General features: G+C 61.3%; 108 protein-coding genes, 1 tRNA gene and 4 pseudogenes (2 of these 113 cut by a window edge). 83 read left to right on the top strand and 30 right to left on the bottom strand.

The window, feature by feature from the left end; translation table 11 throughout:
• The 13 genes from ASD03_RS04015 to ASD03_RS03955 all read left to right on the top strand — a co-directional run.
• Positions 1 to 996 carry the 3' portion of a globin-coupled sensor protein gene (locus ASD03_RS04015; RefSeq protein WP_025425895.1) on the top strand. It extends 627 nt beyond the left edge of the window, so only the last 996 of its 1623 coding nucleotides appear in the window; its start codon lies off the left edge, out of view; the stop codon is at positions 994 to 996.
• A gap of 41 nt (positions 997 to 1037) precedes the next feature.
• The gene (locus ASD03_RS04010) at positions 1038 to 1331 is read left to right on the top strand and encodes an STAS domain-containing protein (protein WP_025425896.1); all 294 of its coding nucleotides are present in this window, start codon (positions 1038 to 1040) and stop codon (positions 1329 to 1331) included.
• A 3-nt stretch (positions 1332 to 1334) separates the two neighbouring features.
• The gene (locus tag ASD03_RS04005; RefSeq protein ID WP_025425897.1) at positions 1335 to 1700 is read left to right on the top strand and encodes a response regulator; all 366 of its coding nucleotides are present in this window, start codon (positions 1335 to 1337) and stop codon (positions 1698 to 1700) included.
• Positions 1701 to 1719: 19 nt separating this feature from the next.
• Positions 1720 to 4008: a chemotaxis protein CheA gene (locus ASD03_RS04000; protein WP_025425898.1), complete on the top strand. Its 2289-nt coding sequence runs from the start codon at positions 1720 to 1722 to the stop codon at positions 4006 to 4008.
• Between the two features lie 5 nt (positions 4009 to 4013).
• Entirely contained in the window at positions 4014 to 4484 is a 471-nt protein-coding gene (locus ASD03_RS03995; protein ID WP_025425899.1) for a chemotaxis protein CheW, read from the top strand.
• A complete protein-coding gene (gene cheR / locus ASD03_RS03990; RefSeq protein WP_025425900.1) occupies positions 4481 to 5389 on the top strand; it encodes a protein-glutamate O-methyltransferase CheR in 909 nt (302 codons plus the stop codon). Before ASD03_RS03995 ends, cheR begins: the two co-directional genes overlap by 4 nt.
• Positions 5386 to 6444 carry a chemotaxis response regulator protein-glutamate methylesterase gene (locus tag ASD03_RS03985; protein ID WP_025425901.1) on the top strand — a complete coding sequence of 353 codons (1059 nt, stop codon included), beginning with the start codon at positions 5386 to 5388 and terminating at the stop codon, positions 6442 to 6444. Before cheR ends, ASD03_RS03985 begins: the two co-directional genes overlap by 4 nt.
• Positions 6444 to 6833: a response regulator gene (locus ASD03_RS03980; protein WP_025425902.1), complete on the top strand. Its 390-nt coding sequence runs from the start codon at positions 6444 to 6446 to the stop codon at positions 6831 to 6833. Before ASD03_RS03985 ends, ASD03_RS03980 begins: the two co-directional genes overlap by 1 nt.
• On the top strand, positions 6830 to 7384 hold the full coding sequence (cheD, locus tag ASD03_RS03975) for a chemoreceptor glutamine deamidase CheD (RefSeq protein WP_025425903.1): 555 nt from the start codon (positions 6830 to 6832) through the stop codon (positions 7382 to 7384). Before ASD03_RS03980 ends, cheD begins: the two co-directional genes overlap by 4 nt.
• Before the next feature lie 72 nt (positions 7385 to 7456).
• Positions 7457 to 7849, top strand: a complete 393-nt coding sequence (locus ASD03_RS03970) for a hypothetical protein (RefSeq protein WP_025425904.1) — start codon at positions 7457 to 7459, stop codon at positions 7847 to 7849.
• A 372-nt stretch (positions 7850 to 8221) separates the two neighbouring features.
• On the top strand, positions 8222 to 9898 hold the full coding sequence (gene fliF, locus ASD03_RS03965; RefSeq protein WP_025425905.1) for a flagellar basal-body MS-ring/collar protein FliF: 1677 nt from the start codon (positions 8222 to 8224) through the stop codon (positions 9896 to 9898).
• A gap of 839 nt (positions 9899 to 10737) precedes the next feature.
• Positions 10738 to 11478, top strand: a complete 741-nt coding sequence (locus ASD03_RS03960; RefSeq protein ID WP_025425906.1) for a helix-turn-helix transcriptional regulator — start codon at positions 10738 to 10740, stop codon at positions 11476 to 11478.
• A gap of 12 nt (positions 11479 to 11490) precedes the next feature.
• Entirely contained in the window at positions 11491 to 12234 is a 744-nt protein-coding gene (locus ASD03_RS03955) for a helix-turn-helix transcriptional regulator (protein WP_025425907.1), read from the top strand.
• Between the two features lie 114 nt (positions 12235 to 12348).
• On the opposite strand, the gene ASD03_RS03950 is transcribed toward ASD03_RS03955, so the two are convergent.
• From ASD03_RS03950 to motA, 6 genes are all read right to left on the bottom strand, one after another.
• Complete coding sequence (locus ASD03_RS03950) at positions 12349 to 12789, bottom strand: hypothetical protein (RefSeq protein ID WP_025425908.1); 441 nt, start codon at positions 12787 to 12789, stop codon at positions 12349 to 12351.
• Between the two features lie 5 nt (positions 12790 to 12794).
• Entirely contained in the window at positions 12795 to 13874 is a 1080-nt protein-coding gene (flhB, locus tag ASD03_RS03945; RefSeq protein ID WP_025425909.1) for a flagellar biosynthesis protein FlhB, read from the bottom strand.
• 235 nt (positions 13875 to 14109) lie between these two features.
• Entirely contained in the window at positions 14110 to 15141 is a 1032-nt protein-coding gene (fliG, locus tag ASD03_RS03940) for a flagellar motor switch protein FliG (RefSeq protein WP_025425910.1), read from the bottom strand.
• A gap of 29 nt (positions 15142 to 15170) precedes the next feature.
• Positions 15171 to 15797, bottom strand: coding sequence for a flagellar motor switch protein FliN (gene fliN / locus ASD03_RS03935; RefSeq protein WP_025425911.1), 627 nt, complete (start codon positions 15795 to 15797; stop codon positions 15171 to 15173).
• Between the two features lie 60 nt (positions 15798 to 15857).
• Entirely contained in the window at positions 15858 to 16805 is a 948-nt protein-coding gene (locus tag ASD03_RS03930; protein WP_025425912.1) for a FliM/FliN family flagellar motor switch protein, read from the bottom strand.
• Between the two features lie 4 nt (positions 16806 to 16809).
• Positions 16810 to 17688, bottom strand: coding sequence for a flagellar motor stator protein MotA (motA, locus tag ASD03_RS03925; RefSeq protein WP_025425913.1), 879 nt, complete (start codon positions 17686 to 17688; stop codon positions 16810 to 16812).
• A gap of 184 nt (positions 17689 to 17872) precedes the next feature.
• Here motA and ASD03_RS03920 point away from each other — a divergent pair, with 184 nt between their 5' ends.
• The 14 genes from ASD03_RS03920 (at position 17873) to fliP (ending at position 27620) form a co-directional block, all read left to right on the top strand.
• Positions 17873 to 18652: a DUF1217 domain-containing protein gene (locus ASD03_RS03920; RefSeq protein ID WP_025425914.1), complete on the top strand. Its 780-nt coding sequence runs from the start codon at positions 17873 to 17875 to the stop codon at positions 18650 to 18652.
• Positions 18653 to 18654: 2 nt separating this feature from the next.
• A complete protein-coding gene (gene flgF / locus ASD03_RS03915; RefSeq protein WP_025425915.1) occupies positions 18655 to 19380 on the top strand; it encodes a flagellar basal-body rod protein FlgF in 726 nt (241 codons plus the stop codon).
• An 18-nt stretch (positions 19381 to 19398) separates the two neighbouring features.
• Entirely contained in the window at positions 19399 to 20799 is a 1401-nt protein-coding gene (fliI, locus tag ASD03_RS03910) for a flagellar protein export ATPase FliI (protein WP_025425916.1), read from the top strand.
• A complete protein-coding gene (locus ASD03_RS03905; protein ID WP_025425917.1) occupies positions 20799 to 21356 on the top strand; it encodes a hypothetical protein in 558 nt (185 codons plus the stop codon). The genes fliI and ASD03_RS03905 overlap by 1 nt, the downstream gene beginning before the upstream one ends.
• Before the next feature lie 173 nt (positions 21357 to 21529).
• Complete coding sequence (flgB, locus tag ASD03_RS03900) at positions 21530 to 21910, top strand: flagellar basal body rod protein FlgB (protein ID WP_025425918.1); 381 nt, start codon at positions 21530 to 21532, stop codon at positions 21908 to 21910.
• 5 nt (positions 21911 to 21915) lie between these two features.
• On the top strand, positions 21916 to 22335 hold the full coding sequence (gene flgC, locus ASD03_RS03895; RefSeq protein ID WP_025425919.1) for a flagellar basal body rod protein FlgC: 420 nt from the start codon (positions 21916 to 21918) through the stop codon (positions 22333 to 22335).
• Entirely contained in the window at positions 22335 to 22676 is a 342-nt protein-coding gene (locus ASD03_RS03890; protein WP_025425920.1) for a flagellar hook-basal body complex protein FliE, read from the top strand. The genes flgC and ASD03_RS03890 overlap by 1 nt, the downstream gene beginning before the upstream one ends.
• A gap of 11 nt (positions 22677 to 22687) precedes the next feature.
• Positions 22688 to 23476: a flagellar basal-body rod protein FlgG gene (flgG, locus tag ASD03_RS03885; protein ID WP_025425921.1), complete on the top strand. Its 789-nt coding sequence runs from the start codon at positions 22688 to 22690 to the stop codon at positions 23474 to 23476.
• 17 nt (positions 23477 to 23493) lie between these two features.
• Positions 23494 to 24006 (top strand): flagellar basal body P-ring formation chaperone FlgA, encoded by a 513-nt coding sequence (flgA, locus tag ASD03_RS03880; protein ID WP_025425922.1) that lies wholly within the window; start codon positions 23494 to 23496, stop codon positions 24004 to 24006.
• A complete protein-coding gene (locus ASD03_RS03875) occupies positions 24003 to 25118 on the top strand; it encodes a flagellar basal body P-ring protein FlgI (RefSeq protein WP_025425923.1) in 1116 nt (371 codons plus the stop codon). Before flgA ends, ASD03_RS03875 begins: the two co-directional genes overlap by 4 nt.
• Entirely contained in the window at positions 25115 to 25651 is a 537-nt protein-coding gene (locus ASD03_RS03870) for a MotE family protein (RefSeq protein ID WP_025425924.1), read from the top strand. The genes ASD03_RS03875 and ASD03_RS03870 overlap by 4 nt, the downstream gene beginning before the upstream one ends.
• On the top strand, positions 25648 to 26358 hold the full coding sequence (flgH, locus tag ASD03_RS03865; protein WP_025425925.1) for a flagellar basal body L-ring protein FlgH: 711 nt from the start codon (positions 25648 to 25650) through the stop codon (positions 26356 to 26358). Before ASD03_RS03870 ends, flgH begins: the two co-directional genes overlap by 4 nt.
• An 18-nt stretch (positions 26359 to 26376) precedes the next feature.
• The gene (locus tag ASD03_RS03860; RefSeq protein ID WP_025425926.1) at positions 26377 to 26874 is read left to right on the top strand and encodes a flagellar basal body-associated FliL family protein; all 498 of its coding nucleotides are present in this window, start codon (positions 26377 to 26379) and stop codon (positions 26872 to 26874) included.
• An 8-nt stretch (positions 26875 to 26882) separates the two neighbouring features.
• The gene (gene fliP, locus ASD03_RS03855; RefSeq protein WP_025425927.1) at positions 26883 to 27620 is read left to right on the top strand and encodes a flagellar type III secretion system pore protein FliP; all 738 of its coding nucleotides are present in this window, start codon (positions 26883 to 26885) and stop codon (positions 27618 to 27620) included.
• Between the two features lie 285 nt (positions 27621 to 27905).
• On the opposite strand, the gene ASD03_RS03850 is transcribed toward fliP, so the two are convergent.
• Complete coding sequence (locus tag ASD03_RS03850; RefSeq protein ID WP_025425928.1) at positions 27906 to 29819, bottom strand: glycosyl transferase; 1914 nt, start codon at positions 29817 to 29819, stop codon at positions 27906 to 27908.
• A 54-nt stretch (positions 29820 to 29873) separates the two neighbouring features.
• Complete coding sequence (locus ASD03_RS03845) at positions 29874 to 30140, bottom strand: hypothetical protein (protein WP_128090457.1); 267 nt, start codon at positions 30138 to 30140, stop codon at positions 29874 to 29876.
• Positions 30141 to 30224: 84 nt separating this feature from the next.
• Here ASD03_RS03845 and ASD03_RS40290 point away from each other — a divergent pair.
• From ASD03_RS40290 to ASD03_RS03735, 25 genes and pseudogenes are all read left to right on the top strand, one after another.
• A pseudogene (locus tag ASD03_RS40290) lies at positions 30225 to 30410 on the top strand (flagellin); the annotation flags it as partial.
• Position 30411: 1 nt separating this feature from the next.
• Positions 30412 to 30912: pseudogene (locus ASD03_RS40285) on the top strand (flagellin); the annotation flags it as partial.
• Between the two features lies 1 nt (position 30913).
• Positions 30914 to 31408, top strand: a pseudogene (locus tag ASD03_RS40280) (flagellin); the annotation flags it as partial.
• Positions 31409 to 31670: 262 nt separating this feature from the next.
• Positions 31671 to 32503 (top strand): annotated as a pseudogene (locus ASD03_RS03835) (flagellin); the annotation flags it as partial.
• A 1-nt stretch (position 32504) separates the two neighbouring features.
• Positions 32505 to 32691: flagellin (locus tag ASD03_RS40120; protein ID WP_280137608.1), on the top strand; the 187-nt coding region annotated here is incomplete at its 5' end.
• A gap of 332 nt (positions 32692 to 33023) precedes the next feature.
• Entirely contained in the window at positions 33024 to 33992 is a 969-nt protein-coding gene (locus tag ASD03_RS03830; protein ID WP_025425932.1) for a flagellin, read from the top strand.
• A gap of 454 nt (positions 33993 to 34446) precedes the next feature.
• Positions 34447 to 35100, top strand: coding sequence for a hypothetical protein (locus ASD03_RS03825; protein ID WP_025425933.1), 654 nt, complete (start codon positions 34447 to 34449; stop codon positions 35098 to 35100).
• The gene (locus ASD03_RS03820) at positions 35097 to 36305 is read left to right on the top strand and encodes a MotB family protein (protein WP_025425934.1); all 1209 of its coding nucleotides are present in this window, start codon (positions 35097 to 35099) and stop codon (positions 36303 to 36305) included. Before ASD03_RS03825 ends, ASD03_RS03820 begins: the two co-directional genes overlap by 4 nt.
• Positions 36306 to 36310: 5 nt before the next feature.
• The gene (motC, locus tag ASD03_RS03815; RefSeq protein WP_025425935.1) at positions 36311 to 37621 is read left to right on the top strand and encodes a chemotaxis protein MotC; all 1311 of its coding nucleotides are present in this window, start codon (positions 36311 to 36313) and stop codon (positions 37619 to 37621) included.
• Entirely contained in the window at positions 37618 to 39075 is a 1458-nt protein-coding gene (locus ASD03_RS03810) for a flagellar hook-length control protein FliK (RefSeq protein ID WP_057212494.1), read from the top strand. Before motC ends, ASD03_RS03810 begins: the two co-directional genes overlap by 4 nt.
• Positions 39026 to 39583 carry a transglycosylase SLT domain-containing protein gene (locus ASD03_RS03805; protein WP_025425937.1) on the top strand — a complete coding sequence of 186 codons (558 nt, stop codon included), beginning with the start codon at positions 39026 to 39028 and terminating at the stop codon, positions 39581 to 39583. Before ASD03_RS03810 ends, ASD03_RS03805 begins: the two co-directional genes overlap by 50 nt.
• A gap of 270 nt (positions 39584 to 39853) precedes the next feature.
• Positions 39854 to 40525, top strand: coding sequence for a response regulator transcription factor (locus ASD03_RS03800; protein WP_025425938.1), 672 nt, complete (start codon positions 39854 to 39856; stop codon positions 40523 to 40525).
• A gap of 91 nt (positions 40526 to 40616) precedes the next feature.
• Positions 40617 to 41849 carry a flagellar hook protein FlgE gene (locus ASD03_RS03795; protein ID WP_025425939.1) on the top strand — a complete coding sequence of 411 codons (1233 nt, stop codon included), beginning with the start codon at positions 40617 to 40619 and terminating at the stop codon, positions 41847 to 41849.
• A gap of 23 nt (positions 41850 to 41872) precedes the next feature.
• Positions 41873 to 43288 carry a flagellar hook-associated protein FlgK gene (flgK, locus tag ASD03_RS03790; protein WP_057212492.1) on the top strand — a complete coding sequence of 472 codons (1416 nt, stop codon included), beginning with the start codon at positions 41873 to 41875 and terminating at the stop codon, positions 43286 to 43288.
• A gap of 2 nt (positions 43289 to 43290) precedes the next feature.
• Positions 43291 to 44343, top strand: a complete 1053-nt coding sequence (locus tag ASD03_RS03785; RefSeq protein WP_025425941.1) for a flagellar hook-associated family protein — start codon at positions 43291 to 43293, stop codon at positions 44341 to 44343.
• 35 nt (positions 44344 to 44378) lie between these two features.
• Entirely contained in the window at positions 44379 to 44726 is a 348-nt protein-coding gene (gene flaF, locus ASD03_RS03780; RefSeq protein WP_025425942.1) for a flagellar biosynthesis regulator FlaF, read from the top strand.
• On the top strand, positions 44723 to 45172 hold the full coding sequence (gene flbT, locus ASD03_RS03775) for a flagellar biosynthesis repressor FlbT (RefSeq protein ID WP_025425943.1): 450 nt from the start codon (positions 44723 to 44725) through the stop codon (positions 45170 to 45172). The genes flaF and flbT overlap by 4 nt, the downstream gene beginning before the upstream one ends.
• Positions 45163 to 45573 carry a flagellar hook assembly protein FlgD gene (flgD, locus tag ASD03_RS03770; RefSeq protein ID WP_025425944.1) on the top strand — a complete coding sequence of 137 codons (411 nt, stop codon included), beginning with the start codon at positions 45163 to 45165 and terminating at the stop codon, positions 45571 to 45573. Before flbT ends, flgD begins: the two co-directional genes overlap by 10 nt.
• A gap of 7 nt (positions 45574 to 45580) precedes the next feature.
• On the top strand, positions 45581 to 45847 hold the full coding sequence (gene fliQ / locus ASD03_RS03765) for a flagellar biosynthesis protein FliQ (protein WP_025425945.1): 267 nt from the start codon (positions 45581 to 45583) through the stop codon (positions 45845 to 45847).
• A gap of 220 nt (positions 45848 to 46067) precedes the next feature.
• Entirely contained in the window at positions 46068 to 48155 is a 2088-nt protein-coding gene (gene flhA / locus ASD03_RS03760) for a flagellar biosynthesis protein FlhA (protein ID WP_025425946.1), read from the top strand.
• The gene (fliR, locus tag ASD03_RS03755) at positions 48152 to 48904 is read left to right on the top strand and encodes a flagellar biosynthetic protein FliR (RefSeq protein WP_025425947.1); all 753 of its coding nucleotides are present in this window, start codon (positions 48152 to 48154) and stop codon (positions 48902 to 48904) included. The genes flhA and fliR overlap by 4 nt, the downstream gene beginning before the upstream one ends.
• 4 nt (positions 48905 to 48908) lie before the next feature.
• Positions 48909 to 49322 carry a hypothetical protein gene (locus ASD03_RS03750; RefSeq protein WP_025425948.1) on the top strand — a complete coding sequence of 138 codons (414 nt, stop codon included), beginning with the start codon at positions 48909 to 48911 and terminating at the stop codon, positions 49320 to 49322.
• 116 nt (positions 49323 to 49438) lie between these two features.
• On the top strand, positions 49439 to 49990 hold the full coding sequence (locus ASD03_RS03745; protein WP_025425949.1) for a rod-binding protein: 552 nt from the start codon (positions 49439 to 49441) through the stop codon (positions 49988 to 49990).
• 14 nt (positions 49991 to 50004) lie between these two features.
• On the top strand, positions 50005 to 50373 hold the full coding sequence (locus ASD03_RS03740; RefSeq protein ID WP_025425950.1) for a hypothetical protein: 369 nt from the start codon (positions 50005 to 50007) through the stop codon (positions 50371 to 50373).
• Positions 50374 to 50937, top strand: coding sequence for a hypothetical protein (locus ASD03_RS03735; protein ID WP_025425951.1), 564 nt, complete (start codon positions 50374 to 50376; stop codon positions 50935 to 50937).
• A gap of 17 nt (positions 50938 to 50954) precedes the next feature.
• Here the strand turns inward: ASD03_RS03735 and ASD03_RS03730 are convergent, their stop codons facing one another.
• The gene (locus ASD03_RS03730) at positions 50955 to 51944 is read right to left on the bottom strand and encodes a glycosyltransferase (RefSeq protein WP_025425952.1); all 990 of its coding nucleotides are present in this window, start codon (positions 51942 to 51944) and stop codon (positions 50955 to 50957) included.
• A gap of 159 nt (positions 51945 to 52103) precedes the next feature.
• Between ASD03_RS03730 and ASD03_RS03725 the strand changes: the two genes are divergently transcribed.
• From ASD03_RS03725 to ASD03_RS03715, 3 genes are read left to right on the top strand one after another with little or no spacing between them, the layout of a single operon-like run.
• The gene (locus tag ASD03_RS03725; protein ID WP_025425953.1) at positions 52104 to 53324 is read left to right on the top strand and encodes a glycosyltransferase family 4 protein; all 1221 of its coding nucleotides are present in this window, start codon (positions 52104 to 52106) and stop codon (positions 53322 to 53324) included.
• Positions 53321 to 54136, top strand: coding sequence for a WecB/TagA/CpsF family glycosyltransferase (locus ASD03_RS03720; RefSeq protein WP_239637564.1), 816 nt, complete (start codon positions 53321 to 53323; stop codon positions 54134 to 54136). The genes ASD03_RS03725 and ASD03_RS03720 overlap by 4 nt, the downstream gene beginning before the upstream one ends.
• The gene (locus ASD03_RS03715) at positions 54130 to 55077 is read left to right on the top strand and encodes a DUF6492 family protein (RefSeq protein ID WP_025425955.1); all 948 of its coding nucleotides are present in this window, start codon (positions 54130 to 54132) and stop codon (positions 55075 to 55077) included. The genes ASD03_RS03720 and ASD03_RS03715 overlap by 7 nt, the downstream gene beginning before the upstream one ends.
• Here ASD03_RS03715 and ASD03_RS03710 read toward each other — a convergent pair.
• Positions 55021 to 56286 carry a transporter gene (locus ASD03_RS03710; protein ID WP_038575893.1) on the bottom strand — a complete coding sequence of 422 codons (1266 nt, stop codon included), beginning with the start codon at positions 56284 to 56286 and terminating at the stop codon, positions 55021 to 55023. The two genes, ASD03_RS03715 and ASD03_RS03710, sit on opposite strands and share 57 nt — an antisense overlap.
• A gap of 171 nt (positions 56287 to 56457) precedes the next feature.
• Here ASD03_RS03710 and ASD03_RS03705 point away from each other — a divergent pair, with 171 nt between their 5' ends.
• Both ASD03_RS03705 and folD read left to right on the top strand, forming a co-directional pair.
• A complete protein-coding gene (locus tag ASD03_RS03705) occupies positions 56458 to 58479 on the top strand; it encodes a GumC family protein (protein WP_025425957.1) in 2022 nt (673 codons plus the stop codon).
• Positions 58480 to 58676: 197 nt separating this feature from the next.
• Positions 58677 to 59576, top strand: coding sequence for a bifunctional methylenetetrahydrofolate dehydrogenase/methenyltetrahydrofolate cyclohydrolase FolD (folD, locus tag ASD03_RS03700; RefSeq protein ID WP_025425958.1), 900 nt, complete (start codon positions 58677 to 58679; stop codon positions 59574 to 59576).
• 54 nt (positions 59577 to 59630) lie between these two features.
• On the opposite strand, the gene ASD03_RS03695 is transcribed toward folD, so the two are convergent.
• Positions 59631 to 60662, bottom strand: coding sequence for a substrate-binding domain-containing protein (locus ASD03_RS03695; protein WP_025425959.1), 1032 nt, complete (start codon positions 60660 to 60662; stop codon positions 59631 to 59633).
• Between the two features lie 290 nt (positions 60663 to 60952).
• Between ASD03_RS03695 and ASD03_RS03690 the strand changes: the two genes are divergently transcribed.
• The 7 genes from ASD03_RS03690 to ASD03_RS03660 all read left to right on the top strand — a co-directional run bounded on the left by ASD03_RS03690 (position 60953) and on the right by ASD03_RS03660 (position 68495).
• Complete coding sequence (locus tag ASD03_RS03690) at positions 60953 to 62311, top strand: ABC transporter substrate-binding protein (protein ID WP_025425960.1); 1359 nt, start codon at positions 60953 to 60955, stop codon at positions 62309 to 62311.
• A 139-nt stretch (positions 62312 to 62450) separates the two neighbouring features.
• The gene (locus ASD03_RS03685; RefSeq protein WP_025425961.1) at positions 62451 to 63461 is read left to right on the top strand and encodes a sugar ABC transporter permease; all 1011 of its coding nucleotides are present in this window, start codon (positions 62451 to 62453) and stop codon (positions 63459 to 63461) included.
• A 1-nt stretch (position 63462) separates the two neighbouring features.
• Positions 63463 to 64611, top strand: a complete 1149-nt coding sequence (locus tag ASD03_RS03680; RefSeq protein WP_025425962.1) for a carbohydrate ABC transporter permease — start codon at positions 63463 to 63465, stop codon at positions 64609 to 64611.
• 23 nt (positions 64612 to 64634) lie between these two features.
• Positions 64635 to 66293 carry an alpha-glucosidase family protein gene (locus tag ASD03_RS03675; protein ID WP_107026830.1) on the top strand — a complete coding sequence of 553 codons (1659 nt, stop codon included), beginning with the start codon at positions 64635 to 64637 and terminating at the stop codon, positions 66291 to 66293.
• Positions 66294 to 66330: 37 nt separating this feature from the next.
• Positions 66331 to 67419 carry a sn-glycerol-3-phosphate ABC transporter ATP-binding protein UgpC gene (gene ugpC, locus ASD03_RS03670; protein WP_025425964.1) on the top strand — a complete coding sequence of 363 codons (1089 nt, stop codon included), beginning with the start codon at positions 66331 to 66333 and terminating at the stop codon, positions 67417 to 67419.
• Between the two features lie 133 nt (positions 67420 to 67552).
• A complete protein-coding gene (locus ASD03_RS03665) occupies positions 67553 to 67963 on the top strand; it encodes a hypothetical protein (protein WP_057212490.1) in 411 nt (136 codons plus the stop codon).
• Positions 67964 to 68129: 166 nt separating this feature from the next.
• Positions 68130 to 68495 carry a GFA family protein gene (locus ASD03_RS03660; RefSeq protein ID WP_025425966.1) on the top strand — a complete coding sequence of 122 codons (366 nt, stop codon included), beginning with the start codon at positions 68130 to 68132 and terminating at the stop codon, positions 68493 to 68495.
• Between the two features lie 97 nt (positions 68496 to 68592).
• On the opposite strand, the gene edd is transcribed toward ASD03_RS03660, so the two are convergent.
• The 5 genes from edd to ASD03_RS03635 form a co-directional block, all read right to left on the bottom strand.
• Positions 68593 to 70413: a phosphogluconate dehydratase gene (gene edd, locus ASD03_RS03655; RefSeq protein WP_025425967.1), complete on the bottom strand. Its 1821-nt coding sequence runs from the start codon at positions 70411 to 70413 to the stop codon at positions 68593 to 68595.
• A 177-nt stretch (positions 70414 to 70590) separates the two neighbouring features.
• Complete coding sequence (gene pgl, locus ASD03_RS03650; protein ID WP_025425968.1) at positions 70591 to 71289, bottom strand: 6-phosphogluconolactonase; 699 nt, start codon at positions 71287 to 71289, stop codon at positions 70591 to 70593.
• 8 nt (positions 71290 to 71297) lie between these two features.
• On the bottom strand, positions 71298 to 72773 hold the full coding sequence (gene zwf / locus ASD03_RS03645) for a glucose-6-phosphate dehydrogenase (RefSeq protein ID WP_025425969.1): 1476 nt from the start codon (positions 72771 to 72773) through the stop codon (positions 71298 to 71300).
• A gap of 202 nt (positions 72774 to 72975) precedes the next feature.
• Positions 72976 to 74262: an FAD-binding oxidoreductase gene (locus tag ASD03_RS03640; protein ID WP_025425970.1), complete on the bottom strand. Its 1287-nt coding sequence runs from the start codon at positions 74260 to 74262 to the stop codon at positions 72976 to 72978.
• Positions 74263 to 74278: 16 nt separating this feature from the next.
• Positions 74279 to 75715: a glutamine synthetase family protein gene (locus ASD03_RS03635; RefSeq protein ID WP_025425971.1), complete on the bottom strand. Its 1437-nt coding sequence runs from the start codon at positions 75713 to 75715 to the stop codon at positions 74279 to 74281.
• Positions 75716 to 75838: 123 nt separating this feature from the next.
• Between ASD03_RS03635 and ASD03_RS03630 the strand changes: the two genes are divergently transcribed.
• Together ASD03_RS03630 and ASD03_RS39880 are read left to right on the top strand one after the other, a co-directional pair.
• Positions 75839 to 77023, top strand: coding sequence for an NAD(P)/FAD-dependent oxidoreductase (locus ASD03_RS03630; protein WP_025425972.1), 1185 nt, complete (start codon positions 75839 to 75841; stop codon positions 77021 to 77023).
• Between the two features lie 230 nt (positions 77024 to 77253).
• The gene (locus ASD03_RS39880; RefSeq protein WP_164474899.1) at positions 77254 to 77400 is read left to right on the top strand and encodes a hypothetical protein; all 147 of its coding nucleotides are present in this window, start codon (positions 77254 to 77256) and stop codon (positions 77398 to 77400) included.
• Positions 77401 to 77504: 104 nt separating this feature from the next.
• On the opposite strand, the gene ASD03_RS40115 is transcribed toward ASD03_RS39880, so the two are convergent.
• Positions 77505 to 77756: a hypothetical protein gene (locus ASD03_RS40115; protein WP_146160867.1), complete on the bottom strand. Its 252-nt coding sequence runs from the start codon at positions 77754 to 77756 to the stop codon at positions 77505 to 77507.
• Here ASD03_RS40115 and ASD03_RS03625 point away from each other — a divergent pair.
• Positions 77749 to 80274: a methyl-accepting chemotaxis protein gene (locus ASD03_RS03625; RefSeq protein ID WP_025425973.1), complete on the top strand. Its 2526-nt coding sequence runs from the start codon at positions 77749 to 77751 to the stop codon at positions 80272 to 80274. The two genes, ASD03_RS40115 and ASD03_RS03625, sit on opposite strands and share 8 nt — an antisense overlap.
• Positions 80275 to 80301: 27 nt before the next feature.
• Here ASD03_RS03625 and ASD03_RS03620 read toward each other — a convergent pair whose 3' ends face one another.
• A complete protein-coding gene (locus tag ASD03_RS03620; protein ID WP_057212488.1) occupies positions 80302 to 80514 on the bottom strand; it encodes a hypothetical protein in 213 nt (70 codons plus the stop codon).
• Between the two features lie 88 nt (positions 80515 to 80602).
• Here ASD03_RS03620 and ASD03_RS03615 point away from each other — a divergent pair, with 88 nt between their 5' ends.
• On the top strand, positions 80603 to 81472 hold the full coding sequence (locus ASD03_RS03615) for a LysR family transcriptional regulator (RefSeq protein ID WP_025425975.1): 870 nt from the start codon (positions 80603 to 80605) through the stop codon (positions 81470 to 81472).
• Between the two features lie 5 nt (positions 81473 to 81477).
• Here the strand turns inward: ASD03_RS03615 and ASD03_RS03610 are convergent, their stop codons facing one another.
• From ASD03_RS03610 to aceA, 3 genes are all read right to left on the bottom strand, one after another.
• Positions 81478 to 82584 (bottom strand): helix-turn-helix transcriptional regulator, encoded by a 1107-nt coding sequence (locus tag ASD03_RS03610; protein ID WP_025425976.1) that lies wholly within the window; start codon positions 82582 to 82584, stop codon positions 81478 to 81480.
• Between the two features lie 255 nt (positions 82585 to 82839).
• Positions 82840 to 83079, bottom strand: a complete 240-nt coding sequence (locus ASD03_RS03605; RefSeq protein WP_025425977.1) for a hypothetical protein — start codon at positions 83077 to 83079, stop codon at positions 82840 to 82842.
• 82 nt (positions 83080 to 83161) lie between these two features.
• Positions 83162 to 84451: an isocitrate lyase gene (aceA, locus tag ASD03_RS03600; RefSeq protein WP_025425978.1), complete on the bottom strand. Its 1290-nt coding sequence runs from the start codon at positions 84449 to 84451 to the stop codon at positions 83162 to 83164.
• A gap of 228 nt (positions 84452 to 84679) precedes the next feature.
• Here aceA and ASD03_RS03595 point away from each other — a divergent pair, with 228 nt between their 5' ends.
• The gene (locus tag ASD03_RS03595) at positions 84680 to 86089 is read left to right on the top strand and encodes an XRE family transcriptional regulator (protein WP_025425979.1); all 1410 of its coding nucleotides are present in this window, start codon (positions 84680 to 84682) and stop codon (positions 86087 to 86089) included.
• A gap of 12 nt (positions 86090 to 86101) precedes the next feature.
• On the opposite strand, the gene ASD03_RS03590 is transcribed toward ASD03_RS03595, so the two are convergent.
• Together ASD03_RS03590 and ASD03_RS38670 are read right to left on the bottom strand one after the other, a co-directional pair.
• A complete protein-coding gene (locus tag ASD03_RS03590) occupies positions 86102 to 87055 on the bottom strand; it encodes a fatty acid desaturase family protein (protein WP_162250494.1) in 954 nt (317 codons plus the stop codon).
• Between the two features lie 60 nt (positions 87056 to 87115).
• On the bottom strand, positions 87116 to 87304 hold the full coding sequence (locus ASD03_RS38670; RefSeq protein WP_128090405.1) for a hypothetical protein: 189 nt from the start codon (positions 87302 to 87304) through the stop codon (positions 87116 to 87118).
• Positions 87305 to 87393: 89 nt separating this feature from the next.
• Here ASD03_RS38670 and ASD03_RS03585 point away from each other — a divergent pair, with 89 nt between their 5' ends.
• The 4 genes from ASD03_RS03585 to ASD03_RS03570 all read left to right on the top strand — a co-directional run bounded on the left by ASD03_RS03585 (position 87394) and on the right by ASD03_RS03570 (position 91469).
• A complete protein-coding gene (locus tag ASD03_RS03585) occupies positions 87394 to 88488 on the top strand; it encodes a polyamine ABC transporter substrate-binding protein (protein WP_025425981.1) in 1095 nt (364 codons plus the stop codon).
• 103 nt (positions 88489 to 88591) lie between these two features.
• Positions 88592 to 89734 carry an ABC transporter ATP-binding protein gene (locus ASD03_RS03580; RefSeq protein WP_025425982.1) on the top strand — a complete coding sequence of 381 codons (1143 nt, stop codon included), beginning with the start codon at positions 88592 to 88594 and terminating at the stop codon, positions 89732 to 89734.
• Positions 89735 to 89738: 4 nt separating this feature from the next.
• Positions 89739 to 90650 (top strand): ABC transporter permease subunit, encoded by a 912-nt coding sequence (locus tag ASD03_RS03575; RefSeq protein WP_025425983.1) that lies wholly within the window; start codon positions 89739 to 89741, stop codon positions 90648 to 90650.
• A gap of 3 nt (positions 90651 to 90653) precedes the next feature.
• On the top strand, positions 90654 to 91469 hold the full coding sequence (locus tag ASD03_RS03570; protein ID WP_025425984.1) for an ABC transporter permease subunit: 816 nt from the start codon (positions 90654 to 90656) through the stop codon (positions 91467 to 91469).
• A gap of 53 nt (positions 91470 to 91522) precedes the next feature.
• Here the strand turns inward: ASD03_RS03570 and ASD03_RS03565 are convergent, their stop codons facing one another.
• Positions 91523 to 93346 carry an AsmA family protein gene (locus ASD03_RS03565; protein ID WP_025425985.1) on the bottom strand — a complete coding sequence of 608 codons (1824 nt, stop codon included), beginning with the start codon at positions 93344 to 93346 and terminating at the stop codon, positions 91523 to 91525.
• 176 nt (positions 93347 to 93522) lie between these two features.
• Here ASD03_RS03565 and ASD03_RS03560 point away from each other — a divergent pair, with 176 nt between their 5' ends.
• Entirely contained in the window at positions 93523 to 95475 is a 1953-nt protein-coding gene (locus ASD03_RS03560) for an acetoacetate--CoA ligase (protein ID WP_025425986.1), read from the top strand.
• Between the two features lie 462 nt (positions 95476 to 95937).
• Here ASD03_RS03560 and ASD03_RS03555 read toward each other — a convergent pair whose 3' ends face one another.
• The gene (locus ASD03_RS03555) at positions 95938 to 97620 is read right to left on the bottom strand and encodes an iron ABC transporter permease (protein WP_025425987.1); all 1683 of its coding nucleotides are present in this window, start codon (positions 97618 to 97620) and stop codon (positions 95938 to 95940) included.
• Positions 97621 to 97822: 202 nt separating this feature from the next.
• Positions 97823 to 101461, bottom strand: coding sequence for a PAS domain S-box protein (locus tag ASD03_RS03550; RefSeq protein ID WP_057212484.1), 3639 nt, complete (start codon positions 101459 to 101461; stop codon positions 97823 to 97825).
• Between the two features lie 230 nt (positions 101462 to 101691).
• On the opposite strand from ASD03_RS03550, the gene ASD03_RS03545 reads away from it, so the two are divergent.
• From ASD03_RS03545 to ASD03_RS03525, 4 genes are all read left to right on the top strand, one after another.
• Positions 101692 to 102141 carry a phasin gene (locus ASD03_RS03545; protein WP_025425989.1) on the top strand — a complete coding sequence of 150 codons (450 nt, stop codon included), beginning with the start codon at positions 101692 to 101694 and terminating at the stop codon, positions 102139 to 102141.
• A 148-nt stretch (positions 102142 to 102289) separates the two neighbouring features.
• Positions 102290 to 102366, top strand: a tRNA-His gene (locus ASD03_RS03540).
• 388 nt (positions 102367 to 102754) lie between these two features.
• Positions 102755 to 104518: an adenylate/guanylate cyclase domain-containing protein gene (locus tag ASD03_RS03535; protein WP_025425990.1), complete on the top strand. Its 1764-nt coding sequence runs from the start codon at positions 102755 to 102757 to the stop codon at positions 104516 to 104518.
• A 403-nt stretch (positions 104519 to 104921) separates the two neighbouring features.
• Positions 104922 to 105602: a peroxiredoxin-like family protein gene (locus tag ASD03_RS03525; RefSeq protein WP_025425992.1), complete on the top strand. Its 681-nt coding sequence runs from the start codon at positions 104922 to 104924 to the stop codon at positions 105600 to 105602.
• A gap of 199 nt (positions 105603 to 105801) precedes the next feature.
• On the opposite strand, the gene ASD03_RS03520 is transcribed toward ASD03_RS03525, so the two are convergent.
• The gene (locus tag ASD03_RS03520; protein ID WP_025425993.1) at positions 105802 to 106683 is read right to left on the bottom strand and encodes a LysR family transcriptional regulator; all 882 of its coding nucleotides are present in this window, start codon (positions 106681 to 106683) and stop codon (positions 105802 to 105804) included.
• A gap of 116 nt (positions 106684 to 106799) precedes the next feature.
• On the opposite strand from ASD03_RS03520, the gene ASD03_RS03515 reads away from it, so the two are divergent.
• The 3 genes from ASD03_RS03515 to ASD03_RS03505 all read left to right on the top strand — a co-directional run bounded on the left by ASD03_RS03515 (position 106800) and on the right by ASD03_RS03505 (position 110802).
• Positions 106800 to 108296 carry a CoA-acylating methylmalonate-semialdehyde dehydrogenase gene (locus tag ASD03_RS03515; protein WP_025425994.1) on the top strand — a complete coding sequence of 499 codons (1497 nt, stop codon included), beginning with the start codon at positions 106800 to 106802 and terminating at the stop codon, positions 108294 to 108296.
• A 378-nt stretch (positions 108297 to 108674) separates the two neighbouring features.
• Entirely contained in the window at positions 108675 to 109757 is a 1083-nt protein-coding gene (locus ASD03_RS03510) for a YjgN family protein (RefSeq protein ID WP_051509196.1), read from the top strand.
• Positions 109747 to 110802 carry a M48 family metallopeptidase gene (locus tag ASD03_RS03505; RefSeq protein WP_025425996.1) on the top strand — a complete coding sequence of 352 codons (1056 nt, stop codon included), beginning with the start codon at positions 109747 to 109749 and terminating at the stop codon, positions 110800 to 110802. The genes ASD03_RS03510 and ASD03_RS03505 overlap by 11 nt, the downstream gene beginning before the upstream one ends.
• Positions 110803 to 111012: 210 nt before the next feature.
• On the opposite strand, the gene ASD03_RS03500 is transcribed toward ASD03_RS03505, so the two are convergent.
• Positions 111013 to 112053 (bottom strand): Fe(3+) ABC transporter substrate-binding protein, encoded by a 1041-nt coding sequence (locus tag ASD03_RS03500; RefSeq protein WP_025425997.1) that lies wholly within the window; start codon positions 112051 to 112053, stop codon positions 111013 to 111015.
• A 193-nt stretch (positions 112054 to 112246) separates the two neighbouring features.
• Here ASD03_RS03500 and rirA point away from each other — a divergent pair, with 193 nt between their 5' ends.
• Complete coding sequence (gene rirA / locus ASD03_RS03495) at positions 112247 to 112720, top strand: iron-responsive transcriptional regulator RirA (RefSeq protein ID WP_025425998.1); 474 nt, start codon at positions 112247 to 112249, stop codon at positions 112718 to 112720.
• A 95-nt stretch (positions 112721 to 112815) separates the two neighbouring features.
• Here the strand turns inward: rirA and ASD03_RS03490 are convergent, their stop codons facing one another.
• Both ASD03_RS03490 and ASD03_RS03485 read right to left on the bottom strand, forming a co-directional pair.
• Positions 112816 to 113205 (bottom strand): response regulator, encoded by a 390-nt coding sequence (locus ASD03_RS03490; protein WP_025425999.1) that lies wholly within the window; start codon positions 113203 to 113205, stop codon positions 112816 to 112818.
• A gap of 158 nt (positions 113206 to 113363) precedes the next feature.
• Entirely contained in the window at positions 113364 to 114077 is a 714-nt protein-coding gene (locus ASD03_RS03485; RefSeq protein WP_144239132.1) for a helix-turn-helix transcriptional regulator, read from the bottom strand.
• A gap of 657 nt (positions 114078 to 114734) precedes the next feature.
• Here ASD03_RS03485 and ASD03_RS03480 point away from each other — a divergent pair.
• Positions 114735 to 114796: the 5' portion of an ABC transporter substrate-binding protein gene (locus tag ASD03_RS03480; protein ID WP_025426001.1), read on the top strand. The gene runs 1534 nt beyond the window's last position; the window shows 62 of its 1596 coding nt (coding positions 1-62); its start codon is at positions 114735 to 114737; the stop codon falls past the right edge of the window.

The raw sequence follows: 114796 nt of genomic DNA, 5'->3' as shown, positions 1-114796 counted from the left end.
GACGGCGACCTGGGCGTGCGCCTGTCCGAGAGCGCGCCGGATGCCTACCAGCCGATCGTCGCCAGCTTGAACGCGGCACTCGACACGATCCAGCAGAGCCTGCAGTCCGCCGATCAGCGCGGTCAGGCGGCGGAGACTTTCATTGGCCGTCTGCGCGACGGAGCGGCCGGTTTTTCCGACAAGGCGGCGGCTGAAGCCGATGCCCTCTCGGGTCAGCTCGCAGCGCTTGCCGACATGACCGAACGCATGGCGACGGGCTCGAGCCGCATCAGCGCCACCGAGATCAAAGCCACCGAGACAAGGGTTGCTGTCGAGCGCAGCGGCGAGATTGCCGGCCAGGCAATCTCCGCCATGGCCGACATCGAAGCGTCGGCCGAAAAGATCGGCCAGATCATCGGCGTCATCGACGAGATCGCCTTCCAGACCAACCTGTTGGCGCTGAATGCCGGCATCGAGGCTGCAAGGGCAGGCGACAGCGGCCGCGGCTTTGCCGTCGTCGCCCAGGAAGTGCGCGCGCTGGCGCAGCGCTCCGGCGAAGCGGCACGTGAAATCAAGCAGCTGGTGACGGGCACCAAGGCGCAGGTCGAGACCGGCGTCGAGATCGTCGGTCGCACTCAGGATGCGATCAGCAGCATCGTCCAGCAGGTCACATCGATCAATGCCGCCGTCTCCGGTATCGCCCGTGAGGCTGAACAACAGGTCGGCGATCTCAAGGGCGTTGCCTCTGACATCGGTGCGATTTCGCAGGCCGTGCAGGCAAGTGCCGCGATGGCGGGCGAGACGGTCCGGTCTTCCGACGACCTGCACAATGTCATCGTCGAGCTCGGCGAGACGATCCGCAGGTTCCGCGTTGAACGCCGCCACGCGGCCTCACCAACACCGGCCGCCAGCCAGGGACGCGGCCTCGTGGCTCCTGCGGCGATGGCCGACGATGAAATGGCGGCGCCATTGTTCGACGACGGTCCGCAACGTCAGTTCGCCGGTTGGCAACGCTGATCTCAAGGGCACTCAAGAGTTAGCAGTCGAGGAAAACAGGAATGGCCAGCAAAAAGACCGCTCAGAAGACGCTCAGCCTCGCTCCGGTGTTGGACCTGAACGAAGCGACAGCGCTGCATGAGAAGCTTTTGGGCCTGAAGGGCAGCGATCTCACGATCGACGCCTCGGCGGTCGAGCGGGTTGGAACGCTCTGCGTCCAGGTGCTGATGGCCGGCGCCAAGACTTGGGAAGAGGATCATTTGTCTTTCACCTTCAGCAAGGTGTCGGACGCTTTCGAGAAAACGACACAGCTCATCGGGGTCGATATCGATCACCTGATGGCAAAGGAGATTTGAAGAATGAAAAAGCGAGTTCTGACAGTCGACGACTCCCGGACGATCCGAAACATGCTTCTGGTCACGCTGAACAATGCCGGTTTCGAAACGATCCAGGCAGAGGACGGCGTCGAGGGCCTCGAGGTTCTCGAAGAAGCCAATCCGGATGTCATCGTCACCGACATCAACATGCCGCGTCTCGACGGCTTCGGCTTCATTGAAGGCGTGCGCAAGAACGACCGTTACCGCGCTATCCCGATCCTGGTCCTGACCACGGAAAGCGACGCCGAAAAGAAGAACCGCGCCCGTCAGGCCGGAGCTACCGGCTGGATCGTCAAGCCGTTCGACCCGACCAAACTGATTGATGCAATCGAGCGCGTAACGGCCTGAAGTCCGAGGATAGCCTCCAATGGATATGAACGAAATCAAAGAGATCTTCTTCCAGGAATGCGAGGAACAACTCGCCGAACTGGAATCGGGTCTGCTGAAGCTCAATGACGGCGACCGCGATCCGGAAACGGTCAATGCGGTGTTTCGCGCGGTGCACTCGATCAAGGGTGGCGCCGGCGCTTTCGGGCTCGACGACCTCGTCTCCTTCGCCCACGTGTTCGAGACGACACTTGATTGCGTTCGTTCCAACAGGCTCGACCCCGGTCCTGAGGTTCTGAAGGTGATGCTGAAGTCGGCCGACGTGCTCGCCGACCTGACGAACGCTGCCCGCGATGGCGGTAGCGTCGACGAGGCGCGCAGCCGCCAGTTGATCAAGGAACTCGAGGCGCTTGCCAACGGCGAGGTACCGCAGGCGTCGGCCGCTGCCGAGCCGGTCACCAAGGCCGCCCCGGTTGTAACGGCACCCGTCGCCAACGACGAAGGCTTCCAGCCCGTCGCGTTCTCCTTCGACGATTTCGAGGCAGACGAGCCGGCGCTGATGGAGATGCCGACCTACGAGATCGTCTTCAAGCCGAGATCCGATCTCTACGCCAAGGGCAACGAGGCAACGCTGCTTCTGCGCGACCTTTCCCGCCTTGGCGAGATGAGCATCCATTGCGACATGGACGCGCTTCCGGCGCTCGATCGCCTAAATCCGGAATCCGCCTACTTCTCCTGGAAGATCTCGTTGAAGACGGACAAGGGCGAGGACGCGATCCGCACCGTGTTCGAATTCGCCGAGTGGGATTGCGACCTCGAGATTTTGCTGGTCTCCGATGACACAGCCGCTCCGAGCGAAGAGCTGCCGATGCAGCCGGTGCCGTTCGACCTCTCGATCCTCGACGACGAGCCGGCTGTTTCGGTCGGCGTGATCGAGGAAGAAGAGCAGCTGGCAGCCCGGCAGGCGATCCGCGATGCGGCCGTCTCTGCCGCCGGCACGGCCAGCAACGTGCTGCAGATGGCCCAGTCGACCGCCCGTGCGCCTGTTGAAAAGTCGGCCGGTGCCGCCGCCAGTGCCGCGGCGCAATCCGCAGCCGCGCAGCAGGCAGCCGCATCCGCCGCGACACCGACCATCCGCGTCGATCTCGATCGCGTCGACCGCCTGATCAACCTCGTCGGCGAACTGGTGATCAACCAGGCGATGCTGTCGCAGAGCGTGGTCGAAAACGACGCCAACGGCACCTCGTCGATCAACATGGGCCTCGAGGAGCTGCAGCAGCTCACCCGCGAGATCCAGGACTCGGTGATGGCGATCCGCGCGCAGCCGGTAAAGCCGGTGTTCCAGCGCATGTCGCGCATCGTTCGCGAAATCGCCGACATGACCGGCAAGTCTGTCCGTCTCATCACCGAAGGCGAAAACACCGAAGTCGACAAGACGGTCATCGACAAGCTGGCCGAACCGCTGACGCACATGATCCGCAACGCCGTCGATCACGGCCTCGAAACGCCGGAGAAGCGTCTCGCCGCCGGCAAGAGCGCCGAAGGCACCGTGCGCCTGACGGCCAAGCACCGGTCGGGCCGCATCGTCATCGAGCTTGCCGACGACGGCGCCGGCATCAACCGCGAGAAGGTGCGCCAGAAGGCGATCGACAACGATCTGATCGCCGCCGATGCCAATCTCTCCGACGAGGAGATCGACAACCTGATCTTCCACGCCGGCTTCTCCACCGCCGACAAGATCTCCGACATCTCCGGCCGCGGCGTCGGCATGGACGTGGTCAAGCGCTCGATCCAGGCGCTCGGCGGCCGCATCAACATCTCCTCGAAGCCCGGCCACGGCTCGGTCTTCACCATGAGCCTGCCGCTGACGCTCGCCGTGCTTGACGGCATGGTGGTCACGGTCGCCAACCAGACGCTGGTGGTGCCGCTGACGGCGATCGTCGAGACCTTGCAGCCGGAAGCCGCCGCAATCCATTCGTTCGGCTCCAACCAGCGGCTGATATCGATCCGCAACTCCTTCTGCCCGCTGGTCGACGTCGGTCGCATCCTCAACTTCCGCGCCAGCCAGGCAAACCCGGTCGAAGGCGTCGCACTTCTGGTGGAATCCGAAGGTGGCGGCCAGCGCGCACTGATGGTCGACGCCATCCAGGGCCAGCGCCAGGTCGTCATCAAGAGCCTTGAGGCCAACTACACCCACGTGCCGGGCATCGCTGCGGCGACCATTCTTGGCGACGGTCGGGTGGCGCTCATCCTCGATGTCGACACGATCGTGGCCGCCTCGCGTGGCCATTCGCTGAAGGCTGAAATGTCTCTCGCTGCTGCTGGATGAATGCGATGACCTATGCCGCAAGGAATCTGACCACGGACGGACGAGAGCTGATTGCTTTCCGCGTCGGCGATCAGGAGTTCTGCGTGAACGTGATGTCCGTGCGCGAAATCCGCGGATGGACACCGGCGACTGCAATGCCGCATGCGCCGGCCTATATGCTCGGCATCATCAATCTGCGCGGCGCGGTGCTGCCGATCATCGATCTGTCGGCACGCCTCGGCATGAAGCCGGCCGAGCCGACCGTCCGCCATGTCATCATCGTCGCCCAGGTGAAGAACCAGGTCGTCGGCCTGCTGGTCGATGCCGTCTCCGACATACTGACGATTACCGATGACAAGATCCAGCCGACACCTGATGTCATCTCGTCCGAATTCGAAAGGAGCTTCGCCCGCGGCGTGCTCGCGATCGAAGGCCGGCTGATCTGCCTGATAGAACTCGAATCTGTCTTCCCGCAGGAAGAAAGGGAAGCAGCATGAGAAACCAGGCCATTCTGGAGCAGAAGCAGTCGCCCGATGAATGTTTGGCAAGCGGTGAGTATCCGCTGACGCGCCGCGATCTCAGTGAAATCGCAGCGATGATCTATGCCGATGCCGGCATCTATCTCAACGAGACCAAGGCATCGCTGGTCTATTCCCGCCTGTCGAAGCACATCCGCAACCTCGGTCTCAAGGGCTTCCGCGAGTACTGCCAGCTGGTCTCCTCGCCGGCAGGCGCTGCCGCCCGCCGCGACATGCTCTCGCATCTGACGACGAACTTCACCCGCTTCTTTCGCGAGAATCATCACTTCGAGCATCTGAAGACGGAGGTTCTGCCGGAGCTGATTGCCCGCGCCAAGGCCGGCGGTCGCGTGCGTATCTGGTCTGCGGCGTGCTCGGACGGGCAGGAGCCCTATTCGATCGCGCTGACGGTGCTGTCGCTGCTGCCGAACGCGGCCGATTACGACTTCCGCATTCTCGCGACCGATATCGACCCGAAGATCCTGACGCTGGCACGGGCCGGCGCCTATGATGCCACCGCGCTCGAAACGGTCAATCCGGCCATGCGCAAGCAATGGTTCGACGAGGTCAATGCCGGCGGCCGCTTCAAGTGGCAGATCGACGATCGCGTCAAGCGGCTCATCACCTTCAACGAGCTCAACCTGATGGCCCAATGGCCGTTCAAGGGGCCGTTCGATGTCATCTTCTGCCGCAACGTGGTGATCTATTTCGACGAGCCGACGCAGATGAAGATCTGGTCGCGTTTTGCCGGAATGCTCGGCACCAATGGACATCTCTACATCGGTCATTCCGAGCGCGTGTCGGGCGACGCCAAGTCGCAGTTCGACAATATCGGCATCACCACCTACCGCCATACCGGCAAGTTTCATGGAGGACGGGCATGACCGCACCCGCTCGCGTTCTCGTCGTCGACGACTCCGCCACCATGCGTGGCCTGATCACCGCAGTTCTCAATTCCGATCCCGGCGTGACCGTCGTCGGCCAGGCGGCCGATGCGATGGAAGCGCGCCAGGCGATCAAGCAGCTCGATCCCGATGTCGTCACGCTCGACATCGAGATGCCGAACATGAACGGCCTGGAATTCCTCGACAAGATCATGCGCCTGCGCCCGATGCCGGTCATCATGGTCTCGACGCTGACACACAAGGGTGCCGAGGCGACGATTGCAGCACTTGAAATCGGTGCGTTCGATTGCGTCGGAAAACCCCTTCCGGGCGATCCGAACCCCTTCGGCGATCTGATCGACAAGGTGAAGGCCGCAGCCCGCTCGCAGCGAAAGTTCATCATCACCGGCAACAAGGCGGCAGCGCCGACGGCGGCCAATGTCAACGGTGCCTCGGAATATCGGGCAGGGCGCAAGATCATCGCCATCGGCGCTTCCACCGGCGGCGTCGAGGCCCTGATCACCGTGTTGCAGAAGTTCCCGCCGAACTGCCCGCCGACTGTGATCACACAGCATATGCCGCACACCTTCACCAAGAGCTTTGCCGAGCGGCTCAATCGCCTGTGCGCACCGACGGTGCAGGAAGCAACCGATGGCGCACGCCTCGAAATCGGCAAGGTCTATCTGGCCCCGGGCGGCGAGCGCCACCTGCAGGTCTCCAATCCGACGGCGCCTTGCTGCCGTCTGGTCGATCGGGATCCGGTCAACGGCCACCGTCCTTCGGTCGACGTGCTGTTCGATTCGGTCGCCGAACTTGCCGGTCGCAATGCGATCGGCGTCATTCTGACTGGCATGGGCCGTGACGGCGCATCCGGTCTCCTGAAAATGCGGCATGCCGGGGCAAAGACCTTCGGACAAAACGAAAAGACGTGTGTCGTCTACGGTATGCCGAGAGTTGCCTATGAATTGGGCGCCGTCGAAACGCAGCTCCCCCTCGGTTCCATCGGGGAGGAGATACTGAAGACCGCGGCGTTCCGGAAGGAAGGAAGCGAATAATGTCCATCGCCGAAAAAATAAAAGTTCTGATCGTCGACGATCAGGTCACGAGCCGCCTGCTTTTGGGCGACGCCCTGCAGCAGCTGGGCTTCAAGCAGATCACCGCCGCCGGTGATGGGGAACAGGGCATGAAGATCATGGCCCAGAACCCGCATCACCTTGTCATCTCCGACTTCAACATGCCGAAGATGGATGGCCTTGGCCTGCTCCAGGCAGTGCGGTCGAACCCGGCTACCAAGAAGGCGGCCTTCATCATTCTGACGGCGCAGGGCGACCGCGCGCTGGTCCAGAAGGCGGCAGCGCTCGGAGCCAACAACGTGCTGGCCAAGCCGTTCACGATCGAAAAGATGAAGGCCGCGATCGAAGCCGTATTTGGGGCATTGAAATGAACATGGAAGCCGTCGGCAAGCGCGTGCATGTCATTCAGGGCGAGTACAAGGTCTTCAACGATCCCAATGTGGTGTTGTCGACCATTCTCGGTTCCTGCGTGGCCGCGTGCATGCGCGATCCCGTGGTCGGAGTCGGCGGCATGAATCATTTCCTGCTGCCGGGATCGGCGTCGTCGCCCGCTTCCGGCGGCGATGCGACCCGCTATGGGGTCCATCTCATGGAACTGCTGATCAACGGTCTGTTGAAGCAGGGCGCCCGGCGTGATCGGCTCGAGGCCAAGATCTTCGGCGGCGCCAAGACCATCGCCCGGTTTTCGAATGTCGGTGAGCAGAATGCCGCCTTTGCCCGGCAGTTCCTGCTTGACGAAGGCATCCGCATCGTCGGCGAGAGCACCGGCGGTGAACACGGCCGCAAGCTCGAATACTGGCCGTCGTCGGGACGCGCCCGTCAGTACGCACTGACAGGGGTGGAAACCCAGCGCACGGTCCAGCTGGAAGAGCGCCCGGTGATCGCGCCACGTCCGGTCGAAAGCTCCATCGAATTCTTCTGATCCTGCGGGGCATGCTCCGCAGGCGAACCACACGCCTGCACTATCGTCAGAAAAACCACGTGAGAACCGACAATGCAGACTGACTACCAGGGCCACATGCCGCACGTGGAAGAATCGCTGCCCGAAGTGTTGATGCGCGTCGTCACCGAACTTCACGACGTCGCCTATCTCATCGAACGGATCGAGCCTCAGCTGCTCGGCGGTCGGGGCGCCTCGGCACTCGACAATCGCGACGAGATGATGGTGCTGCAGGGCATCGATCTGGCCGTGCAGAAGACCCGCGGCCTGGCCGAGTTCATCGACACGATCACCGCCGTGATCCCCGATACCTGCCTCGTCGACGTGACCACGGCTGTTAGCCTGGTCAAGCTCGCCGACATGAAGAAGGCGCTGGGCAACGGCATGTTGCGTCACGGCCATTCGCAGCCGCTGACCAAGGCGGCGGGCGACTTTGAGGCGTTCTAAAGCCTTCCCAGGAAAAGTGCGGAGCGGTTTTCCGTCAGGGAACGCGTAAAAACAAAGAGAGCGTTTCCGCGCCCCGTTTAAGATGGACGCGCTCTTTTAAGATGGAAGCGCTCTGGCCTTTGGGCTGCATCGTCCGTCGGTGCAGCCAGATTTCTCTACAGCTATATCCCCCGATTTCCCCGAGACTGGCGGCGAAAGCCAAGTTCGCGCAAGTTTCGTTTCCTACGGTCCCGATCGGGGCTGATGGATTCGTGTGTGTTGGAAGTCGTTGCGGGGCACGCGACACCCACCAAACCCAAAATGTTGGAACTGCGCAGGGCGCTCGTCGGATGACCGGCTCGAATGTCCTGCGATACTGGGTGCGGAAACAGAATGAGTCTGTTGAATCAATTTTCGATGTTCACGAAGAACCTCGCCAGTCTGGGGCAAGGCAAGCTGATAGCGCTGGCGGCCGCCGGCATTGTCGCTGTCGGCATGGTCCTGGGGGCCGGTATCTACGTCAACAGGCCATCGTTCGAGACGCTCTATGTCGGGCTTGAGCGAAGCGACGTCACTCAAATCAGCATTGCGCTTGCAGAAGCCAACATCGACTTCAACGTCGGTGCGGATGGCGGCAGCATCCAGGTTCCCGTCGGCATGACCGGCAAGTCCCGTCTGCTCCTGGCCGAGCGCGGCCTGCCGAGCAGCGCCAATGCCGGCTACGAACTCTTCGACAATGTCGGCTCGCTCGGTCTGACCTCCTTCATGCAGGAAGTCACCCGGGTTCGCGCGCTTGAAGGCGAAATCGGCCGCACCATCCAGCAGATCTCCGGTATCGCCGCCGCCCGCGTCCACATCGTGATGCCTGAGCGTGGCAGCTTCCGTAAGGCAGACCAGAACCCGACCGCCTCGGTGATGATCCGCGCCAGCGCCACGGTCGGCCGCAATGCCGCAGCCTCCATCCGCCATCTCGTCGCCTCGTCCGTACCGGGGCTCGACTTCGATGACGTGACCATCCTCGATTCGACCGGCCAGCTTCTCGCCTCTGGCGACGATCCGGCCAACAGCGCCCTCAACCAGTCGCTGGGCGTGGTGCAGAATGTCCAGACCGAGCTTGAGAAGAAGATCGACAACGCGCTCGCCCCATTCCTCGGCATGGACAACTTCCGCACCAGCGTTACGGCTCGTCTGAACACCGACACGCAGCAGATCCAGGAAACGATGTTCGATCCGGAATCGCGCGTCGAACGCTCCACCCGTGTCACCAAGGAAGAGCAGAAGTCCAGCCAGCAGCAGCCGGACAATGCCGCAACCGTACAGCAGAACATCCCGCAGGCCGCTCCGCGCGGCGGTGCCGGCCCGCAGTCGAACGACCAGGCCGAGAAGAAGGAAGAACAGACCAACTACGAGATCAACAGCAAGACGATCGCCACCGTGAAGAACAGCTACACGGTCGAGCGCCTGTCGATTGCGGTGGTCGTCAATCGCGGCCGCCTTGCCGCCATGGTCGGTGAGCCGGTCGATCAGGCAAAGATCGATGCCTATCTTCAGGAGATGCAGAAGATCGTATCGTCAGCCGCCGGCATTGATGCGAACCGTGGCGACGTGGTGACGTTGAACGCCATGGACTTCGTCGAGACGCAGTTGCTTGACCAGGCCATCGCGGGTCCGGGTCTCATGGAGACGCTGACGCGCAATCTTGGCGGCATCATCAACGCGCTCGCCTTCGTCGTCGTCGCCTTCCTGGTGGTCTGGATGGGCATGCGGCCGCTGGCTCGGCAGCTCGGCCTTGGCGGAAGCTCCGGCCAGCTCGCCAACGAATCCGCCGGTCTCGAACTGCCCGATTTCTCCCCTGCGACAGCAGGTGCCGGTGGCGCCCTCATGGACGGCTTCGGCTCCGACTTCGGCTTCGACAGCACCGACGATCTGCTCAGCATGGGCGAAGACGCAGGCGCCTTCAACCGTCGCGTCAAGGAAGGACCGGAAAGGCGCCTTGCACGCATGGTCGAGATCAGCGAAGAGCGCGCCGCAAAGATCCTGCGCAAATGGGCTCTCGAGAAAGCCGCCTGATCACACACAGAAATCGTCTGATAGTGACAAATCCCGCCGCATCGGCGGGATTTTTCGTTTCGCAGGCGTTGCGGGTGCAGCGCTCTTGCCGTCGTGTCCCGTGCAAATATTGTGCGAGTCTCGGCGGTTGCCGGTATCGGCCGCTGAATCCACGGTAAGAATCGTTGTGCCGTCGCCCGAGTCATGGGTGCGGCCCGCGATTGTAATACTTTAACGAGATCTTAATTTTTAGATTCCGCCGTTGCTGCCCGGGTGCGGAAGGTGGGCCGGTTTACTGCGTCTGCCATCGTCAATACACAGATAAATTGGAATATAAATTGGGTTATTCGATAATAATTCTCGACGTATTCGAGTTTTATATATTGATAGACTGCGGTTGTTCGAGTGAATAATTGATGCATTTTCGCAACAGGCGTCAGTCGAAAGTAAAATTCGCCCCTGTTCGAAGCTTCTTCTGACTCTGGTGAATGACGAGATTTGGGCTGAATTTGTGCTCAGCGAGCCGCCCAGCGCTGCGCGAAATCGGTGCGTCAGCGGAGCAGGGGCAATTCGAACGGCAAAACTCTTTTAAATATCAACGCTATGTCAAAACATGTGCTGCGTGGTGCCCGGGATCGGACAATGCTGAAGCAGCATCTCGGCGAATCGTTTCATGAAAGGGTGGTGAAGTAAATAGCGAGAAGATGACGATGGTTTTTTTTGAGGACGGATGTACATTTTTAACATTGATTCGCGTCCTGAATTGCGACTGGTGGTGATATTCGGCTTGGGCCGGCTGTTGGCGGCGACAGTGCAAGCGCAGGTTCCAGGGCGGTGAATCCGGCACGGGGGCTGACATCATGGACATTTCGCAAGCAGACATAACTGTCTGGCCTTTGCCGACAGCGTCGACACGCCTACGCGGTGGTGGGCTTACGCGTGATCAGTTGTTTCGGCGGCTGGGCGACATGGCGGGGCGCGCCAACCTGGGAAGCGGGCTTGCGGCGCTGACCGAATATGTTGGCGCGAGCCATTATCTCCTGGCGCGATACGATCTCTCGCAGGATAACGGGCTCGACTTCGTCGTCTGCTCGGATTGGCCGTTCGACATCGTCAGACGGCTTTCGGGCATCATCATCGGACTTCATGCCAAGACGACCGAGCTTGAAAAATGCCTCTCGGTGCTGCAGCCAGTGTTCTATTCGCTGCCCGACGACATCGACCTGCCACGGGGCATCAGCCGCGAATATTGCGCGGTCACCTTCAATGTCGGACGGCTGCGCTTCTCGTTGATGCTGCTCGTTCCCGAGGATGTGATCCTGTCGCAGGAGAGCCTGCGCGATGTGACCCTGCTTGCTGGATACCTCGCAAGCTTCACCACACGCGCCGAAGTGCGGCACGATCGCGACTTCGACTTGACCGACCGTGAACTGGAGTGCCTGTCCTGGATCGCCGAGGGCAAGACGAGCGAAGAGATCGCCGTCATTCTCGGGATCTCCCGCAACACAATCAACAACTACATCACCAGCGTCATGCGAAAGACAGCCACGCGAACCCGCTCCGAGGCGATCGCCTATGCCGTCCGCAACAACCTGGTCTGAGGGGCGAGACTGATGACCCATTTCCTCGCCAGTGGACGCAACGACGACGACCAGCGGCACAGCCGTAGCGGCAGGGCGGCGCGCGCGGCCACTCTGATCACACGATTGCAGGCGATGCAGCGTCAGATCAACGCCAAGCATTTCGCCGTCCTGCGGCTCAACGGCAAGGGTATGGGCGCGGTGCGCAAGCTGACCTGCGTGCTCGACAACTGGGGAGTTTCCTCGGAAGCGAACGCGCATGATCTCATAACTCTTTACGGCGACGAGTTGACGGCCCATCTCGACACATCGCTGCTGCCGGTGCTTTGGAATGGCTCGGGCGAACATCAGGCGGCGGAGATGTTCGAGTTCGGGCACTTCGGCCACCGTCTGAAAGCGCGCAAGCTACCCTATTCCGGCATTGCCTTTCCCGTGCGGCTCGGTGCGCAGGGCAATGGATATGTGGTCTTCGCCGGCAGCTATGTCGAAGCGACGACCGAGCAGGTGGTTGATCTGCATGGCCGTAGCTGCACGATCATGACAGACCTTCTGGCGGCTGACGAGAAGCGCATGGTGCGGCCGGAGACGCTGAGTGATCGTGAGATCGCCTGCCTGCAGATGGCCGGCGACGGCCATATCAGCGAAGAGATCGCCGAACGGATGGGGCTCTCCGTCCACACGGTGAACGCCTATCTCGGCGCCGCCACGACCAAGCTCGATTCGGTCAACCGTATTCAGGCGATCGCCAAGGCTATTCGCCTCGGCTACATCAGCTGAAGATCGGGCGACCCGGAGCATTTCCAGGAAAAGTGCGTAGCGGTTTTCCGTCAGGAAATGCGTAAAAACAATAATATAGATCGTTTCTACGGCTCCGTTTAAACCGGAAGCGCTCTAACACGCCAGAGGCAGTTCATAGGATTTGATGAACTTCGCTTCGGTCAGGCTCTTTGCAAGGAAGGCCGTGTTCTCGTCTGGATCCGCCGACGGGTTCTGGAAGGTGATGTGGCTGATCTCGATGCCGGCGGTGTCGTTGCCGAGCGAGAGGCGTACGTAGATGGTGACGCCGCGCGGCTTGAGCTCGAGATCGAGCACGATTTCTGGCTCGCTGTCCCAATCCAGATTGTAATTTCCGCCGAGACCGAAATTGACCGTTCCGGGCAGGAAATAGAGCTCGGCGGCCGATTCAACGAGGTCAGCGAGGCTGGCATAGGATTCGAACCGCAGGAGAGCGATGAAATCCGCGGCGTCGATGAGACGCAACTCGGTCGCCACTGGGCGGATCGCTTCGGCTACTATCTGTTCCCGTCTCTCGGAGAATTCGCACTTTTTCATCGGCGTTACGTCATCCGTTTTGGTTGCGATTGCGCATGCACCCTGTGAATGAGTTCGGCAACTGCCTTGTAAAACACGGGTGGAATCACACTATCGACCGAGACTTGTGCAAACATGGAGCGTGCAAGCGGTGGATCCTCGAAGACGGGAATGCCGTTCTTCTCTGCGATCTCGCGGATTTTGAGGGCAACGAGGTCCTGACCAAGGGCAACGACCACCGGTGCGTCGCTTTCTTCGCGGACATAACGCAGGGCAACGGCATAGTGGGTAGGGTTGGCGATCACCAGGGTTGCCCGTGGCACCGATGAAATCATGCGCTTGCGCGCCCGATCGCGCTGCATTGAGCGCAGGCGCGACTTGACGATCGGGTCGCCCTGCGCCTGCTTCATCTCCTCTTTTACTTCCTGCTTGGTCATCATCAGTTCGGTGTACCAATGGTGACGGGACCAGAAGAGATCGGCGATCGCCAAAACGGCGGTGGCCAGCATGATGACGATCATCACCTGGTTGAGATCGGACGTCATCGTCGAGAAGATCATAACCGGATCGGAGAACATCAGATCGAGCGTCGCGAAGTAGTCGTTCCAGAGAACCAGCACGACGAAGATCGACACGACGATGATCTTGAACAGCGACTTTCCGAACTCCACCAACCCTTGAACGCCGAAGATGCGCTTCAGGCCCGCCATCGGCGAAATCCGGTTCATCTTCGGCTGGATGCGATCGAGCACCGGACGCGGCAGGTTCTGAAAGATCGACGAGCCGACGCCGAAGACGATGAGCAGCACGAAGACGGGAACGAGCAGTGCTGTCGACTTCCACGCGAGGTGCGTCATCAACGCGACGACATCCGTGGCGTTGTTCAGTCGCCAGGCTTCCGGCTGCTCGAAAATGTCCTTGAGCGCCGCGGCAACCGTGCTGGCGCCGTCGGTCAGGAAGAACACGAAGAAGATGTAGATCGCCACAGTCGAGGCAAAGGTGGTCGCTTCGCGGGAGAAGGGCACGTTGCCCTTGTCGGCGGCGTCGGAGATCTTCTTCTCCGACGGGGATTCTGTTTTGCTGTCCTTATCCTGATCGTCCGACATGCGACAGGAAATCTCCCGACCGGTTTCCACAAGACAGCGCTGATCTTGCGCTGTTTGTAGTGAACCCGGAAACTAGGGCAGACAAGGGCTTCGCGGGGGCAATCATGCCGGGTCAACAGGAAATGCGGGGGCCGTCGATCTCTCCAAAACAGGAACGCGGGCCAAGGGCCCGCGTTGTGGTTCTACGATCAGGCTTAGCGCCGGTCCTTGAAAGGATACCCGGCGACCGGATGGATCAGGCGGCCTGCGCTTCCTTTTCCTTCAGCTCCAGCTGGCCGCTTGCGGCAAGGCGGATCGCCTCCTGGGTGATCGAGCGGCGGGCGATGGCGATGTCGCGCGGGTTGATGCCGGCATCGCCCATGGCAAGATCGGATTCGATCATGCGGCGCTGGCGTGCGCCGATGGAGGCGAGCACCGATTCGCGCAGGTCCGAGGTCGAACCGCGCAGCGCCATGGTGATGATGTCGGTCGAGACATCGTTGAACAGCTGAACGCGGCTGCGCTGCGGCATGTAAAGAACGTCGTCGAAGAGGAAGATCTTCGGGCGAACCTTCTTGGCCGATTCGGTGCTGAGAGATTCGAGCGAAGCGAGCAGCGTGTCGACCTGCGGCTTGTCGAGCTCGTTCATCACCTCGGCGATCTTGGTCGGACCGGCGGAATTGCGCTCGGCTTCCATCTCGCCGATCATTTCCATGACGCGGTTCTCGATGATCGACGCAGCCTTCGGGCTGACGTCCTTCATGTTGACGGCGCGCTTCAGGATATCCGGCCTCTGCTCTTCGGAGAGCTGCAGCAGGACCTTCGCGCCGAAGCTCGACGGCATCATCGACAAGACATAGGCAATGGTCTGCGGATGTTCCTTGGCCAGCTGCAGCGCAACCGCGACCGGGTCGCATTCCTGCAGTCGGTCCCAGATGTTGGCTTCGTAGGACTGGAAGGTGGCGCGGCGCCCGAGCAGGCCGTCGACTTCGTCCGGGGTCAGGCCTTCCTCGAGAATGCTCTCGATCGCCTTGGCATTGTCCATGAGGCCGGCGCCCTCGGTGAACAGGTCTTCGAATTCGTTGACCAGCGCTTCCAGTTCGTGGGGAGGGATGGCCCGCAGCGACTGCGCCGAAGCGATGATCGCCTGCAGCTCGCTCTGGGTGAAGAACTTCAGCAGCTTTCCGGCGACGGTCTTGCCCATCGCGAGCAGAACGGCTGCTGCCTTGTCGGTCTGGTTGAGAGGTCTGGAGAGTGCCTGAGCCTCAAAACTTTCGAAATCCATCATGGATTCATCCCTCGCCCAATGATTGGGTTCTATGACTTCTTGCTGCCCTTGATCTCGATGAGCTTGACGCCGAACCGGGTGTCGTCGCCTTCGAGAACGGTAATTTCACCACGGCCGATGATCCGGCCGTTGACCATGATTTCGACCGGTTCGCCGATCCGCCGGTCGAGCGAGATCGTCGCGCCTTCGGTCAGGTTCATGAGACCCGATACCTGCATTCGGCTGGTGCCGAGAACGATCTGAACATCGATCGGAATATCCATGATCAGGTCGAGATTGGCGGTCATGCCGCTGCCGGGCGGCGTGTCGGTGACGGTTTCACCGGCATCGAAGTCCGATGCGCCGAAATCGCTGGCGCCGAAGCTGCCGCCGCCGAAATCCGTGGTGGCCGGGGTCTCCGACAGATCGTTGCCAAAGGTGTCCGAACCGAAGTCGCCGCCAAAGGCGCCAAGACCATCGGCCGGAGCGGCGAATTCGCCGCCGAATTCGCCTGCGCCACTGAGCGTGTCTACGCTGCCGAACTCGGCGCCGAAGCCAGCCGGCGCGTCCGTGTCTTTCTTGAGAACACCGCGCAGATCGTCGATCGCCTGGTCGAGTTCCATGTCTCCGACAGCGAGTGCGGCCTGTTCGTTGATTGGTGCTTTCTTGGGTGCCATGTGCGAACTATTCCAGTTGAAGCTTGCCTCAGGCCTACTGCCTGGCGACGGCGAGCCGAATTAACTCATGATGTGGCGAAGGATGTCCTGTTCGGAGCCGTGGGTATCCTTGACCCGCACGGTGTATTTCGCACCCGATCGGCCGAACTCGCAGACGTAGAGATCGCGGCCGTTGGCGTTCACGTCGACGCGAACGTCCTGGGCATCGTGGAAGGGAATGACGTCGCCGGCCCGGAGGCGGCTGATCGTCTCGAGTGTCAGGCTTTCAAGCCGGATGCGTGCCTCGATGGTGACGGCGGAGCGGCGAACCTGCTCCTCCATCTGTTCGGTCCATTCGGACTTCTGCTTGCGGTTCTGGCCGGCACCCTTCGGAAAGACGATCTGCGTCTTCAACAGCACGCTTTGCGGCACGATGATCGAGAAGGTCGACAAAACAGGGCCGAAACCGATCGTCATGTCGATCGCTGCCGCATGAACGTCCTCGACCGCAGGGTCGGGCTTGCCGCGGGAAGCACTGTTGTGGGCGCGGGCAACGATCGGCTCGAAGCCGCCCGACGCGTTGACGGCGGTGCGAAGCACGTCGGCGATCTTCTCGAAGATCGGTTGGGCGACGTCGATTTCGATCGGGGAAAGTGTGCGCGGTTGCGGCTCTTCGATATCGGTCGGCTCCGCGCCCAACAGCGCCTCGACCATGGTGATGATGATCGGGCTGTCGCAGCTGATCAGAAAGTCGGGGCACCAGTTGCGCAAGCAGATGTCGCTGATCAGCACGCCGTTGCCGAGCTCGGCGATCAGGCTGTTGCGCAGGCCCGTGCGGAAGCCCGCATAGCCGATGGCGATGTCGAGGCCGGTTTCCGCCTTGCAGATGTCGGGAAGGAATTCGCCGAACACCTGGCCGAGATCGAGCGCCACCCGGCCGATCGCGCGGTCGTCGCCGAGCGCGCCGGTCATGCGCGCCAGCAGTTTCCTGTCGAAGGGATGAACGTTTGTCGGTGTTCCTGATGTCATGGGATCAAGCCGCCTTGCTTTCGCTGCCGCCGCCGGGGTTCATCATCTCCTGCTCGACGGCGTCGATCGAAGGACGCTCATAGGCCGAAATCGTCTTGCGGCCGTATTCAAGCGCGACCTGCGGAACCGAGCCGTTCATGTAGGCAAGCAGCGTCTGCTTGACGATGATGTAGAGCCGGTTCTGTTTTTCGCGGACGGATTTGATGTTCGCGACCAGCGGAGCGACGATCGAGTAGGAGAGGAACACGCCGAGCAGGGTGCCGACGAGTGCGGCGGCGATCTTGGCGCCGAGAACCTCAGGCGCTTCGCTGATCGCGCCCATCGCCTTGATGACGCCGAGAACCGCCGCGACGATGCCGATCGCCGGGAAGGCGTCGCCCATGATCGTCAGCGCGTGGTAGGACTTCATCTTGTCGTGGGTGATCGTCTGGATTTCTTCATCCATCAGCGCCTCGATCTCATGCGAGCGGGCGTTGCCGATGATGATCAGGCGGACGTAGTCGCAGATGAAGGCCGTCAGTTCCTTGTTTTTCAGCACGGTCGGCGCCGACAGGAAGATCGAGGATTCTTCGGGGTTGTCGATGTGGCTTTCGATCTCGTTGCGCGACTTGGTTCTCAGATCGCGCATCAGCGAGTAGAGAACGCCGAGCGTGTCGAGATACTCCCGCTCCTTGGGAACCTTATGGCGAAACGCTTCGCCGAGAGCCTTTCCGGTATCCTTCACCACCTTCATGGAGTTGGCCATGATGAAGCCGCCGATACCGGCGCCGCCGATGATCAGCAGTTCGAAAGGCTGGTTGAGGACTTCCATGTGGCCGCCCATGGCCACGTAGCCGCCGAGAATACAGCCGAAAGTCACAAGAAGCCCGATGATGATGTTCATTTTCGATACCTGACACGATCCCATTTTCGTCTAACGGGATAAGGTTTCTTCCTTGCGTGAGGCTGGCCGTCGAAGCGGCGGAAATCATTGCGGTGGAACAGGTTCGCGCAAGCCAATCCGGTCAGGATTTGCTATGGCCGGCTCTCCAGTCGCGCCCGTCTCACTCCGCTAAGGGCGACCGATCGTGACCACGACCTATACGAGCTACAAGCTGATTACGGCCGACTTGGGCAAGTCGCTGGAGCGCGTCGCCGAGGAACCGGACGTCGCCCGCGAGACCGAATATTATCTTTCGAAGATCGGCGACATAAAAACGATCGACCAGTTTTTCGCTGACACGCGCCTCTACAACTATGCGATCAAGGCGCACGGTCTCGAAGACATGGGCTACGCCAAGGCCTTCATGCGCAAGGTCTTGACCGAGGGCGTCGACAACGAGGATGCCTTCGCCAACAAGTTGACCGACAGCCGCTACAAGCAGCTGGCCGAATCGCTGAATTTCGCCCTTCACGGCGAGGCGGCCACCTCCTTCGATCGCGCCCAGAAGGGCGTCGTCGACAAATACGCCCGCCAGACGCTCGAGCAGAGTGCCGGCGAGGAGAACGCCGGCGTGCGGCTCGCGCTCTATTTCGCCCGCATGGCGCCGTCGATATCAAGCGGTTACGCCATCATTGCCGACGAGGCGCTGGCGCAGGTGGTGCGCACCACGCTGCAGCTGCCCGACGAATTCGCCGGCACCGAGGTCGACCGTCAGGCGGCCGCCTATGAGGACGCAATCGACCTCAAGGACTTCCAGGATCCGGCCAAGCTGACGGACTTTCTCGATCGCTTTACGGCGCTTTGGGAAATCAACAATTCAACGGACGGTTACGACCCGCTTGCGGTTTTCGGCGCGTCGAGCGGCTACGGCATCTCTTCCGACCTGCTCCTGTCCATCAACAGCCTGAAACTCGGGGGACGCTGAACGTGCAGACCGGTCTTTACGTTGCGATTTCGTCGCAGATGGCGCTTGAAAAGCGTCTCAATACACTTGCCGACAATATCGCAAACTCGGGCACCGTCGGTTTCCGCGGCACGGAAGTGAAGTTCAACCAGATGCTCGGCGATACCAAGCCGACCAAGGTTTCCTACGTCAGCAAGGGCGAAGAGTTCCTCAATAGCAGCAACGGTTCGCTGACGCGCACCGGAGGCATGTTCGATTTTGCCGTCAAAGGCGATGCCTGGTTTCAGATCGACACGCCCTCGGGTCCGGCGCTGACGCGCGACGGTCGCTTCACGCTGACCGAAACCGGCGAACTGGTCACCATTCGCGGCTATCCGGTTCTCGACGCCGGCGGCGCGCCGATCCAGATCAATGGCTCGGGCGGCGACGTGACCGTCGGCGCCGACGGTGCCCTGCACCAGAACGGTGTCGCGGTCGCCTCGCTCGGCCTCTACCAGGCCGACTTCAGCAAGGGCTTCATGCGCCTCGACAACAGTGCGGTGCTTCCGGCGGTACAGCCGGAACCGGTCGTCGATCGCTTCGATGTCGGCGTCATGCAGGGGTTCCTCGAAGAATCCAACGTCAACGCCATCGCGGAAATGTCGCAGCTGATCATGGTCACCCGCGCGTTCGACAACATCACCGCGCTGATGCGTGACAGCGAAGGGTCGCTCGACGAAGCGATCAAGACGCTCGGTGGCAGCCGCTAAGGCGTGACGGGAAACGGTATGGAACGCGAAGGCCTGAAGACGAGCGCCGCATCGACATCGCTGGCTGCCCTTGCCGGCCTGGTCGAACGCTACGCCAAACCTGAACATTCGATTGCGCCGGGCGGCCACGTCCAGACGATCTCTCCGGGCCACTATACGGTGACCGGCCTGTCGCGACATGTCCGGCTCGGCGATTTCGTCGCGCACAAGAGTTCGACTGGAACGCATCTCGGCGAAGTGGTGCGCGTCGAGCCTGAACGCGTGGTCGTCTGCCCGATCGAGCCGGGCGATCCGATCGGCATCCACGATACAGTCATCCGCAAGGGCGCCTTCCGCATCGCGCCGACCGACCAATGGTGCGGCCGGGCGATCAACGCGCTTGCGGAGCCGATCGACGGCCTCGGTCCGCTGCTGCAGGGCGACGTCCGCCGCTCGATTTCCAACACGGCACCGCCGTCGATGACCCGCAAGCGTGTGGAGCAGGGGTTCCGCACCGGTGTGCGGGCGATCGATATCTTTTCGCCGCTCTGCCTCGGACAGCGCCTCGGCATTTTTGCCGGTTCCGGTGTCGGCAAATCGACGCTGCTGTCGATGCTTGCGCGCGCCGATGCCTTCGACAAGGTGGTCATCGCGCTGGTCGGCGAACGCGGCCGCGAAGTGCGCGAATTCATCGAGGACACGCTCGGCGACAATCTTTCCAAATCGGTTGCCGTTGTCGCGACCAGCGACGAAAGCCCGATGCTGCGCAAGATGGCGCCGCTGACCGCCGTCACCATTGCCGAGCACTATCGTGACAACGGCGACAACGTGCTGTTGATCGTCGACAGTGTCACCCGTTTCGCCCATGCGATCCGCGAAGTGGCGACCGCATCAGGCGAGCCGCCGATCGCCCGCGGCTATCCGGCCTCGGTCTTTACCGAATTGCCGCGCCTGCTTGAGCGTGCTGGTCCCGGCGCTGAGGGCGCCGGCACCATCACTGCGATCATCTCGATCCTGGTGGACGGCGACAACCACAACGATCCCATCGCCGACTCGACGCGCGGCATTCTCGATGGGCACATCGTGCTCGAACGCAGCCTGGCGGAAGAAGGCCGCTATCCGCCGATCAATCCGCTGGCGTCGATCTCCCGTCTGGCACGCAAGGCTTGGACGCCGGACCAGGAAAAGCTGGTGTCGCGGCTGAAGGCGCTGATCCACCGCTTCGAGGAAACGCGCGACCTGCGCCTGATCGGCGGCTATCGCCCGGGTGGCGATCCCGATCTCGACATGGCGATCAAGCAGGTGCCGGTGATCTACGACGTGCTGACACAGACGGCGAGCGAGCCGCCGACGCAGGATGCTTTTTCCGATCTTGCCGGTGCGCTGAAGGCCGCGGCAATGGGCAATCAGCCGGGTGCTGCAGGGATGAGGCCGAGGTGATGGGTGTGACCGACTACGACGCCGACGAAACGATCCGCCAGCGCAAGCGCGAATCCGGCATGCCGATGATCGACAAGGCGCTGGCCGCAACCGGCATCATGCTGGCGGCCCTTGCGACCTTCTTTCCCTGGTACGCCTTTTTCAATCAGGACAAGTTCACGATGCCGCCGTTGTGGCAGGGCTCGACGCGTGATCTGCCGGAGAAGCCAGCGCGTAGCGTCCTGTCAGTATCGCCGTTGGCAATGTCCGATATGGACGGAGAAACCGTCGCGGCAATCGACCAACTGACGACGGCGACCGTTCCAAGCCTTGGCGGCGGCCCGGCCGTCGAGGGGACCGCTCCGAAGGAGGGGCTCGAGCAGCCATTCCCAGGCAAATCCGGCTTCAAGCTGATGCATGTCGCCAACGGTCGGGCTCTGATCGAGGATACGACCGGCATGTATATCGTGCGCATCGGTTCGATCCTGCCGGACAACAGCCGGCTGGCGACGCTTGAAGAGCGCGATGGCCGCTGGGTGATGATCACGTCGGGCGGCGAGGTCTACCAGGCCGACTGACCGGCCCCCATTTTCCGATCGTTCTTCTCCGTTGCGGGTTCGTCACTGTCCGCAACGGATAATGTCCTGCGTGTTTTGGATGCGTTCCGGCATCAGCACCAAGCTCGTTTCCGACGACAAGTCCCACGCAAGATTACCGACCTAGGTTCGCATCACCAAGCATGGAGCTTTTGATGCAACCGATTCAGCTTTTCGAACTCGCGTCCCGGCAGGCCCAGTGGCTGACCGTCCGCCAGAACGTGGTGGCCGGCAACATCGCCAACGCGAATACGCCGCACTACAAGGCCAAGGACGTCAAGCCGTTCGAAAGCGTGTTGGAAAGCACCGGCATCCAGATGGCCGCGACCCACAAGGCGCACTTCACCGAGAGCCTCGAAGCCTCGCAGGTGGCTGAGGTCGGCATGCTTGACGGCGTTCAGATCCAGCAATCCGGCAACAGCGTCGCGATCGAGCAGGAAATGATGAAGACCGGTGAGATCAAGCGCGACTACGAGCTCAGTGCCGGGCTCGTCAAAGCGTTTCACCGTATGATGCTCATGACGGTACGGAAGTAACAACCATGGATCCTTTGACTTCGGCCATGAAGGTCTCGGCCTCCGGTCTGCAAGCAGAATCGACCCGCCTGCGCATCGTTTCCGAAAACATCGCCAATGCACGCTCCTCCGGCGACGCACCCGGCGCCGACCCGTACCGGCGCAAGACCATCAGCTTTGCAGCCGAGGTCGACAGGGCCAGCGGCGCATCGCTCGTCGAGATCGAGCGGCTCGGCACCGATGATTCTGACTTCACCATCGAGTTCGACCCGGGCAATCCGGCCGCCGACGAGAAGGGCATGGTCAAGATGCCGAACGTCAACATCCTGGTTGAAATGGCCGACATGCGCGAAGCCAACCGCGCCTATGAGGCCAACCTGCAGACGATCAAGCAGTCGCGCGACCTGGTTTCCCAAACAATCGACCTGTTGAGAGCATCACAATAATGATCGACGCAATTAATTCTGTCGGCGCATTTTCGGTCATGAAAGAGGCCGAAGGTACCCGCCTTACGTCCTCTTCGTCGTCGGTCTTCGGTGCGGCCAGCGCCACCCCGGCGGCCCCGCAATCCCAGAGCTTTGCCTCGGTTCTCGGCGACATGGCGACCGACGCTATCGGCGCGATGAAGAAAGCCGAAGGCGCATCGCTCGACGGCATCCGCGGCCAGGCCAACACCCGTGAAGTCGTCGATGCGGTGATGAACGCCGAACAGTCACTCCAGACCGCAATCGCGATCCGCGACAAGGTGGTGACCGCCTACCTCGAAATCGCGCGCATGCAGATCTGAAGGAACGAGACATGAAGGCCCTTTCCATTGCCGCAACCGGCATGAACGCCCAGCAGCTGAACCTCGAAGTGATCGCGAACAACATCGCGAACATCAACACCACCGGCTACAAGCGTGCCCGCGCAGAGTTTTCCGACCTGCTTTATCAAACCGAGCGCGCCCAGGGCGTGCCGAACCGCTCCAACCAGGCGATCGTTCCGGAAGGTGCGATCATCGGTCTCGGCGTCCAGACGGCCGCCGTGCGCAACCTGCATATCCAGGGCAGCCTGGTCAGCACCGGCAACGACTACGACCTCGCGCTGGTCGGCCGTGGCTGGTTCCAGGTCGAAACGCCCGATGGCGAGACGGTCTATACCCGTGCGGGCGCCTTCAACAAGAATGCCCAGGGCCAGCTGGTGACGATCGACGGCTACACCGTCGTGCCGGGCGTCACCGTTCCGCAGGACGCCACCGAAATAGCCTTCACCAGCTCCGGCCAGGTAATGGTGCGCATCGGTAACGATCCGGCGATGCAGGAAATCGGCCAGCTGACGGTTGCCAACTTCGTCAATGAAGCGGGTCTCGAGCCGCAGGGCGAAAACCTGTTCAAGCAGACGCCGGCCTCCGGCGAGCCGATCGTCGGCACGCCGGCTGATCCGGGTTTTGCGCTGATCAAGCAGAAGTATCTCGAAGCGTCGAACGTCGATCCGGTCAAGGAAATCACCGACCTGATCTCGGCCCAGCGCGCCTATGAGATGAACTCCAAGATTATCCAGGCCGCCGACGAGATGGCGGCTACGGTGAGCAAGAACCTCAGATAACGGAAGAGGGGGCAAACATGACGTTTCGCCGAGCCGCAGGAATGACAGCTCAGAAGGACGGTTCCGCGCCAAGGGCGCGGCACGTGGTGGCGGGCATTTTGCTCGCCGCCGCTTTCCTGTCGCCTTCGGCAGGCTTTGCGGAACGGCTGACGGCAGTCATCCCCAAGCAGACGATTTACCCAGGCGAAGCGATCGACGCGAGCCGGGTCGAGATCGTTGATGTGACCAATCCCGATCTGACGGATGGTTATGTCAGGACGTTGAGCGAGATCGACGGCAAGGTAAGCAAGCGCACGCTGCTCCCCGGCCGCGTCATCCTGGCCTCCGCGCTGCGCGAGCAATATGCGGTCGAGCGCGGCTCCACCGTCCGTCTGATCTTCAGCAATGGTGGTCTCACCATCAGCGCGGCCGGTTCGCCCCTTCAGGACGCCGCGGTCGGCGATCTGATCCGGGCTCGCAACATTGATACTGGCGTTATCGTTTCCGGAACGGTGATGGCCGACGGCACGATACATGTGGTGGCGAAATGAAAATGCTTGCCTGCAAATGGTTCCTGACGCTGGCCGTCGCGCTGTCCACAGCGATGACGCCCGCCTTTGGCGCGTCGCGAATCAAGGACGTTGCCTCGCTGCAGGCCGGCCGCGACAACCAGCTCATCGGCTACGGCCTCGTCGTCGGCCTTCAGGGAACGGGTGACAGCCTGCGCGCGTCGCCGTTTACCGATCAATCGATGCGCGCCATGCTGCAGAACCTCGGCATTTCGACCCAGGGCGGAGAATCGCGCACGCGCAATGTCGCCGCCGTTCTCGTCACGGCGAACCTGCCGCCCTTTGCCAGCCCCGGCAGCCGCGTCGACGTGACCGTCGGATCGCTTGGCGATTCCACCTCCCTGCGCGGTGGTACCCTGGTGATGACCTCGCTCTCGGGCGCCGACGGCCAGATTTATGCGGTCGCGCAAGGGTCGGTCGTCGTCACCGGTTTCAATGCGCAAGGCGACGCGGCAACGCTCAACCAGGGCGTCACGACGTCAGGGCGCGTGCCGAACGGCGCCATCATCGAGCGCGAGCTACCGTCGAAATTCAAGGACGGCTTCAACCTCGTGCTGCAGCTGCGCAACCCCGACTTCTCCACCGCGGTCGGCATGGCCGCGGCGATCAACAAATATGCCGCGGCGCGATATGGCGGCCGCATCGCCGAAGCCCGGGATTCGCAGGCCGTTCTCGTCGAAAAGCCGAAGATGGCCGACCTTGCGCGGCTGATGGCGGAGATCGAGAACATCGTCATCGAAACGGACGTCCCTGCAAGGGTCGTCATCAACGAACGCACGGGCACGATTGTCATCGGTCAGGACGTGCGCGTCAACGAGGTGGCCGTCAGCTATGGCACCTTGACAGTGGAGGTCAGCGAGACGCCGACGGTGGTTCAGCCGCTGCCGTTCGCGCGCGGCCAGACGGCGATGGAGCCGAACACCACCATCGATGCTCAATCCGACGGCGGCACGGTCGCCATTCTCAATGGGTCCAGTTTGCGGTCGCTCGTTGCCGGTCTCAATAACATCGGCGTCAAGCCGGACGGCATCATCGCCATCCTGCAGAGCATCAAGACGGCCGGGGCCCTTCAGGCGGAGCTTGTCCTGCAATGATGAACATCGACCGCCTTCTCGGAAGATCCCGCAACATCCTGCTCGCATCGGTTGCCGTCGCGTCGATGCTGGCGATGCCCGGCGCCTTCGCCCAGGACGTCACCGCGCCGCCCGCCAGCAACGCCACAGCCAACGAAATCCAGCAGTTCTGCACCAACATCGCCGATGCTGCCCGCGACCAGCGCTACGTGCTGCAGCGCAAGGAACTCGAGGCTCTTCAGGCGAATGTCGACGACCGGATCGCGACGCTCGAAAAGCGGCGCGAGGAGTATGAAGACTGGCTGAAGCGCCGCAACGACTTCCTCAAGCAGGCCGAGATTGGCCTCGTCGGCATCTACAAGACGATGAAGCCGGATGCTGCCGCGGGCAAACTTGAATTGGTCCGTCCGGAGATTGCCGCCGCGATCGTCATGCAGCTGCCGGCGCGGCAGTCGTCGCTGATCCTCAGCGAGATGAGCGACGAGAAGGCCGCCATCCTGACCAACATCATCTCGAGTGCCAGCGATCCGAACACCTCGAAGGAACCATCATGAAAATGCGTCTAACGGCCATATTGGCCGCGGGCCTCCTCGCAGGATGTCAGAACCAGGCCATCAACGAGATCGGCCGTGCCCCCGCCATGAGCCCGATCGGCAGCGGTCTGCAATATACCCAGACACCGCAGCTGGCGATGTATCCCAAGGAGCCGCGCCATGTCGCCAACGGTTTCTCGCTCTGGAACGACCAGCAGTCGGCGCTCTTCAAGGATGCACGCGCGCTTAACGTCGGCGACATCCTGACGGTCGAGATCGCCATCAACGACAAGGCGTCGTTCGACAACAAGACCGATCGCAGCCGCAAGAACACCAGCGGCTTCAACATCGGCGCGAGCGGGCAGTCGGAAGCCAGCAGCTTTGGCTGGTCGGGTGACCTGAAATACGGCTCGAACACCAAGACCGAAGGCGACGGCTCGACCGAGCGGGCCGAAAAGCTCCAGCTGCTTGTCGCGGCAGTCGTCACCGGCGTGCTCGAAAACGGCAACCTTCTGATCAGCGGTTCGCAGGAAGTTCGCGTCAACCAAGAGCTTCGCATCCTCAATGTCGCTGGTATCGTGCGCACGCAGGACGTCGACTCCGAGAACGTGATCTCCTACGACCGGATTGCCGAGGCACGCATTTCCTATGGTGGTCGCGGCCGCCTGACCGAAGTGCAGCAGCCGCCTTACGGCCAGCAGATCATGGACCTGATTTCGCCGATCTGATCGGCAGGGAATGGCAAGATGGAAGAATTCGATACCGCCGCGCCCGTGAAATCACCGTCGAAGGTGATGACGATCGCCATCGTTGCCGTCCTGACGCTCGTCGCCGGCGGCGGCGGCTGGCTGGTCGGCGCCATGCTGGCGCCGCCGCCGCCCAAGGAGCAGGTGGAGGCGACCAAGGACACAGCTCCGAACGCAACCGGCGAGGAGGGCGTTCCGAAGATCGCGACGGAAGCCAACGGCGTCGTCCAGCTTGACCCGATCACCACGAACCTTGCCTACCCCTCGGAAAACTGGATCCGGCTCGAGGTGGCGTTGCAGTTCGACGGTGTCCCGGACCCGGCGATGGCCGAGCAGATACACCAGGATATCGCCGCCTATCTGAAAACCGTGTCGCTGCAGCAGATCCAGGGGCCGCGCGGCTTTCAATATCTCCGGGATGACATTCAGGAGCGGGTTGACCTGCGCTCGGATGGGCGCGTAACCAATGTTATGTTCAGAACCTTCGTCATTCAATGATTCGCTAAATGATCCGGCTCATCGCCTTCATAGTCGCCATGATGGCGATGTCCGGAATTGCCGGCGCCCAGAGTTTTCCCTCTGACATCCTGAACACGCCCATCGACGGATCGGCCGCCTCCTGGATCATCCGGACGTTCGGCCTTCTGACCGTTCTTTCGGTGGCGCCCGGCATCCTGATCATGGTCACCAGCTTTCCGCGCTTCGTGATCGCCTTTGCCATCCTGCGCACCGGCATGGGCCTGGCGACGACACCGTCGAACATGATCATGGTTTCGCTGGCGCTGTTCATGACCTTCTACGTCATGGCTCCGACCTTCGACCGCGCTTGGCGCGACGGCATCGACCCGCTGATGAAGAATCAGATTACGGAAACGGAAGCGCTGCCGCGCATCGCCGAGCCGTTCCGCGAATTCATGCTCGCCAATACCCGCGACAAGGATCTGCAGCTCTTCATCGATATAGCCAAGGAAAAGGGCCAGACCGTCGTCGTCAACGACAAGGTCGACCTGCGCGCCGTCGTTCCCGCCTTCATGATCTCGGAAATCCGCCGCGGCTTCGAGATCGGCTTCCTCATCATGCTGCCATTCCTGGTGATCGACCTGATCGTTGCCACCATCACCATGGCGATGGGCATGATGATGCTGCCACCAACGGCGATCTCCCTGCCGTTCAAGATCCTCTTCTTCGTGCTGATCGACGGCTGGAACCTGCTCGTCGGCAGCCTGGTACGCTCGTTCAGCTGACCAGCGAACCCGCTCCTCTTCGTTCTTTCAGCCTTGGCTTGTCGCCACGCGCCGTCTCCTGTGCGTGGCCGCGGCTGCTGCAGAAATATCCTCAAGTGTCATCGACCCAGGCACCAGCCGGTGAGTTTGAAACGTTGTCTTGCCCTTGTCGCGCTGTGTTTGATGCGCTGAGCTAAGCTGTAAGCAACGCGCCGGTTCTTGCGTAAAGCCGAACGAAAAACCCCGCCGGATGGGCGGGGTTCAGGAGGGTTATGATGTGCCGGCGGTTGAGCCCGCCTTCTGACTTTACTGTGCGAACGATCCTGTACGTACCGGCAGTGCCGGCACGTCGATGAGAGCAGGCTCCAATCCCTTCTTCGCGCGGTCGGCCATCGCCTCATAGGCCTGCTCGAGGTGGCGGCAGAAGCGTTCCGCATCAAAGAGCGGCATCTGCAGCCGGTTGTCGGCGAGCTTCTGCTTGTATTCGGCTACCTTGCCGCGGGTCTCGTAAAGGGCGATCGCCTGCCCGACATAGTCGTCGACATCGGCGGCAACGAGTTCCGGCACGCCGATTGCGCGCAGCAGGCTTTCGCTGACGCGCGAGGCGAAGTGCGTGCCCTTTGGCGTCAGCACCGGCAAGCCCATCCACAACTGCTCCGACGTCGTGGTGTGTCCGTTACAGGGGAAAGTGTCGAGGCCGAGGTCGGCGACTGGGATACGCGCCAAGTGTTGTTCGTACTCGACCTTCGCGCAGAAGATAATGCGTTTTGTGGCGATGCCGTAGCTCTGGAAACGCCGAAGAATATGAGCCTGGGCTTCCGGCTTGGGGCACATCAGCCAGAGAACGCTGTCAGGCGTCCTGCGCAGGATCCCAGCCCATGCCTTCATGGTTTCGACGGTGATCTTGCGGTTGGCGTTGAACGATGCGTAGACGAAAGCATCTTCCGGCAGGCCCGCTTGCGTGCGTGTCATCGCTGCCGGCCGTGGCCGGCCGGCAGGGTCGTTCGGCTGGTAGGTCTCGGGCAACCGGCAGAACCGCTCGTAGTAGTGGTCCTCGCTGCCATCGGGAAGGACGTGACGGTCGCCGATGATGTAGTCGAGATCGACGTTGACGGTGGTGCCGGGGAAACCGAGCCATGTCGCCTGCACAGGTGCGGTCTTGTGGTTGAGTATGGCAACGCGACTGTTCATCGTATGGCCCTTGAGATCGACGAGGATATCGATCTGCTCGTCGCGGATCGTCTGGGCGGCCTGCTCGTCGGAAAGGTTTTCGATGCGGACGATTTTGCCCCAGGTCTGACGCCCTTCGCCAGCAACGGCGAGGTGTTTCTCCGGCGTGTAGCAGAAGAGCGTCACGTCGAATTTCTCGCGATCATGCAAGGTCAGCACGGCTTGCAGGAGCTTCATCGTCGCGTGCGGTCCCCAGAAGTCGTTCGAAAGGTAACCCAGCCGTATCTTTTTGCCCCACACGTGCTGCATCTTGCGGCGTTCCTCGGGCAATGTTGGTGGGAACGGCTGATCAAGCGCAGCGGCCAGGCGGTTCAACTTTTCATCGCGGCACCAGTGCACATTGTAGAAAGGCGTTTCCGCGCGCAGAAATTTGCGGTTGGTCGCCTGGATCGCACGCTCCAGCGCCTGCGCATAGTTTTCGATTTCGTTGAAGTTGTTCACTTCCTGCATGAAAACGAGATAAGCCGACAGCAGGACCGGGTTCGATGGCGTCCGCCGGAACAGGTTGGTGACGATCTCGCGATCATCGTTGTTTCCGACATCCGACGTCAGCAGCTTTGCCGCCAGCACCTGGTGTTCCTGCCGCGCGCTCGCCGAGAGTGTCGATTTGAAAGGGCTGAGAATGTCGGCCTGGTCGCGCTTCAGGAACAAGGTCACGATGATGTAGGCAAGTTCGGGATCGGTCTTTGCCTGCTCGAGCAAGGGCCGGCCGAGGCTTAAGGCCTGATCATCATTGCCGCAGGCGAAATGCAGCTTCATGGCCTCGGCCAGGAAATGCTCCGAACGCAATCCGCCTTCTTCGCCGGCCAGCTGATAGGCTTGTGCAGCATCGCTCCGGAAGCCGAGCTTCAGCAGTACCTTTGCCAGAAGCGCATAGGTCTTGGCATCACGGGTAAGATCGAGCAGCTGATTGAGGGTATCGAGCGCCTCGGTGTACTGGCCTTTTTGATACTGCCGCGAAGCGGAAGAGAAGATGGTGTGGGCGTTCAAGGGAAGCTCCATGGGATAAGCGCAACCGTTGTCACCGCGCGAGCCTGTGCAACGTCAATGTTCCAGGGTGTTGTTTTGAAGCAGAAACCTTGCCCCAAGCGGGATTGCTGAGCGATTTGCGTATTGTTTGCCAATAAACGCGATGTCGATGAAGTCATTCGCGGGCGACGGGGTGGCGGCAAAGTAACGTGCCGTTAACCATAGGATTTTGCTTAGAAAATATCCTTCCGCCTTAATGAAATCGCAAGCTTTGGGAGGGATATTCACCTTCACATGACGGGTTTGGTTTCCTTCACTTGAGTGAGCGGAGCCGAGTGGCATGAAGCCGGTCCGTCATTGCCGGTAGACGTATTCAGTCCGGCATGTCCCCAACCGTGTAACCTTGTAAATTTGAGGGACAGTCTCATGACTTCTATTATGACCAACAACTCGGCAATGGCCGCACTCTCCACGCTGCGTTCGATCAATTCCTCGATGGAAACGACGCAGGACCGTATTTCGTCCGGCTACCGCGTTGGTAACGCTTCCGACAACGCCGCTTACTGGTCGATCGCAACGACCATGCGTTCGGACAACAAGGCCCTCGGCACANCGTATTTCGTCCGGCTACCGCGTTGGTAACGCTTCCGACAACGCCGCTTACTGGTCGATCGCAACGACCATGCGTTCGGACAACAAGGCCCTCGGCACAGTTCAGGACGCACTCGGCCTCGGCGCTGCCAAGACCGACGTTGCTTACACCGGCATGAAAGCCGCGATCTCGGTCGTCGACGAAATCAAGGCAAAGCTGGTTGCTGCCAGCGAGCCGGGTGTTGACAAGTCCAAGGTCCAGAAGGAAATCACGCAGCTGCAGGATCAGCTGAAGAGCGTGGTCAAGTCCGCTGGCTTCTCCGGCGAAAACTGGCTCTACACCGCTTCCGGCGCAACTGCTCCGGGCACGAAGTCGATCGTCGGTTCGTTCAACCGTGACGCTTCTGGCAACGTCAGCCTGACGACGCTCGACGTCGACACGACCAAGACCATGCTGATCGACGAAGCAGCAACAGCAAACGGCCTGCTCACAGACGCACTCAAGGACTCCACTGGCACGGCCNCGCTCGACGTCGACACGACCAAGACCATGCTGATCGACGAAGCAGCAACAGCAAACGGCCTGCTCACAGACGCACTCAAGGACTCCACTGGCACGGCCATCGCCGGCGTCAGCGTTCTGACCCTCGACATCAGCACTGGGGTAACGGCAACGACACTGGCCAACTACCTCAGCGGTGTCGACACTGTCCTGAAGAGCATGACCGATGCCGCTTCGGACCTCGGCGCCGTCAACAAGCGCGTCGATCTCCAGAAGGACTTCGTCGACAACCTGATGGACTCGATCGAATCGGGCGTCGGCAAGCTGGTTGACGCCGACATGAACGAAGAGTCGACCCGCCTGAAGGATCGAATCGGGCGTCGGCAAGCTGGTTGACGCCGACATGAACGAAGAGTCGACCCGCCTGAAGGCTCTGCAGACGCAGCAGCAGCTCGGCATCCAGGCTCTCTCGATCGCCAACAGCAGCTCGCAGAACATCCTGTCGTTGTTCCGCTAAGCGGTCCAGACACCGGCGACTTCGGTCCCGGACTGCAAAACGAAAAACCGCGTCTCCATCGAGGCGCGGTTTTTCTTTTGTCGGTATGTTTTTTTCGTCTGCGGCTTCAAGCTTCGTTAACCATCTTGGTGTTTTCTGTGGCTATCGAAACGGCGGGTTAACCAACAAGATTAACGCGTTAGCAGGCATGAAGCTGGCCGCCGGTTCCCGGTAATCCCGGAATGTCCCTTTCAATCCAGTTTTCCCAAGGGGCACTCAGCCAATGACGTCTATCATGACCAACAACGCGGCAATGGCCGCACTCTCCACGCTGCGTTCGATCAATTCCTCGATGGAAACGACGCAGGACCGTATTTCGTCCGGCTACCGCGTTGGTAACGCTTCCGACAACGCCGCTTACTGGTCGATCGCAACGACCATGCGTTCGGACAACAAGGCCCTCGGCACGGTTCAGGACGCACTCGGCCTCGGCGCAGCCAAGACCGACGTTGCTTACACCGGCATGAAAGCCGCGATCTCGGTCGTCGACGAAATCAAGGCAAAGCTGGTTGCTGCCAGCGAGCCGGGCGTTGACAAGTCCAAGGTCCAGAAGGAAATCACGCAGCTTCAGGAACAGCTTAAGAGCGTCGTCAAGTCCGCTTCGTTCTCCGGCGAAAACTGGCTCTACACCGCTTCCGGCGCAACTGCTCCGGGCACGAAGTCGATCGTCGGTTCGTTCAACCGTGACTCCAACGGCAATGTCAGCCTGACGACGCTCGACGTCGACACGACCAAGACCATGCTGATCGACGAAGCAGCAACAGCAAACGGCCTGCTCACAGACGCACTCAAGGACTCCACTGGCACGGCCATCGCCGGCGTCAGCGTTCTGACCCTCGACATCAGCACTGGCGTAACGGCAACGACACTGGCCAATTACCTCAGCGGCGTTGACACCGTCCTGAAGAGCATGACTGACTCTGCTGCAGACCTCGGTGCGGTCAACAAGCGCGTCGACCTCCAGAAGGACTTCGTCGACAACCTGATGGACTCGATCGAATCGGGCGTCGGCAAGCTGGTTGACGCCGACATGAACGAAGAGTCGACCCGCCTGAANCCTCCAGAAGGACTTCGTCGACAACCTGATGGACTCGATCGAATCGGGCGTCGGCAAGCTGGTTGACGCCGACATGAACGAAGAGTCGACCCGCCTGAAGGCTCTGCAGACGCAGCAGCAGCTCGGCATCCAGGCCCTGACGATTGCCAACACCAACTCGCAGAACATCCTGTCGCTGTTCCGTTAATCAGCGCATAGGTATGACGGACGCATCTGCGCCCGTCATGATCATGACCTCCAGGAAGCCGCGCCGCCCGAAAGGACGGCGCGGTTTTTGCGTTACCGGGGCGTTGTCTTTTGCCGTTAACGCCTGCTTCATATTCCCTTATTTTTGTTCACCTTCGTTACTGACTTATGAATGGCGTTAACCGTTTGTTAACCAAACAATCGTTACACATTCGTTAAGAGCGAAGGGTCGCCCCCAGGGCAAAACAGGGGCGGTTCGCATGACGCTGGTCCCGTCGCTGCCGGTCAATCACTCCGGAATGTTCTCAGAAAATCTTTCGGGGCAAGTGACCAATGACCAGCATCATGACCAACACGGCCGCCATGGCCGCACTTCAGACGTTGCGTTCGATCAACACCAATATGGCCGAAGTGCAGGAGCGAATCTCGTCCGGCTACCGCGTGCAGACAGCAGCCGACAACGCCGCCTATTGGTCGATCGCGACCACCATGCGCTCGGACAACGCCGCACTCTCCACCGTTCAGGATGCGCTTGGTCTCGGTGCGGCGAAGGTCGACACTGCCTATGCGGCGATGAAGGCGTCGATCGACGTCGTCACCGAAATCAAGACCAAGCTCGTCGCCGCGCGCGAGCCCGGCGTCGACAAGCTCAAGATCAACAAGGAAATCACCGAGCTGAAGAACCAGCTCATGTCCGCCGCACAATCGGCGTCGTTCTCGAGCGAGAACTGGCTCTACAATACCAATACAGCCGCCGTCGGCACGAAGTCGGTCGTCGCTTCCTTCAACCGCGACGGAAACGGCAATGTTTCCATCACGACGCTCGATTTCGACACGGCGCAATCGATGCTGATCGACACGGGCAGCGCGGCGCGCGGCCTGCTGACCAGGGCCTATGATGCCGACCAGCTGCAGCAGACGCCGACCGGCACCGCCGCACCGTACTATCTGATCGTCGCCCCGCCGGCTGCGCCGCCGACCGGCACCGAAATCAAGCTGACTGCGACGACCGCGCCCACGGAAATGGACGCGATGATCCGCGTCGTCGACAAGATCCTCGGGCAGCTGACGGACGCCGGTTCGACACTCGGCGCGATCACCAAGCGTATCGACATGCAGGAAAGCTTTGTCGCCAACCTGATGGATACGATCGACAAGGGCGTCGGTCGTCTGGTCGATGCCGACATGAATGAGGAATCGACGCGCTTGAAGGCGCTGCAGACGCAGCAGCAGCTCGGCATTCAGGCGCTGTCGATCGCCAATACCAACTCCGAAAACATCCTGCGCCTCTTCCAGCAGTAAGGTTTTCCAGCCGGTGGCGCCTTGGTTCCGCCGGTTTGGGACCGCCCGTCCGTGCCCGCCGAGAAGGCGGATATCGAATCGAGTTGAGTTCTGCCACGTCGTCGGTCACGGCACCCGGTGGAAACGGTTGGACCGCGCTAATTGCCCTGGCGCGGTCCAACACATTCATTTTCGCACAAGTTTGACCGAATAGCGTTCCCTCGCAGTCCTGTCGGATGACTGCCGGCCAATATGAGATTTGCGCCGCCGCCTGCATCGGTCTGCCGCCGGAATGAAAATTCCCGTGCCCGGCCGCTGTAAGTCAAAGAATGCAGGGTTCGCCGCTATCGGTGACCGGACCCGAGGGAGACATTTCAGCAGTGTCAGGATCATGGGAATTCTGCGCCGTAGGGCGGCGCCTGTCGGGCAGACGGGGATCGCCTTCTATCGTGCTGCGCGCATCGAGGTTCCAGCCATGAGCGCGATGCTGTCCCGCTATCTCAAGGATTTCAGTGCGCCGAAAGTCGAATTGTCGATGATGCCGCAGAAATACTTCCCCGATCTGGATACAGACTACTCCGATGGCGACCGGCACACGTCGCGAGCGGCTGCGCCGCAGATCGATGTCGAAGCCGAACGGCGCGAGGCTTTCGAGCAGGGCCGCGCCGAAGCGTCGGCGGAGCTTGCCTTCGAACACGGCAATCAGATCGCCGATCTCCAGGCGGCCCACGCGGCCGAAATCGAGGCCCTGACCAGGCGCCTCGAGGACGAGGCCGCAAGTCGCATGGCCGGACGGTTTCAGGAGATGACCGAGCATCTGGCGGTTTCGCTGGGTGACCAGACCGCCCGGGTGCTTGCACCTGTCATGGAGGAGGCGCTCGCGCAGCGCGCCGTTGCCGATATGGCGCAGATGATCCGGCAGGGAATTATCGCTGGCGAAGGCTGTGCGATCACCATCAAGGGTCCGCTTCCCCTGTTCGAAGCATTGAAGAGCAGCCTCGGCGACGACATGCCGGTGTTCCGCCACGTTGAAACCAACGACATCGACCTCGCCATCGAAATGGATGAGACGATCCTCGTTACAAGAATGGCGGCTTGGGCCGACACTGTCCGGAAGGTCCTCGCATGAGCGACGAAAGCCATCACAACGGCAAGAACGAAATCATCATCGTCAAACGAGTGAGTGGCGGTCATGGCGAGCATCACGGCGGCGGCTGGAAGATTGCCTACGCCGACTTCATGACGGCGATGATGGCCTTCTTCCTCGTCATGTGGCTGATCAATGCCGCCAACGAGGAGACGAAGGCGGCCATCGCCTCCTATTTCAACCCGGTGCAGCTGACCGACCAGAAGCCCGCTGAGCGTGGCTTGAAGGATCCTGCCAAGGATGCGCAGGGCGAAGAGACACAGCAGCGATCGAAGGTCGACGGCGAGCAGGAAAAATCGGGCGGCTCGGCCAAGACCGGCGACCAGCTGACCGCAACCTCGGGCGAGGAAACGAAATACTCCGACGCCGATTTCTTCGAGAATCCCTATTCGGTGCTTTCGGAAATCGCGCAGGAAGTCGGCCAGCAGGCAAACATCAGCGTCAAGGGTGACGGCGGTGCGGCGCAGTCCGGGCCGTCGACCGGGGCGGAAGGCGGCGAGGCCTTTCGCGATCCATTCGACCCGGACTTCTGGACCAAACAGGTCGAAGTCAAGGATGCCGGCAACACCACCGAGAAGGACGTCGCCTTGGCGTCCAAGGCGGCGATGGCGAGCGGCGCAGCGCCATTGCAGAAGACCGCCGAAGAACAAAAGGCCGAAGGGAAGCCGGCCGACGCCGGTAAGACTGATGCCGAAGAGGCAGAACTTGCCAAACCGGATGCCGCAGCGCAGGCCGAGGAATTGAAGGCCGAGATCAAGAGGGAGCTCGGAGGCGATGCCGGCAAACTGGCAGAGGGCCTCGTCGTGACGCCGGCTGAAGGCGGTCTGCTGTTGACGATCAGCGAACAGACGGATTCCCAGATGTTTGCCGTCGGCTCGGCCGTGCCGCAGAAGGAACTTGTCATGGCCATGGAGAAGATCGGCCGGCTGCTGTCTGAGCGCCAGGGCGTTGTCGCCATCCGTGGCCACACCGATGGTCGTCCGTTCAAGGACGGCACCTATGACAACTGGCGCCTGTCGGCTGCGCGCGCCCAGAGCGCCTACTACATGCTCGTTCGCGGTGGTCTCAAGGAAGATCGCGTCAGCCAGATCAGCGGCTTTGCCGACCGGCGGCTACAGATCCCTGGCGATCCCTATGCGCCCGGCAACCGCCGTATCGAAATCCTGCTGCAGTCGGCTAAGGGTTAGAACCGATGCTGCGACGCTTGCGATCCGCCTTGATGATGTCGGCACTGGCCATCCCGCTTTCGGCGGGAATGGCGGATGCCAACGACCTCGAGGAGCTTGCACCCTTCAAGATGATCCGGTCGCTGCAATACGTGCAGGACTCGGTGGTGCTCGGCGATCATTCTGCCATCGAGATGCAGCGCTTCATGCTGGGTGCGATCGACAAGCGGCTCAGGGCTGCGGATGCGTCCGTGTTCCGCGATCCGCGCAATGTCGATGCGGCACTTGTCTACGCCATGAGCGGCGGTAATCCGGAAACACTCAACTATCTCGCCGACCATGATGTCGATGGCAATTTCGATTCGCGCGTTACTGACGCGCTTAGGCAATATCTCGGCGGCAAGGGTGGCCTGATCGTCGAGAGCCTGTCGAAGGCGGCGCCCGAGTACCGCAATTCCCGTGTTGGTCCCTACCTGTTCCTGATCCTCGGCAATGCCACATCTCAGCAGGACCCGGTCGGGGCGATGAAGTTCTACGACTGGGCGCGATTGACTGCTCCGGGAACGATTATCGAGGAGGCGGCGCTTCGTCGCTCGGTCTTCCTTGCTGTGCAGGCGAACATGCCTGACAAGGGATTTCGTTATGCCCTGAACTACGCCCGCCGATACCTGACGTCGCCCTATGCCAGCCAATTCGCCGACGTCTTCGTCGAGCTGGCCGTCGGGCATTTCGACGAGGCGGCGCACGAACGGATTTCCGAAATCCTGACTTTCATGGATGCGCCGCGCCAGCGCGAGGTCTATCTTCGCGTCGCACGACGTGCGGCTATCAGCGGAAAGCAATCCTTGGCAAAGCTTGCCTCGGAACGGGCCGAGCAGCTCGCAGCCGACGGTGCGTCCGAGCCGCGTGTGCTCGCCAATTTTTACGCCGGGCTGGCGTCGGTACCGTCGTCTGACGTCTTTGCCGCAACACAGAGCATCGCCGCGATCCCGGACGCTGAGCTTTCTCCGCGTGACCGAGCCCTGCGTGACGCGGCAAAGGCAGTTGCAGAGGCCGTTGTCAGACCACCGGACGATGAAAGCCTCACGCAAGCGTTCTCCGCTAGACCGGTTAGACCAGCCACGCCAGTCGAGCAGATCGAAGGTGCGGAAACGGGAAGCGGCATGAGCCCGTTCGGTAGCCCGGCGGCTGATGCCAGCGCCCCAGAAGCTGGCGAGACGACACAGGCCAGCGCTGAGACTGCCGACGCCTCCGATCCTGCTCACGACGGTTTCGTGGCCAAGGGGCGGTCCAAGTTGGAGGAGATCGATGCGCTGCTAAGGGGGGAAGGCAAATGAGAGCTCTCGACGAAAGCCTGCGCGCACCACCTCAGTCCCAGACGGGCAAGCCGGGCGCACGTGCGGGCGGCAAGGAGCAAGCCCCCGGCGCCTTCGAGGACGCCGTCGCAACCGCTGGGCGCCAGAAGGCGAACGGTCAGGGCGGACAAGGTTCGTCCGCCGGCAACGGCGAGGCGACCGAAGGCGAAAACTCTGGAGCTGCGACCTTGATTGGCAATGGCGGCATTAAAGGCGGCGACGCCAAGATCTCGATCTCCAAGCAGGCGCACAATCGTGCACCTGGGGATCCGGAAGATCCGTTGCTCGACAATCACAATGCTCAGAACGAGCGGTTCTCGCTCGCGGAGCGTGGACGAGACGCCAAGCGTGTTGCTGCCAAGGCGGCGCGGGCGCGCGAACAGGCGAATGAGACGGTTGCCGCCGACGCCGACGAATTGGCCGCCGGCATAGCGGGTTTGTCGCGCGGCTTGGGTAGGGGCCAGGCAAACGGCGCGCAGGGTGCAGACGGCGAGCCAACTGATGCGGCCGCGGCTTCAGATGCCAAGACTTCCCCAAGCGCCAGCGTAGACGACCTGCTGACGCTGCTCGGCGGCAACGCCATGCCGTCGACGCGTGCTGATGCCCAAGGTGGCTCGGCCGGCGCCGCTGGCGTCCATGCCCTCGGTGAACGCGGCGCCAAGGGCGCTGGGCATGGCGAGATGATCGATGCCCATGGTGCGAGTGCCGAAGGTGCCGATGGCGAACAGGGCACCGACCGGTTGTTCCGCTTCGCCCGCGCCGATGGCAAGGGGCAGGCGATTTCGATGAGCATATCGAAGGACGGCGAACGGGCGACGGTTGACGCCGCGCGGTCAAATGCCAAGGCTGAGAACGTCACCGTGCTCGAAGCTCGCCGTTATCTCGGCATTTCGATGAACAGCAATTCCACCAATGTCGCCAACGCGATCGCCGGCGACGCGGGCTTTGCCCAGTCGTTGCAGCCGAGTGCTGCCCTCGGCCAGCCGGGTGCCTGGACGCAGGCCGGCAAGACCTTGAACACGCTCAAGATCCAGATGCATCCGATCGAGCTTGGCCTCGTCACCGCAACGTTGCGGTTGAAGGACGACGAGCTGCAGGTCGAGCTGAAGGTGGAGAACGGCGAAGCCTTCCGCCAGCTGCGCGACGACCAGAGCGAAATGGTCAAGGCGCTGCGAGCCCAGGGCTTCGCGGTCGATCAGATCAACGTCGTGTTCAATTCGGGCAGCGATACATCGACGGGCGGCGGCAGCTCGCAGCCGCAGGCCCAGGCGGGCCAGCAGGGCCGCGATCGCGCCGAGGACGGTAGCGGGCAGGGGCGGCAGCGACAGGATGGCGACAGCCAGGGTTCAGTGGCGGAAAGGCGGGTTGGCAATGGCGGTACGGATGATGCGGTTGCCGGCACTGAGCGTTCTCGCACTGGTCACGTCTACATGTAGCGCATTCGCCGGTGCCGACACTGGAATCTGCGAACGTGAAATCATCTCGGCAGCATCCAAATACGGCATTCCGGCCGGCATACTCTACTCCGTCGGATTGACGGAAACCGGCCGCAAGGGGTCGCTGCAACCCTACGCAATGAATATCGAAGGTAAGGCCTATTTCGGCACCAGCACGCAGGATGTTCTCGTTCGATTTGCCAACGCTCAGGCGCAGGGTGCCAAGCTCATCGATCTCGGTTGCATGCAGATAAATTACCACTTCCATGGCGATCAGTTCGCATCGCCGACGGAGATGCTTGACCCTCGCAAGAATGTCGAATATGCCGCGCGCTTCCTGTCCAACCTTCGAGCGAAGCATGAGAGCTGGACAATGGCCGTCGCACGGTATCATGCCGGCCCGAACAACGACCCGGCGCAGAAGAAATATGTCTGCCGGGTGATCGCGAATCTGGTCGCGACGGGCTACGGCAAGTGGACGCCGAATGCCACGCAGTTCTGTCAATAAGCAACCAATGATTGTTTGATTACGGGTCATTCTGCATTGTGGCGACAATGCGTGGAGAATGTGACGGCAAGTGGTTTTGTCGCAAGCCGTTAACTTTTCCACATTATTTTAGTGTGACCGTTAACGCTTAGCCACTAGATGTAGATCAAATCGGCGCGATATGGTTAATCAATTATTAATTCCACCCATTAACTTCCTCTAGTTGTTCATGAATCCCTCGATTCGTACCTCTCAATCAGTGCGGTGCCATACTGATTCGGAGGCGGACGAATGATCGTAGTGGTTGACGATAGAGAACTCGTGAAAGACGGCTACACGTCGCTTTTCGGGCGTGAAGGAATTCCCTCGACGGGCTTTGATCCCAAGGAGTTCGGCGAGTGGGTGAATGCGGCGGCAGATTCGGATATCGACGCGGTCGAAGCGTTTCTGATCGGCCAGGGTGACAGCACCTTTGCCTTGCCGCGCGCGATCCGCGACCGGTCGATGGCGCCCGTCATTGCGGTCAGCGATACGCCTTCGCTCGAAAACACCCTGGCGTTGTTCGACTGCGGCGTCGACGACGTCGTTCGCAAGCCGGTTCACCCCCGCGAGATCCTGGCACGCGTTGCGGCGATCCGTCGCCGCCTGAAAGCCATCAACAACTACACCGACATCGGCCCGATCCGCGTCTTTGCAGATGGCCGCGATCCGGAGATCAACGGCGACGTGTTCGCATTGCCACGCCGCGAGCGCCGCATTCTCGAATATCTGGTCTCCAACCGCGGGCGCCGAGTCTCCAAGTCTCAGATTTTCAACGCGATTTACGGAATCTTCGATGAAGACGTCGAGGAGAACGTCGTCGAAAGCCACATCAGCAAGCTGCGCAAGAAACTGCGCAAGAAGTTGGGCTTCGACCCGATCGATTCCAAGCGGTTCCTTGGCTACTGCATCGACTGGAACTAAGGCGCGGCTAGGCGGGTCAGGGCGTACCTAAGACAGGTTCACGCAAGGCCCGCTTCCTAGTGTCGCTGCAACGTGGAAATGAGGATCCGATATGAGTCTCTATGGCAGCATGAGAACGGGCGTCTCCGGTATGAACGCTCAGTCGAACCGTCTCGGCACTGTCGCCGAAAACATCGCGAATGCGAACACGACGGGCTACAAGCGCGCCTCGACAGAGTTCTCATCGATGATCCTGCCTTCGGGCGGCGGCAACTACAATTCCGGCGGCGTCGAGACCCAGGTGCGCTACAGCATTTCGCAGCAGGGCGGCACAAGCTACACGACGTCCTCGAGCGACCTCGCGATCAACGGCGGCGGCTTCTTCATCGTGCAGGGCAACGGCGGCGAGAATTTCCTGACCCGTGCCGGCTCCTTCGTTCCCGATAAGGACGGCAACCTCGTCAACACCGCCGGCTTCAAGCTGATGGGCTACGAATACAAGGCTGGCGCCGACCCGACGGTCGTGGTCAACGGCTTCGACGGCCTGACGGAAGTCAAGCTCAAGGACGAAGGCCTGGTGGCGTCGGGCTCGACCAAGGGCACGATGGAAGCGAACCTGCCGTCAGGTGCTGCCGTCGGCGACGAAAAGCCGACGTCGCTTGTCGTCTACGACAGCCAGGGTAACACCCGCATCCTCGACTTCGTCTACAAGAAAACCGGCGTGAACCAGTGGTCGCTTGAGATACGGGACCGTTCGACATACACGGCAGGCCCGCCGGCAACGGGCGTGATCGGCTCGCAGAGCATGACGTTTGACGCGGCCGGCAAGCGCATTTCGGCCACGCCCGCCACGCTGACGACGACGCCTATCAACAACCTGCCGGGCACAGGCGCCAATCTCGGCGCCCTGACGATCGACACGACAAAGACGTCGCAGCTCGGTGGCGATTTCACCAGCACCGGCGGCGGCATCGACGGCAGCAAGCCGAGCAAGATGTCGGGCTTCGAGATCGACAAGGAAGGCGTGGTCTACGTCAAGTACGGCGACGGTAACCTCATTCCGAAGTTCCGCATCGCGCTTGCCACCGTCCAGAGCCCGGACAGGCTCTTGCCGCAGTCTGGCAACGTCTACTCGCAGGGCACCGATTCCGGCGTCATCGTCACCGGTTTTGCCGGCTCCGGTGCGTTCGGCAACATCCAGTCCAAGGCGCTCGAGAACTCCAACGTCGATATCGCCAACGAGCTGACCTCGATGATCGAGGCGCAACGCAACTACACGGCAAACTCCAAGGTGTTCCAGACCGCATCGGACCTGCTTGAAGTTCTGGTCAACCTGAAACGGTAATTGAAAGAGATACGGTCCGCGTTATGTCGCTGTCCTCCGCAATATCCATCGCACAACAGGCTTTCAGCAACACGGCGCAGCAAACCGCGATCGTGTCGAAGAACATCGCGAACGCGGGCAACGCGGACTACTCGCGTCGGCTTGCTTTGCTCGGAAGCACGGCGAATGGCGCGCAGGTCGTATCCATCTACCGTGCCCAGAACGAGGCGCTGCTCAAACAGAGCATCGCCGGCATGGGCGAGGCCTCGGGCCAGGCAAGGCTGCGGGAAGGGCTGGAACTGATGAAGTCGGCGCTCGGTGGCAACAGCTACGAGACGGCGCCTTCCAAGCTGCTGGCCGATTTCCGCAACAGCCTTCAGACCTTTGCCGCGACCCCTGGCAACAAGACGATCGCCGCAACGGCGGTTTCTGATGCCGGGGACCTGGCGGATTCGCTCAACAAGGCCTCCAAGTCCGTCCAGGACATGCGCGAGAATGCCGACAAGGAAATCGCGCTGGAGGTCGACAAGCTGAATGGCCTGTTGGCGGAATTCGAAAAGGCCAACAACGCCGTCAAGGCGGCAACGGCGCAAGGGTCGGACCCGAACGACGCGCTCGATCAGCGCGACAAGATTTTGAAGCAGGTCTCCGAGATCGTCGGCATTTCGACGACGACGCGCGCCAACAACGACACTGTGATCTTCACCACCGACGGGACCGTGCTGTTCGAGACGATTCCGCGCTCGGTCACCTTCGCCTCGCAAAACGTTTACGACGCGACGACAGTCGGCAACAAGATCTATGTCGACGGCGTGCCGATTGCCGCGGGAACCGGCGCCGATACGACGGCGAAGGGCAAGCTAGCAGCACTCGTACAGCTGCGCGACGACGTCGGGCCGAGATTCCAGTCGCAGCTCGACGAAATCGCCCGCGGCCTGGTGACGATGTTCCAGGAAGGCGGCCAGCCCGGCCTGTTTACCTGGGGAACGGCGGGTATTCCGCCAGTCGGCATCGTGCCTGGCATGGCATCGAAGATCACGGTCAACGCGCTTGCCAAGGCAGACCCGCTGATGCTGCGCGACGGTGGTTTCGACGGTACGTCGAACAACCCCACCGGCAATGCAGGCTATACCGCCCTGCTGGACGGCTTCATCAACGCAATGGGTGAGAACATGGCGTTCGACCCAGCGTCCGGCCTCGACAGCAACAGCAACATTCTGAATTTCGCCACCAGCTCCGTCGGCTGGTTGGAGCAGTTCCGCAAGACGGCATCGACAGCCGACGACAACAAGTCGGCTCTGCTGTCGCGCACGGCGGAAGCGCTGAGCAAGCAGACTGGCGTCAGCATCGACGAAGAACTGTCGCTGCTGCTCGATCTCGAACAATCCTACAAAGCATCGGCCAAGCTGGTCAGCACCGTGGACGCCATGATGGCGGCCCTTATGGAAGCTGTGAGGTAATCATGAAGACATCCTTCGTTTCGAACCTGGCGATTCAGACCGCCATGCGCCTGACGATCCAGCAGACTCAGGCCGAGTTGCTGCGACGCACCCAGGAAAGCACGAGCGGCATTCACTACGACATCGGCCTAACGCTTGGGGCGTCGACGTCGCGATCGCTCAATCTGCAGCGCGAGCTGGACAGGATGGGCTCCCTGAAGGGCACCAACGCCGTGGTCACGCAGAGGCTTTCCGCCTCCCAGGGCGCGCTTGAGACGATGCAGAAGGCCGCCGAGAAGGTGCGCGACACGCTTGTGACCTACAAGGGCAACGACAGCGTCGACGCGATGAAGATCCTGAAGTCCGAAGTGAATGGCGCGCTTCAGATCTTCACATCGGCGGCGAACACCTCTTTCAACGGTGAGTTCCTGTTTTCGGGCATCAACTCAGACGTCAAGCCGCTCGCGGACTACAACTCCGTGCCTCCGTCTGCGGCCAAGGCCGCATTCGATACGGCGCTCAGCAGCTACATGTCGACAAACAGCCTGACCGACATGAGCCAGTTCACGCCGGCACAGATGCAGGACTTCATCACGACCAAGCTCGAACCGATGTTCATGGGCACGGATTGGGATGCCAACTGGTCTGATGCCTCGAGCCAGAACATGACGAGCCGGATCAGCGCCAGCGAGGTCATCGAGAGCTCGACCAACGCCAATACCAAGAGCTTCCGGATGTTCGCGCTTGCCAGCGTGATCTCGTCGGAACTGATGGACAAGAACGTCAATTCGCAGGTCCGCAACACGCTCAACAACGCCGCATTCGGCTACATGGAGCAGGCTATTGCCGGCCTGAACGGGGAACGCAGCTCGCTCGGTATCTCGGAGTCGCGCGTCAAGAAGGCGACGACTTCGATCGAGGCGCAGGAGAAGCTCATCAAGACCCACATCATCGACGTCAACGGCATCGATCAGGAAGAAAACGCAACGCGCGTGAATATGTTGAAGACCCAGCTCGATACATCCTACGCGCTGACGTCGAGACTGCAGCAGATGAGCTTGCTCAACTACCTCTGAGAAGAGGCGACCGGACAAACATGAAGGATGTCTGAATGTACCAATTTTCCTATGCCGAGATCATGGAGGATGGCGTTGCCGACTCCAAGAATCGAGAGCGGCAGGTACTCGATCGCTCGATTGCGCTCCTTGAAGCCGCAAGACAGCAGAACGGGTATTCGAGAGAAGCCATCGAGGCGATCTATTTCACCCGGCGCGTCTGGATCCGCTTCATCGAGGATCTTCGCGCTCCGGAAAACCAGCTCAACGAAGAGCTGCGCGCCAATCTGATTTCGATCGCCATCTGGATACTCAACGAGACGGAAAAGATCCGCAAACGCGAATCCTCCAACTTCCAGGGCATAATTGACATTACCACCATCATCAGGGATGGACTGAAATGAAGAGCACACTGCGTATCTCGCTGAAGTCGGGCGAAAGAATTTTTGTAAACGGCGCGGTGCTTCGCGTTGACCGCAAGGTCGCCGTCGAATTCCTGAATGACGTGACCTTCCTTCTGGAAAACCACGTGCTTCAGCCGGAAGACGCGACGACGCCGTTGAAGCAGCTCTACTTCATCGCCCAGATGATCCTGATCAACCCGGAAGGCGCCGAGCAATCGACCGCAATGTTCCGCAAGTCGGTCGTCATGCTGCTTAACTGCTTCAAGAACGAAGAGATCCTGGCCGAACTGAAGCGGGTCGACGGCCTGGTCACCAACGGCCGCGCCTTCGAAGCGCTGAAGGCGATCCGTGGGCTCTACGCCATCGAAGACCGCATCCTCAACACGCAGGAAATCACGCCGGCCACGGTCGAGCAGATTCGCAAGGAGATCGCACCATGGCGGTAAGCGGCGTCAGCAACAATGACTACACCCCGATCGTCTCGGGTGCCGACTCTGGCAACGACGCCAGCAAGGCGTCGCTGAACTACGAGAGCTTCCTCAAGCTGCTCGTGGCCCAGATGAAGAATCAGGACCCGACGCAGCCGATGGACGCCACGCAGCAGATCGCGCAGCTCGCGACCTTCTCGCAGGTCGAACAGACGATCAAGACCAACAAGAATCTCGAAAGCCTGCTGCAGCGCACGTCGCTCAGCGAGGCGGACGCGGTGATCGGCAAGACTGTCACCAATGCCGACGGCACAGTCACTGGCGTTGTCAAGGAAGTCAAACTATACTCTGACGGAATCATTGCAGTGCTGGATAACGGCAAGGAGCTCGTTATCGGCCCAGGCGTCAAGGTAAAGTGATACCCCTATGAATGAGGCGGATGCCCTCGATATCGTGCAGGCTGCGATCTGGACCGTGATCGTTGCCTCGGGGCCCGCCGTTCTCGCCGCGATGATCGTCGGCGTCGTCATCGCCTTCATTCAGGCGCTGACCCAGGTTCAGGAAATGACCCTGACCTTCGTACCGAAGATCCTTGCCGTGATGATCACGGTCGCTGTTTCCGCGCCTTTCATCGGCGCCCAGATCTCGATCTTCACCGACATCGTCTTCTCCCGAATCCAGTCCGGATTCTGAGCGCGCCTTACGGCATAATTTCATTCTTAAATCGGATCCGATTTAAGAATGAAATTATGCAGCAAGTTTAAAGCGATACAGCGTCCTTTGCGCGTCATATTTGACGCGCGGCGCTGTCGCGCTACCACCTTCGCGCAAGCTTGGGCCTCTATCTCCAGTCTTAAGATTGGGGCAGCGCGTGTGAATGCTGCCCGACCTCTCATGAAGAGACGGAAGAGACATGGCACAGCAAGCGGCGTTGATCATCCCGAAAGTAGCACCAAAGGGCCGGGACATCGGCTTTGCGCTCGGGATCGTCATGATCCTGGCAATTCTCTTCCTGCCGATCCCGCCGTTCCTGATCGACATGGGGCTGGCTTTCTCGATCGCCTTCTCGGTCCTGATCCTGATGGTGGCGCTGTGGATCCAGCGGCCGCTCGAATTCTCGTCCTTTCCGACGATCCTTTTGATTTCGACCATGGTTCGCCTGGCGTTGAATATCGCAACGACGCGCGTCATCCTTTCCCACGGTCACGAAGGCCACGGCGCCGCCGGCGGCGTCATTTCCGGTTTCGCCAGCCTCGTCATGTCCGGCGATTTCGTCATCGGTCTGATCGTCTTCCTGATCCTGATCACGGTGAACTTCATCGTCATCACCAAGGGTGCGACGCGTATCGCCGAAGTCGGCGCGCGCTTCACCCTCGATGCCATTCCCGGCAAGCAGATGGCGATCGACGCCGACCTTTCGGCCGGTCTGATCGACGAAAAGGAAGCGCAGCATCGTCGTCGCGAACTGGAGCAGGAAAGCTCGTTCTTCGGCGCAATGGACGGCGCGTCGAAGTTCGTGCGCGGCGATGCGATCGCCGGCCTGATCATCACCGCGATCAATATTTTTGGCGGCATCATCATCGGCTATCTGCGCCATGACATGCCGATCGGCGAAGCGGCCGACGTCTTCGTCAAGCTTTCCGTCGGTGACGGTCTGGTCTCACAGATCCCCGCGCTGATCGTCTCGCTCGCCGCCGGCCTCCTCGTGTCGCGTGGCGGAACCGCCGGCTCGACCGACCAGGCCGTTGTCGGGCAGCTCGGTGGTTATCCCCGCGCTTTGATGGTTGCCTCCGGTCTGATCATCCTGCTTGCGCTGGTTCCGGGACTGCCGTTTCTGCCGTTTGCGTTCCTTGGCGGCGGCATGGCGTTCCTGAGCTGGGTCATTCCGCGGCAGATCGAGGCGGAAAATGCGGCGCGCCGGATGGAGGAAGCCGCGACGGCCCAGCAGGCTAAGGACGGTGAGGCGGACTCGGTCAAATCGGTGCTGAAGACGGCGGAGATCGAATTGCTGCTCGGCAAGCAGGTGTCGACCCGACTGCTCGGCGCGCACCAGGAACTGGCCTTCCGCGTCGGCAAGATGCGCCGCAAGTTCGCCGGTCAATACGGTCTCGTCATTCCGGAGATCAAGGTTTCCGACGACATCAGCATCCCGGACAAGGCCTATCACGTGCGCATCCACGGCACGACGATCGCCTCCAACACGGTGCGTGTCGGTGAAGTTCTGGTGGTCACAGGCGGCGGCCGCCGTCCGAGCGTGCCGGGAGACGAGATCCGTGAGCCCGCCTTCGGCATGCCGGCGGTCTCGATCCTCGAGACATTCACCGAAGACCTGAAGCGCGAAGGCTTCCACCCGATCGACAACGTCTCGGTGGTGCTGACGCATCTGTCCGAAGTGATCCGCAACAACCTGCCGCATCTCTTGTCCTACAAGGATGTGAAGGTACTGATCGATCGGCTGGACCCGGAATACCGCAAGCTGGCCGACGAAATCTGCACTTCGCACATGTCCTATTCCGGCCTGCAGGCAGTCTTGAAGCTGCTCTTGGCGGAGCGGGTATCGATCCGCAACCTGCACCTGATCCTCGAAGCGGTGGCCGAACTCGCGCCGCATGTCCGCAAGACGGAGCAGATCGTCGAGCACGTGCGTGTGCGCATGTCGCAGCAGCTGTGCGGCGACCTTGCCGACAACGGCGTCCTGCGCGTCCTGCGCCTCGGCAACAAATGGGATATGGTGTTCCACCAGGCGCTGAAGCGCGACGCAAAGGGTGAAGTCGTCGAGTTCGACATCGATCCGCGCCATCTCGAAGAGTTCAGCGAGCAGGCGACGAAAGTTATCCGTGAACATCTCGATCGCGGCATGCCCTTCGTACTGGTAAGTTCGCCCGAATCCCGTTCTTATGTCCGCATGATCATCGAGCGTCTTTTTGCCACTTTGCCCGTGCTCTCGCATGTCGAGCTTGCCAAGGGCCTCGAGATCAAGATCATCGGCTCTATTTCATGATAACCGACCCCGAGGGCACGGTGCTCGCGCTGTTTGCGGCATTCTGCCGGATCGGGGCGTGTATCATGATCATGCCGGGGTTCTCGACCGCGCGCATTCCCATGCAGATCCGGCTGTTCATCGCGGTCGCCATCTCCATGGCGATCCTACCCGTCATGTGGACCGATATCTATCCGCAGGTGACCGGCAAGGGACACACCTATATCTACCTGATCGCTGCCGAAACCGCCGTCGGCGCGGTCATCGGCCTGGTTGCCCGCTACTATGTGCTCGGCCTTCAGTTCGCTGGCACGACGATAACGATGCTGATGGGCTTCAGCCCGCCGCCGTCGTCGGACGTGATCGAAGACACGGCGGAAAACCAGCTCACCAGCATGATCAGTTTTGCCGGCTTGATGATCCTGTTCATGCTCGATTTCCACCACGTGATGTTCGAGGCGATCGCCCAGTCCTATCGGGTCATGCCGGTCGGCAGCGTCTTCGATCCGCAGGGCGTGCTCATCACCCTGACGGATTCGCTCGAGCAGACCTTCATGATCATGCTGAGGCTCGCGAGCCCCTTCCTGATCTATGGCCTTTTGTTCAACGTCGCCATCGGCATGGTCAACAAGCTGGCGCCGCAGATCCCGATCTACTTCATCTCGCAGCCCTATCTGATCATGGGCGGCATGTTCCTGCTCTATCTCGGTATCGCCGCCATGCTGCGCCTGTTCGGCGACGGCTTTGCGCCGGTCATGCAAGGGGGATAGCCACATGAAGACGCGGTCGCAGAAGCTCAAGCGCCTGGTCGCAGTCCAACGGCATCTCGAGCAGATGGCCGAGGCTGACTTTGTCGAGATGGTGCGGCAGCGCGAGGCCCTGGCCGAGACGATTGATGTCGTCGTCGATGCCATGGGCTCGGCCCATCCGATGCATCGCATGTTTTCCGGCCACTATTCCTCGCAGGTCGGGCGCCTCGTGCAGAAGGACCAGATGCTGTTCGGCATCCAGCAGACGCACGAAGCGCGCATGCTGAAGGAGCGGGCCAAGGCCGACCGGCTCGAGGAAAACATGAAGGATGCCCGGCAATCGGAAGACCGGGAAGAGGCCGACAATTCGATCTATGACCTGATCGATCAACACGTTGCCCGCCAAGCGCCAGCTTCCGGTAAGGTTGACGGGCGATAGTGCGACATCCGGAACGCTCCACCCCCGTGTGGTGGGACGTTCGGTCGAGATGTTGAACGCGCGATTGCGTCGGCCCGGTCGGGGTCGCTGCGATGCCGTTGTCGAGAGGATTTGTCATGGCTATCTCTCCGCCCAGCGATCTGGTGATGGACGTCGTGCGCGCGGCCGATCCGGCCGAGGTGCAGGAAGCGCAGGCCCGGCTGAAGGCCAATCGCGCCGCCTTCCAGGCGACGAGCCTCGCCGAAAACGGCAACGGTTTCGCCGCCGCCGTCAACGTCCTCAACTCTTCGGAGGGATCGAGCGGCCTCGGCGATATCAACAACCGGGTCGAGCAGAAGAAGGTTCCCGAGACCTATCGCAAGTTCGAAGCGATGATCCTGCAGAATTTCGTGAAATCCATGCTTCCGAACGACAGCGAGAATGTTTTCGGAAAGGGCACGTCCGGCGACATCTGGAAAAGCATGATGGCCGAGCAGATCGGCGATGTCATTTCCAAGAGCGGCGGCATCGGCATTGCCGACCAGTTGGCTGCCGGCGATGCGCGCGAACGTGTCAATGCCTCGCTCGATGGCAACAGCCGAAACCTGGCCGCAAGCCTCGTGCAGGAATACGAGCGCAAGACGCTCACTGGCTACACGACTGAAGACGATAAAAACAAACAAGCTTAATTGGGAGTTCATTTATGGAAGCTGTGGCATCCAACGACGTCCGGATCCAGAACGTGCTCGGCCGGCTGGAAATGATCATCGACAATGAGAACAGCCGTATCGGCGTCGATCCGGAGTTCGATATCAAGACGTCGAACGCGCACAAGAGCCGTTGCCTCTACGAACTGACGATGCTGCACCGCGATACGCTGCCGGGCGAGTTTTCGCCGGCCTTCGCGTCGCAGACCCGTCACCTGCGCGACAAGCTCGAGATCAACTCGCAAAAGGTCGAAGCCCACCTCGACGCAGTGCGATCCGTCGTCGATCTGCTGAAGACCGCCGCCCAGGATGCAGATGCCGACGGCATCTATTCCGAAGCGCAGTTCCGCTATAGCGATTTCTGAATGCTCAAGCTCGTTCTCACCGGGGTTTGGGTCTGCGCCGTCACGCTCGGATCCGTCTATTATTCGATGCAGAGCGCCTCGGCGCCCGTCGTCTCGGATGCGGAAGCAACGCGGCGTGCATCGGAGCAATATGTTCCGGGAGAAATGATCACGGTTCCCGTCATCAAGGACGGCGCCGTACAGGGCTATTTCCTGACCAAGCTTTCCTTCTCGGCGACGAAGGAAGGCATCAACAATCTGCGCGCGCCGCTTCGCCAGATGGTCACCGACGAACTCTACGACATGCTGGTCGGTTCGAGGTTCATCGATGTCGGCGACACAGGCACGTTCGACCTGCCGACCTTCAAGTCGACGGTCAAGGATGGGCTCAACAAGAAGCTTGGCGGCGAGGTGATCACCGAGGTCCTCGTCGAACAGCTCGAATATCTGACCAAGGACGACGTCAAGCGCGTGGCCAACGGCCAGAACGTCCCGCGTCAGAAGCCGGTCGCCATCGTCGACAAGAACGGCAACGTCGCCAACGACAAGTTGCCGGAAGGCAGCATCAACGCCAGCACCCACTGATCGCCACTCAGCGGCGCTCAGTTCTTTTCGGGGTTGCGGTATTGTTCGTTGACCAGGCCGAACTCCGCCATCAGCCGCCCGACAGCCACATAGAAGTGGTAGAGACCGGCGGCGGCAAGACCGGTTTTTCTCCATAGTTTGATGCCGCGCGGGATAGCGGCGCCAAGCAGCGCAAGCGATTTGCCGAAGGTCTTCACCCGTCCGCCAAAGCTCGGATCCCGGCGGTGCTCGAGCATCGTCGAAATTGCCCCGTTTCTGAGGCTTCGCGCACGGATCCATGATGCGTTGGTGCGCCGTGCCGGCACCGTTTCCGCCACCCAGGCCTCCTTGGTCCAGGCGAACGAAAACCCCTTCTCCTTGCTGCGGCTGTAGAAGTCGGCGTCGCCGCCACCGATGAAGTTGAAAGCCGGGTCCAGAAACGGGCGCGGCATGGCGTCGAGAACCCGGCGCGTCACCAGCACGTTACCCGAAGAAAACAGGATAGGCACAGGTCCTGTCGTCTCATAATGGGGCGTAAACACCGGGTGCCGCTTCCACTTCTGCCCGCTCATATCCTCGAAAACCGGCAGCTGTGGACCGCCGACCATGTCCGCCTGGGTCGCTTGCTGTGCCGTGACGAGGCAATCGAGCCATTCGGGTGAGGCGATCTCGTCGTCGTCGATGATGGCAATGGCGCGCAGGTTGGGATAGGTTTCGAGCGCCATCGCCCAGCCGGCGTTGTAGGCGTAGCAGTTTCCACGCTGGTGGGCGATGATGACGATGGAGTCGGACGGGTGCCCGAGGAAGAAGTCCTTCGCCGCCGCAGCACCTGCCAGACCTTCATCGTCGTTCTCGATGACGACCGTGGCAAAGGCAACGTCAGGCCGTTGGGAAACAATGGTTTTCAGCGTCTTGATGACATGTTCCGGGCGCCGAAAGGTCGGTAGCACCACGACGAGTTCGATGTCACCGGCGTCTTCCAACTCGGTCCGGAAATAGACGGAAATATCCTGGCCGATAGACGTCATCGTGAAACCTGTGCAAGCGGATTGCTGGCAAGCACTAAAGCAAATCTTCCTAAACAGATGCTGAACCGGCAAAACGACTTTTGAATGAATGCTTTAAGCGGTCCTTCACCCCGCGCTGCTAAAGAAAGGCGCAATGCTCCATCCATGACGTGTGGCAAAATGCATCTGGTCCTGGTTTCCTCACTCGTTCCCGTAGACAATCCCGCCTCCGGTTTCGATATCGCCAATCGTGCGGTGCTTGACGGTCTGCTCGCGCTTGGCCATCGGGTCAGTGTCATCGGATTTCTGCAGCCCGGGCGGCGCCCGGCGCCCGACTGCGAGATGCACCTGCTTGGCGAACTGGAAGTGACCAATGCCAAGGCTGGCCGCCTGCAAAAGCTGAGCTGGCTTGCGACCGCTTTTCTCAATCGCACCTCGGTGTCGTCAGCCAAGATGCTTGGCGTATCGGCGGGCCGGATCCAGTCGATCCTCGACGGGCTTGCACCCTTCGACGGTCTGGTCCTCAATTCCGTGCAACTGCCCGCGGCGTTCGCTCAAGTTTTCAGGTCCTATCCGTCGATCTATGTCGCTCACAATGTCGAGGCCGATTCCGCCCTGGAAAATGCCGAGCGTGCCAAGGGCCTTTTGGAGCGCTTCCTCTTTCGGCGCGAGGCGTTGTATCTCGAACGCTACGAACAGCAACTGGCGCAGAATGCCGTCGGATTGTGGACCTTCGCCGAGGCGGATCGTCTCGGTTTCGGTCGTGCTGTTTACGACCGGGCATTCGTGCTGCCGCTGGTTACCGGCTGGGACGCGCCGATTGTGCCTGATGTGCAGCGCCAGCACGACCTCGGCTTGATCGGCACCTGGAGCTGGCGGCCGAACCGGCTCGGCCTGGACTGGTTCCTGGATCAGGTCGTGCCCCATCTTCCCCAGGACATGTCGATCGCGATCGCCGGGCAACTGGATGGAGCGCCTGTCGTTTCGCATCCGGGCATTCGTTTCGTTGGTCGCGTGCCGGACGCCCGCGCCTTCGTTGCGGCCAGTGCCGTCGTGCCGCTGATCAGCCGTGGCGGCACGGGGGTACAGCTGAAAAGTATCGAGACGTTCGAGCTCGGCATGCCGTCGGTTGCCACGCAGGCTTCGTTGCGTGGCATCGAGACGATCCCGGAAAATTGCACGCCGACCGACGATCCCCGGGAGTTTGCCCGCCTGCTGGTGGAAAAGGTCGCCCACGCGCGCGCCGGCCTTTCGCAGCGCCTGGACGGCGCAGCGTTCCACCGGACTCAAAAGGCCAGGATGATGCAGGTCATGCTGGATGTGTTGCCCGGCCTTGCCGCAAATGACGCAAGCGCCCAGGTTCGACCACGATTGAAGGTCCACGACGGAGGCCGGTCGTGACCATATCTGTCGCCGCCTCGAACGTTGCGGTATCGCAGCGCATGATCCTGGGCATGCCGGTCGCCGATCTCGGCTGGGCGAGCGCTTTCGCCTTTGCCAACGACGCGGTTTCTCGCAGCAGTGGACAGGTGAGTCTTGCCTTTCTCAATGCGAACAACGCCAACCTGATGTTGAAGGACACCGAATATCGGGATGTGCTGCGCCGCCAGATCGTATTTCCCGATGGCCACGGCGTCGATATCGCTTCCTATTTGTTCCATGGAGGCATGTTCCCGGCCAATCTCAACGGCACCGATTTCGTTCCGGCCTTGCTGACCTACCTCGATCGGCCGATGCGGATCGCGATGATCGGCGCGCGGCCGGACGTATTGGCGCGCGCGGCCGAGAACTTTCGCAAACACGCGCCTTGGCACGAATTCCTGCCTGTTTCGGACGGTTTCTTCGATCGCAGCCGGTCGCGCGAACTGCTCGCCGACGTGCGGGCTCTGAGAGCCGATATTCTTCTCGTGGCAATGGGCAGCCCGATGCAGGAGAAATGGGTCGATACCTATGTCGGCCCGCAGGATGCACGGCTGGTGATCACCGTCGGCGCATTGTTCGATTTCGTCGCTCAGGAGTTCCCGCGTGCGCCGAAGCTTCTGCGCAAGCTGCGGCTCGAATGGTTCTACCGGCTGGCTCTTGAGCCGAAGCGCATGTGGCGCCGCTATGTCCTCGGCAACCCGCTGTTCCTGCTGCGTGTATTCCTGCACAAGCTGACGGGCCGCGCTCGAAAAAGCGTCGGCAACTCCAGCCTCGGAGCGCGAAAATGCTGACCGAGCCCTCCAGGCGAACCGCTGTTGTCACTGCGTCCTACGCCAATGATTTCGAGCGCTGCCGCCTGATGTGCGAAAGCATGGATCGGCGGCTGCAGGGCGATTGGGTGCACTATCTGCTCGTCGCCGATTTCGACGTCACGCTTTTCCGGCAGCTCGAAGGATCGCGGCGGCAGGTCATCGACGAGCGCGATCTTCTGCCCTGGTGGCTGCGTCCCGTCACCGACCCGCTCTCGGGCGGGCGCCGCAAGATCTGGCTGAGCCCCTTTGGCCTACCACTGCGCGGCTGGCACGTTCAGCAGCTTCGACGTCTGGCGCTTGCCCGCCATATCGATGAGGCGGCGATGTTCGCGGTCGATTCCGATGTCGTCTTCCTTCGCGACTTCGACCCCGCCACACTCTGGCGGGACGGCCGACTGACGCTTTACCGCAAGGATGCGGCGATTGACGCAAATATGCGCTCCAATCATCTGGCATGGCTTGCGCATTCCGATCGGCTTCTCGGTATCGGCCCCTATGCGCTGCCGGCCAACGATTACATCAATACGTTGATCGCCTGGCGCAACGACACATGCCGCAAGCTCGTCGACCATGTCGAAGCGCTGCATGGCCGCAACTGGGTTCGAGCGGTGACAAAAACACGCGCCTTTTCCGAATGCACGATCTATGGCCGCTTCGTCGACGAGGTTATGGGCGGGCAGGGGCACAAGCCCTCATCCGATGCACTTTGCCACGTGCTCTGGTTCGACGACAGTTATCGGCAGGGCATTGCCGGCCTCAGGGATTTCCTAAGGGATATGGCCCCGCACCAGATCGGCATCGGCGTCCAGTCGTTCGTCGGCCACGATCTCGACGATATCCGCAAGGCCGTGGTCGAACTCGCGTCAGATGACCCGGTTGGCCGGCTTGCTCAGCGCGGTATAGGTCAGGCCGAAGGATAGCAAATACAAAACCAGGAAGATCAGGTTGAGCGATGGCGCCCACTCGGCAACATCCGTGGTCGTCGTCAGCAGCATCGCAAGCAACCCCACTTTCACCACGCCCGCGACCAGCAGGTTGGCCATGCGCCGCACGGTGCGGCCGGTCGCATAGAGCAGTTCCGAATGATACTCGATCAGATTGCGGAACGATGGTACCAGCAGGATCATCGCCACGATCGGTGCTGCAGCCGAAACGTTATGGCCCAGACCGTTCGGGAAAACGTAAAGATAAACGGCCATTGCAGCGATGGCGACAAACGAGGCGGCAGCCACGGCAAACTCGATCGATAGGCGAACGGGCCAGCGGGCGATCGCATCGGGTGTGCGCATGATCCGCTGGACGAGCAGCGTGTTGAACGAGCGCACCGGCAGGGCGGTCAGATCGGCAAGCCGCATCAGGATCGCATAGATGCCGGATACGGCCGGGCCGCCGATCGCCAGCACGGCGATCTTGTCAAACTCCGACTGAATGTAGAAGAGGATTTCGGCGCCTGCGACCGAGACCGAATCGCCCCAGCGGCGGAAGTAGAGCCGGGGCTGCCAGCGAAGACGCACCCTTGGGTAAAACAGTACGAGAGCGATGACGAGGCTGATGGCGTTGGCGGCGAGATAGAACTGCGACCAGGCGCCAAGCGTGTTGACCTGAAGCAGCGCAAACAGCAGCGCCGCCGCCGTGCGGATTGCCGTGGCGATGACCACGAGCAGAGCGCCGCGGCCGAAGCGGCCGAGGCCGTTGAGAACGATGACCGCCGTTTCGAGCCCGCGCCAACAGATGATCTCGGCCGCCATGAAGGCCGCAAAGGTGCCGGCCGACATGTCGCGTGAAAAAAGCGCGATGAAGGTGCCGACGCAGATCAGTGCGATCACCGGCAGGGAAAGCAGCGCGCCGACGAGAAACCCGGCGCTATAGGTACCCACCAGCAGCGGTTTCACCGTCGCCACGCGGTAGAGCGGCGACATGAAGCCGAAGGCAAGTGCGCGCGAGATCATGATGCCGGCGGCGGACGCCGTGGCAAAGAGACCGAAATCGGCGATGGAAAGCGTGTTGGCAACAGCGATAAAATACGCAAGCGACAACACGAGCCGCCCCGCCGAACCCCCCGTCATCGAGAGATAGGCGTGAACAAGCGCCCTGTGGCGAAGATAAAGCGCTTTGATGCGGTGGTGCACGATCGAACTTCCAGGAGTCTCTCCCGTCATAGGCGGGAAAGCTTAATAAGGCGTGAGATCGCCCGTTTCTGGGGTTGGTTCTTTCTCCAAAATTAACCATTTGTTTTCCCTGTTTCCTTAGGTTGAATTCACTATTCGGAATTCGCCATCTCGGCAGCCGCGGGATAAGTCATGTTCAACGTCGACGACGAAAAACGCCCGGTTCCGCGTGCATCGTTGCTCGATATCGCAGCAGGGGGCCCGCGGGTCTCGGCGCGCGCGCAAAAGCCCGACGCCAAAGGCCGAGGATCCGCCGGCTCGTCGTTGCTCGACCGCTTTGTCGAGGCCGATCAAGCGGCTACACAGCCGGGCTATGCCGCGTCGCGGCATGCAGCTCGCGCGACACCCCAACCCAAGATACCGTCGGCACTGAGCGGTCCGGCTACTCGGCCGCAGCGTGGCCTTGGCGGTGCGGACGGCAAGATTGCCCGGTGGCTGGCCGGTCGGGATGCGGACGACGCCTCCGACGGTTCGGGTGGAGATGCATTGCTGCCACCCGGTGACAGACCGCTCGTCGACATCAAGGCCGTGCTTCGCTCCGTCTGGCAGGTTCGTTTCGTCATTGCCGCCACGACGATACTCGGCGCCGTCGCCGGCGTCGCGATCGCCCTGTCGACACCCAGCATCTATCTCTCGGAGAGCAGGCTCTATATCGACCCGCGCGAGGTGCGGCTGACGGATTCCGATCTCTCCAAGCAGTCGCTGGCGACGGAAGCCATTCTTGCGCTTGTCGACAGCCAGCTCGAGGTTCTGCGCTCGCGCACCGTGATGGAGAAGGTCGCACGTGATCTCGATCTGCAGAACGATGCCGAGTTTTCAGGAACTGGCGCGGCGGAAGGCGAAGTCTCGCCGCGCACCCTGCAGAAACTGAGCGACGCCATCCGCGTCTGGCGCGATCCCAAGACCTTCATCGTCATCGTCGAAGCGCAGAGCCGAAGCCCGGAGAGATCGGCGCTGATCGTCAACCGCCTGGTCGAAACCTTTCTGGGCGAGGAGACGGCGGCACAGTCCGGCTTCTTCCAGAAGACCACCGCGGCGCTCGATCAGCGTATCTCCGAACTCAAGGCCGAACTCGATACCGCTGAAAAGGCGATCGAGGAATACAAGGCGCGCAACGATATCGTCGGCGCCGGCGGCGAGCTGATCGCCGACAAACAACTGCTCAGCCTCAGCGATCAGGTCGCTGCTGCGCGCAACCGGATCGCCGAAGCAAAGGCGAAGGCCGACGTGTCCGGCAAGGTCCGGCTCGATGACGTGCTGACCGGCGCCTTTCCGGAGGAAGTCAGCTCGATGGCGCTCGCCGAGCTGCGCAAGCAATATGCGGCGACCAGGGCGCAGTTGAGCTCGCTCGATGCAAGCCTCGGTCCCCGTCACCCGCAGCGCATTGCCGCCGTACAGTCGCTTGAATCCTCCCGCGCCGAGATCGCCAATGAGCTGCGGCGCATTGCGGCCACCGCCCAGACCGAACTCGATCGTGCCGAGAGTGCGGAGCGGGATCTGGTCCGGCAGTTCGCAGCGCAGAAGGCCCGCCAGATCAATTCGTCCGGCGAGATGGTCGAGCTGCGCGAACTGGAGCGAAATGCTGCCGCGACCCGCGAAATCTACGAGTCCTTCCTGAAGCGCGCCAGCGAAACGCGCGAGGAAGAAAAGCTGACGGCCAAGAACATCCGCGTCGTTTCGCGGGCGGAGCCTGCGTTGCAGCCCAAGGGGCCGTCGCGCAAGATCATCGTCATCGGCGCAACGCTTGCGGGCTTTTTCGCCGGTTTCGGTCTCGGTATCCTGCTCGGCATCTATCGCAGCCTGAACGGGTTGTTTGTCGGCCCGAGGGGTGCGCCGCCGGAGACTGTCGACCCGGATCCGCCAGAGCCGGGCACCGACCCGGAACCGGGGCCTGGCGCGCGCAATGAGCAAGAAATGAAGGCGCGCGAACCGGATCTGCCGCCGCCATTCTCGCCAGCAGCCCACCATGCGCAGTCGCTGGCTGCCGCCTATCTCGCTTCGCGCGAGCTGGCAAGCCAGGCTTCCCCGACAAGGCCGTCGCCCCTGGCTATCGAGCCCGAGGACGATCTCGGCATCGCTAAGGTGCAGGACGATCTTCGCGCGCTCAGGTCGCGCGTCGAGAGCTACTCCCGCCAGAAGGTCGCGCGTCGCTGAACCTCAGCATCTGCGAAGAACGAGCAGGCAGCCTTTCAGTGATGAGAGGAAATGTCGCGGCCTGCGCTGCAAACGTGCATCTGGCCATGCCGACCCCTTGCATTTATGCGTTTGGGACAGCATAGGGCGCTTTGAGGCAATCGCCTTTCCCGAGGCGAATTAGAGTGTCCCGCGAACAGGAAGCCAGGAGGAATGCCGTGACGACTGTGATTGATGGCAAGCAGGTTGCCGCTTCGGTTATCGAGGCCGTGAAATCCGCGACACAGGCGCTCGAAACTGATGCGGGCGTGCGCCCCGGTCTCGCGGTCGTGATCGTCGGCAATGATCCGGCAAGCCATGCCTATGTCTCTTCGAAGAGCAAGATGGCCAAGGAATGCGGTTTTCAGTCGGTCCAGCACACCTTGCCTGAAGAAACGACCCAGGAAGATCTGGCGGCGTTGGTTGCCAAGCTCAATGCGGACGCCGCCATCCACGGCATTCTGGTCCAGCTGCCGCTACCGAAGCATCTGAACTCCGAACCGATCATCCAGTCGATCCTGCCGGAAAAGGACGTGGACGGCCTGCACGTCGTCAACGCCGGCAAGCTTGCGACCGGCGATCTCGAAGGCGGTCTGGTTTCCTGCACGCCCGCCGGCGCGATGGTATTCGTGCGCCAGACCCATGGCGAAGACCTTTCGGGCCTGAATGCGGTGGTTATCGGCCGCTCGAACCTTTTCGGCAAACCGATGGCGGCCCTGCTTCTTGCCGCCAATGCGACCGTAACGACGGCCCATTCGCGCACCAGGGATCTGCCGGCAGTCTGCCGCAATGCCGATATTCTCGTGGCGGCTGTCGGTCGTGCGGAAATGGTCAAGGCGGATTGGGTCAAGCCCGGCGCCACCGTCATCGATGTCGGCATCAATCGCGTGTCCGCGCCGGAAAAGGGCGAAGGCAAATCCAAGCTCGTCGGTGACGTTGCATTTTCCGAAGTGGAAAAGGTCGCGGGCGTCATCACGCCGGTACCGGGCGGCGTCGGTCCGATGACCATCGCCATGCTGATGGCAAACACCGTCATCGCTGCCTATCGCAAGGCGGGTCGCAAGCCGCCGCGCTTCTGATCAGCGCAAATTGGTATCCGTCGATATCTGACGCGCCGCCTCTGCGGCGCGTTTTCATTTCTGCGGAGCGGGGCCAGTCGAGGCGCGGACGATCAATTCGGCGCGCCAGAGTTCCTGGTCGGGATAATCGCCGCTCTTGAGGATGCCTGCAATCAGTCGGGTCGCGATGCGCCCGCCGGCTGCCCGGAGCGACGACCGCGTCGTCGTCAGCGGCACGCTGAAATTCTCCGGCTTCAGCATCGGCAGCACATCGTCATGCGCGATCAGCGAGATGTCGCGGCCCATCGCCAGTCCCGCCTGGTTGATCGCCCTGACGGCGCCAAGCGCCAGCACGGTGCTTGAACAGAGCACCGCGGTCGGCGCGTCGGGCTGCTGCAGGAAGCGCTGCATGCTGCGATATCCGTGTTCGTCGGTCATAAGCGAGTGGTGGACGAGGGTTTCGTCGAGGTTGAGCCCATGCTCGGCCAGCGCCCGGGCCATGCCCTTATGGCGGCGGATGGAAAAGGTCAGGTAGTCGGGTCCGTTGATCAGCGCAATCCGCTGATGCCCGAGCTGGATCAGCAGCCGTGTCGCGTCATAGAAGGCGCCGGTGTTGTCGATGTCGAGGAAAGGATAGTCCCGTGCCTCGCCGATCGAGCGCCCATGGACGACAAAGGGCATCGACAGCGATTTGAGCATCGCGATGCGCGGGTCGTTGGCGCGCATATAGGCGAGGAACAGTGCGTCGACGTTGCCGCTGGCGGCCAGGCGCTGGAAGGTCGCCTCCTCGTCTTCCGGCGCGCTCGGATTGAGCACGAAATGGAAGTCGTGCTTGACCGCTTCCTCGCCGAGGCCCGCGAGGAATTCGCCGAAATGCACGTCGGAATCGATGCCGGCCGCTATCGGCATGACCATGCCGATCGAATAGGCCTTGCCGGTAGCGAGGCGCTGGGCGGCCCGGTTCGGCCGATAGCCCGTTTCGCGCACGGCCTGCAGCACGCGTTGGCGGGTTTCCGCATTGACTTCCGGGTAGCCGTTCAGCGCCCGGCTGACTGTCGTCTGCGACAGGCCGAGCAGTTCCGCGAGCTGCTTGAGATTGACCGCCATGGTCAATTTCCCTCCCAAAGCGCTTTGAATATCCGTATGATTTTTATGGTTTGATCCAGCGCCCTCGAATTCTGTAACACTCGTTTTTCATCATACAAAGCGGAATTAGCCGACTTCGCGCTGCAAAAAGTTGCCGCAAAGCAAAATACTGTCGGCAGAAGGCCGGTGAATCGAAAGCTCTTGACTCCTGGAGTGTCGGAATGGTTTGTTAGCAAACTCAAAGCGCTTTGAATTTTGCGCGTTGATGATCTGCCCGGCGGGATCCGGGTTCATCTTGGGAGGAGAACACCGTGAAGAGATCATTTCTGTTGAGCGTGGCTGCGCTGGCGCTGTTTGCGGGCGCTGCCGGCGCTGCGGATCTGAAGTTCAAGCCTGGCGAAGATTCCAAATTCAACTGGGCGAGCTTCGAGGAATTCAAGAAGGGTCACGACCTCAAGGGGCAGACGCTGACGATCTTCGGACCCTGGCGCGGCGAGGACGAAGCGCTCTTCAAGAGCGTCTATGCCTATTTCGTCGAGGCGACCGGCGTCGAGCTCAAATATTCGTCCTCTGAAAACTACGAACAGCAGATCGTCATCGACACCCAGGCCGGCAGCCCGTCCGATATTTCCATCCTGCCGCAGCCGGGCCTGATTGGCGACTTGGCGTCCAAGGGCTACCTGACGCCGCTCGGCGATGATACTCAGAAGTGGCTGCTCGACAATTATGCGGCCGGCCAGTCCTGGGTCGATCTCTCGACCTACAAGGGCAAGGACGGTAACGCCGCCCTCTATGCCTTCCCCTACAAGATCGACGTGAAGTCGCTGGTCTGGTATTCGCCTGAGAACTTCGAGGACGCCGGCTACGAAGTGCCGAAGACCATGGAAGAGCTGAAGGCGCTTACCGAGAAGATCGCCGCTGATGGCCAGAAGCCCTGGTGCATTGGCCTCGGCTCGGGCGGCGCGACCGGTTGGCCGGCCACCGACTGGGTGGAAGACATGATGCTGCGCACGCAGCCGGCCGATGTCTACGACAAGTGGGTCAAGAACGAGATCCCGTTCAACGATCCGGCAGTCGTCGGCGCGATCGACGAATTCGGCTGGTTTGCCAAGAACGACAAGTTCGTCGACGGCGGCGCGGCAGCGGTCGCGTCCTCCGACTTCCGCGACAGCCCGAAGGGGCTCTTCGCGTCGCCGCCGAAGTGCTACCTGCATCACCAGGCTTCGTTCATTCCGTCGTTCTTCCCTGAGGGCACGGTGATCGGCGAGGATGCCGACTTCTTCTACATGCCGCCTTATGACAGCAAGAAGGATCTCGGCAATCCGGTTCTCGGTGCCGGCACGCTGGCGATGATCACCAAGGACACGCCGGCGGCACGCGCCTTCATCGAGTTCCTGAAGACACCGATCGCGCATGAAGTCTGGATGGCGCAGACGAGCTTCCTGACGCCCTACAAGAGCGTCAACGTCGATGCCTACGGCAACCCGCCGCTGAAGAAGCAGGGCGAGATCCTGCTGAATGCGACGACCTTCCGCTTCGACGGCTCCGACCTGATGCCCGGCAAGATCGGCGCGGGCGCCTTCTGGACCGGCATGGTCGATTTCGTCGGCGGCAAGTCCGCTTCCGACGTTGCCGACAGCGTTCAGAAGGCCTGGGACGCCATCAAGTAAAAATGGACGACGGGCGGCGATTGCGCCGCCCGTCCTGTCCTTGGGTCCGTTGAACGCTTGGCGCGGCAGGGCCCCAACGAGAACGGCGACAATCGCCATGCCCTGCACGCAAAGTGCATTTCAGGGGGAGGGACATGTCATGCAACAGCTCGTCTTTGCCGTAGGAACGATGGTGGCCGGGGTTCTCGGCTGCGCCGCCTACTTCTGGGGAACCAGCTTCATTCTCGATCTGATTTTCCCATCGAAGGGGAGATCTGGTGTCGAGGCGTCGCGCAACCTGCGCATCACCAATGCCATCCGGCCATGGCTGTTTCTCGCCCCGGCGCTGTTCGCGTTGACGATCTACCTCATCTACCCCGTGATCATGTCGGTCTGGTTCAGCCTGCATGACCGCGCCGGACAAAACTTCGTCGGTGCCAGTAACTACGTCTGGATGCTGAACGACGGAGAGTTTCGCCAGTCGATCTTCAACAACTTCCTCTGGCTGCTGGTGGTGCCGGCGCTCGCGACCTTCTTCGGGCTGGTCATCGCCGCTTTGACCGACCGCATCTGGTGGGGCAACATCGCCAAGACGCTGATCTTCATGCCGATGGCGATCTCCTTCGTCGGCGCCGCCGTCATCTGGAAGTTTATCTATGATTATCGCGCCGAGGGCACGGAGCAGATCGGCCTCCTGAACGCGATCGTCGTTGCCTTCGGTGGCGATCCTCAGGCCTGGATCACGCTGCCTTTCTGGAACAACTTCTTCCTCATGGCCATCCTGGTCTGGATCCAGACCGGCTTCGCCATGGTGATCCTCTCGGCCGCCCTGCGCGGTATCCCGGAAGAGACGGTCGAGGCCGCCGTGATCGACGGCGCCAACGGCTGGCAGATCTTCTTCAAGATCATGGTGCCGCAGATCTGGGGCACGATCGCCGTCGTCTGGACGACGATCACTATTCTGGTCCTCAAGGTGTTCGATATCGTTCTGGCGATGACCAACGGGCAATGGCAGAGCCAGGTGCTCGCCAATCTCATGTTCGACTGGATGTTCCGCGGCGGCGGCGACTTTGGGCGCGGTGCGGCGATCGCCGTCGTCATCATGGTCCTCGTCATCCCGATCATGATCTGGAACATCCGCAATGCGGCCAAAGAAATGAAGGGGCACTGAGATGAACCCGGCGACACGCTCCCCTCTCACCTGGGCCGTACATCTATCTGTTCTTCTCCTGGTCGCCCTCTGGACGCTGCCGACCGCCGGCCTGTTGATCTCGTCGCTGCGCGACAAGGATCAGCTCGCGGTTTCCGGCTGGTGGACGGCACTGTCGACTTCGACCCAGAATATCGTCGCCCGCGCGCCGGGTGCCGATACCCAGGTCGAACGCGACGGCAAGTTCGTGATCTCGGGCGACGTGCTTGAAGGCACCTCTGCCGGTGAGGTTTCCGCCTTCGGCTTTTCGAGCCAAAAGCCGACCGCCTTCAAGCCTGGCGAAACTGCTGAGCTCAACGACGGCGAGAAGCTGACCGTCCAGGCCGATGGTAGCTTCGAGATCGTCTCGGACACGAAGATGGAAGGCTCGCGCGGCCAGCGCATCTTCTTCACCGCCGCCGTTCCGCCGCGCTTCACCTTCGACAATTACGTCGAAGTGCTGAGCGCCGAAGGCATCGGCGCTTCCTTCATCAACTCGCTGACGGTCGCCATTCCTTCGACGATCATCCCGATCCTGATTGCGGCCTTCGCCGCCTATGCGCTCGCCTGGATGCCGTTTCCGGGGCGCGCGATCCTGATTGCGGTCGTCGTCGGCCTGCTCGTCGTGCCACTGCAGATGTCGCTGATCCCGCTTCTGAAACTCTATAACGGCGTCGGCGCCTTCTTCGGCGTGCCGGCCAAGACCTATGTCGGCATCTGGCTCGCCCATACCGGTTTCGGCCTGCCGCTGGCGATCTATCTCCTGCGCAATTACATGGCCGGCCTGCCGCGCGAGATCATGGAATCCGCACGCGTCGACGGCGCCAGCGACTTCGACATCTTCGTCAAGATCATCCTGCCGCTGTCGTTCCCGGCGCTGGCGTCCTTCGCGATCTTCCAGTTCCTGTGGACCTGGAACGACCTGCTCGTCGCCATCGTCTTCCTCGGCGCCGGCCAGGATGAACTGGTCCTCACCGGCCGGCTGGTCAATCTCTTGGGTTCTCGCGGCGGCAATTGGGAAATCCTGACCGCCTCCGCCTTCATCACCATCGTCGTCCCCCTGATCGTGTTCTTCAGCCTGCAGCGCTACCTCGTGCGCGGCCTGCTGGCGGGATCGGTCAAGGGTGGTTGACCTCACAGGGACTTCTGAACGGAATGAGCATGACTGAAATGAGCGAATCCATTTTGCAGGCCGACAAGGATTGGTGGCGAGGCGCGGTGATCTATCAGATCTATCCGCGCTCCTACCAGGACTCCAACGGCGACGGCATCGGCGATTTGAAGGGCATCACCGCCCGCCTGCCGCATGTCGCCTCGCTCGGCGCCGATGCTATCTGGATATCGCCCTTCTTCACCTCGCCGATGAAGGATTTCGGCTACGACGTTTCGAACTATACCGACGTCGACGGGATCTTCGGCAATCTCGCCGATTTCGATGCGCTGATCGCCGAGGCGCATCGGCTCGGTATCCGGGTGATGATCGACCTCGTTCTGTCCCATACCTCGGACCAGCATCCCTGGTTCGTCGAGAGCCGCGCCAGCCGGGCGAACGCCAAGGCGGACTGGTACGTCTGGGCAGACTCGAAACCCGATGGAACGCCGCCGAACAACTGGCTGTCGATCTTCGGCGGCTCGGCCTGGGCCTGGGATCCGACGCGGCTGCAATATTACTTGCACAACTTCCTGACCTCGCAGCCGGACCTCAACCTGCACAATCCTGATGTGCAGGAGGCGCTTTTGGGCGTCGAGCGCTTCTGGCTGGAGCGCGGCGTCGATGGCTTCCGCCTCGACACCATCAACTTCTATTTCCACGACAAACAGCTGCGCGACAATCCGGCGCTGGCGCCGGAGCGGCGCAACGCCTCCACTGCACCGGCGGTCAACCCGTATAATTATCAGGAACATCTCTACGACAAGAACCAGCCGGAGAACCTTGCGTTCCTGAAGCGGTTCCGTGCTGTCATGGACGAGTTTCCGGCAATCGCGGCGGTCGGCGAAGTCGGCGACAGCCAGCGTGGTCTCGAGATCGCCGGCGAGTACACCTCCGGCGGCGACAAGATGCACATGTGCTACGCCTTCGAGTTCCTGGCGCCCGACGCTCTGACACCGGCGCGTGTCGCCGAGGTTCTGCGCGACTTTCACAAGGCGGCGCCGGAGGGCTGGGCCTGCTGGGCCTTTTCCAACCACGACGTCGTTCGCCATGTCAGTCGCTGGGGCGATGGCGTTGCCGATCGCGACGCGCACGCCAAGCTGCTGGCAAGCCTGCTGATGTCGCTGCGCGGCTCGGTCTGCATCTATCAGGGCGAGGAATTGGCTCTCACCGAAGCCGAGCTTGCCTTCGAGGATCTGAAGGATCCCTACGGCATTCAGTTCTGGCCCGACTTCAAGGGGCGCGACGGCTGCCGCACGCCGATGGTCTGGGATAGCACTGCTGCCAATGGCGGCTTCGGCGATGCCAAACCCTGGCTGCCGGTGCCGGCCGAACACCTGAACCGGGCGGTCTCCGCGCAGAAGGATGACACCGCTTCGGTCATGGAGCACTATCGACGCTTCCTGCAGTTCAGAAAGGCGCATCCGGCCTTTGCCAAAGGCGAGATCGAGTTCCGCAGCACCGATGCGCCCGTGCTTGCCTTCGTGCGCAGCCACGGCAACGAGAAGCTCTTCTGCGCATTCAACATGAGCGGTACGGCCGCTACGGTTGATTTGCCGAAGGAGCCAGTGGAAGCGCTTGACGGCCATGGTTTTACGGCCGAGATCAAGAACGACAAGGTCAATCTTCCAGCCTGGAGCGCATTCTTCGCGCGGCTGGTTTGAGACAACGACAGACAAAAGAGACGAAGGGGAGGGTGCGATGACAGGTCTGACGCTTAAAGATATCCGCAAGTCCTACGGTGCGGTCGATGTCATTCACGGCATCAATCTCGACATCAAGCAGGGCGAGTTCGTCGTGTTTGTCGGTCCGTCCGGCTGCGGCAAGTCGACATTGCTGCGCATGATCGCGGGTCTGGAGGAGATTACCGGCGGCGACATGTTCATCGATGGCGAGCGCGTCAACGACGTGCCGCCGTCCAAGCGCGGGATCGCCATGGTGTTCCAGTCCTATGCGCTCTATCCGCATATGACCGTCTACGACAACATGGCCTTCGGCATGCGGATCGCCAAGGAGACGAAGGAGGAGATCGACCGGCGCGTGCGCGCGGCAGCCGATATCCTGCAGCTCACCAAGTACCTCGATCGTCTGCCGAAGGCGCTTTCGGGCGGCCAGCGCCAGCGCGTGGCGATCGGCCGGGCGATCTGCCGCGATCCCAAGGTCTTCCTGTTCGACGAGCCTTTGTCGAACCTCGACGCGGCGCTTCGCGTTGCCACCCGCATCGAGATCGCCAAGCTCAACGAGCAGATGGCGGACACGACGATGATCTACGTTACCCACGACCAGGTCGAGGCGATGACGCTTGCCGATCGTATCGTCGTGCTGTCGGCCGGCCATATCGAGCAGGTCGGCCCGCCGCTCGAGCTTTACGAGCGCCCGGCGAACCTGTTCGTCGCCCGCTTCATCGGTTCGCCAGCGATGAACGTCATCCCCGCGACGATCACCGCCACCGGCCCGCAGACGACGGTGAAGCTTTCTGGCGGCAAGTCGGTGACACTCGATATCGCCACGAACGCGTCGGAAAACGGCAAGACGGCGAGCTTCGGCGTGCGTCCTGAAGATCTCCAGACGGCCAGCGGCGAGGACTTCCTGTTCGAAGGAACGGTCGCCATCGTCGAGGCGCTCGGCGAGGTGACGCTGCTCTATATCGAGGGACTGGTGGAGAAGGAGCCGATCATCGCCAAGATCCCGGGCATCCTGCCCGTTCATCGCGGCGAAAAAGTCCGGTTCACGGCCGATAAGAACAAGCTGCATCTGTTCGACGCCGGCGGCAAGAGCTACCGCGTCTGACAAAGACCACCATCGTTTGTCTTCAACCCGTCCGATTTTCGGACGGGTTTTTCTTTGCGAAGGCCCTCAATCTACCCTCTGTTAAATTTCTTCCTCTAGCCTGACGGGCAGGGGATACTAAGGGGCCTGTAGAATGACGACCGCGGCACCGGTGATGCGGCAACACTTCCTGAACAAGGAAGAATCTTTCATGTACGATCGCGAAACCACGTTCCCGATGGAGGACACGAGGAACGAGGCGCGGATCGAATATACCGAAAAGGGCATGACGCAGCTGAGCTCCCGCCGCTGCGAAATCATCAAGCTGTCGAAAAGCGGCGCGGTTCTGGGTATCCTGACCAAGTACCAGCTGCCGCAGAATTTCTACCTCGACATTCCAAGCGCCCGCATCCAGATGGTCGGCTGCCTGCTCAAGCGCGTGCACGCCAACAACATCGTCGAAGCGCGCTTCCTGCGGCTCCTGACCGATCGCGACCTCAATCGCATCTTCGTCTACAGCACCCATCCGAACCACCGGAACCGCACACTCGACATCTACCGCTGAACCGGCAAGCGTTCGTGCGGGTGCCCCGTCCGGCCGAGACGGACTGGCGGGCGATGCGCCTTTGCGGCCAGGGACACCGTATTTCGAGGCCTCCAAACTATGCTTGACATGGAGTGTGGGCGTTGGATTGTTGTCGCCTGCACGCCAGAAGCGAGGCAACCGATCGATGAAACGACCCTACCGCCTTTCCTGCCACTGCGGCGATATCTGCATCGAAGTCGATGAGGAGCTCTCGGGGCTGGTCGAGTGCAACTGCTCGACATGCCGGCGCACCGGCTTCCTCCACTGGAAGATTGACGGCAGCAAGATCCGGTTGATCACCGAGAAGCGTCGCCTTTCCACCTATGTCTGGCGCGGCGTGACTGAAGGTCATCACTTCTGCCCGACCTGCAGTGTGGCGATCATGCGCAGCGGCTACCCGAACAATCGCGTCTCGCTCAATGCGCGCTGCATCGAGGATATCGACATCTTCACGCTGGAGGTCGAGCGTTACGACGGTCGAAACGACATGTATCCGGGGCCGCTGAAGTAGCGCTCGTCTTCGCAAGCGCGGCCCGCTACCGGCGGCGAGGGCCGGCAGCGATAGCTCGATGGAAGACAAATCCTCCGCGGTGACGCCGAGGTTCGGCTCAGTTGAACAGCACGCTTGCTCCGTGGTCGGCCGAGCCGGCAATGGCGCGGAACGGTGCGAACAGCTCGCGCCCCATGCCGAACTCGTTGTCCGAGAGATCGGCATGGGCGGGAATGCGCGTCTTGAGCGCGATATCCTCGACAAGCACTTCGATCGTGCCGGTGACGGCATCGATGCGCACGATGTCGCCTTCCTGAATGCGGGCGATCGGCCCGCCATCCTTGGCTTCCGGCGTAACGTGGATGGCGGCAGGCACCTTGCCCGAGGCGCCCGACATGCGGCCGTCGGTGAGGATCGCCACGCGCTGGCCGCGGTCCTGCAGGATGCCGAGCACGGTCGTCAGCTTGTGCAGTTCCGGCATGCCGTTCGCCTTCGGGCCCTGGAAGCGCACGACGGCGACGAAGTCGCCTTCGAGTTTGCCGGCCTTGAAGGCGGCGTTCAACTCGCCCTGGTCATGAAAGATCTTTGCCGGTGCCTCGATGACGTGGCGGTCCGGCTTGACGGCGGAAATCTTGATGACCGCCTTGCCGAGATTGCCGGTCAGCATCTTGAGGCCGCCCGAGTGCTGGAACGGCTGGTCGATGGTGGAGAGTACCTTCGGATCGGCGCTTTCGGCCGGCGTCGGCCGGCGCTCGACACCGCCGTCGGCACCGAGGCGGACGTCGATCTTGTAGGCCTCCAGGCCCTGGCCGACGACGGTGCGCACATCGTCGTGCAGCAGGCCGCCCCGAAGCAACTGGCTGATCAGAAAGCCCATGCCGCCGGCGGCATGGAAGTGGTTCACGTCGGCAAGGCCGTTCGGGTAGACGCGCGCAAGCAGCGGCACGATGTCCGAAAGTTCGGAAATATCCTGCCAGGTGAGCAGGATGCCGGCGGCGCGCGCCATGGCGACGAGATGCATGGTGTGGTTGGTCGAGCCACCGGTGGCGTGCAGCCCGACGACACCGTTGACGATCGAGCGCTCGTCGATCATTTCACCTGATGGCGTGAACTCGTTGCCCATGGCGGTGATCGCCAGCGCCCGCTTCGTCGCTTCCTTCGTCAGCGCGTCGCGCAGCGGCGTGCCGGGATTGATGAAGGAGGCGCCGGGCAGGTGGAAGCCCATGATCTCCATCAGCATCTGGTTGGAATTGGCGGTGCCATAGAAGGTGCAGGTGCCGGGTCCGTGATAGGACTTGGATTCCGCTTCGAGCAACTCTTCGCGGCCAACCTTGCCTTCGGCGAAGAGCTGGCGCACGCGCGCCTTCTCGTCGTTCGGCAGGCCCGTCGTCATCGGCCCGGCCGGCACGAAGACTGCCGGCAGGTGACCGAAGGTCAGGGCCGCGATGACAAGGCCCGGCACGATCTTGTCGCAGACGCCGAGATAGACGGTGGAATCGAACATGTTGTGCGACAGGCCGACACCGGCGGCCATGGCGATCAGGTCGCGCGAAAACAGCGACAGTTCCATGCCCGGCTGGCCCTGGGTGACGCCGTCGCACATGGCGGGCACGCCGCCGGCAACCTGGGCGACGCCGCCTGCCTCGTGCGCGGCTTCGCGGATCAGCGCCGGATAGGTTTCGAACGGCTGATGCGCCGAAAGCATGTCGTTATAGGAGGTAATGATGCCTAGGTTGGCGACGCGATCCCCGGCGAGCGCCACCTTCTCGGCGGGGGAACAGACGGCAAACCCGTGCGCGAGGTTGCCGCAGCCAAGAACGCTGCGATGTGGGCCGCTGGACGCCGCACGACGCACCCGATCGAGATAAGGCTCTCGGTGCGGCTTCGAGCGCTCGACGATGCGGGCGGTGATTGCGGCAATGCGGGAATCGGCGGACATGGCAAATCCTGTTCCGGAGTCTTGAGACTCCTCATCTTCATCCAGTCATCGATCCGGAGCGTTGCCTGCTTGGGAGAACGTGCAGGCCACGCCCCGGTATGAGCTCTTTCAACGCCTTCGCGTTCCGGTGGGGCGCCACCGGTTGAAAGCGTCCTGAACCGGCCGGTGATCCGGCCGTTATGGCGCCCAGTATATTTGCAGCGGCGAGGCCGCACGGCGCAGCATGGTGCGGATCGGCATCTCGGCTTCGTCGCCGGGACCTTCCGCCTTGGCAAGCACCACCTTCTTGCCCTCGCCTTCGATGTGCAGGACCAGCAGCCTGGCATCGTGAAGGCTGGAGAAGGTAAAGGTCAGGCGCGGTTCGCCAGCACCTTCGGCTTCCATGGTGATCACGCCGCGCGGCGTCGTCGCGTCGATCGCCCTTGAAAGTTGCGTGCCGCCCGGGAAGAACGACGCGGTATGGCCATCCGTTCCCATGCCGAGCACGACGACGTCGAAGGGCGTGCCGATCTTTGCCGTCGCCTTGCTGGAGAGCCCGGCCGCATCTTCTGCCGAAGCGGCGGCGTGGTAAAGCGGTAGGAAATGCGCTTTCGCCGCAGGGCCTTGCAGCAAATTGGCCGTGACCAACGCGTGGTTGGAGCGATCGCTCTCCGGTGGAACGAAGCGTTCGTCCACCAGCGTGACCGTCACCTTGTCCCAGGCGATATCCTTCCTGGCGAGCGCCTGGAAGAATGCCTTGGGCGTCGAGCCGCCGGAAACGGCGATGCTTGCTGTGCCACGGGTGGCAATGCCGGTGGCAAGTGCGGCGCTGACGGCGTCCGCCAAGCCCTCTGCCAGGGCGGCGCCATTGTCGAATGTGTGAAGCGTCGTGCTCATTGCCTTACCTATATCGCATCGTGCCAGGTGCGGCCGTCACGCTCGATGAGTGCGATCGACTGGCTCGGACCCCAGGTGCCGGCGGTGTAGCCCTGCACCTGCTGTCCGGTCTCTTCCCAGGCTTTCAGGATCGGATCGACCCACTTCCATGCGGCCTCGACCTCGTCGCGGCGTACGAACAGCGTCTGGTTGTTGCGCACGACGTCGAACAGCAGCCGCTCGTAGGCGTCGGCATTGCGCACGTCGAAAGCCTCGGCGAAGCTCATGTCGAGCGAAACGTTGCGAAGGCGCATGCCGCCTGGACCGGGGTCCTTGATCATCAGCGACTGTTTGACGCCTTCGTTCGGCTGCAGGCGGATGACGAGCTGGTTGGCGGAAATGCGACCGGCACTGTTGTCGAAGATCGAGTGCGGGATCTGCTTGAAGGTAATGACGATTTCCGACATGCGGCCAGCAAGCCGCTTGCCGGTGCGGATGTAGAACGGCACGCCGGCCCAGCGCCAGTTGCTGACTTCGGCCTTGATCGCTACGAAGGTCTCTGTGTTCGAAACGCCACCTTCGAGCTCTTCCAGGTAGCCCTTGACCGGGCCGCCGGCAGAGGCGCCCGCGCGGTACTGGCCGCGCACCGTCACCTGCTCGACATTGGATGCATTGACCGGCTTCAGCGCGCGCAGAACTTTAAGCTTTTCATCGCGCACGGCTTCCGCGTCCATTGAGGTCGGGGCTTCCATTGCGACAAAGCAGACGAGCTGCAGGATGTGGTTCTGCACCATGTCGCGCAGCGCACCGGCCTTGTCGTAGTAGCCGGCCCGGTTTTCGAGGCCTACGGCTTCCGAAACGGTGATCTGCACGTGGTCGATATGGGCGGAGTTCCACAGCGGCTCGTAGAGCGCATTGGCGAAACGCAGCGCCATCAGGTTCTGCACCGTCTCCTTGCCGAGATAGTGGTCGATGCGGAAGATCTGCTCTTCGCGGAAGACCTTGCCGATCGTGTCGTTGAGCTCGGTCGCCGACGCCAGATCGCGGCCGATCGGCTTTTCGACGACGATGCGGGTGGTCTTGGTGATCAGCTTGTGATCGCGGATCTTCTCGGAAATATCGCCGAAGATCGCCGGTCCGACGGCGAGATAGAAGGCGCGGATACGGTCTTTGCCTTCTTCCAGGATCTTCTTCAGCGTATCCCAGCCCTGGTCGGACTTGGCATCGACGGAAACGTAAAAGAGGCGGGCGGTAAACTTCGCCACTTCCTCTTCATTGTATTCCGCCGGCCTCAGGTGTTCCTTCAGCGCATCGGCGGCGAACTTGCGATATTCTTCATGCGTCAACGCGGCGCGCGAGGCGCCGATGATGCGGGTCGGCTCGGTAATCTGGCCTTCCATCTGGCGGTGATAGAGCGCTGGCAGCAGCTTGCGCTCCGCGAGATCGCCGGTGCCGCCGAACACGACATAATCAAATGGTTCGACGGGAATGATCTGGCTGCTCATGGGATAATCTCGATCTTGTTCAGGTCAGGGACACATATAATCTAATCGATTTAAACGCGCTAGGGTGCGACGCAATAAAATGCTGTCGCACACGCTTTCTCATGCATGTCGCCCGAAAATATGCCGCGGTTTCGGGGCGACGACATGCACGGAAACAAAGATCTAATGCACATAGTGTGACACCATCCTGACACAACGTGCCTTAGAGCCTGTCGCGCAGCGCATACCAGCTGAGCGCCAGGAACAGAAGCGCCGATCGGAAGCGTGTTCCGCCCGGAAAAGCCGGTATTTTCAAGGCTTTCAACAGGTCGAGTTCCGTCGGTTTGCCCAGCACAAGGTCAGCGTAGAGCTTGCCACAATAGTTGGAAAGCATGACCCCGTGGCCGGAATAGCCGCCGATCGAGGTGACGCCCGGCATCACCTCGCGACAGAAGGGCGTCCGCGGCAAGGTGATGCCAACGGAACCGCCCCAGGCGTGGGTGATCTCGACATTGCCGAGTTCCGGATAGATCTCGCTGATCTGCCGGCGGATATGGGTGGAAATGTCGCGCGGATTGTCGGCGGTGTAGGCTTCGCGCCCGCCGAATAGCAGCCGCCCGTCTTTCGATTTGCGGAAGTAGCGCACGACAAAGCGCGAATCGTCGACCGATTCACCGCCGGGAAGCACGTTGGGGTGAGCGGAAAGAACTTCGGTCGCGCCGATGAAGGAGCGGATGGGCATCACATGGCTGGCGCTGACCGGCTCGAGATTGCCGATATAGGCATTGCACGCGACAAGCACCCGCTCAGTGGTGATCGTGCCGCGATCGGTAGTGATGACAACAGCCGTTCCCTTGCGCTCGATCTTCTGCGCCTTGGTCTGCTCGAACAGATTGGCGCCGGCAAGGGCCGCCTGCTTCGCCAGTCCGAGCAGCAGCTTCATCGGATGGATATGTCCGGTGCCGACATCGCGGATGCCGAAGTGATAGCGAGACGATCCGAGCCGGCTCGCCGTCTCCTCCCGTTCCATGAACGAGAGATGCGGATAGCCGAAGCGGGTCGCCATCGCCTCGACGTGGTCGCGATAATCCTTCTCCAGGCTCTTCTTGTGGCCGACGGAGAGCTGCCCCGGCATGAACTCGATATCGATGTCGTGTTGGCTGGCGAAGTCGAGCACGTGCCGCTTGGCGTTCTCTGCCATATCGAACAGCAGTTGTGCCCGTTCCTGGCCAAGCGTTTCCTCGGTCTCGTCGGCCCAGGCGCGCTGGCCGGTGCCGAACTGGCCACCGTTGCGCCCCGACGCGCCGTCGCCGAAGCGGCAGGCGTCGATGAGCGTGACATCGACGCCTTGCCGAGCAAGGTTGTAGGCCGCCTGAAGCCCGGTATAGCCGCCGCCGATAATGGCGACATCCGCCTTCCTCGATCCCGGCATCTGCGGATATTCGGGTCGATCGGGAACGGTTGCCTCATACCAGGAGAAACCGGGCGAGATCGGGCTTTGCCAGGGCATTGGACTGCCTTTCAGGTCAGACGTTCAGCAGCAGGAACTCGCGTTCCCACGGGCTGATAACCTGCATAAAGGTTTCGAACTCGCCACGTTTCACGCCGGCATAGATGGCGATGAATTCGGGGCTCAGCACCTCGGCAAGCGACGGCGCCGACTCGAGCAGGGCGACGGCCTCGAGCAGCCCGCGCGGCAGATCGATTTCGCCTTCGTTGGCCGTGTCTTCCGTCGGTGCCGTCGGATCGCGGCCTTCGATGATGCCGAGATAGCCGCAGGCAAGCGAGGCGGCGAGCGCCAGATAGGGGTTGGCATCCGAACTCGGCAGCCGGTTCTCGATCCGCCGGGCAACCGGTTCGGAAACCGGAATGCGGAACGCGGTCGTGCGGTTGTCGTAGCCCCAAGCCGTATTCACCGGCGCCGACATATCGGGCGTCAGCCGGCGGAAGGAGTTCACGTAGGGCGCCATCATCACCAACGTGCGCGGCACATAGTGTTGCATGCCGCCGATGAAGTTGAAGAACTCCTTGGAGGCAGAGCCGTCCGGATTGGAGAACAGATTGCGGCCGGTGTTGATCTCGATCACCGACTGGTGGATGTGCATGGCCGAACCCGGCTGACCCTGCATCGGCTTGGCCATGAAGGTCGCGTAGATGCCGTGCTTCAGCGCCGCCTCGCGGATGGTGCGCTTGAACAGGAACACCTGGTCGGCAAGCTCGATCGGATCGCCGTGACGAAGGTTGATTTCGAGCTGCGCTGGTCCCTCCTCGTGGATCAGCGTGTCAATCTCCAGACCCTGCTTCTCGGAGAAGTGATAGATGTCGTCAATCAGCTCGTCGAATTCGTTGATGCCGGCGATCGAATAGCCCTGGCCGCCAAGGATCGACCGGCCGGAGCGGCCCTTCGGCGGATGCAGCGGATAGTCGGGATCGTCATTGGTGGCGACGAGGTAGAACTCGATTTCGGGCGCAACGACCGGCTTCCAGCCCTTCTGGCGATAGAGGTCGACCACGCGCTTCAAGACGTTGCGCGGCGTGTAGCTGATCTGTTCGCCTTCGGAGCCGACGATGTCGCAGATCACCTGCGCCGTTGGGTCGGTTTCCCAGGGGACGACCGAAAGCGTCGAAAGATCAGGGACGAGCTTGATGTCGCTGTCGCGCGAATCGTAGCGGAATTGTCCGGTCTCGTCAGGATATTCGCCTGAGATCGTGTGGCGGTAGACGGCGGAAGGCAGTGCAAGCGAGGTGTTGGAGGTGAACTTGGAGGTGGGCATCATCTTGCCGCGGGGAACGCCGGCAAGGTCGGGCGTGATGCATTCGATGTCTTCGATCCCGCGGATCTTCAGCCAATCCGTTGCTTCCTTCCAGGTCTTGACGCCTCGGAGGGAATGCAGGGCGGCGGGTATTTTCGAGGTTTTGCTGATTTTCGTTGTTTGTTGGGCAGCACTTCTCTTGGAGGGCATAAATCACCGGTTTTGGCTTCGGATAGCGCATCATAACCAGAGATTGGCAATTGGCTAGAGCGTGACGATTGACTTTCGCCGCCGTGACCGGAATGGAATGCGCAAAGAGCTCAAAGGTGTTTCGTGGCTGAGAAGAAGGATGTGGTGATCATTGGCGCCGGTGCGGCCGGCATGATGTGCGCCATCGAGGCCGGCAAGCGCGGCCGGCGGGTGCTGGTCATCGACCATGCAAAGGCGCCGGGCGAGAAGATCCGCATCTCCGGCGGCGGCCGCTGCAACTTCACCAACATCCATGCCGGGCCGAAGAACTTCCTCTCGGCCAATCCGCATTTCTGCAAATCGGCGCTCGCGCGCTACGGCGCGCGAGACTTCCTGGCGCTGGTCGAAAAACACGGCATCGCCTGGCACGAGAAGACTTTGGGGCAATTGTTCTGCGATCATTCGGCCAAGGACATCATCAGGATGTTGCTCGCCGAGATGCGCGATGCGGCCGCCGAGCTTCGGCTTGAGACGACGGTCGCGAGTGTCGAGCGCCATGGTGCCGGCTTCCGGGTGATGACCGGCGACGGACCGGTCGATGCCCAGTCGCTGGTGGTGGCCAGCGGCGGCAAGTCGATCCCGAAAATGGGCGCAACGGGGCTTGCCTATAAAATCGCAGAGCAGTTCGGATTGGCCCTGGTCGAAACCCGTCCCGGGCTTGTGCCGCTGACGCTCGATCCGGTGCAGCTTGAGACGATCGGCGAACTAGCCGGCGTCGCCGCCGACGCCGAGGCGCGCTCCGGTAAGACGGCGTTTCGCGAGGCGGTGCTGATCACCCATCGCGGCCTCAGTGGCCCGGCGATCCTGCAGATATCGTCCTACTGGCGCGAGGGGCAGGACATCGTTCTGAGGTTGATGCCCGATATCGACATCGCCTCGATCCTAAAAGGTTTGCGCCGCACCAATGGCAAGCAGGCCGTCCAGACGGCGCTCGGCGATATTCTGCCACGCCGGCTTGCGCAATTCTTTGCCGATGGCGCCAAGCTGACGGGACGGCAGCTCGCCGACCTCTCGGACAAGACCATCGATGCGCTATCGGCATCGATCCAGGCTTGGGCGATCAAGCCCGCCGGTTCCGAAGGCTATCGCACTGCCGAGGTGACGCTCGGCGGCGTCGACACCAATGGTCTCGATTCAAAGACGATGCAGGCGAAGGCTGTTCCCGGTCTCTATTTCGTCGGCGAATGCGTCGACGTGACCGGCTGGCTCGGCGGCTACAATTTCCAATGGGCCTGGGCATCGGGCTTCGCAGCCGGCCAGGACGTCTGATCCCTGGTTTTGCGGCATTTGGCTTCAGCCATTGTTAACGGATATGCCGGAACCTCTTTGGTGTCGGCACAGCCGGCGGTTGGTCAGAAAGAACTGTTCCGCAAACGGAAATCACACTGTTTCCATTTTTAGGGCTTTTCTCTGCCACGGCATGGCTGCAATATGGTCTGGACTGGCAAGCCGGTTTATCCGGGCCGAACGTTGCCGGTCAGTGAGAAGGACAGGATGTCATGAACCAGCCACGCCGTCGTCCCCGCGCCATCGCGATCGCTCGCACCGACGAGAGCCGCGTCCAGAGAGTAGCGTTGACCCGCATTGCTCTGATCGCGTTCTTTGCCGTTGCTGCCCTCGCAACGCTGCCGGCTTATTGGCTCTGATGCTGCCAGCCGGCCGCTAACGGCCGGACCTCGAGCGCCTCATGAGCCCAACGCCTTCGGAAATTCGTTGGCGAGTGCTCCGCGCTTATACAATTTTTAATCGTTCAAAATGAATATTGCGACGAAGTGAGTTCCGTCAGGACTTCGCTACCGGGGAGGTGGCGCGGTCCCGCAATGATTGCTGACGGACTGGCGGTGTGCGCCGCATGATTTTTCCGAAAAACATCAGCCTGTTTGCGCATCGGGTGGCTCTCGATCGTTTCGTCCTTTTCGCGGTTACGCGGAAGGCGGGACATGTTTCGAGCCGCCGGGGGAGGCGAATGCGAGCTGCGAGCCAAGGTGTTTTCCATGTTCATCGATAGAATTCTTGCCCGTTTCAAGATCCAGACGAAGGTGCTGTTCTTCATTCTGCCCTTCGTCGTCAGCATCTGTGCCGTCGGCATTACCGGCCTTTATGCGTCCGGCCTGCTTCAGGGCCGGATGGAGATTTCGAACAGCGTCCTGCAGACGCTGAGCGGCTTCAAGGATGTCTATGCGGGGATGAACAACTTCCTGCACTCGACCACCGAGGAAACCCGCGACGCCGTGCAGGGCAAGATCACTGCGCAGAAGGAAATTCTCGCCGAGACCGCCGCACAGGTTGCCGGCCAGAGCGGCCAGGACGAGTTGACGGCCGCTATCGCCGCGACCGCCGACATCGAAGCCCGCATCGACGGGCTCTGGAAGCTGCATGTCGGCGAGCAGGAGATGCGCGCAACGATGACGGCGAACCTCGATGCTCTCTTGGTCGAACGCGCCAAGATCAACGACGAGTCGAACCGGCTGCAATATGCCGTGCGCAAGAACGAGAATGCCGCCAAGACCATGCTGCGCGAAGCCGAAAAGCTGATGCGCGCCAGCCGCTTCTTCAACGAGTTCGGCACCGAAGTCAGCAAGGCGACGACGGTCGAGGATAAGCTCAAGGCCGTCAAGGAACGCTTCCCGATGATCGGCCGCACCGAGCGCGACATCTTCCGGCTGTTGCCGAAAGACGAGAAGTCGCTGACCGAGACGATCACCTCCGCATCGAGCGAGATCGGTGCGCTTTTGAAGGCGCCCGCCGGTCCTGAAACGCTTGCCGGTATCTCGAAGTATGTCGACCGTTTCCGCACCGCGAGCTTCCGTCTCGAAGCGGCTTCTGTCGGCAAGATGCGCGATGCCACCCGGATTTTCGCCGAACTCGATCAGCTTATCGTCAGCACCGAATCCGTTCTGACGGCCACGCGCCGGCTTTCGAGCTCGATCACCGACATCCAGATCTCCGCCGCAACCTTCATGGGGTCGACGACGGAAAGCAACCGCCAGAAGCTGCTCGACAAGTTCCTTGCAGTTCAGCAGAACATGGCAACGCTGCGCGGTGTTGCAAGCGAAGGTGCCTCCTTCGACGCCATTGCCGACACGCTGATGCCGATCATCACCGTAATGAAAAAGGACGCCGCGTCTCTGGTTGAAATCACCGTGAAGCGGACCGCCGATTTCGACGCCGCCGGCCAGTCGATCAACCAGATCTGGAGCGACCTGACCGGTTTTGCCGAACAGCAGAAGGTTGCCGCCGGCACCGAGCGCCAGGAAGCAAACCAGATCTCCGTGGCCGCGACTGTTGCAGGCGTCGTCATCGCCCTGCTTGCCGGCATCGCCCTGACGCTGACGCTGAAGAAGCCGATCGGTCAGATCACCGCCGCCATGCGTCGCCTGGCAGACGGCCGCCTCGATACCTCCATTGACGGCGACGCCCGTCAGGACGAGATCGGCGACATGGCCCGCGCCTTGGGCGTCTTCAAGGAAAACGCGCTTTCCAAGGTGCGCATCGAGGCAGAAAGCGAAGAACAGCGCGCCCGCGCCGAGATCGAGCGAAGCCGCAACGACGCCGAGAAGCGCGAGCTCGATCGCCAGATCGATCTTGCCGTCAGCGAACTCGCCGCCGGCCTCGGCCGTCTGGCGCAGGGCGACCTGTCGCGCCAGATCGACATTCCGTTCCATGGCCGCCTCGAACAGCTGCGCACGGACTTCAACGGCTCGCTGATCCGCCTGCAGGATACGCTGGCCCAGATCCGCGCCAATGCACAGGCGATCCAGCAGAGCGGCTCGGACATGCATCATGCCGCTGACTCGCTGTCGAAGCGGACGGAGGCCCAGGCAGCCTCGCTCGAAGAGACGGCCGCTGCGGTCGACCAGATCACCGTGACGGTCCGCTCGTCGGCGGAGCGCGCGAACGAGGCTAACGTCGCCGTCACGCAGACGAAGAAGAGCGCCGACAGCTCGGCAACCGTCGTCACCAATGCGATCGCCGCCATGGGCCGCATCGAAGAGGCCTCACGCCAGATCGAGCAGATCATCGAGGTGATCGACGACATTGCGTTCCAGACCAACCTCTTGGCGCTGAATGCCGGCATCGAGGCGGCACGTGCCGGCGAAGCCGGCAAGGGCTTCGCGGTGGTGGCACAGGAGGTTCGCGAACTGGCGCAACGCTCAGCCGAAGCTGCCCGCGAGATCAAGGGCCTCATCAACAAGTCGACCAACGAGGTCAATTCCGGTTCGCACCTGGTCAAGGAGACCGGCGCGGTGCTGGCCTCGATCAGCGCCCAGATCGTTACTGTCAGCCAGCATGTCGAAATGATCGCGACCGCCAGCCGTGACCAGGCGGTGGCGCTCAACGAGGTCAACGGATCGGTCAACCAGATGGACCAGATGACCCAGCAGAACGCCTCGATGGTCGAAGAGGCAACGGCAACGAGCCTGGCGCTCTCCAACCAGGCCGACACGCTGATGATGCTGGTCGAGCAGTTCCGGCTCGAGCCGGAAGCCGCCGATATCCACGCTTACCGCGCCGCCTGATTGGCCAAGGCCACAGCGGCTTCGTCCTCAGCATTGCGCCGCGCGACCCACCGGTTGCGCGGCGCAAGTCGTTTGTAGGCTATTCTTGCCGGCTTGTATCTCTTGATGCGCCGCAAACGCAGCGATGCAGCGGCGAAACATCCGCCTCACCAACCCCGGCGGCTTGGGGTCGAAATGTTCGTCCCAGCGGCGGCTTTTCATCGTCATATCGGCCAGATAGGCCATTGCCAGTATTTCCATGGTGATGCTCCTCATTGGATGGCATCCCCTCTTCTATGCAGCAAAGGCTATTTTACATACACAAGATATCGGCCTATGTTTTTCACCGATGAAAGACATGGATTGGGACATTTATCGCTGCTTCATGAGTGTCGCGCGCACCGGCGGACTGACGGGCGCCGCGCAGGCGCTGGGCTCCAGCCCGGCGACCTTGGGCCGGCGCATGCTCGAGATCGAGGAACGCACCGGCCGCACGCTGTTCGTGCGCAGCCAGACCGGCTACCAGCTGACCGGCGACGGGCAGGTTCTGTTCGAGCAGCTCGAGGAGATGGAGGCGGCGGCCCGCCGCGTCGAGAGCTGGCGACGGGAGGGCGAGGGGGCGGTCGTTCGCATCACCGCCGGAACCTGGGTGTCCTGGCTGCTTGCCGAAAATTTCCCGGCGCTCTGCACCGAGCGCGATGGCTTCAGCCTTGCGATCACCATAGGCGAGACCCGCGCCAACCTTGCCTATCGCGAGAGCGATATCGGCATCCGCGCTTTCGAGCCGGAAGAGAGCTATCTGGCAGCCCGCCCGGTGGGAGAAGTTGCCTATGCCGTCTACCGGCAGAAGAATGCAACGCCGGCGGCAAACGGCCGATGGGTCGCCGTCGGCGACGAGGATGCAATCTCATCCTATCTGCGTTGGCCGCATGAGAACGCGACGGGACGTATCGTAGCGACCGTAACGCGCCCTCGTTCGTTGCTCGATCTCGCCCGGGCGGGAGCCGGTTGTGCCGTGCTGCCCTGTTTCGTCGGCGACCTCGACCCTCTGCTGGAGCGGGCGGGCGAGGAGATCCCTGCGCTTATGCATCGGCAATGGATCGTGATGAACAACGAGGACCGCCATCGCACGGAAATCCGCACGGTCGTCGATCGCATGACAAAATTACTGAAAAGCCACGCCGACATCTTCGCCGGCAAACGACCCCGCCGCAGCTGAAGCGGTCAGCGCATCAAGAGGCTGACGAGTGCCGCCTGCGAGTTCACCTGGGTCTTGGAATAGATGCTCTTCAGCTGGGTGCGGATCGTTTCGTAGCTGACGCTGTTCGCCAGGGCGATTTCCCTTAACGACAGTCCTGCAGCGAGGCCGGAGGCGATTCTGATTTCGGCGGGAGTCAATCCGTAGATGTCCTCCAAGTGCCTGCTCCGCACTTCCGGAAGCAGCGACGTGGTCGGTTCAATGACGACAGCAACGGTTGGGCCGCTAAGGAGTTCGGTGAAGGCATCGGAATTCAACTTCAAGAGCGTGATGCGATATGCCGTCCCACCGGCGCCCTTGACAATGGAGACATGTGGGCGCGTATCCGTGCAGCCACGCAATGTCAGCGCTTCCAGCGCTGCGCTTGTCTGCGGACAGCTTAACGTCAAGCGCCCGCCTGTAGCGATACGAATTGGCGCGCCTGTCGCCGATATGCGTTGCGCGTGTTCATTCATGGAGCGGACACGGAGATTCTCGCCGACATACATCAGGCCAACGCCGATCGAATCGAGCAAAGATTGCCCTTGCTGGCGCTCGACCGTCATCACATCGCGCTTCCGGACAAACTCGAACGCGCGTTTGAGATGCGGTGCAAGGCTCGTATATTGATCGGCGGCGTGATGGTTGAACTCTGCGTCGGTTGATGTCGTACATGTCGATAGAATGAATGTGCGTGTCGCATCTCTTATGATCGTCACGCCGACGCTGGTCTCGCATCCGGTTTGTCGCTTTAGCCAGTCGTTGTAGAATTCGGATTTGACCAGATCTTCCCGCGAAACGATATGCTCGCCACATAGGCCCCGGCCGACGGGTACCAGAACGGTTCTCGGGATCCACGGGTTCACTGCGGCGAAATGGTTGTTGAATTGATCGAGGTCGTCGGCCGTAAATCCGGAGACATAGGGGACATGCGACGCGGGTGCCGCGAGGTCATGATAGTGGAGCGCGGACTTACCGTTTGGCACAGTGCCCGCCAACCGGCTCAGAAAATCCTCCCAGCTGCATTCGCCGAACGCAGCGCCATAGATCAGATCGATCAGTTCTTCCGTATTCGCCGTTCCTGTCCGGAACATGCGTGCCCCCGCTCGCACTAGACCGAGTTAGTATAGGCAGGAGCCTCGGCAATAAGCAACTTGAAATGGTATATCTGCTTGCAAGACCGGCGTGAAACGCGGCAGGCCGGCGTTGCTGCCGGCCGTTTTCGCGTCAGGGTTGTCGGTCTGTGGGGTGCTAAACGGGGCGGCGGACGGTCGCGGTTGCCGTCTGTGGTTTGGGTATGCTCGACCAAGCCGCCAGAAGCAGCAAGGCTGCGGCCGTCAGCACCGTCATCACGCGCGTCCCTGAGTGACGATAACAGGGATCAACAGGTCGCCCCAGTTGCCTTCGCCGCCATGATGGCGGGCCGAACGTACCAGCTCGACCGATACGCCGGCGTCGACGGCTTTCATGACGGCCTGGTTAAGGCGGTGCAGGTCGTTGGCGACCATGCGGATCGCCGCCTGCTGATCCGGGGTCATGGCCGAAGACTGTTCCTCGGCCCTTTCCTTGACGCGTGTCTGAACTGTCATTGGAGTTCTCCTTGGTGTCAGCGGTTTCTCGTCGATTGCATGGGGAGCGCGGCGGGCAGGGATTGCCGCGCTCCCCGGTCCTTCACTCTGCGGCCGGGCGGAACTGGTCGTGCTCGGTCGATTCCTTCATGGCTGTCGTCGATGACTGGCCGCCGGTGATGGCCAGCGACACGGCGTCGAAATAGCCGGTGCCGACTTCGCGCTGGTGCTTGGTCGCGGTGTAGCCATTGACCTCGGCGGCGAACTCCGCCTCCTGAAGCTCCGAATAGGCCGCCATCTGCCGGGCCTTGTAGCCGCGCGCCAACTCGAACATGCCGAAGTTCAGCTGGTGGAAGCCGGCAAGCGTGATGAACTGGAACTTGTAGCCCATCGCACCGAGTTCCCGCTGGAACTTGGCGATCGTCGCGTCGTCGAGGTTTTTCTTCCAGTTGAACGACGGCGAGCAGTTGTAGGCGAGCAGCTTGCCCGGATGCGCCTTGTGCACGCCCTCGGCAAACTTGCGGGCCTGCTCCAGGTCCGGCTTGGAGGTTTCGCACCAGATCAGGTCGCAATGCGGCGCATAGGCGATGGCGCGCGCGATGCACGGCTCGATGCCGTTCTTCACCTGGTAGAAGCCTTCGACCGTGCGTCCGGCGTCATAATCGACGAAGGGGCGATCGCGTTCGTCGATATCCGACGTCAACAGCTTGGCCGCTTCCGCATCGGTGCGGGCGATGACGAGCGTCGGCGTACCCATGACGTCGGCTGCAAGCCGTGCCGCGTTGAGATTGCGGATATGCGCGGCCGTCGGGATCAGGACCTTGCCGCCGAGATGGCCGCACTTCTTTTCGGACGCCAGCTGGTCCTCGTAGTGAACGCCCGCAGCTCCGGCCTCGATGAAGGCCTTCATGATCTCGAAGGCATTGAGCGGGCCGCCGAAACCGGCTTCGGCGTCGGCAACGATCGGTGCGAACCAGGTGTCGACCGATAGCCCCTTGCCTTCCGAGGTCTCGATCTGGTCGGCGCGCTGGAGCGTGCGGTTGATGCGCTTTGCCAGCTCCGGAGCGGCATTTGCCGGATAGAGCGATTGGTCCGGATACATCGCTGATGCGGTGTTGGCGTCGGCCGCGACCTGCCAGCCGGAGAGGTAGATTGCTTTCAGGCCGGCGCGAACCATCTGCATGGCCTGATTGCCCGAGAGCGCGCCGAGCGCGTTGACGAAGTCCTCTTCGTGAATGAGCTTCCACAAGCGGTTGGCACCCATTTCGGCCAGGGAGTAACGGATCTCGACCGAACCACGCAGCCGCTTCACGGTTTCAGCGGTGTAGGGGCGTTCGATGCCATCAAAGCGGCCTTGCTGGGCACTGGGAACAAGCTTGTAAAAATCAGTCATCATTTCCTCCTGCTGGAACTCATCCACCATTCGACTTTTGTCGTATGGCTTTCCTCGTCTCTAGTTGATGTGACAGTTTTTACATTGCGCTGCGCAATAGGGCTATGGAAATCGAAGTTCATGGCCTTTCAAAAGGGTTATCTTGTCTTGCCTTTGACAGGCGTGCACGGTAAATTTGTAAATTATGTAAATGTGTGGTCGTCGTCAGAGTTGTAAAGGTAGTGACAAATGGCTGAGAACAAGATCTTTGCCGGTCCTCGTGTCCGGCGGATCCGCAACGGGCTCTCGCTGACGCAGACGGCGATGGCCGAAGCGCTTGGCATCTCGCCGTCCTACCTCAACCTGATCGAGCGCAATCAGCGTCCGCTGACCGTCCAGCTGCTTCTGAAACTCGCATCGGTCTACAAGGTCGACCTCGAGGAACTGCAGGGTGAAACTGGCGGTGGACTGGCGCAATTGCGCGAGGTCTTTGCCGATCCGCTGCTGGCGGCGGAACTGCCGGGGGATCAGGAATTGATCGAAGTTGCCGAAGCGGCGCCCAATGCCGCCGGCGGCGTCGTCAAGCTTTACCGCGCCTATCGCGAGCAGGCGGCGCGGCTAAAGGACCTTGCCGACCTCCTGGCGGGGCAGGGGCACATGGAGGCGCTGTCGGGCACCCGCCTACCGATGGACGAGGTGCGCGAGACGCTGGAGGCGAGACCCAATCATTTCGCCCGGATCGAAGAAATGGCGGAGGCCTTTCACGAGGCGCTTTCGCCGGGCGATGATCTGATCGGCGCACTGAAAGCCTGGCTGAAGAAGGAACACGGCCTGGTCGTGCGCAATCTGCCCGTTCATGCCATGCCCAATCTGCGTCGCCGCTTCGATCGCCATTCCATGCGGCTCTTCATCTCCGAGCGCCTATCGCCCTATGACCAGTTGCGCGAGATCGCCATGGAGGTTGCCTCGATTGCCTGTCACGAAGCGATCGTCCGGGAGTTGGAGACGCTGCGCCTGTCGACCGCCGAAGCGCGCCGCATCGGCCGCTTCGAACTCGCCCGCTATGCCGCCCACGCATTGATGATGCCCTATGCGGCATTTCATGCGGCAGCCGTCCGGGCGAGATACGATATCGACGTGCTCAGGGCGCGTTTCCAAGTGTCGTTCGAGCAGGTCGCCAACCGGCTGACCATGCTGCAGCGGCCCGGCGCGACCGGCGTTCCGTTTTTCCTGATGGAGATCGACAATGCCGGGCATCGGCTCCGTCGTTCCGGCGCATCGGGTTTCCCGCAAGCGAGGTTCGGCGGCGGCTGTCCGAAGCTCAATATCCATGCCGCCTTCTCGGTGCCGGGGCAAATCCTGGTGGACCGCGTAGAGACAACAGAGGGACTGGCGTTCCTTACCGTGTCGCGCACGCTCGATGGTCCGCAGGCGGGCTTTGAAGAGCGGGTTCGCCGCACCGCGTTGCTGATCAGTTGTGAGGCCTCTTTTGCCGATGAGGTGGTCTATGGCACGCTACGCTCGCCCGCGGTTGCGATCGGGGCGGCCTGTCGGCTCTGCGAGCGGCAGGGCTGTCTTGCGCGCGCCGAGCCTCCGGTGACGCGCCCGCTTGGGCTCGACGAGATGGCAACAGGCCTCAGCGTCTTCGATTTTCAGTAGGCGCTGGGACTTTCAGTAGCGGACGGGGTGATGGCTCGGCAGCAGCGGCGCACTGGCGGCGAAGCATTCGGCCGGTAGTCCGGTCGTATAGCCGCGGGTAATGTGCGCCTTGTCCGCATAGGCTTTGTCGCGCATCAGGATCGCGTGCAGTTCGGGCAGGTTATAGAACGGCACGCCGGGATAGAGGTGGTGCTCCAGATGATAGTTGATGTGGTGCGGAGCAAAGAACAGTCTTTCCCAGGCATGCGGATAGACCGTGCGTGAACTCGTCAGCTCGTCGCTATAGTCCATGTTGCCGAAATGCTCCGCAACGCTGCGCACGTAAAGGAACAGGCAGAAGAAGGTGAAGAACGGCACGAGCCAGTAGAGCGCGAATTCGCGCCAGATGCCGAGAAGGCTGAAAATGGCGGCGGCAGCGATATAGAAGCAAAGGCGCAGCATCTTGTAGCTCCGCGTCGACCGGTCGTTCTTCGACATGCGCTTGGCCATGTGCACCATGTCGCGGATCGAGTTGACGGCGACGAGATAGCCGAGCAGTTGCATCACGCCACGCGCGATCTTCTGCGGAAAGGTGAACTGCGCCATGCCGAGCTTTGCCGTCCAGTCCGGGTCGTCGTCGGTGTTGGCATGCTGGTGGTGTGCCAGGTGGTTCTGCCGGTAGCCATCGACGGTCGCCAGCATCGGCCAGGCGAGCAACAGGTCGCTCATCCAGTCGCTGAGCTTGCGGTTCTTGATGATGCGGTAGTGCGCCGCCTCATGAACGAGACAACCGAACGCATGCATGCGACCGGCAATCACGATCACGGTCATGAGGTAGACGAGGATATTGCCGGTATATTCGCTGACGGCGATGGCGGTGGCGATGATCGCCCAGTCGACCGCGATCGCCGCAAGGGATTTCTGTGGCTCGAGTATCGAAAGGCGCTTCAACTCTCTCGGATCGATCCTGCGGTTCCGTCCACTCATGACACTACCCAGACGCTGATACACAACCGAGGGGAAAAATCGCATGCGCCTTATGGTTAATCAATCGTAAACGAACGCGTGTTCTGGCTGGTTGCCGCCATGGTTAACGTCGGCCGCTTGGTACCTGCCGATGGCGGGATCGCGCCCTTCGCCATAAGTGCCCGATTTTCCTTGGCTTGCGAAAACTGGGGTGGCTGAAGAGGTCCGCCTCTTTCCGGCACAAAACCGCTTGAGGTTGTCGAGAAACATGCCTAACCTCGCCCCGGAGCGATCCAGAATGGGCCTGGATCCGTGTCACGGGGCGGCCTTGTCCGGACCGATAATAACGAGGGAACTGCATGTCCAAATTCATCGTTACAACCATGGCGACGGTCATACTGGCCGGTTCGACCATGCTCGCTTCGGCGCAGGAGCGGGTGGTCAACGTCTATAACTGGTCGGATTATATCGACAGCAGCATTCTGGAAGACTTCACCAAGGAAACGGGCATCAAGGTCGTCTACGACGTCTTCGATTCCAACGAGATCCTCGAAACCAAATTGCTCGCAGGCGGCTCGGGCTACGACGTCGTCGTCCCGACGGCGACCTTCCTGCAGCGCCAGATCGCGGCCGGCGTGTTCCAGAAGCTCGACAAGTCCAAGCTCCCGAACCTCACCAATATGTGGGACGTGATCATGGAGCGTACGGCCAAGTACGATCCGGGCAACGAATACGCCATCGACTACATGTGGGGCACCACCGGCATCGGCTACAACGTCGACAAGATGAAGGAAATTCTCGGCACCGACGAGAAGCCCAACTGGGACGTCATCTTCAAGCCGGAACTAGCCGCCAAGTTCAAGGATTGCGGCATCCATGTTCTCGATTCCCCGACGGATGTGATGCCGTCGGCGCTCGCCTATCTCGGCCTCAATCCTGATAGCCACGAAGCGGCCGATCTTGAAAAGGCTGCCGAACTGCTTGCCAGCGTTCGTCCGAATATCCGCAAGTTTCACTCGTCGGAATACATCAACGCGCTTGCCAATGGCGATATCTGCCTCGCGGTCGGCTTTTCCGGCGATGTCTTTCAGGCCCGTGACCGCGCCGCCGAAGCCAAGGCTGGCGTAACCGTCGATTATGCGATCCCGTCGCAGGGCGCGCAGATGTGGTTCGACATGCTCGCCATTCCGGCGGACGCTCCGCATGTCGCCGAAGCGCATGAATTCCTCAACTACATGATGAAGCCGGAGGTCGTCGCCAAGGCGTCGAACTATGTCTTCTACGCCAACGGCAACAAGGCCTCGCAGCAGTTCCTGGACAAGGCGGTTCTCGAAGACACCGCCATCTACCCCACCGATGATGTGATGCAGAAACTGTTCACGGTCACGCCGTTCGAGGCGAAGGAGCAGCGGGTATTGACCCGGCTCTGGACAAAGGTCGTCACCGGCCAGTAAGAGCAAAACGAATTGCCCGGACCTCAAAATCCGGGCAATTTTCTTAAAGGGGGCACCGGGGAAAACGAGAGTGCCCATCGGCTGTATCATTCGGGGATAGATGATGAAGTCACTCGGCAGTATCAGGCGCTCTTTCGCCCCCTGGGCGGATCCCGCTTCCAAGCCATTCATTTCCGTCAAGAACGTCACCAAGAAGTTCGGCGATTTCACCGCCGTCGACGATCTTTCGCTCAACATCTACACGCGCGAGTTCTTTGCACTCTTGGGTGCGTCGGGCTGCGGAAAGTCGACGCTCCTGCGCATGCTGGCCGGTTTCGAGCAGCCGACCTCGGGGGAGATCATTCTCGACGGCCAGAACCTTGCCGGCATTCCGCCCTACCGGCGGCCCGTCAACATGATGTTCCAGTCCTACGCGCTGTTTCCGCATATGACCGTTGAGACCAACATCGCCTTCGGCCTGAAGCAGGACGGCATGCCCAAGGCCGACATCGCCGAGCGCGTCGGCCAGATGCTCAAGCTGGTGAAGCTCGAGAAGTTTGCCAAGCGCAAGCCGCACCAGCTTTCCGGCGGCCAGCGCCAACGTGTCGCGCTGGCACGCTCACTCGCCAAGCGCCCGAAGGTGCTGCTGCTCGACGAGCCGCTCGGCGCACTCGACAAGAAGCTGCGCGAGGAAACCCAGTTCGAACTGATGGACCTGCAGCAGGAACTCGGCCTTACCTTCGTCGTGGTCACGCACGACCAGGAGGAAGCGATGACGATGGCGGACCGCATCGCCGTCATGAGCCACGGCAAGGTCGCGCAGGTGGCAACGCCAGCGGAAATCTACGAGGCGCCCAATTCGCGCTTCGTCGCCGACTTCATCGGCGATGTGAACATCTTCGACGGAACAGCCACAACCGCGGAAAACGGCTACCTCAGCATTGAAACCGGCAACGGCTTTCCCATTCGCATGGCATCGCCGGAGAGGCCTGCCGCCGGCGCCAAGGCCGCGGTCGCCATTCGCCCGGAAAAGATCCGTGTCACCCGCCAGCCGCCGGCGCACGCGCCGGTCAACGCGGTCGAGGGTGAGATCTGGGACGTCGGCTATCTCGGCGACATGACCGTCTTCCATATCAGATTGAAGGATGGCAGGGTCGTGAAGGCGTCGTCCTTGAACGCGGTGCGCGCCGTGGAAGATCCCTTCGGCTACGACCAGCAGGTCTGGATCTCGTTCGGCGAAGACGCCGGCGTCGTCTTGAAGGATTGAAGCCATGGCGCGCGTTGCATCAGCCGTCTTCAGCCGCCTGGTCATCATCATCCCCTATGCCTGGCTACTGTTCTTCTTCCTGATTCCCTTCTTCATCGTCTTCCGTATCTCGTTGTCGCAGACGGCGGTGGCGATGCCACCCTATACGCCGGTCTTCGATCTCCTCGGTGGCCTTTCCGGCATTATGGAAAAGGCACGGGAGTTCTCGCTCGACAACTATGTCTGGCTGACCGAGGACGTTCTCTACTTCAACGCCTATGTGTCGAGTGTCATCATCGCCGGAATCTCGACGGTGCTGACGTTGATGATCGCCTATCCCGTCGCCTACGGGATGGCGAAGGCGCCGAAATCGATCCGCCCGACGCTGTTGATGTTGGTGATCCTGCCGTTTTGGACCAGCTTCCTGATCCGCGTTTACGCCTGGATCGCCATCCTGAAGCCGGAAGGACTGCTCAACCAGTTCCTGATGAGCATCAATGTCATCGACCAGCCGCTGATCATCCTCAACACCAACTGGGCGATCTATATCGGTATCGTCTATTCCTACCTGCCGTTCATGGTCCTGCCGATCTATTCGTCGCTGGAGAAGATGGACCACACGCTGACGGAAGCGGCGCTGGATCTCGGCTGCACGCCATTCTCCGCCTTCTGGCGCGTCACGTTCCCGCTGTCACTGGCCGGCGTCGTTGCCGGTTGCCTGCTCGTCTTCATTCCGGCTGTCGGCGAGTTCGTCATCCCCGATCTGCTCGGCGGATCGGAAACGCTGATGATCGGCAAGACGCTGTGGAACGAGTTCAACGCCAACCGCGACTGGCCGGTCTCTTCGGCGGTTGCCACGATCCTGCTTTTGATCCTGGTGATACCGATCGTGTTCTTCCAGAACGCGCAGGCCAAAGCCGACGGCGAGGGGAAGTAGGTCATGGGCAACTGGTCACGCTTCAACATTGCCTCGATCGTGCTCGGCTTCGGCTTTCTCTATCTGCCGATCGTGCTTTTGGTGATCTTCTCGTTCAACGAATCGAAGCTGGTCACGGTATGGGCCGGGTTTTCGACCAAATGGTACGCGCAGCTCTGGCACAATCAGGCGCTTCTCGACGCCGCCTGGGTCACCATCCGCGTGGCATTGATCTCGGCCACCTGCGCAACCGTGCTCGGGACCTTGGCGGCCCTCGCGCTGGTGCGCTACACGCGCTTTCGCGGCCGCATGCTGTTTTCCGGCATGGTCTATGCGCCGCTGGTCATGCCTGAGGTGATCACCGGCCTGTCGCTGCTGTTGCTGTTCGTTGCCATCGGGCTCGACCGTGGCTTCTGGACGATCACCCTTGCGCACATCACCTTCACCATGTGCTTCGTTGCCGTTGTCGTGCAGTCGCGGCTCCTGAGCTTCGACCAGTCGATCGAGGAGGCGGCGCTGGATCTGGGCGCGACCCCGGTCAGGACCTTCTTTGCGATCACTCTGCCGGTGATCGCGCCGGCCGTCTTTTCCGGCTGGGTGCTGGCCTTCACGCTGTCGCTCGACGATCTCGTGATCTCGAGCTTCACCACAGGCCCCGGTGCCACCACGCTGCCGATGAAGATCTACAGCCAGGTTCGTCTCGGGGTGACGCCTGAAATCAACGCGATCTGCACGATCCTGATCGGCATTGTCGCGATCGGTGTCGTCGTTGCCTCTGTTGTGACCAAACAGCGTGAAGCGCAACGCGAGAAGGACGAGCGCGCCGCTTTCGCGCAGTAGAGTTCAGCTCCGTTTTCAAGAGGACGGCTGGTGCATTTAAAGCGCCGGCCGTTTCAGTTGGGCTCGCCGAGAACCGAGAGCGGCGAGATCACCGCATTCGGCCAGGAGCCGCCGACGAAGAACCGCAATCGCTGGGCGGCATTGGTAGCGTCGGTAAAGGTTCCGGCAAGAGCCAGGCTGCCGCTGCGATAGGGTATGACGCCGTTGACCGACAGGCTGCCCGTCGGCCCGATAAAGGTAGCGCGGTTCAACCGGGCCGATCCGTCGCTGAAGCGCGCCTCGATGTCGGCCCGCTGAAAATCGAACGTGCCGCTGCCTGCCTGCGACAGCGAGAAGAACTCACCCCTGCGGACCAGGTCCGAGAAGGCGTCGGAGTCGAATTCGGATAGTCTGCCGTTGGCAAGCGACAAGGTCAGGCGCCCGGATGCGTCGGCTGCGCGTGGCGTCCAGAACGGGTGATCGGTCGCCAGGTCCAGGTTGACGTTGCCGCGTCCCGTCGGCACCGGGCCGGTGAAGCCGAAGTCGGCGACGGCGGCCGCAAGATCCGCATCCTTGAGAGCCAGCTCTAGCTTGCCGCCACGGGTCAAGCCCGCTTCCGACAGCACGAGGCGGCCGCTGAGCCTGCCATTGGCATAGGTGCTGTCGCCGATATCAAGCGACGCCCGCCCGTGATCGACCATGACGCCGGCCGCCACGTCGGTCAGCCGCAACGGGCCGATCGCTGCCTCCTGCGTCGAAAGGCGCACGTCGACGCGCCAGGTGCGGGCGAAAGCCTCGGTCATATGTCTGGCGAGTTCTTCTGGATCGACCGGAAGCTGCGCAAAAAGTGGTTGCAGTCCGTTGAGGTCGATCCTGTCGAACGCGAGCGTGCCCTCGACGCGCGGTGTGTCGTTGGCAGGAGCGACAACGTCGAGCACCCCGGTTGCCGTCGCGCCGCCGATCGCCAGGCGCAAGTCATCCAGCTTCAGCGTCGCGTCTCCGGTCGTGACGTTGGCACTGAGATCGAAGCTGCTCTCGGGCAGCCCCTCATGCGAGGCCCCCTCAAACCACGCGGCAAGCGCCGGCAGCGAGGCGGTGGAAACCTGGAGCCGCCCCGAGGCGAATGGTTTCATCGACAGATTGCCGACGCCCTCGAAGGAGAAATTGAGGGGGGCCGAGGTCAGCGATGTCTTCAGCGTCGTGTTGCGGCCGGCCAGCAGCGTCAGCGGCTCGTCGCAGGCCAGCGCCCAGCTCACGGCCTGCCCGCCGATCATGCTCGACAGTTGCGCATTCAGGCGCCCGGCAAAGGAGGGCCACTTCACGGTGCCGGATATGCCGGGAAACTCCCGCGCATAATTGGTCGCCCGGTCGAATACCTGCAGGCGGCCATTCTCGATCGTGATGTCGCCGAAGGGGGTGTCGTCGTTGTCCGCTTTCGCCTCGCGCGGCGCAAGCCAGCGCGGCCGCTCCCAGTTGAGCGTGCCGTCGATGCCACGCTCCAGCGTTACCACAGGCTCGATGAGGCGGATGTCTTCGAGTGCCGGTTCGCCGCGAAGCGCAGAAACCAGGCTGAAGGCTGCGGTGATGCTGCCGATCCGGGCGAGTGTGCGGGGGGTACCGTCGGTCGTCTCGATCGTGGCGCCGTACAATGTCAGCGTCGGGTTCGGCCAGAAACGGATGTTCGGCTCGCCGGTTATCCTGCTCTTGCCACCCGACCAGGCGTCGAGCATGCGCTCCATCGTCGGCCGCACGTCCGTCGTCGAGATCACGAGCGGCAGGGCCGCGTTGTATCCGACGGCCAGCACGATGCCGATCGCCGCCGGCCAGAGGAAATGGCGACGACGAAGCCGCGACCAAAGGCGTGATTCACCCATCATATGCAGGATTTTTCTTGTCATTTCCGCCTGGTTGCCCATCGCTTGGGATCACGCTGCTTGGATAGGCTTTCAGCCCGCATAAATCAAATGCGCCCGACATGGAAATGTCGCCAATGCGACGCCGGAGCGGGTTCTCCTGCTGTTTATTTTGCGTTGCAGCATGGTATAGAGGGCATGGAGTAGGAGTGGAGGAAAGCATGCAGTCTGAGCAACCTTTGTGGGTTCCCGGTCCAGAGATCCGCGAGCACAGCCCGATGGCGCAATTTATCGCCTGGTGCAGCGAGCGCTTCGGCAAAGACTTTGCCGATTACGACGCGTTTCACGCGTGGTCGGTTGCCGAACGCGGCGATTTCTGGACGGCGGTCTGGGAGCATTGCGAAGTCATCGGCGATCGTGGCGCGACGGCTCTGGTCAATGGTAACAGCATGCTCGACGCTCGGTTCTTTCCCGAGGCGTCGCTGAATTTCGCCGAGAACCTGCTGCGGCGCGCCGGCGGCGACGATGCGCTCATTTTCCGCGGCGAGGATAAGGTCAGCTACCGGCTTTCCTGGGATGATCTGCGCACGCTGGTCTCGCGGCTGCAGCAGGCGCTGAAAGCGCGCAGCATCGGCAAGGGTGACCGCGTCGCCGCGATGATGCCCAATATGCCCGAAACGATCGCTCTCATGCTGGCGACCGCGTCGATCGGTGCGATCTGGTCGTCCTGTTCTCCCGATTTTGGCGAGCAGGGCGTTCTCGATCGCTTTGGCCAGATCACCCCGAAACTGTTCATCGCCTGCGACGGCTATTGGTACAACGGCAAACGACAGGACGTCGACGCCAAGGTTCGTGCGGTCTCCATGGCTCTCGACGTTCCAGCCCTCATCGTTCCCTATGCGGGCGAGGCGAGGGCGCTGGCGGCCTCAATTGCCGATGGCGTGACGCTCGAGGACTTCATCGCTCCGTTTAAAGCCGAGGCGCTCGCCTTCGAGCGTTTGCCGTTCAGCCACCCGCTCTATGTGCTCTTCTCCTCCGGCACCACGGGCGTCCCGAAGTGCATCGTTCATTCGGCCGGCGGCACGCTGCTGCAGCATTTGAAGGAACATCGCTTCCACTGCGGGCTCGGCGACGGGGAGAAGCTCTTCTATTTCACCACCTGCGGCTGGATGATGTGGAACTGGCTCGCCTCCGGCCTGGCGGTCGGCGCGACGCTGTGCCTGTTCGACGGCTCGCCGTTCTATCCTGATGGAAACGTCCTGTTCGATTATGCGGCGGACGAAACGTTTGCCGTCTTCGGTACGTCGGCAAAATACATCGACGCGGTCCGCAAGGGCGGATTTGAGCCGGCCAAGACCCACGACCTTTCAAGCCTGCGGCTCTTGACCTCGACTGGCTCGCCGCTGTCGCCCGAAGGCTTCTCCTTCGTCTATGAAGGCATCAAACAGGACGTCCAGCTTGCGTCGATCTCCGGCGGCACCGACATCGTTTCGTGCTTCGTGCTCGGCAATCCGCTGAAGCCGGTCTGGCGTGGCGAGATCCAGGGTCCTGGCCTCGGACTGGCCATCGATGTCTGGGACGACGAGGGGCGCTCCGTGCGCGGCGAAAAGGGTGAACTCGTCTGCACCAAGGCATTCCCGTCGATGCCGGTGATGTTCTGGAACGATCCCGAAGGCGTCAAATACCGCGCCGCCTATTTCGAACGTTTCGACAACGTCTGGTGCCATGGCGACTTTGCCGAATGGACGTCGCATGGCGGCATCGTCATCCATGGTCGCTCCGACGCGACACTCAATCCCGGCGGTGTGCGCATCGGCACGGCGGAGATCTACAATCAGGTCGAGCAGATGGAAGAGGTGGCCGAAGCGCTCTGCATCGGACAGGACTGGGAAGACGACGTGCGCGTCGTGCTGTTCGTGCGCATGGCATCCGGCGCCTCGCTCGATGAGCAATTGGAGAAGGCGATCAGGAACCGTATCCGCACCGGCGCATCGCCCCGCCATGTGCCGGCGAAGATCATCGCCGTTGCCGATATTCCGCGCACGAAGTCGGGCAAGATCGTCGAATTGGCGGTCCGCGACGTTGTGCATGGACGCCCGGTCAAGAACAAGGAGGCGCTCGCCAACCCGGAAGCGCTCGATCTTTTCGCCGGGCTCGATGCCCTCAAAAATTGAGGGGCCGTTAACTTGTTCGCGCTTTCGGAATTAACCAAGGCTTCAGACTTGCTGATAAATCCCTAAAATTGTCGGATCGGCTGGTAAGGTCTTGTTAACGATTGGGGGCGCATGGTCATGTCAACTTGAGGCCGGCCGATGAGTGGTCGGCGCCTGGCAGCGATGCCGCCGCAGACATGATGTCATTACTTCTCGAGCATTTGTTGGTTTAGCATTGAATTATCGAGGTGGCCTCCCAGCCACCTCTTTTTTTGCCTTCGGGACAGAGCGTTTTGGGCGGAGGTGCGGAAACGCTCTATCTCTTTGTTTTCCCGTATTTCCAGACGGAAAACCGCTTCGCACTTTTCCTGGAAATGCTGTTAAGCGCGTTGCGATTTCCAGGATTCCCTTGTTGCGCTTTAAGCTCTTTTCTTAACGCATGTCCTTATCGCAAAACCGCTGCGCACTTTTGCGCGACCTGCGTTAGGGCCGACGCTCCATCGATCTCGAAACCAGGATCACGGGGATCATGCCGGCAACGACGATGATCATCGCAGCCACCGATGCATCCTCGACCTTGGCACGCGATGCGTCCTCGTAAACAAGCGTCGCAAGCGTGTTGAAGTTGAACGGGCGCAGCATGATCGTCGCCGACAGTTCCTTCATGGTCTCGATGAAGACGAGAAGTGCTGCGGTCAACACGGCGGGGCGCATCATCGGCAGAAGCACGGTTCGCAGCGTCTGCCCTCCGGTGCGGCCAAGCGCACGTGCAGCCATGTCGAGGTGCGGCGACAGCTTCTGGAAACCCGCCTCCAGCGTGCCTTCGGCCATGGTGAGGAACCGGACGGTGCAGGCGTAGATGATGGCAAAGCCCGTTCCCGTCATCAGTAGCCCGGTGGATATGCCCAAGGTGCTGCGAAAGCCGGCGTCGACCAGATTGTCTAGCGCTGCCAGCGGGAAGAGCACGCCGATCGCCAGAACCGTGCCGGGCACGCCATAGCCGAAGGAGGCGAGGCGGCCGGCGGTATCGGTGAAACGCGAGCGTCCGGTACGCGCGGCATAGGCAAGCACGAAACCGAGCAGCACCGTGACCAGCGCGGTTGCACCGGAAACCAGGATGCTGTGGAAGAGTGCGTTCAGCAACCGCGGTTCGATGAATTGATCGAGGCGCTTCAGCGCGTAATTGCCGAGGATCAGGAACGGGACCGCGAAGCCGGAGAGCACCGGAAGCAGGCACGCAATCGTCGCGGCCCACTTCTTCCAGCCGGAAAGCGGAAGCCTGGTCGCATCATGGACTGCCGACGTCGTCTTCTGGCTGGAGAAGCGCTGCCTTCGCCGGGCAGCCCGCTCGATCATCATCAGCCCGATGACGAAGACGAGCATGATGCAGGCGATCTGCGCCGCGCCGGCAAGGCTGCCGCGGTTGAGCCAGGTGTCGAAGATCGAGAAGGTCAGTGTCTGCACGCCGAGGAATTCGACGGCACCGATGTCGTTCAGCGTCTCCATCGCCACCAGCGTCAGACCGATCATGATCGCCGGTCGCGCCATCGGGATCTGGATGCGGAAGAACACCTTGAGCGGCCCGGCGCCGAGCGTGCGGGCAACATCGGCCGCCGCGCGCCCTTGCATCAGAAACATCGAGCGACAGGCGAGATAGATATAGGGATAGAGCACGGAACTCAGCACCAGGACGGCGCCGCCGAGCGAGCGGATATCGGGAAACCAGTAGTCGCGGCTGGTCTTGAAGCCGAAGATAGCGCGGATCAGCCCCTGCACCGGCCCGGTGAAGGTGAACAGCTCACCGAAGGCGTAGGCGGCGAGATAGGCGGGAATGGCAAGCGGCAACACCAGCGCGGCGGACAGAAACCGGCGCAAGGGAAACTCGCAACTCGCCACCAGCCACGCGGTCACGATGCCGACGACGGCCGTCGTCATCCCGGTGAACGCGATCAGCAGCAACGTGCGGATGGTGGCGCGCGGGATGACGTTTTGCATGAGATGCGGCCAGTCGGAACCGCCGCCGGAAATCGCCAGCCATGCAATGGCGAGGATCGGCATCAGCACGATCAGCGATGCGCCCCCGGCCCATACGGCGAGCAGCGGATGCGAAAGACCGGTTTTCGCGCCGGTTGGGCGCCGCTTGAGGATTTGTGACGTGGACTGCAATCGATCTGATCCGGAGCGAAACGGCCACAGCGCCGCGCGTCTGACATGACGCTCTAAGGATGCTGTAACGCTTTAAACTCGCTGCATAATCTTCCCCTTGGATCGCCTCCGATTTCAAGAAGAGGATTATGCAGCAGGAATTGCCGTGAGGATGCCAACAAACTGGTTTCCCCAAGTCAACATTTCCTTACAGCATCTGTCGTCAGTTCGCCAAGACGCGTTGTGACGGGAAGGAGATTTCCACCAGCGTGCCCTCGTTCGGTGCCGAGGTGATGGCGAACTGCGCACGGTTGGCTTCGGCCATGGCTTTGGTCAGCGGCAGCCCGAGGCCGGTGCCGTCGCCACGCTTGCGGCCACCGGTCGTCACCTGCCGGAAGGGCTTCATCGCCTGGTCGAGTTCGCTGCGCGTCATGCCGACGCCGGTGTCGCGGATACGCAGGATCACGCTGCCGTTCGGCTCATAGGAGGTCGACACCACGATCTGTCCGCCCGATGGCGTGAAGCGGATGGCGTTCGCCAGGATGTTGAGTGCGATCTGCTTGATCGAGCGGCTGTCGGCAACCACGTTCGGCACAGCTGTCGAAAGCGACGTGCGGATGATGACGCGCTGGCTGTTTGCCTGCGGCTGCACCAGCGACACCGCTTCGGAAACCGCATCGTTGATTTCGACCGAGCCGAAGTCGAGATCCATCTCGCCCGCCTCGATCTTCGAGATATCGAGCAAGTCGTTGACGATATCGAGCACATGGCGGCCGGAGCGGCCGATGTCGCCGGCGTATTCGATATAGCGCGGATGGCCAACCGGGCCGAAATGCTCGCTCGCCATCATGTCGGAAAAGCCGATGATCGCATTGAGAGGCGTGCGGATTTCGTGGCTGACGCGCGCCAGGAACTCCGTCTTGTGGGCATTTGCCGTCTCGGCCGCGCGCTTGGCGTTGCGCAACTCCTCTTCGGTCCGCTTCCACTGGGTGATGTCGCGGATGACGGCGCAATAGCCGTTGGAGGCGGACAGGCGGCCGATGGTCATGAACAGCGGCAGGAAGCCGCCTGCGGCCTCGCGGCCGATCACTTCGCGGCCGTCGTTGAGTACGCTGGCAACCCCATGGCCGGACAGGCCTTGCAGATAATCGATGACCGCCTTCTGGCTCTCATGGGCAAAGAGCGCTGCAAACGGCTTGCCGCGGATTTCGCTCTCATCGTAGTTGAAGAGCGCGCTCGCTGAGCGGTTGATCGAGCGGATATCGCCGTCGTGTCCGAGAATGACGACACCATCGGTCGCCGTCTCGAGGATCGAGCGCAGCTCGTCGATTTCGGTCTTGAGCTTGCCGACCTGTTCGTCGGCGACGGGAGCCGGAGCGGTTTCGACCGGGCTCGCTTCGCTCTCTTGGGGCTGCGCGACTTCCGTCGATGCCAGGGCCAGCATCAGCGCGCTCTTTCCGTCCCAGCGGATCGAGTGCAAGTGGGCCGTTACCGGAAGCAACTGCCCGGTCTTGCGGATCAGCGTCATCGTGCCGTCCGGCTCCGTGTCGCCGACCTCCTCGTCATTGGCAAAGAGCGCGTCGATGCCGCCTTCCTCTTTGAAATCATCGAGCGTGTCGTAGCCCGTCAGTCGCAGGAATTCCGGATTGGCGTGCAGCAGGTCGTCGCCGAGATGCACGAGCAGGCCGACAGGCAGGCTATCGAGGATCTCGCCGCTGAAACCGACGGTCGCGATCGTCGCCGGGTCCATGCTCGCCTCGGCCAGGTCGTCGGATCGAGGTTCGGCTGCGGCCACCTCGCTCGAAGCTTCTGGCGTCTCGAACTCAGACTCGCTGGTCGCGGTCGGCGCGGCCTCAAGAGCTGCTTCGTCCAGGGTTTCAGATACCGGTTGTTCCGCTTCGCCTTGGATGGCGTCGTCTGAAGCCTCGTCCGACCGGGTCTCGTGCGCCTCTGGGCGTCCCACAAAATTTTCGCCGAGCTGCCGCGCGATTTCGCGAAAAGCCGCCTGCTCGCCGCGGGTGAGCGCGCTTGAACCGGCCGGGCGGTGTAGCTCGAGTTCGATGATCTTGTCGGAAGCCCGGCGTCCGGGCGTCTCGACGATGCGAAGTGCTGGGCGCTGACCAAGGAAGGGATCGGCCGGCACCGCGGGCTGGTCGGTCGTTACTGCCTCGGTCGGCTGCGGCTCGTCGGAAAAAAGTGCAGGTTCGTCGGCTTCATTCGCGCCGGCGGTCGCGATCTCGTGGGTCGCCTCTTCAACGGCTGCCACGCCATTCGGCGAAGTTGGCGCCGTCAGATCGTTGGCCTCTATCGCATCCTCGTCACGATCGAGCGAAAGGCCGTTGGCGTTGTGATCTTCGACGGCATCTGCAACGCGCACGATGCCGAAGCCGCGGAAACCGTCGAACTCCCGCGAGCGCGAGTAGGTGGGCAGGGCGGCGAGGTCGACCGGGACCTTAAGGCTCGTGCCTTCGACCGGCCAGAAAATCGTCTTGCCGGACCAGGTGTCGCGGCGGTGCAGGAGCTCGTTGATCTTGTTGTCGGGGTCGAGACCATAGCGCGCCGCAAGCGAGGCGAAGCTGACACCGATCACGTCGGCGGCCTTCGGCCCGACCGCCGAGGCAAACTCCTCCGAGATTTCGCTGAACTGTCCTTCCGCGTCGATTTTCCAGACGAACCGCACCGCCCGCCCGCCGATCGCAAAGGCGAAGTCGGACTGAGCGCCGACAGGGGCGTCTTTGTGTTCGCGCGGTTCAACCGATGTAGCATCGGGGACAGGCGCTGCCTCGGCGACAATTGCCGTCTCGGCGGACGGCAACTGCTCCGCGCCTTCTGGTGCGGCGTCCGTCTGTTCCTGGGCCGCATCTGATGTTTCGGCGGTCGCTGTTTCCAGCGGCGTTTCGGTATCGGTGTCGACGGCGAGGTCGGGTTCCTCTGCTTCGACTGCGGCGACGACGTCGTCGGCTTCCGCAAGCGGCTGCTCGATTTCACGTTCGGCGACGATCCGCTGATCCGCCGAAGCCAGCTCGTCGGGAGCCGATTGCTCGACGACCGTTTCCACCGCGCCAGTAGCCATCGCCGCTTCCGTTTCGACGACAGCGGGTGCGACGTCGGTCACAACATCGGCCTCGACGACCTCCGCGACGGCTGTCGGCGGCAAGACAGCCTCGGCCGGTGCTTCATCCGGGTCGAGGTTGCCGAGGATGGTTTCCACCGCAAAGAGAAGATGAAGCGCCGGTTCGTCGGCGATCTTACCGATGGCGGCGGGCAGGTGTCCCTTTGCCGTGGCGACCGGGCGCTTGATCAGCCAGTCATGGTCGCGGGCAACGGCGGCGACGAGTTGGCGGCGCGTCTCGTCGGACATGCCGAGATTGGCAAAGCCAGGCGACTGGGCGACGATCGTACCGTCGGCATCCAGCACGGCCATGTGCGTGTCCGGGCCGTCGAGCCCGGCGATCATGCGCGCCGCGCGATCTTCCGTCGAAAGCGGCTTGCCGGAATGGGGTGCGGTGAACAGCACGCCCAATTCGTCCGGCCGGACGCGGATCAGTTCCACCGTCGTATTGAGCGGCACGCTTCGAAAGCCCGCGGCAATGCGCATCAAGAGCTGGCGACGATCGCCGACCGAAACGAGCTGCGTCGCGGCGGCCTTCAACTGCCGCGCCGACAGGTCGTTCGCATTGGGGCCCGTGTCGATGAAGTCGTAGATCGAGTCTGCGCCGAAGAAGGCGGCACCCTGATCGTTGGCCCACAGAACGCGGTTAAGGTCCCTCGAAAACAGGATCGCCGCATCGCCGCGCGCAAAATGTTCGCGCACCCGCTCATGCACGGCAATGTCGATGAAGGGGTACTGTCTTGCGGGCATGGACGGGCCTATTGACGGGTCGCTGGTACGTTAACACTCTATTAATACCCGCCACGCGGCTGAGGGTCCAGCAATCGGCGTCTTTCGCTCACCCCTTTCATCGCGAAGGGTTAACGCAGGCGAATTTGTGCACTGCACAATTTTATTGCAATGCACAATAGGATCGGTTATATAGTGTGCATCAATCAACGGCGCCTCAAAAGAGGGCCCTGACACCAAGGAGCGCATTCATGGCTACCAAGAAGATCGACGACGCATTTTCCTTCTCCTCTTTCGACCCGGCAAAGGTTGCCGACAGCTTCCGCGACTTCGCGGAAAAGGGCGCTGCCCAGTCGAAGGACGCTTATTCCAAGATGAAGACCGCTGCCGAGGAAGCAAGCAAGACCGTCGAAGCGACGCTTGAAAGCGCCCAGACCGGTAGCGTTGAACTCGGCCTCAAGGCCATCGACGCCCTGCGCACCAATGCCGAAAACTCGCTTTCGCACATGGAAGCGCTGCTCGGTGTGAAGTCGCTGTCCGAATTCGTCGAGCTGCAGACCTCTTTCTTCCGCAAGCAGGCTGAACTTGCCGTCGAACAGACCAAGTCGATGCAGGAAGCAACCAAGAAGGTTGCTGAGAATGTTACCAAGCCTGGCAAGGAAGCCGCTGAAAAGGCGATGTCTTCTTTCAAGAAGGTCTGATCCGCGCCGGCCCCTGGCCGCGCTTGGCATGAATGGGACCGGGTGGCTTGCCATCCGGTCTTTTTGCAGGATAATCTCAAGTTTAGGCTTGCAAAGCGGCGGAAGTCTCCGTATGTGAGCCGCCAAGCGACTGATGTCGCTCGTTTGTGCGGTTGTAGCTCAGTTGGTTAGAGCGCAGGTTTGTGGCACCTGAGGTCGGAGGTTCGAGACCCCCCAACCGTACCATTCTCTTTATATCTATCTGATATTAAGCGCTTTTCGCGCACCTGCTTCCGTCTCTATCGACGTTCTCCGGATATTTGGACGACAAATGCACCACAATCGACGGTGCGGGTTGGTGTTCCAACGCTTAAATCCGCTTAAGGCAGGAACGGAATTCCAAACGTCGCTGTGTCCATCTCCGCCATCGACCCGAACCGGTCGTTCCTGAGGCCCGGATCGCACCCTGAAGCTGACATTTTTTGGAACCGCCACACAAGTGGAGGTTGGCGCGCCCTGCCACGATGTTGGATATCGACCAATCGGCTTCAAGCCGAATGGACATGGGAGCAAGACGCCAGTAAAATTTCGCCAATGGGCGCCAGGAAGGCGCCCCAGGAAGGCGCCATTGTCCATGGCCAACGAACCCATCACACGGCGGCTCGCTGCCATTTTGGCGGCTGACGTAGTCGGCTACAGCCGGCTCATGGAGCGTGACGAGAAAAGCACCTACACGCAGCTCATGGCGCGATGGAAAGAGGTGTTGGAGCCACTCGTCGCCACACATCAGGGCCGCGTCTTCAAGAGGACCGGCGACGGCGTGCTCGTCGAGTTCTCCAGCGCCGTCAACGCCGTCGAATGCGCCGCGGCACTTCAGCGGGCCATGGCAGCCGCCAACAAGGACGTGCCGGCAGACCTGGCGATCGTGCTTCGCGTCGGCGTCAACCTGGGCGACATCATGGTCGCCGACAGCGATCTCTACGGCGATGGGGTCAATGTGGCGGCGCGTATCGAGGCGCTTGCCAGGCCTGGCAGCGTAGCCATTGCGGATGGTGTTCATGAATATGTGCATGGTCGCATCGACCTCGACTTCGTCGACAGCGGTCATCACGAGGTCAAGAACATCGAACGCCCGGTGCATATCTGGACGTGGTCGCCGGACGACCGCACAAACGATCCCGTCAAGATTGCCACCGAAGCCCCGCCGCAGCTTCCAAAGAAGCCATCGATAGCCGTTCTGCCGTTCGACAACATGTCCGGCGACCCGGAGCAGGGGTATTTCGCCGACGGCATCACCGAGGACATCATCACGGATCTCTCAAAGGTTTCCGGCCTCTTCGTGATCGCCCGCAACTCCTCTTTCGCCTACAAGGGCAAGGCGCCAGATATCCGCAAGGTGAGCCGGGAACTTGGCGTCCGCTATGTCCTGGAAGGCAGCGTACGCCGGGCCGCTGATCGAATCCGCATCAATGCCCAGATGATCGACGGCACGACCGGCGGTCATCTATGGGCCGAGCGCTACGATCGGGGAATTGAAGATATCTTTGCGGTTCAGGACGAAGTGACCCGCACCATCGTCACCGCGCTCAAGGTGAAGCTAACAACCGGCGAGGAAGAGCGACGCGGGAGCCTCGGCAAGGTCGATCCAGAAGCCTATGATCTGCTCGTCCGTTCCCGCCAGGCGATTCTGCAGTTCAACGCCGTATCGTCCGCGGAGGCGCGCAGCATGCTCGAGCGTGCCATCGCCATCGATCCGGGGCTTGCGGCTGCCTACGCTTCTCTCGCGATCATCGCCTTGACCGATTTCATCAATCGGTGGAACGGCGGGACGGCCGACGATCTTGAACGCGCTTTGGAGCTGGCACAAAGGGCCGTCGATATCGACGATAACGAGCCGCATGGCCATCACGCTCTCTCGCTCGCGCACTGTTGGATGCGGCACTTCGACGAAGCGGAGCATGCCGCTCAAAGGGCGATCGAACTCGATCCCAATTCCGCGAGCTGCCATACTGCACTTGGCACGATACGGGATTTCCAAGGTCGGTACGAAGACGCGCTGCCATTCTACACACGGGCCCATCGGCTCGATCCGCAATTCGACCTGTCGCTGCATTTCCTGGGTCGGACGTTGTTGAACCTCGGCCGTTTCGGCGAGGCCGAGATCGCCTTCAAGCGCCGCCTGGCGCTTGCGCCGCGATCGGACATGACGCGCCTTTATCTCGCCTGCCTCTATGGTCGCACCGGGCGCCACGAGGAGGCGCGCCGCTACTGGCGCGAAGTGTTCGAGGTTAACCCGAACTTTTCCATCAACCACCTCAAGCGGGCCTTGCCTTACCGGGATCCCACTGTGCTCGATCGACTGGCGGACGGACTCCGCGAGGCCGGAGTGTCTATCTAACCAGGGAAGGCGCGTGTCAGGAGGTCCATTCGACCTCGCCGCCGTGCCGTCCCGTGGCACGGATGACGATTCGCTGTTTACTGCTTGCTCGTGGGCCAATGTGAGGCCATTCTCAGGTCGATCCTGGCTGTACGCTACTGCATGTTTCCTTAAATCCTATTCGATTTAAGGAAAAAACATGCAGCAATTCAAAGTGCGACAGCGACCTTTGCGCGTCTAATAAGACGCGCGGCGCTGTATGGCGAGAGGTCAGGCCCTGCGGCGCTTGATTTCGACCTCGGCAACATGGCGGAGGCCGAGAGCTCTCTGCGTTGGAGCAGGACGTTTGCGCCCAGTACGGGCTCTTTGAAGTACGTCTTGTGCTGCCTCTTCTTCATTGGTCCTTCGGGCGAGGAGGTTGACCATGTCTGCACATTATCTGGATCATCCGTTACAACCGGGCGACCAGGCTCCGAACTTTGTGCTGGATGCGATCTCACGCGAGGGGAAGATCGCACTTGATGATTTTCGCGGCCGTCGCCCGTTGTTGGTCGGTTTGTTTCGAGGCCTGCTGTGTCCGTTCTGCCGACGCCATGTCGCGGCGATGGCACAGTTCAACACGGCTCTGCGCGAAAAAGGCGTCGAATCTCTGGCGGTGGTCAACACCCCGGTCGAGCGCGCGCGACTCTATTTCCGCTATCATCCGATACCCGGTCTTCTTGCTGCATCGGACCCGGAGCGAGCTTCACACCGCGCCTTCGGCTTACCCCTCCTCGAGTTTACGGAGAATGAGACCGACTGGCCACGCAAGGTTGGAATGGACGTGGTCATGACGATGCGGGTCGATCGGCCGGGTGAATTGCCTGAACCGATGGATCCGGCGACCGCGGGCGACCTTCTCAGCGAGAAGGATGGGTACGAAATCACAGAAGCCGATCAGCAGGTGAGGGTACCCGGCCATATGCAACTCATTGGCCAGTTCCTGCTCGATCGAGAAGGTGTGGTGCGTTGGAGCTTCACGGAAGTTGATGGCCAGGGCCAAAATATGTGCCGGGCGCTGAATCCCGAAGAATTGATGTCGGCAGTTTCACAAGTCGCACATTGACAGCAAAAAACGCGCCAGACCGCCGCGTTGGATTCTGTGGGTAGAGACATTCGCCGGCGCGCAATCGTCCGGGATCGCTCCACTGCATGTTTCCTAAAATCGTTTTCGATGTAAGGATAAAAACATGCAGCCATTCAAAGTGCTACAGCGACCTTTGCGCGTCTAACAAGACGCGCGGCGCTGTAGCTCTGGAGCGCGGTCAGGCAAACATCTGGTGCTCCGCGGTCACCAGCTCCTGCAGGAAGGCCGCCACGGTGCGCACGCGCACCAGGTCGCGGGCGCTTTCGTGGTAGGTGGTCCAGTAGGCACGCCGGATTGTGGTTTCAGGCAGGATGCGCTCGAGTTCCGGCGTGTGCCGGGCGATGTAGTTGTGCAGGATGCCGATGCCGGCGCTGGAGCGCACCGCCTCCGTCTGCCCGGTGGCGCTCGAGATTTCGAAGGCGGCATCCCAGCTGCGCATGATCTCGGCCGAAAAATTCAGCGACGGCGTGAAGATCAGGTCCTCGACATAGCCGATGCGGCGATGGTGCTTGAGGTCGTCGATCGTTTGCGGCGTGCCGTGCTGCGCAAGATAGGTCGAGGAGGCGTAGAGACCGAGCGTGTAGTCGGTAAGCTTCGATGAGACCAGGCGTCCCTGTTCCGGCCTTTCGATGGTGATGGCGATATCGGCTTCACGCTGCGACAGCGAGAAGGAGCGGGGCACCGGCACGAGCTGCAGCTTCAGTTCCGGATAGCGCGCCGTCAGCCGCCCGAGGCGCGGCGCGAGGAAGGAGACACCAAATCCATCCGGCGCGCCGATGCGTACCGTCCCGGCGATCGCCGTGTCGATGCGGCCGATCTGCGACTGTGCTGCCAGCATCTCCGTTTCCATGCGTTCGGCCGCCGCCAGGAAGATCTCGCCTTCGGCCGTCAGTTCGCAGCCGTTCGGCCTGCGCACCAGGAGACGGGTCTTCAGCGTTTCCTCAAGCGAGGTCACCCGCCGGCTGAGCGTGGCATGGTTGAGGCCGAGCCGCTTGGAGGCGGCAAGGATCTGCCCGGTGCGCGCGACCGCCAGAAACATTCTCACGTCGTCCCAATTCATGTTTCTGATCCCTATGGACTTCAATTTGCGCACAACGGTTGCTGAATATCGGAAATTGCTTTGTTCAAATCGTAGTGCGATCATGCCGCCACAATCAAGATCAGGAGGAGACATCCATGTACGAACTCGGTCATTTCATCGATGGCAAGCGCGTCGCCGGCACCAGCGGGCGCACGAGCAACATCTTCAACCCGGCAACGGGCGAAGTGCAGGGCACCGTGGCGCTGGCAAGCGACGCGGAACTCGGCGCTGCCGTCGCCAGCGCCAAGGCCGCGCAGCCGAAGTGGGCAGCCACCAACCCGCAGCGCCGCGCCCGCGTGTTCATGAAGTTCGTCGAACTTCTCAACACCCACATGAACGAGCTGGCCGAGATCCTCTCGCGCGAGCACGGCAAGACGATTGAAGACGCCAAGGGCGATCTCGTGCGCGGCCTGGAAGTCTGCGAATTCGTCATCGGCATTCCGCATCTGCAGAAGAGCGAGTTCACCGAAGGTGCCGGCCCCGGCATCGACATGTACTCGATCCGCCAGGCCGTCGGCATCGGCGCCGGCATCACGCCGTTCAACTTCCCCGCCATGATCCCGATGTGGATGTTCGCCCCGGCGATCGCCTGCGGCAACGCCTTCATCCTGAAGCCGTCCGAGCGTGATCCGTCCGTGCCGGTCCGCCTGGCCGAACTGATGATCGAGGCAGGTCTGCCGGCCGGCATCCTCAACGTCGTCAATGGCGACAAGGGCGCGGTCGACGCGATCCTCACCAACCCCGACATTTCGGCCGTATCCTTCGTCGGCTCGACCCCGATCGCCCGCTACGTCTACGGCACGGCTGCCATGAACGGCAAGCGCGCCCAGTGCTTCGGCGGCGCCAAGAACCACATGATCATCATGCCGGACGCCGATTTGGACCAGGCCGCCAACGCGCTGATGGGCGCCGGCTACGGCTCGGCCGGCGAGCGCTGCATGGCTATCTCGGTTGCCGTTCCCGTTGGCGAGGACACTGCCAACCGCCTGATCGCCAAGCTGACGCCGATGGTCGAAAGCCTGCGCATCGGCCCCTATACCGACGAGAAGGCCGACATGGGCCCGGTTGTCACCAAGGAAGCGGAGAAGCGCATCAGAAGCCTGATCGACAGCGGCCTCGAGCAGGGTGCGAAACTCGTGGTCGACGGCCGCGACTTCAAGCTCCAGGGCTATGAGGACGGCTACTTCGTCGGCGGTTGCCTGTTCGACCACGTCACCCCGGATATGGATATCTACAAGACCGAAATCTTCGGACCGGTCCTTTCGGTTGTTCGCGCCAAGAACTACGAGGAAGCCCTCGACCTGCCGATGAAGCACGAATACGGCAATGGCGTCGCGATCTATACCCGCGATGGCGATGCTGCCCGTGACTTCGCCTCGCGCATCAACATCGGCATGGTCGGCGTCAACGTTCCGATCCCGGTTCCGCTCGCCTACCACTCCTTCGGCGGCTGGAAGTCCTCGTCCTTCGGCGACCTCAACCAGCACGGCACGGACTCGATCAAGTTCTGGACCAAGACCAAGACGATCACTGAGCGTTGGCCGTCAGGCATCAAGGACGGTGCCGAGTTCGTCATGCCGACGATGAAGTAATGACGGGATAAAGATCCTCCCGCCTCCAGGGCCTCCTTCGGGAGGCCCTTTTTTGTTGCGTGCCCGAGGCCTCCTTCGAGAGGCCTTTTTTTGCATGCCGGGGCCCCTTCGAAAGACCCTTTTCTGTTGCATGTCATGTTGCACTGCAACTAATTTGATATGCCCGAGGCGGCGGAAAATTGATTCGCGCCTTGGTCGAATATTGCAGGCATTTCGACCGTTCATTTGCATGGAAGGCTCATCCGGGGGATAGCCACAGTTCGCTGGGTTCACAATTGACGTCAATCTGTCGCAACGCGGCGCCTGTGTGATGGCGGGCTGCCGCAAGCTGATTTCATTGAGAGAGGTTTTATCATGGTCGTGGCCGAAACGGCGTCGATGCAAGGGACGTTGACGCAGAGGGTACCGGACAATTTCCACCGTCTGTCGTTTACCGGTAGCGGAAAAGAGTATTTTGGCATCTGGATCGTCAACGTGCTGCTGACGATCATCACGCTCGGCATCTATTCCGCCTGGGCGAAGGTCCGCCGCAACCGCTATTTCTACGGTAACACGGTGCTTCTCGGGCGCGCCTTCGAATATCACGCAAAGGGTAAGCAGATCCTGATCGGTCGGGTGATCGTTTTCGCTTACCTGATCTTCTACAACGTCATGCTGAACGTCGTGCCGATCGCCGGCATCATTCTTGCCCTGTTGCTGGTGGCCTTCGTGCCATGGCTGGTCGTCAGGGGCCTGCGCTTCAGTGCCCGCGTGACCAGCTATCGCAATGTGCGGTTCGATTTCGTCGGCGGCGTCGGCGGTGCGTTTCTCGCCTTCATCGTCGGTCCGGTTATTTCGGTCCTCACACTTGGCATCCTGGTGCCGCTCGCCAGCCGCTGGTCCTATCGCTACATCGGCAGCAACCTGCGTTATGGGCAACGGGCATTCGCGACCGATCCTTCCGTCGGTGCGATCTACAAGTCGTGGTTCCTGTCGGCGGCCATCATCGTCGCTGGCCTGCTGATCATTGCCTTTATTGGTTTCCTCAATCTGGCCGTGATCATGTCGTTGTTCGACGGCTCCATTGAGGCAACGCTGGGAATGCACGTTTCGATGATTGCCTTGTTCGTCATCGCCTACATTGCATTCCTCTCGATCTTCGGGGTCGCGGCGCTGTTCTACCGTGCCGGCGTGCGCAACGTCGCCTGGTCGGCAACGACCTTCGACGGCAAGCATCAGTTGACGAGCGACCTGTCGCGGGGCCGTTACGCCTGGATCGCGATTACCAACATGATCGTCACCATCTTCACGCTGGGCCTTATGCGTCCCTGGGCAGCCGTGCGCATGGCGCGTTATGTCAATGAACACACGGGCGTCCATTTCGAAGGCAATGTCGGCGAGATGTTCGACCGGATCGCCCAGGAAGGTTCGGCCGTCGGTTCGGAGTTCATGGACTTCGAAGGGTTCGACTTTGGCTTCTAACGGCACGGAGATTGCTGTTGGCGAGTGGCATCCGGCCGGTTCCAGCCGGTCGGTGCCCTCGCGGCTGATCGAAGATGGCGGTGGCCTCAAGGCTTTGGATGAGGCCGGCGCCGAACTTGCAGGTGGAGCACTTGCTGCCGTCGATATTTCTGCGCGCGTCGGCGCCATTCCGCGTCGCATCGAGTTTCCCGATGGTTCTCTGTTCGAGACGACCGACAACGACGCCGTCGATCGTTTCCTGAAACGCAAGGGAAAAACCAATCTCGTCCACGAATGGGAGCGTTTTCACCCGCGCCTGATCGCGGTCGTCCTGGCGACCGTGCTCAGCGGCGTGGCCATCTATCGTTATGCCGTACCGGCGCTGGTCGAAATCGCCGTGCTGGTGACGCCGCCGATCGTGCCGAAGATCATGTCGGCAAGCACCATGGAGACGATGGATCGCACGCTGCTCGACACGTCGGCGCTTGCAATTGAGCGCCAGGACAAGATCCGTGAGGGGTTCAACGCGATCGCACGGCTGTCCGATCGCGGCGAGGGTGGCTACACCCTCAACTTCCGCATGGGCGGGACCATCGGCCCGAATGCTTTCGCGCTGCCCGACGGCACGCTGATCGTTACCGATGAGCTGATCGAGCTTGCCGGCGACGATACCGAAATGATCGTCGGCGTGCTGGCGCACGAGATCGGTCATGTCGAACTCGAGCATAGCCTGCGCCAGATCTACCGCGCCGCGGGCGTCGCTGGGCTGGTCATGATGATCGGTGGCGACATCGGCTCCGGTGCTGAGGACATTCTGGTGCAGGGTGCCGGTCTCCTTACGCTCTCCTTTTCGCGTAGCGCGGAAGCGGCAGCAGATCGGCATTCGGTGGAACTGATGCTGAAAGCCAGGCGGGATCCGACGGCAATCGCACGGTTCTTCGACCTGCTCGAAAAGGAGCTTGGCGACAGTTCCGACACCAGCATCCTTGCGACCCATCCCGGCACACCGGAACGGCGCAAGGCGATCCTCGATTATGCCGGCGAACTGAGGGCGCAGGCTCAGTAGCCCTCTGGTCCGTCGAGCGGCTTCCCCACACAAGGCGCGACGCTGTCATCAAAACGAAAACAGCGGGCACACGGCCCGCTGTTTCCAATTCACGCGATGGCTACAGCGCCGCGCGTCTTAATTTGACGCGCAAAGGTCGCTGTAGCACTTTGAATTGCTGCATGTTTTGATCCTTAAATCGAATGGGATTTAAGGAAACATGCAGTAGGATCAGTCCTGCGGGCCGTCGTTGTAGCCGACCTTGTCGACCAGTTCCGATGCCTTCTTGCGGTTGGCTGCAATGTCGGCCAACGGCAGTTCGTCGGGCTTGATCGTGCCGAACGACTTGACCACGTCGGAGGGCTCGGCACCCGGCAGCACCGGATATTCGTATACCTGCTCGGCGTAGATCTTCTGCGCTTCGCCTTCCGACAGGAATTCCATCAGCTTCAACGCATTGTCCTTGTTCGGGGCGTTCTTGGCGAGTGCCATGCCCGAAATGTTCACATGCGTGCCGCGGTCCTTGGCGTTCGGGAAGAGCACCTTGATAGCCGCCGCCCATTCCTTCTGTTCCGGCTCCTTCTCGTTGGTCAGCATCAGACCGACATAGTAGGTGTTGCCAAGCGCCAGATCGCATTCGCCGGCAAGGATCGCCTTTGCCTGGTCGCGGTCGCCGCCATCGGGCTTCTTCGCCAGATTGTTCTTCAGGCCAGTCAGCCACTTCTCGGTCTCGGCTTCGCCGTTGTGGGCGATCATCGAGGCGAACAGGCCGATATTGTAGGAGTGCTGGCCATCACGGGTGCAGATCTTGCCCTTCCACTTGGGATCGGCGAGTTCCTCATAGGTGATGTCGTTTTCGGCGACGCGGTCCTTGGAGGCGTAGACAACGCGTCCGCGGGTCGTCAGGCCGAACCAGTTGCCATCGGGGTCGCGGAAGTGCGCCGGGATGTCCTTGTTGATCGTCTCGTTGGCGACCGGCTGCGTCACGCCCGCATCCTTGGCTTCAGTGAGGCGGCTGATGTCGACGGTGAGGATCACGTCCGCAGGCGAGTTGGCGCCTTCGGCCTGGATGCGCTCGACGAGGCCCTTGTCGAGGAAGAGCACGTTCGTCGTGATGCCGGTTTCCTTGGTAAAGGCATCAAGCAATGGCTTGATCAGATCGGGCTGACGATAGGAATAGATGTTGACCTCGCCATCGGCCCAGGCAGCAGTGGACGCGAACAGGCTGGCGGTGAGGGACAATACGCCCATTGCAGCTCTTGAAACGGACATGGTTTCCTCCATTTTTTTGGTTTGAGCTAAGTTAACAAAATCGCTCATCTTTTTGATCGGCAGCCACCAAACAGTCAACTGGGAAACCGTTAACGATCAAGCAGATGTGACTTTTTTGGTATTTTGGAATTGTTCCAAACTACGATCCGTCCTATATGAAGGTTTGATAAACCTCTCGATTTCGGAGTGAATGATGCGACTGACGAAACAAACGAACTACGCGGTTCGCATGTTGATGTACTGCGCTGCAAACGGCGAGAAGCTCAGCCGCATTCCTGAAATCGCCAGGGCCTATGGCGTCTCAGAGCTGTTTCTGTTCAAGATTCTCCAGCCGCTGACCCGCGCTGGCCTGGTCGAGACTGTTCGTGGCCGCAACGGCGGCGTACGGCTGCCGAGGCCCGCTTCCGCAATCACCCTGTTCGACGTGGTCAAGGTCACGGAAGACAGCTTCGCGATGGCCGAGTGCTTCGAAGCCGGTGAAATCGATTGCCCGCTGGTTGACAGCTGCGGCCTCAATACCGCTCTGCGCAAGGCTTTGAACGCTTTCTTCGAGGTGCTTCAGGGCTACACCATCGACGATCTGGTCAAGGCGCGTCCCCAGATCAACTTCCTGCTCGGCCTGGAAGAGACCAAGCGTCCGCAGGCCCCGCAGACGACTGCGGCCTGATCCGACGTTTGCGGCGCCGCGTATCAGTCATGACCTCGGCGCCGTAGCTCTACCGCTCATGATTTAGCCGCTCAAAGCGGCCGCCGGCCGCCCCTTCAGTTCGGTGCCAGATATTCCCTCAGGATGAACTCTATTGCCGTCGGATCGATCTCGGACTTGTCGATCCGGAAATCCGCGCCGTACTCTTCCAGACTCTGGAAATAGGGCTCGACGAGCGACCCCGAGATCACGCCGATCGGGCCGATGAAGCCCTGGTACCGGAGTGCCGGCACGGTTTCGCGAAAGTCGCGCTGCGGCTGAAGGCGATTGTCCATCAACACCATCGACACCGGTTTGCCCGAACGAAGGAATTCGAGGGCGCTTTCGATCGTCTGGCAATAATGCAGTTCGATCTCGATGGTGCTGACCTTCTTGATCAGCCCGCGCAGAATGAGGTTCTCCGCAGGGTCGTCGTCAACGAGCAGGATATGGGCTTTTTGTGTCATGATCGTCCAAGTACCTGAGTGACCGGGAGCCATTCTGCTGCGCGCGCCTGTCATCGGCAAGCGGGTGGGGTGGCGAGTTTGCATCGTTTCTGCGGCGCCTGCTGTCAGCGGGGCCGCCTTGCGACGCCGCCAGGTTCAGATCGCCCCGTCGATCGGCTTCACTGAATGATCTGTTCGCGTATCGCCTTCGCCACCATTTGGGTCCGATTGACGACATCCAGCTTCTTCAGGATTGTCGCCGTATGCGAATTCACGGTGTGTTCGGACACCGATACGATCAGCGCGATCTCGCTTGCCGTCTTGCCATGGGAGATCCACTTGAGGATCTCCGTCTCGCGCGGCGTCAGGCCCATGCCGGCCTTGTTGGAAAGCGCGATGCGATAGAAATAGTCGAAGGCGCAGACGGCGTCATAGGTCAGCTCGAAATGCTCGGAGCGGCCGATGTCGTTGCCGTCGCCCAGAAACAGGACGGCGTATCGCGCGCCGGTCGCTGCCGCGTGCACCGGCACGCTCAAGAGCAGCTCGAAGCCGAGCTGGACCAGCAGGTTCTGGCCATTGGCGCAGCCGGGATCGCCTGACCTCCAGACGGAGGAAATGATCGATGTGTGCAGGGTTTTGTAGAAAAGCGAATCGCCGAAGCGGTGGCGCTTGTCGTATTCTTCCGCGAGGCCCGACGGAAGATCGTGCAGGACGAGCCGGGTGGACAACATGCAGGCGTCGTTCTCGTTGCCGAGCTGCAGAATGCCGAAATGGTTGAAGCCGAACCGCAATGCCATCGTGTGAAAGATGCGGAAGAAGTCGACGCGGTTGAGCGCTTTCTCCAGATCGTCGCGGAGATCGTAACGCCTGTGATTTTCCAGCAAACGTGCCACGCGTGCGCTACCCTTTTGTCGCGAGGCGGCAGTCTACTCGCAAGGCCGGCTCAATCAACGGCATGAAGCCGGTGACGAAATTGCGGATCGGCATCATCATGGTCGTCTCGCGGTCGCGTCGCCGCGATGTTGAAAGCGCCGAGTGGCGGATGCCGCCCCCTCCCAAGGACGTTTTGGCACGTCGATTGTCTCCCCCGAGATTTTGTCCAGGTTCTATTGCACGATCGCATAGGGGATTTCTACCCAACTATCTTGGGATTGACCGTTTCTTGCGATTTTCGTCGAATCGCCGATCGCCCGGCCGGAGCGACACACGCAAGGCGGGTGCACGATGGATGCGGTCGGCACATGTGACCTGCTCCACACTCCCGCCTGTCACCGTCGCACTTCGGTCACGCCGTCACCGATAAGCCGGATCGGGATGTTGCACGCCGGCCGAGCAGCGGCCGAAAAAGCCCCTGGAAATGTCAGGGTATTCTAAAACAGTGGACAGATTTCCGGCTCCGCCATAGGAGGAATTTTTCGCATAGACAAATTTGTTTGGCGACTTATTGCAATGCGACGCCAAATGTCGTTCCATCCGGCCTTGACCGGGGGCAAACGTCATTCCGCGTCAGGAAAATACGAGAACAAGAACAAATCTGGGAAGCAAAGCTCATGAAAAAGCTCACTACACTCTTCGCAGCGACGGCGCTTGCCACGCTGATGGCCGGCTCCGC

It is taken from the genome of Ensifer sp. Root127, from assembly GCF_001425225.1.
GTDB classification, from domain to species: domain Bacteria; phylum Pseudomonadota; class Alphaproteobacteria; order Rhizobiales; family Rhizobiaceae; genus Ensifer; species Ensifer canadensis.
The sequence above is the reverse complement of the archived record's forward strand: the minus strand, read 5'-3'. Positions and strand labels throughout refer to the sequence as shown.

Coding starts and splice junctions, on each gene's coding strand:
- ASD03_RS03515 (WP_025425994.1), top strand. CDS start 106,800: ATGTACGAACTCGGTCATTTCATCGATGGCAAGCGCGTCGCCGGCACC.
- flgB (WP_025425918.1), top strand. CDS start 21,530: ATGCAACCGATTCAGCTTTTCGAACTCGCGTCCCGGCAGGCCCAGTGG.
- flgA (WP_025425922.1), top strand. CDS start 23,494: ATGACGTTTCGCCGAGCCGCAGGAATGACAGCTCAGAAGGACGGTTCC.
- flgD (WP_025425944.1), top strand. CDS start 45,163: ATGGCGGTAAGCGGCGTCAGCAACAATGACTACACCCCGATCGTCTCG.
- ASD03_RS03560 (WP_025425986.1), top strand. CDS start 93,523: ATGCAGTCTGAGCAACCTTTGTGGGTTCCCGGTCCAGAGATCCGCGAG.
- ASD03_RS03705 (WP_025425957.1), top strand. CDS start 56,458: ATGTTCAACGTCGACGACGAAAAACGCCCGGTTCCGCGTGCATCGTTG.
- ASD03_RS04010 (WP_025425896.1), top strand. CDS start 1,038: ATGGCCAGCAAAAAGACCGCTCAGAAGACGCTCAGCCTCGCTCCGGTG.
- flgK (WP_057212492.1), top strand. CDS start 41,873: ATGTCGCTGTCCTCCGCAATATCCATCGCACAACAGGCTTTCAGCAAC.
- fliG (WP_025425910.1), bottom strand. CDS start 15,141: ATGATGGATTTCGAAAGTTTTGAGGCTCAGGCACTCTCCAGACCTCTC.
- ASD03_RS03605 (WP_025425977.1), bottom strand. CDS start 83,079: ATGACAGTTCAGACACGCGTCAAGGAAAGGGCCGAGGAACAGTCTTCG.
- ASD03_RS03970 (WP_025425904.1), top strand. CDS start 7,457: ATGCAGACTGACTACCAGGGCCACATGCCGCACGTGGAAGAATCGCTG.
- ASD03_RS38670 (WP_128090405.1), bottom strand. CDS start 87,304: ATGTTTCTCGACAACCTCAAGCGGTTTTGTGCCGGAAAGAGGCGGACC.
- ASD03_RS03590 (WP_162250494.1), bottom strand. CDS start 87,055: ATGAGTGGACGGAACCGCAGGATCGATCCGAGAGAGTTGAAGCGCCTT.
- ASD03_RS03730 (WP_025425952.1), bottom strand. CDS start 51,944: ATGACGTCTATCGGCCAGGATATTTCCGTCTATTTCCGGACCGAGTTG.
- ASD03_RS03635 (WP_025425971.1), bottom strand. CDS start 75,715: ATGCCCTCCAAGAGAAGTGCTGCCCAACAAACAACGAAAATCAGCAAA.
- fliF (WP_025425905.1), top strand. CDS start 8,222: ATGAGTCTGTTGAATCAATTTTCGATGTTCACGAAGAACCTCGCCAGT.
- fliQ (WP_025425945.1), top strand. CDS start 45,581: ATGAATGAGGCGGATGCCCTCGATATCGTGCAGGCTGCGATCTGGACC.
- ASD03_RS03665 (WP_057212490.1), top strand. CDS start 67,553: ATGACGACCGCGGCACCGGTGATGCGGCAACACTTCCTGAACAAGGAA.
- ASD03_RS03960 (WP_025425906.1), top strand. CDS start 10,738: ATGGACATTTCGCAAGCAGACATAACTGTCTGGCCTTTGCCGACAGCG.
- ASD03_RS03745 (WP_025425949.1), top strand. CDS start 49,439: ATGGCTATCTCTCCGCCCAGCGATCTGGTGATGGACGTCGTGCGCGCG.
- ASD03_RS03580 (WP_025425982.1), top strand. CDS start 88,592: ATGAAGTCACTCGGCAGTATCAGGCGCTCTTTCGCCCCCTGGGCGGAT.
- ASD03_RS03675 (WP_107026830.1), top strand. CDS start 64,635: ATGAGCATGACTGAAATGAGCGAATCCATTTTGCAGGCCGACAAGGAT.
- cheR (WP_025425900.1), top strand. CDS start 4,481: ATGAGAAACCAGGCCATTCTGGAGCAGAAGCAGTCGCCCGATGAATGT.
- ASD03_RS03685 (WP_025425961.1), top strand. CDS start 62,451: ATGCAACAGCTCGTCTTTGCCGTAGGAACGATGGTGGCCGGGGTTCTC.
- ugpC (WP_025425964.1), top strand. CDS start 66,331: ATGACAGGTCTGACGCTTAAAGATATCCGCAAGTCCTACGGTGCGGTC.
- ASD03_RS03785 (WP_025425941.1), top strand. CDS start 43,291: ATGAAGACATCCTTCGTTTCGAACCTGGCGATTCAGACCGCCATGCGC.
- ASD03_RS03565 (WP_025425985.1), bottom strand. CDS start 93,346: ATGACAAGAAAAATCCTGCATATGATGGGTGAATCACGCCTTTGGTCG.
- flaF (WP_025425942.1), top strand. CDS start 44,379: ATGTACCAATTTTCCTATGCCGAGATCATGGAGGATGGCGTTGCCGAC.
- ASD03_RS03715 (WP_025425955.1), top strand. CDS start 54,130: ATGCTGACCGAGCCCTCCAGGCGAACCGCTGTTGTCACTGCGTCCTAC.
- flhB (WP_025425909.1), bottom strand. CDS start 13,874: ATGTCGGACGATCAGGATAAGGACAGCAAAACAGAATCCCCGTCGGAG.
- zwf (WP_025425969.1), bottom strand. CDS start 72,773: ATGAGCAGCCAGATCATTCCCGTCGAACCATTTGATTATGTCGTGTTC.
- ASD03_RS03805 (WP_025425937.1), top strand. CDS start 39,026: ATGCGGTTGCCGGCACTGAGCGTTCTCGCACTGGTCACGTCTACATGT.
- ASD03_RS03795 (WP_025425939.1), top strand. CDS start 40,617: ATGAGTCTCTATGGCAGCATGAGAACGGGCGTCTCCGGTATGAACGCT.
- ASD03_RS03610 (WP_025425976.1), bottom strand. CDS start 82,584: ATGTTCCGGACAGGAACGGCGAATACGGAAGAACTGATCGATCTGATC.
- ASD03_RS03520 (WP_025425993.1), bottom strand. CDS start 106,683: ATGAATTGGGACGACGTGAGAATGTTTCTGGCGGTCGCGCGCACCGGG.
- ASD03_RS03995 (WP_025425899.1), top strand. CDS start 4,014: ATGACCTATGCCGCAAGGAATCTGACCACGGACGGACGAGAGCTGATT.
- ASD03_RS03545 (WP_025425989.1), top strand. CDS start 101,692: ATGGCTACCAAGAAGATCGACGACGCATTTTCCTTCTCCTCTTTCGAC.
- pgl (WP_025425968.1), bottom strand. CDS start 71,289: ATGAGCACGACGCTTCACACATTCGACAATGGCGCCGCCCTGGCAGAG.
- ASD03_RS03890 (WP_025425920.1), top strand. CDS start 22,335: ATGATCGACGCAATTAATTCTGTCGGCGCATTTTCGGTCATGAAAGAG.
- ASD03_RS03570 (WP_025425984.1), top strand. CDS start 90,654: ATGGGCAACTGGTCACGCTTCAACATTGCCTCGATCGTGCTCGGCTTC.
- ASD03_RS03860 (WP_025425926.1), top strand. CDS start 26,377: ATGGAAGAATTCGATACCGCCGCGCCCGTGAAATCACCGTCGAAGGTG.
- ASD03_RS39880 (WP_164474899.1), top strand. CDS start 77,254: ATGAACCAGCCACGCCGTCGTCCCCGCGCCATCGCGATCGCTCGCACC.
- ASD03_RS03905 (WP_025425917.1), top strand. CDS start 20,799: ATGGGTGTGACCGACTACGACGCCGACGAAACGATCCGCCAGCGCAAG.
- ASD03_RS03955 (WP_025425907.1), top strand. CDS start 11,491: ATGACCCATTTCCTCGCCAGTGGACGCAACGACGACGACCAGCGGCAC.
- ASD03_RS04005 (WP_025425897.1), top strand. CDS start 1,335: ATGAAAAAGCGAGTTCTGACAGTCGACGACTCCCGGACGATCCGAAAC.
- flhA (WP_025425946.1), top strand. CDS start 46,068: ATGGCACAGCAAGCGGCGTTGATCATCCCGAAAGTAGCACCAAAGGGC.
- ASD03_RS03535 (WP_025425990.1), top strand. CDS start 102,755: ATGGCCAACGAACCCATCACACGGCGGCTCGCTGCCATTTTGGCGGCT.
- fliR (WP_025425947.1), top strand. CDS start 48,152: ATGATAACCGACCCCGAGGGCACGGTGCTCGCGCTGTTTGCGGCATTC.
- ASD03_RS03525 (WP_025425992.1), top strand. CDS start 104,922: ATGTCTGCACATTATCTGGATCATCCGTTACAACCGGGCGACCAGGCT.
- flgG (WP_025425921.1), top strand. CDS start 22,688: ATGAAGGCCCTTTCCATTGCCGCAACCGGCATGAACGCCCAGCAGCTG.
- flgC (WP_025425919.1), top strand. CDS start 21,916: ATGGATCCTTTGACTTCGGCCATGAAGGTCTCGGCCTCCGGTCTGCAA.
- ASD03_RS03640 (WP_025425970.1), bottom strand. CDS start 74,262: ATGCCCTGGCAAAGCCCGATCTCGCCCGGTTTCTCCTGGTATGAGGCA.
- ASD03_RS03510 (WP_051509196.1), top strand. CDS start 108,675: ATGCAAGGGACGTTGACGCAGAGGGTACCGGACAATTTCCACCGTCTG.
- ASD03_RS40115 (WP_146160867.1), bottom strand. CDS start 77,756: ATGAACATGGAAAACACCTTGGCTCGCAGCTCGCATTCGCCTCCCCCG.
- flbT (WP_025425943.1), top strand. CDS start 44,723: ATGAAGAGCACACTGCGTATCTCGCTGAAGTCGGGCGAAAGAATTTTT.
- ASD03_RS03875 (WP_025425923.1), top strand. CDS start 24,003: ATGAAAATGCTTGCCTGCAAATGGTTCCTGACGCTGGCCGTCGCGCTG.
- ASD03_RS03725 (WP_025425953.1), top strand. CDS start 52,104: ATGCATCTGGTCCTGGTTTCCTCACTCGTTCCCGTAGACAATCCCGCC.
- ASD03_RS03615 (WP_025425975.1), top strand. CDS start 80,603: ATGAAAGACATGGATTGGGACATTTATCGCTGCTTCATGAGTGTCGCG.
- ASD03_RS03825 (WP_025425933.1), top strand. CDS start 34,447: ATGAGCGCGATGCTGTCCCGCTATCTCAAGGATTTCAGTGCGCCGAAA.
- aceA (WP_025425978.1), bottom strand. CDS start 84,451: ATGACTGATTTTTACAAGCTTGTTCCCAGTGCCCAGCAAGGCCGCTTT.
- ASD03_RS03810 (WP_057212494.1), top strand. CDS start 37,618: ATGAGAGCTCTCGACGAAAGCCTGCGCGCACCACCTCAGTCCCAGACG.
- ASD03_RS03845 (WP_128090457.1), bottom strand. CDS start 30,140: ATGCCACTCGGCTCCGCTCACTCAAGTGAAGGAAACCAAACCCGTCAT.
- motC (WP_025425935.1), top strand. CDS start 36,311: ATGCTGCGACGCTTGCGATCCGCCTTGATGATGTCGGCACTGGCCATC.
- fliP (WP_025425927.1), top strand. CDS start 26,883: ATGATCCGGCTCATCGCCTTCATAGTCGCCATGATGGCGATGTCCGGA.
- ASD03_RS03735 (WP_025425951.1), top strand. CDS start 50,374: ATGCTCAAGCTCGTTCTCACCGGGGTTTGGGTCTGCGCCGTCACGCTC.
- ASD03_RS03620 (WP_057212488.1), bottom strand. CDS start 80,514: ATGGAAATACTGGCAATGGCCTATCTGGCCGATATGACGATGAAAAGC.
- motA (WP_025425913.1), bottom strand. CDS start 17,688: ATGAACATCATCATCGGGCTTCTTGTGACTTTCGGCTGTATTCTCGGC.
- ASD03_RS03980 (WP_025425902.1), top strand. CDS start 6,444: ATGTCCATCGCCGAAAAAATAAAAGTTCTGATCGTCGACGATCAGGTC.
- ASD03_RS03575 (WP_025425983.1), top strand. CDS start 89,739: ATGGCGCGCGTTGCATCAGCCGTCTTCAGCCGCCTGGTCATCATCATC.
- ASD03_RS03695 (WP_025425959.1), bottom strand. CDS start 60,662: ATGGCGGTCAATCTCAAGCAGCTCGCGGAACTGCTCGGCCTGTCGCAG.
- ASD03_RS03490 (WP_025425999.1), bottom strand. CDS start 113,205: ATGACACAAAAAGCCCATATCCTGCTCGTTGACGACGACCCTGCGGAG.
- ASD03_RS03660 (WP_025425966.1), top strand. CDS start 68,130: ATGAAACGACCCTACCGCCTTTCCTGCCACTGCGGCGATATCTGCATC.
- edd (WP_025425967.1), bottom strand. CDS start 70,413: ATGTCCGCCGATTCCCGCATTGCCGCAATCACCGCCCGCATCGTCGAG.
- ASD03_RS03500 (WP_025425997.1), bottom strand. CDS start 112,053: ATGTCCGTTTCAAGAGCTGCAATGGGCGTATTGTCCCTCACCGCCAGC.
- ASD03_RS03680 (WP_025425962.1), top strand. CDS start 63,463: ATGAACCCGGCGACACGCTCCCCTCTCACCTGGGCCGTACATCTATCT.
- ASD03_RS03750 (WP_025425948.1), top strand. CDS start 48,909: ATGAAGACGCGGTCGCAGAAGCTCAAGCGCCTGGTCGCAGTCCAACGG.
- cheD (WP_025425903.1), top strand. CDS start 6,830: ATGAACATGGAAGCCGTCGGCAAGCGCGTGCATGTCATTCAGGGCGAG.
- ASD03_RS03830 (WP_025425932.1), top strand. CDS start 33,024: ATGACCAGCATCATGACCAACACGGCCGCCATGGCCGCACTTCAGACG.
- ASD03_RS03595 (WP_025425979.1), top strand. CDS start 84,680: ATGGCTGAGAACAAGATCTTTGCCGGTCCTCGTGTCCGGCGGATCCGC.
- ASD03_RS03950 (WP_025425908.1), bottom strand. CDS start 12,789: ATGAAAAAGTGCGAATTCTCCGAGAGACGGGAACAGATAGTAGCCGAA.
- ASD03_RS03625 (WP_025425973.1), top strand. CDS start 77,749: ATGTTCATCGATAGAATTCTTGCCCGTTTCAAGATCCAGACGAAGGTG.
- flgH (WP_025425925.1), top strand. CDS start 25,648: ATGAAAATGCGTCTAACGGCCATATTGGCCGCGGGCCTCCTCGCAGGA.
- ASD03_RS03550 (WP_057212484.1), bottom strand. CDS start 101,461: ATGCCCGCAAGACAGTACCCCTTCATCGACATTGCCGTGCATGAGCGG.
- ASD03_RS03820 (WP_025425934.1), top strand. CDS start 35,097: ATGAGCGACGAAAGCCATCACAACGGCAAGAACGAAATCATCATCGTC.
- ASD03_RS03930 (WP_025425912.1), bottom strand. CDS start 16,805: ATGACATCAGGAACACCGACAAACGTTCATCCCTTCGACAGGAAACTG.
- fliI (WP_025425916.1), top strand. CDS start 19,399: ATGGAACGCGAAGGCCTGAAGACGAGCGCCGCATCGACATCGCTGGCT.
- ASD03_RS03585 (WP_025425981.1), top strand. CDS start 87,394: ATGTCCAAATTCATCGTTACAACCATGGCGACGGTCATACTGGCCGGT.
- fliN (WP_025425911.1), bottom strand. CDS start 15,797: ATGGCACCCAAGAAAGCACCAATCAACGAACAGGCCGCACTCGCTGTC.
- ASD03_RS04000 (WP_025425898.1), top strand. CDS start 1,720: ATGGATATGAACGAAATCAAAGAGATCTTCTTCCAGGAATGCGAGGAA.
- rirA (WP_025425998.1), top strand. CDS start 112,247: ATGCGACTGACGAAACAAACGAACTACGCGGTTCGCATGTTGATGTAC.
- ASD03_RS03800 (WP_025425938.1), top strand. CDS start 39,854: ATGATCGTAGTGGTTGACGATAGAGAACTCGTGAAAGACGGCTACACG.
- ASD03_RS03870 (WP_025425924.1), top strand. CDS start 25,115: ATGATGAACATCGACCGCCTTCTCGGAAGATCCCGCAACATCCTGCTC.
- ASD03_RS03740 (WP_025425950.1), top strand. CDS start 50,005: ATGGAAGCTGTGGCATCCAACGACGTCCGGATCCAGAACGTGCTCGGC.
- ASD03_RS03985 (WP_025425901.1), top strand. CDS start 5,386: ATGACCGCACCCGCTCGCGTTCTCGTCGTCGACGACTCCGCCACCATG.